Source organism: Clostridium sp. UBA2485 (assembly GCF_002341865.1).
Classification (GTDB): Bacteria; Bacillota; Clostridia; order Clostridiales; family Clostridiaceae; genus Clostridium_J.
Genome location: NZ_DDOV01000003.1, coordinates 1 through 81,695 on the forward strand (window position 1 = coordinate 1; position 81,695 = coordinate 81,695).

Consider the following 81,695-nt stretch of genomic DNA (forward strand, 5'->3'; position numbering starts at 1 on the left):
TTTTATTATGGAAATTAAAATCATACATAAGTTAAATTTTCATTAAGGAACCCTGTAAATTCCTCTAATATTCCTAGGGTTAATTATTAATTAAATAAACCGCTCCTTCACTATAAATCATGTTATTAAATAATTGACATTTATACTTTTCTAACTCTACATTTATAAATAATATATTAGACTTTATCTCTTCATTTCTAGCACATAATTCCGAATGCTCTAGTTTTTTAAATTCCCATATTTTATTAGATATAATATTATCACTTTCAACAGATAATATTAAATTATCAAAAGCTTTTTCAATTTCTATATTAAGCTTTAAATTTAATTCCTCTATGTTTTCAAAAATCTTATCACAAATCAAAGATGCTACAATAGGTTTTTGTTCAAGTAAAAGTTCCTTAATATAATTCTTTTTATTACTAATCTTTTCCTCTGGTTTTACAAAAACAGTTCTTACCCCTTCCTTTAGGCTCTTTATAATTCCCTCTTTTGGAAGTATTTTTACATCAAATTCTAAATTATTAATAAAGTCTTCATAATGAACTTTGAAATTACTTGTCATCTCTTCTAAGGTTATGAAAGATATTTTAGTAGAATCCTTAGAGAATTCATCACTAACACTTAATATTACTTTTCTATTTTCTTCAATATTGTTTTTAAGTTCTATCTGCTCTTCATGAACTTTTTCATATTTAGCTAGATATACCTCAAACTGCTCATTTAATAGCTTATATATATTTTCGCTACACCAATTATTGATGATTTCTAGAATTCTATATTCAGCTTCTTCTCTAATATTTTTTATATCTTCTATATCATCTATTAGCTTCACATTTTCTTCAATTATAGATGGTATATACATATTTAACTTTGACTCTAAATACTCTCTTAAAAATATAAGATCACTTTCTACTTTCCCTTTAAATTCTTTAATGTTTAATTTAAGCTCATCCTCAAATTCTTTTGTTTTAAAGCTAGTCTCTTCCATCTTATTAACTTCCACTCTTTTGTAGTCAAGTTCCTTATCTATTTTTTCATTGATTTTATTTATTTCACTTTTTAATAAATTAGCAAAATCATTAAATCTATATAAAGTCATATTATTAGGCGTTGTTTTTTCTATTTCCTCTAGTAGCTCTTTATGCTCTTCTCCACTAGCTACTATTTTTATATTTTTATCTATTTCTTCCAAAATATCTTTTAGAACATTTTTTCTATTTTTAAAATCATCATAAGTTAAATTCTCATTATTGGTTATTACAAATAAAAGTTTATCTAAATTAATATCTGCACTTAATTTTTTTAAATCTTCTATTTTTTCTTCATCCAAATTTTCCATGCAATCTATAGCTATTATTACTAAGTCTGCCACTAACATTTCATCCTTAGTAGTAACATCAATTATAGTAAAAATACCGCTTTCGAACTTTTCTTTAAAACTCTTATTTTCAAGTAAAAGCTCCAACAACTTTTCTCTACTATTTTCTTCACTACCTAAAAACACTAGTTTTACTGTATTATCACTACTCTTATATTGATTTTCATAGCTTATATTGGGATTAAACTTACATTTCTCTCCTACTAAATTTACTTTATCTACTAAGCCAATCCACGGATATTTTTGTAAAGGCTTTTTAATAGGCTTTATCTCTTTTAAAATTTCACTTAGCAAATTATCAACTATCTCTTTTTTATCATTTATATTATTTAATTCTAATATAGATAATAATTTAGTTGCCCCTTCAAAACTGTTATAAAAATCATTGTTTCTAAGGGAAGCGTTTATAAGATAAAATATAAAATCTTGCTCAAAATTTCTTATTTGAGAGTTTATATACTTTTTATTATCTAAATCTATATAAATTTCTCTTAGTACTTCGATACATTGTGGAAAATAAGAATAATCATTGTTCTCATAACTAATCTTATCAAAGCTTTCTCTAAGATAAAGTAAAAGCTTATTTAAAGCTATATCCCAATCCTTAACAGCTGTATACAAGGATATAATTAATAATCTCCACTGGTCAAACTTAAATGTAGTTAAAAGCAAATTGCAAAATTTGATAGCTTTTTCCACAGATTGAATATTAAAAGCCTTACTATTTTGACAGCATTCACAGGCAATATCTATAAAAAACTCTTCTTCACTTCTGCTATATTCATCATAGCAAATTTCCAGAGTTTTTAAAAAAGCATTATTATCTTTTAGAAATAATACTACATCTTTGTTTATATTACTGTATTCAGGTACAACCTTTATTATATTTCTAGCTGCTTCATAGGCTTTATCAGTATTCTTAAGTTGTTTAGAACTGTTATAGATTGCTCTATTTTTTTCTAAAAATAGAAGTTCTCTATCACTAGCTATGCTTTCATAAATTTCTAAAGCTTCTTCTACATTTTTATTTATATCTGCTAAACTCTTTCTAGACCACATCATAAGTTCAAATAATGTTATATCATCTTTATCCTCTAGCATATTAAAAAACTTTAAGTTAAGTTTTGTACTCTCCTCTAAAATTTCAATGACTTTATTAAAATTATTTAATGCAAACTCTCTATTGTTTTTCTCTATGTAAATTTCTCCTAAAGAATAATAAGCAACAACTAAATGTTTAAGTTCCTTATACTCTAATTTGGATATGACTTTATACTCTGTGTTTTTTATTATCTCATTAAAGAATTTTATACTTAATTTTTCATCTATGCTTACCTTATAAGTATTTTTCAAGCTCCAAAGATAATATTTTTTAAGTGCTAAACAAACTTCACAACTTATATTATTTCCTGCAATACTTAAATATAAGGTGAATTTATCCATAGATTCATAACACTTATTTAAAAAATCAAACTGCTTTTTTAATAACAAATCCATTCCTCCTAACATATTGGCAATAACTCTTATAGAATATTTTACCACAGCTTTGTATCCATAAAAACAAATAAAATTGCACATTTTTTAAAGATACAAATTATCTTTAAAAAATGTGCATTATTTTATATTAAGTCTGTAAAATAACTGGTCAAAGCTAGCATAAAATATACTGACATACTGATTAGCTATCTTTTTTGAAGGTACCTTAATTAATCCAGTAGTATATATCAATCATAATAAAGTTGTCTTTAATCAGTTTTTTTGTTTTTTAATAATTAAATTATTGTAATTTCAATTTCATTATACAATTAGTTTATTTTCCTATAGATTTAAAAGTTCATAATATTAAGTTTTTAAATCTATTTAAGAGAATCAAGAAATATTTAACTTGATTCTCTCTATACTTAAGCTTATTTCTATATAATAATTAAAGTTTAAGTTTTTATATTCTTTTTTCTTATAATATTGTTTAGTTATAGTACTATTTGTTCCTTATTTCTTATATGAAAGCTTTTCATTATTTTAATATATTTCAAATCAGCTCTTAAATATTCTATCCAATGTCATAGTATATTAATTATATTTACAGTTAATGTTCCTATATTTTATTTACCAATATAGTTTTTAATACTGTTATTAAAGTATAGTAATTTTATAATTCTTTCTTTTGGGTTCTTAACTTATATATTAGATATATTATACTATATGCACATTTAATGTATTTGTTGACTTTATTTTCATCATTAAAAGACCTATGGAAATCCATAGGCCAATATATTAAACCTGACCATAAAAAATGATCAGGGAGCTTAGGAAGCTTTTTAGCTTCTAGCATTGCTATAATATTCAATCCATTAAACTATCACATAATGAATTGATATATAGTTATAAAATTCTTTATCCCCTAATTACTTAAGACACCTAAAACATATGTATACTCAATTAATTATATTTATGAACATAACTAAATATTCCTATAAGACAAGTAAAGTAAAATAACTACTATATGAACGGTTCTCAAAATACTTAAGTCTAACTTATAATTTATCTTAACTATATTATTAGCTAATTTTTAAATAATAATTATTTATACTTTTTAATATTCACATTTATCACCCTATCGCATATAAATATTTAATATAGAATCTATATACTCATTTATATTAAATTTTATTATGTATCCTATTAATTACATATATAATTATATTATGTAATCATAGCTTAAAGTTGTGATAACAACTAAACTAATTTTTTTATCAATTTAGTTGACAAATACATTTCTAAGAGTATAATTATATTTATAATTCCTAGTAAAACACTCAAGTTTAATCATTGGCCAGTTTATATCGAATGTGAATAATCTAGTAGAATGCGTTGAAGAAGGAAAGTAGTATAAATTTAGGTTACAGAGAGAAAGCGGTGGTGGAAAGCTTTTACTGATAATTTATTTGAAGTGCCCTTTGGAGCTGAAATCTGAAATTTTAGTATGATTCTCCAGGTTCGCCTGTTATAGCGATAGGGTATTATTTGTACCTGAATGAGTGGGATAACTATATCCAATTAGGGTGGAACCACGGAGCGCACGCTTCGTCTCTAGATTTAGAGACGAAGCTCTTTTTATTTTTAAGATACATTTTCAATTTTATAGAAGTAATATGCACTCTTAAATTTCTACATTTAATAGCATTTCCAACTTGAATAAATTATAGCTTAAGTTTGGAAGACTATATTATAGATATACTACAGTAAAATTTAAAATATCTTAATTCATTATTTGAAAAAGCTAAGGCATTTTAACTAATTGAGAATTGACTGTTGACAATTATCAATTTCATACTAATGCGAGTTCAAATAATTCAATAGCATAATTATATAAATGCAAAGATTAAATGTGAAAGTAGTACATCTATAAGTATTTAATATGAAAATTTGAAATATATTAAGGAGGATTTATTATGATATTCAATAATTTAATAGATATGATAGGACAAACACCAATAATAAAACTTAATAAACTAGTAAGTAACGATATGGCAGAGGTATATGTAAAGCTTGAGAGATATAATCCTGGTGGAAGTGTTAAGGATAGAGCCGCACTGGGAATGATAGAAAAAGCTGAAAAAATGGGACTTTTAAAGAGTGGTGATGTCATTGTAGAACCTACTAGTGGTAATACTGGAATAGCATTAGCTATGATTGGCAAATCCAAAGGATATAAAGTTATAATAGTTATGCCTGATACTATGAGTGTTGAAAGAAGAAATATTATAAAAGCTTATGGTGCTGAATTAGTATTAACTGAAGGTGCTAAAGGTATGAAAGGTGCAATAGAAATGGCCTTAGACCTTGCAAAAAATAACGATAACTACTTTGTACCTCAACAATTTGAAAATATTGCTAATGCAGAAAAACATTATGAAAGCACTGCAGAGGAAATATTAAATGACATATCTGATTTAAATGCTTTCGTAGCTGGTGTAGGTACTGGAGGAACTATTTCTGGTGTAGGTAAAAAACTTAAAGAAAAAATTTCTAATATAGAAATAATAGCCGTTGAGCCTTTTAACTCCCCTGTTTTATCAGGCGGTTCACCTTCTCCTCATAAAATTCAAGGAATAGGTGCAGGTTTTGTTCCTAAAATATATGATAGTGAAATAATTGATTCAATAATGACTGTGAAAGATGAAGACGCTTTTAATACTGCAAAGCTTATGGCTAGTGAAGAAGGCTTCTTAGTGGGTATATCTTCTGGAGCTAATATATATGCTGCTTTAGAAATAGCTAAAAAATTAGGGTCAGATTACAAAGTTCTAACTATTGCCCCAGATGGTGGAGAAAAATATTTCTCAATGGGATTGTATGATTAATTTTACTTTTTATAATTTGGGTGTGATTTTATGTTTAGATATATAGTAGAAGATTTAAAGACAATTAAAAGTAAAGACCCCGCAGCTAAAAGTTTATTGGAAGGCTTTTTATATCCATCTTTTTATGCATTATTGCTTTATAGATGGGCTAATAGATTATATAAAATACGTTTTTATTTCTTAGCTAGATTTATTTCTCAGCTTGGAAGATTTTTAACAGGTATTGAAATTCATCCAGGAGCTACTATAGGAAGAAGACTTTTTATAGATCATGGTATGGGTATCGTAATTGGAGAAACTGCTGAAATCGGTAATGATGTAACTATTTATCATGGTGTTACCTTAGGTGGTACAGGACATGACCAAGGTAAAAGGCATCCTACTCTAGAAGATAATGTATTAGTTGGTGCTGGTGCAAAAATTCTTGGTCCTATAACTCTAGGAAAAAACTCAAAAATTGGTGCTAATGCAGTAGTCTTAAAATCCATTCCTGAAAACTGTACCGCTACTGGAATACCAGCCAAAGTAGTAAAACCAAAGATAGAACATTTAAGGCTAATAGAGTATGTTATATAAGAAATTAATACTAGTATGATATTACAATTATTATTATGAATTTTAACTCTACCCCTTGGGAATACTAAAGAATCTACATTATTCCCAAGGGGTACTTTAGTATTCTAATTAAAACTATTGAATTGACAACTTACAATGAAGAACTTATGATATGATAGTACTTTAAGAATTATATATACGAGGTAAGGTAATGAACGATTTTAAAAATTTTAATATAAGCCATAATATGATAAAATCTATAACTTCAGTAGGTTATGAATCACCATCTGAAGTTCAAAAAAAAGTTATTCCTTTAGCACTTAAAGGAGAAGATTTAATTGTAAAGTCTCAAACTGGCAGTGGTAAAACTGCTTCTTTTGGTATACCACTTTGTGAGAAGCTAGAGACAGAAAAAAATGCAGTTCAAGCTTTAATTTTAACTCCTACTAGAGAATTATCTATACAAGTAAAAAATGAAATTTCTAAATTAGGACTTTATAAAAAAATTAAAGCAATAGCTCTATATGGTAAAGAGCCTTTTTCTCTTCAAAGAAAAGAATTATCCCAAAGAGTTCATGTAGTAGTAGGTACTCCTGGAAGAGTTTTGGACCATATTACTAGAAAAACTCTTAATGTTGAAAATATCAAGTATCTTATAATAGATGAAGCAGACGAAATGCTTAATATGGGTTTTATTTCTCAAGTTGAAAGTATTATAAAATCTCTTCCACATAAAAGACAAACTATGATGTTTTCTGCTACCATTTCTGATGAAATTAAAGCTTTAAGTAAAAAATATATGAATTCTTCTTATACTACAATTGAAATTTCTCCTGAAAAGTTAACCTTAGATAATATATCTCAAGGTCTTTATATAGTAGAAGATAATCAAAAATTAAAGCTACTTATGGATTTAATTAAAACAGAAGATATAACTCAGGCTATTATTTTTTGTAGAACAAAAGATAAAGTTAGTGAGGTCTACCAAAAGTTAAGAAAATACAACCTTCCCCTTTGTGAAATTCATGGAAACATGCTTCAGAAAGATAGACTAAGCACTATAAAAGGTTTTAAAGAAGGTAAATATTTATTTATGGTTGCCACTGATGTAGCTGCAAGAGGTATTGATATTTCTACAGTAAGCCATGTTATAAATTATGACCTTCCATTAGAGGTAGAAGCATATGTACATAGAATAGGAAGAACTGGTCGTGCTGGTGAAAGTGGTACTTCTCTAACCTTTGTAACACCTTATGAAGATAAATTCTTAAAAGCTATTGAAGAATATATCTCTATGAAAATTCCTGTAAAAACTCCACCTTCTGAAGAAGAAGTCAAATCTTCTATCAATAAAGAGTTTAAAATAAAAATTAAAACTCCATCTAGTAATGATAATGTGGTCAAAATATATATTAATGGTGGTAAAAAGAAAAAGATAAGACGTGGGGACATAGTAGGTGCTTTAACTAATAGTGGAAATGTTCCTTCTGACTCTATAGGAATTATAGATATTTACGATACCTATAGTCACGTAGATATACTAAACGGTCATGGCAAAACTTTACTTAAAACTCAAAGTGAAATAAATATTAAAGGAAAACCTACTAAAATTAAAAAAGCAAAGGCTTGATTAATTAAGAATTCCAATATAATTTAAGAATCGTGATTTTATCACGATTTTCTTTTTTTTATCACAATTTTTGCATTATTAGGAATTATATATTATAATAACTTTGTTCTAAATATTGTATTTATGTTAATATTTTCATGTTTATATTATTAACATAATTTTATATTAACTTTAAATATAATCATATTTAGCTAATTATTTTAATATTTTAATGGGATAAATTGTTTAAGACGTCTTCAGAAAATGATCAGTTACTATACTAATCGACTTTAGGCGACTAATATAAAATTATAAGGGGGATTTGTAAATGAACAAATCAATAAAAAAAATTATTACTTTTTGTACAGTTATGGTATTATCTTTAACTGTAGTTGGATGCTCTAAAAAAGATTCATCACAAGAAGGAAATTCATCTAAAAAAGAAACGGTGGAGAAAAAAGAGGCTATGACACCAGAACAAGTTTTAGAGGAATATTTTAAAGATGTAAAAAAAGCTGAGAATTTAAAATCATCTAAGGATGTTAATACAATTTTAGCTAAAGCTTTTAATAATGATGATTCTAATACAGATTTTGTTAAAGAAATGGGAAAAGAAAATACTGATAAATTTATCAACGATTTTATGATTCCAATAGCAAATAACATAGAATATAAAATAGGTGAAACTAATATTAATGACAACAAAGCAACAGCAAAAGTAAATATCACTGCTATAGATATTAGTGAAAAAATTCAAGATATATTTGGTGGACTTATAAGCGAAGGTATGAAATTAGCCCTTGATGGAAAAGAACCTACAGATCAAGAGATAGCTGGAATTCTTATAAATGAATTGATAAAAGCATCAAAAGGAGAAAATGTAAAGAAATCAAGTTCTGATATAGAAATAACTTTAGAGAAAAAAAATAATGAATGGATTGTTAATGAAAATACTCAGCTTGAAAATATATTAGCTGGAAATCTAAACAAGATAGGAGAAAAATTCANNTAAAATTCAAATCCCTTGATATGGGAACTCCAAATAATTAATAAATTTTATTTTTTAGTATCAATTAAATATTTTAATCTATAATAAGGTACTTCTTTTAAGAGGTACCTTTATTTTATTAGCTTAAAAAACTATGCTAATTACTTCATTTAGCATAGTTTTTTTACATTTAATTGTATAACTCTTAATGAAAACCATAAGAAAAGTATGAACTATTCTCTATTAAATATCTCCGTATCTCCTAGTAGTGTAATTTCATTATTATCAACAATTATTCCACCAGTATCTTTAATTGCATATACCTTATCTTTCTTTTCAGTTAATACCTTGTTGATATAACTTTTTTGCATTTCTGTCTCCTCATAATGAACTTCGATACCAAAATCTTTAATCAAATTTAATCCTTTATTATATGAAAATTTATCATAGTCTTCATCAGGAGTAATATGATACTCTGCTATTTGAATCATTGCTCCAGCACTACTGCCTATAATAACACCAGTAAAATTTTCAATATCATTTATTAAGCCGAATTCCTTTAAGCGACACATCATTTTATCAGGTAATCCTCCAGTGAAAAATATTATATCGCTCTTTTTTACCTTTTCTTTTGCATTTTCCTTAGTATCTTTAAAATAATTTATCCAGTTTATATTTTCTTCTGCAATTCCATAGTTCAAAAATGGTAGAAGAACACTGTTGTAATACTTTCCATTGTTTTTACTGTAAGCATACTCCCATTCCATATTATTACTTATCTTTTCATTAAAAGAAAATGGTATTATCAAAACCTTATCATTACAATTTATATATTTTTCTATTGTATCTTTTGCCCATCTTTCATGAAAATTATATTCACTAAACAGTATATTAACCATTAATATCCCTCCTATTAATTTACTATAACTTGCAGGTATAGTAAATCATATACTGGTTATATACAAATATTAAAAGAAATATTTTATATCATTATAAAAGAAACTTTAATTTCTCATTGTTCCTTGCAAAATCCTATAAGTAATCATCATGATATTTAATTCTATTAGTTTCTATCTGCTCCTGTGTGATTTTATTTATTGCTTCTTTTTTAATATAGATGATATGATACTATATGCTGAATAGCAGAAAAGAAATATCCCTAGAGCAATATATTTACCATCCTTACTTTTAAGTGCTGAAAGTGTTAATAAAATTGATATTATAAAAAGAATTACATTAATAATAACTCTAGCAAACATAAATATACCTCCAAGATTTAACTTAGAGGTATATTCACTGCAAAGCATTTAAAGTCCTTTTAACTTTTAATATGTTAATAAAATGTTTTTATTAACATATTAAAATAAACGTAATTAATTGAAAACTTCTCATGATATACTAAAAGTTCCCCTTAACTCTTAATTTTTTTCTCTTAATTTTTTATTCCCACAGAAAAGCTATTATTATAGAAATTCAACTTATTATTATAAAACGCATATAAGAATTCTTAATGAAAATCTAACTTATACATAATTTAAACAAGAAAAATTCTTTTCTATGAATGAAAAGTAAAGAATTATAGTTAAAACTCCACCGTCAAAGCCTTTGGAGTTTTTTTAAATAAACTTCATTTTAGAAATTCACTAATAGTGAATTTCATCCTAAATCTTTCATTTTTAATTATTAATCCTTAATTTCTAAGGGGTTAATCTGTTTTATAGAAAATTTATTTTTCAGAGTATATATTAAGTTTTAGCATTGTATCCCTATACTTATCTTATTTTTACCCTAACGCTAATAGAAAATCTTTATAAATCTCCCTACTCTTCTGACTTGCAATTACTGTTAATAGCTTTTTTTGCTATACTTAAAGATACTAACACTACTAAAGCTGCAATTCCCCATTTTTTTATCTTACTATTTTTTTCTATGTTAATATCCTTTGTATCACTAACCTCATTTTCTATGTTTCTTCTAATAATATTCATAAAGTATACATCCTTTCATCATTAAATTTATAATGTAACTAAGAATAATTATTTTTCATCTTAGCTTTCTATAATCATATACTAAGTTATTTAAATTAAAAGAATAGTAATAATAGCTTAAAACAACATTAAATACAAATTAGAAATTCTAATCTTATCATTAAAAACCTATTTTTTCATAATTTTATATTCTCTTCCTTTAAGTTAATGGTATAATTTGTATATGAAATTGTAACCTCGATAGTTAAAAATTTAAAGAGTAATGGAGGAACCTGTATATGATAAATCAGCTTGATTTAAAGGATGAAAAAGTTCTAGAAAAAATACTAGATGTACAAATACCATCTTATAAGATTGAAGCAGAAATTATTGGATTTGATGAAATACCACCATTAAAAGACACAATTAATACTTTAAAACAATGCAATGAAATTTTTTACGGATATTTTATTGATGATATTCTAGCTGGCATTGTTTCCTATAAAATTGAAGATGACACTTTAGATATCCATAGGGTTGCAGTACATCCTTCTTTCTTTAAAAGAGGTATTGCAAAGGAGCTTATTAACTTTGTAGAAAAAATTAATAATATAAAAAATATAATAGTATGTACCGGAAAAGAAAATATACCTGCTGTAAATCTATATATGAAAAATGGCTATAAAAAAATTAAAGACATCAAAATTAGGGACGGTTTTTATTTAACATCCTTTGAAAAAATACTATAATTTAAAACTATAATAAATTATTTCACAATATTAATAGATTATATTGAAAAAAATAACTAGCCAGTATCCTTGTCTAGTTATTTTCTTTAATAATATAGATATAACAATTGCTTATTTTTTATCATATTGATGTAAATTATATTGCTCAATTAAGCTTATAAGTGTAACTGCATAGTTAGGATCTGTGGCATATCCTGCCCTTTGCAATGCAAAAGCTTGTCCAATATGATCCTTTTCGTTAAAAAATCCTGCCTCAGAATAAATGCTATTTTCAACTAAAAATTTTCCGTGATCTTCAAGAGAATGGTCCCAGGAATCATAAGCTCTAAAAGCTGCTTTAACCTCAACCTTCACTCCTCCATACCATTCATAGGTTAGCATTTCAACATATTTTCCACTCCAGTAAAAGGCCTTTATACCAAATAAATTATTTGCTTTAGCTGTGAGCCCTGAGCTCCCCCAACCTGATTCTAATATTGCCTGTGATATACTTATTGAAGGCAATACTCCATATTTTTTATAAGTGCTCTCAGCTCCTGGTATTACTTTATTAATGAATTCTTCTTGTGTTAAGTTAAGAGGCACTCCTTCTCCATCTATTAAAATTCCTCCTCCAAACTGTTCATTTAACAAATTTAAACCTACATCTCTATAAAGTTTAATATCTCTCTTTTCTTCTTCTGAAAATCCCATTTCATCCATTACTTGATCTAGGTTTTTTCTTCTATAGGCTGTTACCTTTTCTACTCTTTCTAATTCTTCTCCTTTAATATTTGTTGTAATAACTTTTCTTTCTTCTATATATTCTTCTATAAAAGATTCTCCTAAGGATAAAACATCACCAGATTTTACATCTTTAAAATTTTGTTTATATCTAACTGCATCAATTGCCATTAAATCACGCCAATCAACTTTAACATTTTCCTTGCTAGCACTTTGAGCTCCACTTATATACATTCTAATAATCTCTTCATCTGCTGCTGGCACCGTTTTAATTACTACAAATGAGGTGGCAAACATAATAGGTATCATAAGTAATGCAATAAAAAAAAGTAATATCTGCTTCCAGTATTTTTTTAATAGTGATGCACCCTTTATGACCACATATGGATTCATATAATCACCAGCCTAACCTAAGTTTAAATATCTTGATTTAACTCCATATATTTCTTCAAATTGAACAGGATCTATAACTTCTAATTCAAATTTCGATGCTCTAGTTTGTATAACTACCCTTTGAGAGCCAACAATAAATATACCTTTACCTTTGCTCCCCTTTTTCTTACCGCCTGTACCTTTTAATATTTTTATTTCACTATCACTAAATGAATATAGTTTTTTAGCTACAGGAATATCACTTTCTCCTAGTCGCATAAATAATTTAAAGTATGAATTATCTATAATTGCTTGTCCAAATCGAGGAATACTTAAAAAGTCTGGTAAGTTTTGAGTTGCAGTTATAAGCCTTATTCCAAATCCCCTTCCCTGTTTACTTAATTTAGTAGATAAAAACATAAGTGTCTGCGGATTTTGAGGGTCTGCAAATTCATGACATTCATCTACATATATATCTTTTCTTGTAGGATTTATAGTTCCATCCTTTTTAGCAAACTGCCATGTATCTTTAAGTAAAATATCATATAATGGTTTTTTAACAGCCTCAGGAATATTAGATATATCAAATACAGTAAACTTATCAAAATTCCAATTTGTTTGACCATTAAATATTTTAGAGTAAGTACCTTTTGAATATGGTTTAATACAGGCTTTTAAATATTTTCTTCTTTCCAATTCCATCTCTGCATCAGAGCTTTTTATTTTTTCTTCCATTACTTCATCTAAAGTTGACATAGTACAAAATTCTTTAGGTAGTTCTATGCTTTGAAAATTCAAACCACATTTTTTATATGAATCTCTTATGTCTTCTTCTAATAAACTTTCATCATAGGGTGTAAGCTCTGGAATTATCCATTTGAAAAATACTATAAGATCCATTATTTTTTGAGATAAATATATTCCAATATCACTTTTTACTTCTTGTTGTTCTATAGAATTATCTGATATGGTATTTCTAATGTGAAAGGGATTAACTATAGTTCCCGAAGTTGCAGAAAATATATACCTTTTCCCCCAAGGGAAATTTAAATCTCCTTTAATATCGAACATGATTGTATAATCAACATAGGGTATATTTCTTATAGCATCAGTTTTTATAAAGAATGTTTTTCCTGAGCCTGAATCTGCTAATATACACATATGGGCATTGTTATATAATTTATTTCTATAGTTTGCTATTACCAATCCTCTACTTATTTCATTTTCTCCAATAAGTGTTCCACTTTGCTCCATGAATTCTGAAGAATCAAAGGGTATTATTGATGCTACATCCTTTGTGCTTAAATTCCAGATATAATTTTCAGTAATTTTATTATCTGCAAGAATGGGCATTATTGTATAAAAAGGTTCAAAGCCCTTTCTTTTAATTTCAGTACTTTGAAGATAAGAGCTTGATATTTTAGACCTTACTATGTTTGAAAGAGTATCAAGTTCTTGAATATCCTTTGCGCTTATTCCTATAGTGATATTGGTATCATAGAGACTAACGTTATCATTCCCTAACTCCTCTATCATGTTTTTAGCACTTTCTTCTTGTTTAAAATATTTTTGTCTTGAAGCCTCATCCTTTGCTGATATTGCCCTAGCATTTAGCTCATCAACGGCTTTAGATAATTCTTTTATTATAGTAGCTTTGTTTTTAGGGTTTAATATTATTGCAATATTCACATCTCCTCTTATGTTTAATAGCTTTTTAAGCCATCTATATTCATCTACATTTTGAGGATATTTTGATATAGCATAAAATCTATATAATCTGTTTTCTATTTCTAAATGTCTACCATCTTTAAATCTTACAGCATTTTGTGGATATATATTTTCTAGTAACCAATCCTCTTTATAGGGTTCTACCTGACTTTGTTCCGGATTCATCTTCTCATATAATAACTGCTTTATTTCTTTTTCTTTTAATTGTTCCACATACATTTCCTGTGATTCTAATTCATTTTTCACACTTATATAAGCATCTTCTAAAACTTGTCTTGCAGTATCACTATTTTTATCTTTAATCTCTAGAACCATGTAAAAATTTAATACTGTTCTGCTTTTATTAGCTATACTTTCTAAATACTTCTTTTGTTCTTCTAGAAGTTCTATTCTAAATTCATCAGATAATTCTTCTTTTTGTTTTTCTATATTTTTAATATTAAGTGATATATCAACTCTTTCACTTTGTATATAAATACCTTGTCTTCCTTCAAAGGAATTTAATGCTCCTTGGATCGCATTAGATATATCTCTTAACATATCTTCTGGTGCCAATTCTCCATTGATGGGAGTAACCTTAGCAACTAACTTATACTTATGATCATTGCCTATAATAATGTCTTTCACATCTTTTATGGGTAAGTTAAAAGTTTCTTCTTTATTTTTTATATTATTTTTCTTTGGTATTTTCGATCTTGTTCCAAATAACTTTGCGAACATCTTCTAACTCACATCCCCTCTCATAAATTATGTTGCCTTCTAATTCATATCTTATGATATCCTTCAAAATATCTAATCCTGTTTCTCTATTGTTGAATTCAGCAAATAAAATAGTAGTTAGCCCTATTGCTAACACCCCAAAAAATAAAGTTATAGGGCTAAAATTACTTAATATTGCGAAAACTTCTATAGTAAAAATTGGAAAAAATTTAATAAAATTTCTTGCAGTCATTGGTCCTATTTTAACTCTACCATCCACATGTCGTGGAATACTTCTTTTATTCATAATTACACTCCTTAATTAAACTAATGGTCCAATAGGGGACGAAGATTTTACCATACGTTTCATGGCTCTCATTTTTCCATAGCCTCTTGCAGCGGTTCCTGCTGTTTTAACTGAAATGGAACCTGCGCCAGAAGTATATAAAAAATTCCTTAAAACTTGAGGGCCTTTAAGCATTATAGAAATAGATGCTATACATAATATTGCCATCATAATTCCATCTACAGTAGTCATTATTGTAATTAATATTTGAAGCAAAAACATGTGTATTGATTGAGTGAATACAATACATATGGTCTCTTTAAACCATACCTCAGCACCTTCTCCATCATTTACAATAGATACAGCTGCAATTGGAGCAAATAAAATACATATAAGTAATTCAATATATCTTATACTTCCTGCAATAGCTAATATAAGAAACCCTATTCCTAGGATTAATAGTACTAAAATCATAAGCTGACCTAAATCAGAAAGATTACCTACTAAAGTTTTTGTCTTACTAAAATGTTCTTCAGTTATTTCAAAGCCTATAGCTTGAATAAACTTCATTAATGCATTATTAATTGGTAACAAAACATCTATCACTAAATAAGGTAATACATAAATAGCAGCACCTGACTGCAAAACTTTAATCATAAGTGCTGAAATTGAGCCATTATTTCCTCCTAATACACCGCCGCTTTGATATTTTAAAGCTTCCCAGGCTATTCTAACTAATAGAAATGAAGCAGCAATTATTTGAATATATACTAAGTATTTATTAATATTTATATATTTATTTATGTCAGTTATATTAATAATAGTTTCCGTTATAAATTTAAATGCCTCATTTATTATGTTAGAACATAATTTAGCAAAAAAACCCCAGATTCCTTCTGTAATATTATTAATAATCCAATCCATATTGCACCTCCTTATTTACTAAGAGTGACTTCTAACTGATTATCAATAAAGACTTTCTCAAAGTTTCCCTATAAGAAAAAGACTTTAAATCGATTTTCTCAGTTAAAAGATGATAATAGAATTACTAACTTAAACCCTAAATTGTATTAATTTTTATCAATGTACTTTTACACTATATTATGTAAAAGCTTATTCTACTTATAAAAAGCTTCAGCAATAATCTGAAGCTTTTAATTTATACCTTCATCTTGTCCACTACATAAGTTGCAAACCAAATTAAAAAGAAAACACCACCACCCATATAGACAGTCTTTTTAATATTAGACATAGCTTCCGCTTTCTCTGATCCGTCTCCTTGAAAATATTTAAATGCATGAATAAGAATTACTACTACTGTAACCACTGCCACTAAAGCTAAAAACCATCCCTTAATATCATTTAGTATTGCTGTTATTTTAGGTACAAATGGATTACTTGAAGCCATTATTAAAAAATTCATAATTAATACCCCCTTCCTTTTTCTATTTAATTATACTAAATATTTACTTTAATATAAAGATTTTTACAAATATTTATTTAAAAAGTTATATTACCCGTAAATATACTATATTTTACAATGCATATTTTAATAAATTCTACAATGATTTAATTTTTCATACCATAAATCTACATATTTATATTTAAAATTTATATATGTACTTAACTTTTATATATTTTTTCAACATATAAAGGAAAAAAATAAACTCTATTGAATTATGTTTTGTAATATACTAAATAGCTACTTTTAATATCTTATATGCACTGATTTTTCTCAGAAATACTCTAGGAGGTGAAGTTGTGAAAAGAATATTAATTATTATATTTCTTGTAATTTTATCAAATATTTCATTTATAAGTTGCATCAATGAAAACAAGATTAAAAATGAACCAAAATTTGGAATATATCCTGTAAAGGAAGAACATAAAAGTGGCGCTTTAAGTTACGGAAGAAATGAAAAAGGCGAATATATAAAACCTGAGTTAACTCTTGAGGAGTTACTTATAGATGAAATACCATTAATTACAGAGGAAGATATAAAAAAATATCATTGGAATACTCATGAAATAGAGCTAGCTAAAAATTATTTTAAAAAACATAATATTAAAATGAGTTATAATGCAAATTCTGATAATGCAGGAAGTAATTTATTAGGAACAAAAGAATGAGATGCAGTTGTTATAACAGCAAAAGGTAAAAGAATCTATTGTGCAGGATTTCCCCTTAGCCTAAGAAGATCAAATTTTTTACCTGAAATTTTAATTAGAGATGTAGAAAGTAGCTTTTTTATTGACAAACTTGGAAATAAAAGTTCAGAAGATGTACGAAACAGTAAATATATTTATGAAGCATTAAAAGAAGCTAATATTTTAATAGAAAAATAATTAGTGGAATTCAAAATGTTTTTTACTTAACCTTACGCGATAAAAATAAAGTATGAAATAGTTTTTTATGTGATTAATATATAAAACTACAGCTTAGAATAAAGGAAGTTTAATTCCTATTTCTTTAAGCTGTAGTTTAGATTTTTTTGTATATTTTATGTTAATATCTTAATAGTATATAGATTCTCTGTAAAAATAACTTAACTTTTCAAAAATTAAAGATTGACAATTACAGTACTAATTTAGGAAGAAATTCATTCTTAGTGAATTTCTAAAATAAAATTTATTTTAACCATAATCCTTCATTTTTCATTCTTAATTTTTAATTCATAAAGATTTATTTATAAAAAAATTCACTTTTTAAAAGCTCTGTTTTTTCTCCAATATGATATATTTTTAGGTTATGAAGTGGTCTTGTCATAGCTACATATAAAAGCTTAACATCTAATTGATTTTCTGAGTAATTTTCCTTAGAGGCATTACATATAACTACCATGTCAAATTCTAATCCCTTTACAAGATATGAAGGTATTAATACAACTCCTCCAGTAAAGTCATCCTCTCCACCTTCAACTAAATTAACTTTTATATTTTGCTTATCTAATTCTATCTTAAGCCTTTTACATTCTTCTAAAGTTTTACATATCAATGCAAGAGATTTATATCCGTTATTTTTGTTCTCACTTATATCCTTTTCTAACTGTAATGCAAGACTACAATAATCCTCTAATGGACTTATAGTTATTTCTTCCCCATGTCTTATAACAGGTTTAGCTATCGGTAATTTTTCATCTTTTAAGACCTTTAATACTTCCGTTGCACCATTCATTATTTCGATGGTCGTTCTATAACTCTGTTCTAAGCCAAGCATTTGAGATTCCTCATGAAAAATATAGTTATTAACCTTATCCCAATCATTAGTTCCTCTATAACTATATATTCCTTGACATATATCTCCTAATATGGTCATTGAACTAGACCCTAATATTTCTTTTAATACATGAAATTGTAGTAAATTAAAATCCTGTGCTTCATCAATTACTATATGCTTTAAATTTAAGCTTTCTTCAATTCCATATACCTTTAACTTTATATACATAAGTGGAGCTAAATCTTCAATTTCTACCAAACCATTTTCTAAATTTTTTAAGGTCTCTTTTGCTAGTTCTCCTATTACACCATCTGGTTTCCATTTAATTAAAGACATGATAAATTCCTTATAATATTCTGTTGTAGATAATGGTTTAATATTTTTAAAATAATCTCTTACTAAGCTGCTTAGTTTATTCTTAACCTTTTTAAAAAGCTCATCTCTCTCATCAGCAATAGCAATAATTTTATTTCTTCTTTTAGATGAATCTTTGGAAGCCCATCTAATTTCATTAAGTTTATCCTCATAATCATTTTCTATTTTATCTAATATCTTTTGCTTATCACCTTTTGTTTTATTTATAAAATGCTTTCTTATTTCATTTATCCTCTTTTCAAAAGGCAAATAACTATAATTATTTTTAAACAGTTCTACTATTTCCTTATATGAATAAAGAATTGTTTCATTTACTTTAAAGTCTAATTTAGGAATATAATTTACTTCTACATGTTTAAGAAATCTATCTATTAATTTTTTAAATTCTATGGAAGTTTTAAAGGAAGTGGTTTTTGAGAGATTTTTATTTCCTTCTATTATATTTCTAAGTTTTATTGACGGATCAATTATTTTTAAATCTTCCTCTATAAATTCAAGGGCAAAATCTTCAAAGGTATTTTGCTTTACATTATCCACGCCTAATTCCGGTAAAACATCTGATATATAGCTTAAGAAAAATCTATTAGGAGCTATTATCATAAAATTATCTGGTGATAGAGTCTTTTCATTGTTGTATAATAGGTATGCTATTCTATGAAGCGCTATAGTAGTTTTTCCTCCACCAGCAGCTCCTTGAACTATTAGAGGCTTCCACATATTAGCCCTTATAACTCTATTTTGTTCCTCTTGAATAGTTGAAACTATATCCTTTAATCTATTATCCTTTAAAGAATTAAGACTTGCTTGAAGAAATTCATCATTAGTAGTTATGTCTATATCATAAATGTCCAAAAGCTTGGATTTTTCAATGGCATATTGCCTTTTTAAGCTTATATTGCCATTTATGGCCCCATCTTCGCAATCATACTGAGCAGTTCCTAATCTTCCCTCATAGTAAAGAGTAGCAATTGGTGCTCTCCAATCTACTATTAAAAGCTCATTACTTTCATCATCAACCAAGGAGGTTTTTCCTACATAAAGCCTTTGAATATTTTCTTTGCCTTCTTCTTTAAAATCAACTCTAGCAAAATAAGGCTTTTCTATGCTTTTTTCTAATCCTCTTACCTTAGATTGTAGGCTCTTTTGTAATGCAGTATTTATAACTAATTCATTAAACTGTTCCGCGTTGTCTGAGTTGTAATGGGAATATCCATAATTAACAGCCTCATCAAGTTCCTTTTTTTCTTCAAAAACATTTTTATTATAATTAATTAAGTATTCTAAAATGGTATTTAATCTTAATACCTCTTCATCATAATCAGGATGGTTATTTTTAACCATAGAGATCACCTCACAAATTTATATTTGTGCCACATTGTTCATCGAGACAAATTCTATTCTATATTAGATGTAGTAAAATGGAAAGCCCTCCCATGGTTTATGTAATTGTCTATATTTCAATATTTATGACTTAAATATAAATTTAATAAAAATATCTCTATTTTTCTTGACAGTTTAGAGTTTTTTGATTATAGTATAAGTATAAATTAAGAAATTAATATTAAGGTATTGCATTTATACCTAAAATAAATTACCAGTAATTGTAAGTTCATGGAATAGTTCCATGGCTTTTGTTTTTTGTATGTAAAATATCTTTTATTATTGCCAATTGTTAAGCTAAATTCAATACTTATCTTAACAATTGGCATAATAAAAATTTATTTAAGAAATTAATTTAAATTTTATTCCTTTTGAAATACTTCCTATTTTACAATAAAATCTAAAACCTTATTACAAGTGTCATATATATCTTTACCAGCTATTACTATTGAATTAGGAATATTTATTCCACCACCAATGGCATATACTTTTTCTCCAGTCCCAGGTACAAAGTCCTTTGCTTCTATGATATTACAATTTAAATAATCAGCTAAATATAGTGCTGCTCTTCTATCTACTTCATTGTTAATTACAATTATATTTTTGCTTTTTTCCATATTTACCACAGTTCCATGAATCCCTTCTGCTATAGCTTTTCCTATTATATCTGCTCCAAGCTTTTTATATAATTCCACATCAGCTTTACTATCTACAAAAAAACATTCTATAATCATAGAGCTATAGTATATTGAATTTAGTTCTGCTAAATTATTTTGCTCTTTAACTCCTCTATTTTTAAAGCCTAAGTTTTCTAAATTTTTAAGTATTCTTTCACCAATAGCCCTTGTTTTCTTATCCCCAGGATAAATTAAGATCTCTGCTCCTCTAGCTGCTTCTGTTGGTTCATAACAATTTAAATGAGTGGAGAAAAATATATCTCCTTTAACATTGTTTGCACTATTAATTCCATAGGTAAGTTCCTCATTAACTCCTGATATATTATGAGGAGTACAATCTATAAGAGAATGTTTTGCCATAGATAGATATTTTATTATAGAGCTGTGAATTTTTCTATTTTCTACTACTTCATCTACATAATATTTACTACCAGGACATAAAGGGTTATGACCTGCTCTATGTGTTATTTTCATCTCTTTCTCCTCCTTTTTTATCACCTTTAAGTTGCTCTAAAGCATCAATAATTTGCTTAGGCATAGGTACACCTAACTTTACTGCATTTTCGCAAATACTTATTCCTTCGTTTGATATCATAAAGAAACAAAACAGAGTTCTAAGAGAACCACCAGAGCCAATTAGTCTATCTAATAATACTGGTACAATCAAAAGCATTAACACCAATATTTTTTTAACCACTCCCTGTAATCCTTCCTTAGAACTCAACTTTCCACCAATATAAGCACCTATCACTCCTGTAATATAATCTAAAAACATAAAAACAATAAGCACCTGAAGTATTATATCCCATCCACCAAAGAAATAAGTTATTATACTAATCAATCCTCCAATAAATCCTGTTGTTATTCCCCTTTCTTTTACAGAACCCATGCTCTTTAAAGCATTTAATAAAATTTCAATATTATATCACCACCTAAAAAAGCTGTGAAAAATCACAGCTTTTTGATTCAAAATGCACAATGCACAATTCACAATTTTGGATATTTCTCAGCATGGCTGAGAAATTTATGATTGATTGTTTTGGGGTTACTTCGTAATTTTTTATTAGTTTATTTTAATATTGTTAATAATATTAAAAAGTTATAAATAAAAAAGACCTATTGTGGTCTTTGAGTTGTGTCATAAAAATTATCTATTCTGCATTAATTTTTTCTAGCAATTCTTGATATTGTTCGGTTGTAATTCTGCTAAAAGTAAAGAATATATCTAACTTATTTGTCATGTCCTCTTTTTCGTATTTGTTTGCACTAATTAAATTTGATAGTAAATTATATAACATCTTTCATTCCTCCATTTTCTAATAAATTATTATATTCTTTATCTATAACATAGTTTTGTACTTCTAATAGTTGCTCTTTTAAGGCTTTAATCTCTGCTTCTAATTCTTCCTTTTCTAATTCTTCTTTTGTTGGTTCATATTCAAACCATTCATAGGTAACTTCACCATATTCTCCATAGGTTTCTTTAATGTAATTGTACCATTGTTCTAATTCAGCATCCTTACATTCGTAATAGTGTTCTCGTAATTCTGTGACAATCTCAACAGTGTCATCCTCGTTTTCAATTATATCAACTACTTCTAAGATAAAATATCTTATTTTATACATAAAATTCCTCCTTTAAGGTATAAGTTTGGCTGTATATGACCCTCCACCAGTTAGGTAGCACAAATAATAATTGTTACCGGAATCGCCTTCTGTGACCCATTTAGTTGTACCATAATATGTCATACCACCTGTGAATTTTGTGATATCTTTATTCGTTAAATTAAGAACAATCATATAACTATTATCAACACTATATTTTGACGAATTACTCCTAATAACGTTAAGGTCGTGTGTAAATATACCAAAGTCATTAAACTTGCATCCAATACCTAAAGTTATTGTGTGATTATCTGTTGGAAATCTATTGTCACTACAGTCTTTGCCTATAGAAATGTACTTAGCATTATACATATAATTACGATTACACCCCATATCTATAGAGATATGCGTTGAATTCCTTATGTCGTTAGTGTTGCTATTCTTATCTATATTTACCGTATCTGACGCCGTAATTGTATTATTTGATGAGTTTTTAGAAATATCCACACATGAGCAATTAAAGACATTAGAGTTGTAGTCATAGCTTGTTGTTAGTCCACTCTTATTCTGCCCTCCTGCACATAGATTAGAAGTGCTAGTTGATTGAACGTTCCAAAACGAATATCCAATAGAAACCTTCGAGCAACTATTTAAGTAAATTTTTGAATTGTTCCCGAATAAAGCAACCCAATACGACTGAGTAATACATGTAGTAGCTGTTTTATCACCTGTAACCACCCACATAGAATCAAGTATATTTATCCTACTACAATCATTTCCGATACATATATACCTAGAGTCTTTCAATTCTATGTTTGTACAGTTATCGCCAATTCTTATAGTGTGTATATGTTTTTGATATCCTGTGTGTACATATATATCCTTGCAGTTGTTCCCAATTGTAAGCTCAACTCTTGGGGATATGCTTGCAACTAAATATCCGTCTGTAAGCTCATTACCCGTATTGGAATACTTGTAAATATTATTACTCTCTACGTTAAGCACGTCAATAGCTCTATCACAAACTTTGCAAACGTTAGCTTGACCCTCTAGCGTGTTTACAGTTGTTGTTGCCAAAGCCACAAACAAAGATTGACCGTTGTGATAAAACGCTCCCCTAACAACAGTGCCTGCACTAACCCTTTCATTCGTATTAAGAATAGTACCTCCAGTAGTGGCGTAACGTTTAATATCTTGTCTAAACGCAAGAACAGTAACAGCTCTAAAATCATAGTTTGTATAGATATTGTTTTTAGTGTCGTATCTACTATGCACCTTTCCGGTACGAGGAGTGTTAGGAATTTTATCATTATTTAAGTCATTCTTTATATCGTCATCAAATATATCAAATACCAATATGTCGTCTGGATAATCTACACTTTTACAGTAGATTGAAAATGTATTTTTAGTGATTGCTTGCAGTATAAGCTTCTCAGCTTTAGGGCTTGTTACAACCTCATATTTATCCGCGGAACTACCTCCATCTTTAGACCTTAGATAAGTACATTTATAATCTTCCAAAATATAAAAATGACCGACAGAAAGTTTGCTATCCTCAGCCATCTCCTTTAATTTAGCATAAGGATAGCTCTCCGACTTCTGTGATAACTCAGTGACAGCTTTATCAAGAATTCTAAAATTTTCATTGAGAACCTCTATATCTTTTTTAGTCGCCATTTCAGCCATTTGCGACTCAACTGTATCTCCACTTTCTGTTTTTATATCTTTAGCTTTTAAGATAACATCTCCAATTTTTCCATTTACACTAGATACTTTTCCACCGTCTTTTATACTGTCTTTTAGTTCTTTATAGGCTTCATCTATTTTTTTATTGTCATCAATAAAATCTGCTCTTTTAGGATATTCGTTACTCTCCCATTGATTTAGTTGTAGATTAGGGGTTTTGTTTTCACTTGGCATTGTCTTCACCTCTATTCTTTATATTTAAGAAAATATCTTTACTTATAATAAAAAAGCAAAATAATAAGTTCTTTATTAGTGACCTATTATTTTGCTTTTTTAAAATGTTTTATTAAGTTGTTATATACTGACTTTATGCTAGTTTTTTTATCTCTTTTATTGGCTGATATATACTTTTTAACTGCACTTTTATATTCAATATCAGTTATATCATCTAGTTTATATATGGCATCAGTTTTAGGGTTTATACCTTTATTTAATATTCTTTCTCCTATTATTTTTACTACGCTTTCATTTATCATTTATAATAACCCTCTTGTCTTTTCATCTTGTAATAACAATAACTGGTTCTCTAATTCTTCTTTTTCTCTTCTAAGTCTTTCTTCTTCTGTTTCTATATTAGGTATATCTTCTAGTATTAATTCTTTTGTTTGTGGATTTACTGATATTAAAATTTTATTATCTAATGCTCCCCACTCTAAATCTATATAATCTATATCCACTGATCTTATTCTGCTTAATAATTCCATTGTCATTCCTGTGTCTATTCGTTCTTCTAGTGAGCCATTTAATATTGTACCTGTTTTCTTATCAAATATAATTCTTTGTCCTATTTTCATAGTATATCACCTCTTATTTTATTCAAAACATATATAGAGAGTTTTCAAATAGCCAGTACTTGAAAAAGAACTATTCACAGTAAATCCATCATCAATTATTGTATACCTTGATGAATTAGCGCTACCCCCTCCTATACTACCATAATCAAATGAACCAGAACCACCTATCATCAAACTTTCATTCTCTGGTGTACCAACTAATACTCTTTCATATATTGAACTGCCGCCATATGGTGAAGTATATCTCTGATATATTATTATATATGAAGGTTTAAATGATAAATTCGATACAGTGAAAGGGTTACCATTTGGCGTACCAGTTGCCCATTTCTTTCCTACATTAATATTAGGTATCTTATTAATTAAATTATTTAAAGTATCACTACCACTACTACTTTGTCCTTTTGCAGTCAAATTACTAGCAAAGGTGTTTTTCATAGTCTGTATTTTACTTTTCAAACTATCAAAGGTATCACTACTACTTAGTGGGGAGCCGATAACAGAAGCTATATTTTTCTTACCATTATCGGCAAATTGAAAAAGTTCGTTTAATTTATTCTCAACGGTTATACCAGCTGCTGTTTTAATATCCTCAGCCTTTAAGATAACATCACCAGTTTTGCTGTTTACACTGGCTACTTTTCCACCTTTTTGTACAGCATCTTTTAGTTCTTTATAGGCTTCATCTATTTTTTTATTATCCTCAATAAAGTCTGTTCTTTTAGGATATTCATTACCATTCCATTGATTTAACTCTAAATTTGGAGTTTTATTTTCACTAGACATTACTTCCACCTCTATCCTCTATATTTTTCAAATTCATCCCAGGTTAAATTTAGTTCTTCCCATTGATCCCAAGTTCTATTGTAGGATTCAAACTCATCCCAGGTCATATAAGTAAATTTATATTTTATAGATAAGTGAGCTGGTTTGATATCTTCTATGGCTTTTTTAAGTCCTTCTAAGTTAGGGGGAATACCTCTTGTACCTACAAATTTTATTTCAAAGGTATAAGGTTCTATATTTTCAGTAATTTCAACTTCCCCATTGGAAAAGCTTTCACTTACGTTCTTTACGAGCTCTACTGTAACTACACCTTGACCTCTTAGTTTTGCTTTTATGGAGCTTCTTCTAAAATCTTCTGGTGAAGAAAGGTTAGCTTTTATATCTAAAAAATCTTCCCATAAACTAAGTCCCCAAGTGGCTTTTTCAACAAAGCATTGATTTACCAAATCTTCAATTAAATTGTTATAATCATCAATTTCACTTTGTTCGATTTCATAAATTTTAGAAAATATTTTAGAATTTCCTATAAAGGAGGGAAGATATTTTTTAAGCTTCACTTTCTATCTCCACCTTTCCCAAAACTCCAACTGCCCCTGTGTCAATTTCTATATTGGAAGTTCCATCATTGATGGTTAATTCACTATAATCAATGATAGGAGGAATATCTAGTAGTAAATTTGCTATTCTTGTATATCTAATAAGTGGATCTTTAAAAGCTAAGGTATTTAGATACTTAGTTACAGCATTTTCTATTTGAATTTTTACTTCCTCTAGGTTTGCATAGCTAGCTAATTGCAGTTTTACCTTGATATTTATAGGTATTTCCTCCACTCCAACTACATCCACTTCTGCTCCTATAGGTCTTTGGGCTTTAATATATTCTTGTACAGAATTTATTAAATCTTCATTTGGTTTTTTATTGCTGTTATCCATAACTACTACCTTAACTGTTCCAGGCCCCTTATAAAGTGGTATTACCACTGCATTTCCTACTCCATTTACTTCAAGTGCCCATAATTTATAATGATGAATATTTCCACTGGTAGCTGGAAGTCTAACCTTAAGCAGCAATCTCTTTAAAAGTTCTTCATCACTTTCAATGTTGATACCTCCAGTTGCTCCTTCCTCATTTATAACAGCACTTACTCCTGAAATTGAAATAGGAATAGTATTTATAATTTTAGCTGGTACATTATATTTGTTTCCAACTTCTTCTGCCATAGCCTCCACAAAGGTTTTATCATTTTTTATAATACTCTCCTCTGTGGTTATAAACCTAAGCCCACCTTCTGTTTGAAAGATACTTCCTTTAGGTATTAAAGTATCTTTACTTCCTTCAATGGTCAATTTTACTTTAGCTTTTATTCCAATTTTTCTATAGATTCCAAATTCTTTAGCCTTTAATTCTAACTCTTCACTATACCCATTTTCAGCAGCTTTTATTGCAAACACCTTGTTTAGTATTTCATCAAGCTGTAATTTGCTTTGCATAAGTTCTAAGGAAATGGGAGAAAGGGCATCATAAATAAATGAACCTTCAGATTTATCTATATCTGAAGGCACTTTTTTCATCATTCTATCAAGTATTAATTTCTCATTTTCACTATACACTTACCTTAACCTCCCCTAAATCTGTTTCTACTTTAAAATTCACTGTTATTTTATCCTTGTAGCTTAGAACATCAATATCACTTATACCTTTGATATGTGGATTAATTTCTAAAGCCTCTTTTAAAAATCTTTTTATTTCCGACTTGGTAAGTTCTTTAGAATAATTTTTCCCTACTAAGCTTTCAATTTCACTACCATAGTCGGTAGTATAAGCTAAATATCTATATCTCTCTGTAATTAATGCCTTTCTTATCCATATATTAAGAGCTTCTAGTCCTTCCACTACTATAAATTTACCATCCTTTAAGATAAATTCATTTTTTTGAAAGTCCCAAGCATACTCACGTGGAATCTCCTCATTAGTATTTAATTCATTTTCAACCTCTTCTATAACCTTTATATCTTCATCGGTGAATGTTGGAAAAATGCTCACAGTTTCACCACCTTACATAATACTAAAAATTTAGAACTACTAATCTTTATAAGTGCTATACCATCTCCAGATTTTAAAGTTTTACCAAAGTCAATTTTTTTCTTATCTATGCTTACATTTTTAGCTGAACCTTCAATTTTAACTTCTCCATTAAAACTTATTTCTATATTATCTTTAAGTAGATGTTCGCTTATATATAAATTTTCTTTACTAAGGGTAATATCACTTGTTTTAATGGAAATGGGGCTTGTAGAAATAATTTCACCTAATTCTACAGAAGGGGGATTAAAATATTTGCCTTGATCTCTAATTAGTTTTATAAATTCTCCATAGCAATCACTCAATTTAATTTCCCTCCTTTAAATCCATTTTATTTTGTAGACTTACTGTAAGACTCATAGTGTGCTGATTTGATGCAAAGTCAAATGTATGAGTATCAGAATCAATATATAATATACAGTCAACTAAAGCACTTACATACCATATCTTAGCTTTTACTGCATATCCAGTAATACATCTAATATCTCCTAATGCCTCTATATTTACATTACTTTCTATATCCTGCAACATTTGCTTTGCTTTATCCATATATCCATCATCATTTTTTGTAACGCTTTCTTGCAGAACTCCGTACATAGTTATATTCTTTTGATTTTCTACCTTAGTTAAAAAGTTGTTATTTTCATCAAAGATTTTCACTCTATTAATCATATTTTCCATTGAGTCATCATAATTACAACTTATAATGTTTTTATTAGGTTCAAGAACTAATCCATCAATAAGCTTACCTTTTTCAATTAAATTAAATTGGTCTTTATTCATCATTGGGATATAACATTTGTTAGTTTTATCTCTAGCCTTAGTGTAAGCTCTCATTATGATGTCATAAAAAGAAGTATTTTGAGGAATATCACTAATTTTAACTCCAGTTTTAGCTATATTCCCTACCTTTGCCTCTGCTTCACTGCATATTTTTCTTGTTATGTCTTCAGCTGTTATTTGATTAAAATTATAGGACCCTTTAGACTTTGTAAAGTATATTAAAAAATCATAGGCATTAAAGGTAAGTTCTTCGCTGCTATTTAACTGTCTATCAAAAACAATTCCTCTAAAAATTTCTACACCTCTATCATCTACTACCCAAACTACAGTGTTAGGTCTTATTTGAGTTCTATCATGATTTCTATCAAATATAGGATACGTTATAGTTCCCGTAAGTTTTCTGGCACATTGGCTTATACTTCCAGTCAAAGATAGAGATTTAATCATTGGGGTTATTTCTGTAACAACCCACCTATCATATAGTGCATAAACTTTTATCATAATTTTATCACCGTTCCTGGCTTTAAATTAAAGTTGCCTTTAAATCCATTTTTTTCTGCTAGCTCTCTCCAATTATCACTATTTCCAGTAAATTTTTTCGATATTAGCGGAAATGTATCCCCTACTTTAGTTGTATAGGTTTTAGACTTTACATCTACTGGTCTTACAGTAGATGCAATATTATTGGCGCCTTTCATATTGACCTTATCATGACTATAACCGTGCTTTCCTACTATCTTTGATGGAACTTTTATTGGATTGTACTCTTTTAAATCTAATGTAAAATAAACATCTCTAGTTCCATCTTGCTCTAAATAGCTAAAGTTTTCTATAGAAAATAAGCTATTAATAGGAGTTTCAGTTATTATAAATCTTACTGGTTTCATATTTTCTTTAAAATTGTTAATAAGCTCTATTGCTTCATAAGGTTCTGGTGAGCCTTTATATGAAGCAAAACTATACTCTTGACTTGGGAAAAAACTAGATACTTTTAGAGTTTTAGGAGGTGATTTTGCTAAAAAAGTCACTTCACCTAATTGCTCTACATTTACAGTTTTATTTAAAGTACCAGAGCCTACTTCAAAGGATGGAGGAATTACTGGGAACATTAATTTATCATTGTCTTGAATTATCCAAAATTCCATAATATCACCTCTAAATATTAAACGCTGCTTGTTTTATTTCATTAACTATTTGTTTTGCTACTAAGTTTGGATCTGAAGATCCACTTATATTAAATGACATATTAAAATTGTTGCTGCCTCTGTTTTGAACTTGATTTACTTCCTTCTTAGTTAGGACCACTTCTCCTTCATGAAGTAATGCAGGATAATTATTATAAGGTACTCTTGGAAGCCCTGTAGCATATCCTTTTGGTTCTTCCATACCTGATACATTGAATCCCAGAGCTCCCATTATCTTTTTAACAAGGTCAAAAACGCGCCCAAAAGCACTTCCTATGCCATTTACTATAGGTTCAATAACAAACCATACCTTTTCTAGTATATCTTGAACTATAGGCATAGCTGCCTTAACAGCATCCTCAATACCTTTAAATACAGTTATACCTAAACCTAAAGCTGGATTTATTACATCCCAAGCAATTTGTACTGCATCAGATATCATTGGCATAGAACTAATAAACAATTCCTTAAGCCAATCTATTTTGGGACCTAACCATTCTAGAAGTTCTCCTAATCTGCTCATGATAGTCTCAGAAATTTCTGATGCAATTGGTCCAAAATTTTGTATTGCTGCTCCAATTATATCAAATACACTTCCAAATATAGCCATAACAGGCTGTAAAAATGTAATTATTCCATTAAATACGTTACCAACTGTAGTTTGAATAGCTGGAAGATTAGTTTTGATCCATTCAATAGCAGGAGATAAAAACATTCCTATACTACCTGCAACATGCTTGACAGCTTCTGCAGCTCTTTGTCCAAATTGTAAAAAACCTTCTGTATTATTCCCTAATAATTGAGCTAAAGGTCCTAATATTTCATTTATTAAAGGTAAAAAAGCGGTTCCAAAGTTAGTTCCCATGGCTTGAAGACTCCCTGTTATAAGCCCCCATTGCCCGGTAACAGTTTTACTAAATTCTTCTGTTCCTCCAGCAAACTGTACCGTTGCTTTATCTTTAAGAAGCATATCGAAAGCTTTTGTCATTTCATCCTGTGTTAAATCTTCTTTTGACCCCTTACCTACTAATGCCTTGTACTCATTCATTGAATACTCAAAACCAAAATCTTTTGCTGCTGTAAAATCTCCTGCTCTCATCGAAGCTAATGCGTTCATAGCATCATCTGCAGATTTTCCTGGATTAACTGCTGCCATATCTTGTGCTAATTTAACAAGCTCAATTGATTTATCTGTATCTCCATTTACAATACTTAATGCTTTACGGCCTGAGGTTATAATGTCATTTGGATCAAAAGGACTTTTCCCAGCTTCAGCTTTTAAAGCTTCCATATAATTATCTGTAATAGATGAAACTTCTTCTTTGCTTTTGTCCTTATTTTTAATCCCTATAAAATGCTTCATAGCTACTTTCTCTTGCTCTCCCTGCATAGCTGATCCTATAGTAGCATTAAAAGCGGCTTTTGCATCATCACCTAATACAATATCTTTAGCAAATTTTTTGATACCAATAATATTGTTTTTTATTGACCCTAAAACGGCTTTAGTTTTATCTACTGCTTTGAACACTATATTTTTAGGTTTTGGAACAGATGATGCAATATTATTACTATTTCCTAACACATTTGGCGGAGAACCAATAGAGTTCATAGAACCTCCTGGTTGATTTTGTAATGCTAATACTGGCGCAGCATTTATGGTAAGATTTTGTATTTGATCTAGTTCTCCTTGTAATTTTGTCTTTAAATCATTTGGAAATTCAGCCTTAATTTTAGCTTTAACCTCTAAATTGCTCAAAGCCTCTATAATTCTGTTTTTAGCATTAAGAATATCTTTATTTCTAAGCGATATGGAAATGGATATTTTTTTTCCTTCTAATTTATTTAATTCTCTTCTTAATTTAGATATTTGCTTTTCAAATTTAGCAGTAGACTTAATGGCTTCTTTTAATGGTGCAGTATAGTTATCTTGTAACACTATATTAATTCTATTTGATTCTGTCAAATTATCACCACCCTCTATTAAAATTATTAAAATAAGGGAAATATAAAAATCACCTTTAGAATTAATACAAGCTACTCTTGTTGCTAAAGGTGATTTTTAATAATAAAATTATAAATATTCTTCTAAATTATAATTTTCAATTTTAGAATTATAATTATCTCATATATCTAATGTCTAAATAAAAAGCTGTGAAAATTTCCTATACAATTTTCACAGCCATAATATTTTCATTTTTTAATATTTCCATTTTTTCCTCTAGTTCTTTTTCATAAAAGGCTGCTAAGAGAACTCTAGTACCTAGAGGTTTATTATAAAACTCATCTGGCCATATACCTTTTGTCTTCCAGTAATAATATATCATGCCTACCATATGGTCAGAGTTTATGAGTTTTTTATTTCTTCTACCTGCCCTTTACCAAAGCCACTAAGGTCATTTATAGTATTATATAAATGAGACACTTCACCAGGCAATAATAATTTATTTATTAAATCCTTTGGAGTTAAGCATCCATAATATTCTCTAAGTTCTTTAGATTTTAAATTTGGCTCTTTTACTCCTGATAAAAGAACAAATAATTGCATATCATTATTTTTTATGTCTACTTCTCCATCAGTTTTTATAGTAAGAGCATTATTAGTTGCTTCCTCAATTTCACTGGCATTTAAAGCTTGGCATGTGAATACTACCTTCTCACCTGCAAGCTCTGATAATCTTTTTATTTCTACTTGTTTTTCTGGTCTAAAAAGTTTATTGGTATCTACTTTTAATAATAAATCTATTGTACTCACTTAATTTCCCCCTTATATTTGATCTAAATATTCATAGTCTGAAAAAGTAAATGGACACTCTAATTCACCTGGTTTTTCTGATTCCCAGTCAATTAATGTTAAATCGTCAAAAGACATATTTTTTATAGCTATACGCTCTGATCCAAAAGCATCTGGATCAGCCAATTTAGATATAATAGTAAATTTAATATCTCTTCCTTCTTTAATAGCTTCACCTATAAGTTTTCCCATACGACTGCTGATTTTGTTAAGTTTAACCGTACCTTTTCCTGCCCAGCCTACAACTTTTGTATCTTCTCCACCATATCCACAACGTTTTACTACTTCTTTCTTTACCTCTATTTTTGCCTGAAGTCCAAAGGCTTCTGATACATAATCTCCTTCAAGCCACATTTCTCCAAACGATCCATTAATAACTCTCTTTGTTTCTAGCATATATACTTCCCCCTATATAACGAAATTTAAATTTATATCTTCCATAGCATCAGTTATTTTAATTAATCCTTTTAGGAATACTTTATCCTTAGTATTTGCTTCCTTAATTTCTTGTTCATTCATATTATCAACATCAATACCTATAGTCTTAAGATAATTTTTTTGAGTTTCTATATCTATAGAAACCTTATTTTTTCCTAAGTCTAGTAAGTTATCAATTTCTAATGCTTCTAAATAACTTTGAATTGATGACATTAATAGAATCTTATTATCATAGTTATTAGCATATTTTCCGATAAAATTATCCTCAGCGGTTTTCTTTATATCACTAACTATTAAATCCATCATGTCAACTAATTTTATTTTCTTAAAATCTTCACTTTTATCTGCATTTGTAGTTACTAAGCTGTTTACTGCTCTTGCTATTTTTACTTTTTCTCCATCATGTAGAAGTAATAATTTACCACTATCAATTCCTTCATCAAAGCTTTCTTTAGATAAGTGCGGAACATCTTCTACTTCTGGTAATGGCTGATAAGTAGCACTTATATTAAGTGGACATCCTGCTAACATACCTGCTATTCTTGAACAATATTCAGAAGCTGTATATAGATTGCTTCCTACCTTAATATTGTCTGTAGCAAAGTTAATAACACCTTCATTGTCTGCAGCACAATGTGGTAAAACTGCTTTCACTTTTACATCTTTATTACTTCTCATATCTTTTATCCAAGTTGCAATTTTAACAGCATCTTCATTAGTTATAAATGGAACAACTAAATAATCAAATTTTATTGTTTCTAATAATGTTAATGCTTCTGTATAGTTCTCACTTTCCTCAGGAATTATAAGTGCTATAACCTTTTTAGCTGAATTTACACTTCCCATAAAAGCTAGCTCTATCTGCTTTTTATTATTTTCATTAATAGTTTTTGGTATTTCATCTACTCCATTTAATCTTTCAATTTGTATTTTTGAAACTTTGTCCTTTAATATTAATGCAACTATTCCTCTAGTTCCTCTTTTTATCACTGTTGAAGCAGTGCTTTTAAATGCAATATTAATTTGTGGTAATCCCATAACTATATTCCTCCTCTAAAATGAATTTCATTTATTTTTTGATCTTTTATATTTTCCTCTGCAATAATTTGCTCATAGCTTATATCAACTTTAAAATTAGGTATATCATCCTTTACTTCTAAAGTAAGCTTATTAACCATCACATAGCTTTCTTTAACCTTAAGAGTAGTATCAAATAATGAATTAAGCCTATCTACTATTTGAACAAATTCACTATGTGAGTCTTCTTTTGGAAAATATCTTATGTTAAAGATTGCAGATATTTCCTGTAATGATTTTCTCTTTTTTTTACAAGTTGAATTTACTAATTCTACAAAAAAAGCTGGACTTTCAAAGCCATCTTTATTTTCTACAACTTGAAAACTCTCCTTCTCTAAAGCTTCAGTGATTGCCATTCTTACATCATAAAGCACAATCATATTTAATCTCCTTCCAATATGAACTTTCTCATTTTCACTCAAGTGTAGCCACTTACTTGTGATATATATAGCTTCATAGCTCTCACCTCCTTTCAAAAATAAAAAGCTGGCTATTTACAAAATAACCAGCTTTTTAGGCATATACCTTATATATAAAAAGGCACTTAGATTTCTCTAAGCACCTTAAGATAACTTATCACACTATCATTTTATTATTTCTATACTGTACTTACAAGGACATGATTTAGACAAGTTCAGCAATTGAGTATGGAGAATTGACAATTGACAATTTTGGATACTTCTCCTTTACTGGAGAAGTTTAAAATTTTCTTTAAGTGACACAGTCACTTCTATATAAATATCTATCTAAAGAAATTAATTTACTAAAATTAATTTCATCTATAATTGTCAATCGTTCATTTTCAATTATCTATTGCATAACTGTTTCTTAATGAAAAAGGCACTTAGATTTCTCCAAGTGCCGTAAGATAATTTATCACAATATCATTTTACTATTTCTATATGGTACTTACAAGGACATGATTTAGACAAGTTCATTTAATTCAAAATTCACAATTCACAATTTTGGATATTTCTCAGTTAGCTTAGAAATTTATAATTGATTTATTTTAAACTTCCCTTTATTCTCCTGTGAATTGAAAAGGCACTTAGATTTCTCTAAGCGCCTTAATATATTTTATCACAATATCATTTTACTATTTCTATACTGTACTTACAATGACATGCTTTAGACAATTTCATCAATTGAGGATGGAGAATTGACAATTGACAATTGTGGATACTTCTCCTTTACTGGAGAAGTTTTAAATTTATTTCTTAAGTGACACCGTTACTTTTATTAAAGTCTTTTAGACTTCTATTAATTGTTATCTCCTATTTTCTAGTTACATTTGTGAATATTTGCTCAGAATTATACTGTACCTCAGAGGAACCCTCCACTGAAGTAAAAAGCTAGCAATCTTATTGCTAGCTAAAATCTATTTAAGAAATTAATTTGACAAAATTAATTTCAACCATAATTCTCCATCGTCAATTGTCAATTCTCCATTGTTTAAACTTCTAGCTTTAGTCCATCTATTCCAAACAATAGTACACTTAATTCCTCAATTGCTCTTTTTCTATCTCTAGATATAGTCTTTTCGCTGTATCCTAGTTCTTCTGCTACTTCTTCATAAGTTTTACCTTCCATGTATAACAGCTCTATTACTTCATATCTCCTTTCAGCACTTTCATCTTTACTCTTAAGTGCCCTATACTTGTAAAAACTCAGTATAGTTTCTATGTGATTTACTATTATTTTTGTTCTAGTATGTGTTCTTTTAATGGAGTTTATATATAAATCTTCTTCAAAACTATCACACTCCATTAATATTTCTATTGGATCCTCATCTTCAATTTGTGAATTAGTATATATTGCATTATTAAAATGTTCTTTTAAATTAATATAATTTCTAAGCAATAAAGCAGTATTTCTTAGTCTTCTATCCCTTTTTAATTTAGCACTTTTTTCTTTTTCCTTTTCTAAAACTATTAACGCTTCTCTTACAGTAATTTGCACACTTTCTTTTATTAACTTTTCCATATCTAATATATCTATCATATTACCACAACCCCTTAATTATTTATTTCTTATATTTCTAGTTTTTATTAATTGATCTCCCGTATATCTTTCTATAGAAGTATTGTTCTTAATATATAATATATATCTTTTTATTGAAGTAATCAATAAGTATATATCTTTTTATTGAAGTATTTTTCCAAAATATATTTATTTTACTTAATTTTTCTTCTATTTTCTTGACATATATCCATATTCTAATATATTGTATACTTATATATATCGAAGTATATTTTAGGAGTGAGTTCGGTGTTTAATAAAGAAAGATTAATTAAGGTTATGGAAGAAAAGGATATATCTGCATATAAGCTCTGGAAGTTATCTGGTGTTGCACAGTCTACTATAAGTGATATTCTTAATAAAGATGATAGAAATCCAACTGCAAAAACTCTTCAAAAGATTGCAGATGCTCTCGGCGTATCTGTTGACGAATTTTTTAAATCAGATAATGATAAAAATAATATTAATAATAAAGTACATAATTCTTCATTGGGATTCTCTACACCAGAAGAAGCTATAAAATTTATATTAGAACAACCAACAATCATGGGATTTGGTGGATTTGATATAAACAAAATGAGTGATGCTGAAATAATGGATTTCGCCAATGAATTACTCAGGCAATTGCAACTTATAAGCTATAAATATAAAAAATAATGTTATATTTTGATGCATCTTAGATAAAATAACTACCTAAACTTTCTTATGATATTTTGTTCATAGAAAAATTAATATTCAACAGATAGGTATATAATAAATATATGACATACTAAATAGTTATTTTTAAGATGCTTTATTAGGGAATTGGAGGGGATACTGTGTCTTGGCTTGATGAATATGTGCTAGGAATAGTTGATCTATACGACACAAATGATATTTATGAGATTTATGATAATTTAGAAATAACAATAATAAAACTAGATAAAAATAACATATTATTAAAAGGCAATGATGCATTATATAATCGAAATCATTTTAATAAGGAAGTAGTTTTTATAAGAAACGATTTGAATATAAACTATGAAAAGTTTATTTTAGCCCATGAACTTGCTCATGCAATTATTCATGTTCATATTACTACAGCTGCCTATAATAACAACCTTATTAATATAGGAAAATTAGAACGTCAAGCAAACTACTTTGCCTTTAAACTATTAAATATTAACCCAGATCATATTGAACATAATGGTTTCACTATTGAGCAAATTGCTAGTAGCTTAAACCTTCCACTAGATTGTTGTAAACAATTATCTGATAAACTATAATAAAAAATCGTGACTTTGTCACGATTTTTTATTATAAGCAACTTTAAATTCTTCAATTAAGGTGATTTGGATATATGTAACAAACTATTTCATCTCTCGTATATAATATATATTTCTATGACTTATATATTTAATAATATAATTTTTACTACCTTATTTCTGGCGCTACTACTTCTTCTGGTTCTTCTACAATTTGATTGAAGGCAAAAGCCACTCCTAAAAAAATTATAAATTCCTCTTCCGTTATTGGTAATGCTAATATATAACTTTCGGAGGATATAGTAGGAAGATATGAGACACTTACGAAATATACTGAAGGTTTTTTGCTTTGAACTGTTGTCTGCTGGTTTAACTCATTAATATTGTAATTATTTTTGTACTTTTCTATCCAATATAATAAAATTATAATAAAAAACCTTTCAGTTATTCCATATTGAATAAATAATGTCACATTATTTATACTAGTAACTATCTCAGTACCTATTATACAAACTATAATATTCTTATCATTTTTTTTATCATTATTGTCATGTTTATTCTTATCTTCTTTTTCCATATAATCACCTTTATCTTTAAATAATCCTTAAGCTTGCACTAACAGACTATAGATATTTTAATAATTGTAGCTATCTTCATCTCTTTTAAGAATAAAATATGTGATTAATTGCAAATCTATATTAAAAATACTATACTAACTAGTATTTTTAATATTTCTATCTTATTGATATTCTTCTTGAAAATATTCTCATATTATTTTATTATCTAAAATGTATTTTATGATTAAGAAATGCTTAACTTTAATCTTCTATAGTTCTTATCTTAAATTTAAAATAATAAGCCATAATTACGCAAAGGACTATTATAAGACTTCTAACATATGAATTATCATTTAATATAAATGCAATTATTAACATTGTAAAAGCTGTACATAAAATTGATAATTTATTTTTTAATGTCATAGCTCTTGTTTTTACAAAATCCTCTAAATGATTTTTGTATATTTTAGTTCCTATAAACCAAGTATGAAATTTATTAGACCCCTTTGCAAAACAATAAGAAGCTAAAAGTAAAAATGGAGTTGTAGGCAATATAGGAAGAACAATTCCTACTATTCCAAGTCCTAAAGATAAAAAGCCTAATCCAATTAATACATATTTTTTTACTGTGTTAACATTAATCATAAACTCTTCCCCCTAAATCACTAAAAACATTGAAATTGATTATCATTATAATATCATATTTTTCTATACTTTTATGTGATTGAAATTACATTTTTTTATATAAATATAAACTAAAGGACTAATTAATTACAAAATTATAAAAAGGCACTTATAAAAATAAGCACCTTTAATTTCTATTATCCTAATATAAATGCACCAATAGCTATTGCTCCTACAGCCCAACAGTAGTAAGCAAAGTAGTGGAATTTTTTATTTAAAACTACTTTTTCAAGTAATTTAATTGAGAGAATACCTACAACAGCTGAAACTACTGTTCCAATACCATATTGAAGAAATACTCCCTCCGTTGCAGCACCAGCTTCTATAATATCTTTACTTTTTAAAAGTAATGCTCCTAATACTGCTGGTATAGACATTAAAAATGAAAAACGAACAGCCATTTCTCTTTTTAATCCTAAAAATAATCCTGTAACTATTGTTGAACCTGAACGAGATATTCCTGGAGTTATTGCTAATCCTTGAACTATTCCAATAACTGTTGCATTTCTAAAGTTTGTTCTCTTCTCATCTTTCTTTCCTTCTCTAATCTTGTCAGAAGCATATAGTAATGTTCCTGTTATAAGCAATGCTATACCAACTGGTAGAACTGAACCAAACAATGATTCGAAGGTATCTTGAAATGCAAATCCTAAAATAGCTGTTGGAATACTTGCAACTATAATTAGTGCAACAAGTTTTCTATAAGGGTTGTCCAAATTAAATTCACCCTTAAATAAGTCTCTTATCATTCCGAAAAATTCGATAATCATTTCTTTTACATCTTTGTGATATACAATAAAAATGGCCACTAATGTACCTAAATGAAGTAATACTTCAAAAGTGTTATTAGGTTCATTTATACCTAATAATTTTCCAAATATAACAAGATGACCAGATGAACTTACTGGTAAGAATTCTGTAGCACCTTGTATTATCCCCATAATTATAGCTTTTATAATCGACATTTTTTCACCTCGTTAATCTTTACTTTTAATAAAAACTCCATTAATTATATCATTTTAAAAATATTTTGGTAAGTTTTTTAATTAAAATGTAATCTTTTATTTAAATCATCATAAATTTTACTGGACATTTTCTTTTTGGACTAATGTAAATCCTTTTAGGCTATGTGTTATAATTGTTATGTAATACAATCCATAATTGTATTTTATTATTTTAATTGTTAAAATTATAATGTTAATCTAATTCATATTTTTTTGTAGTAGGTGATGTATTAATGAAATATATAGACATGGAAAATTGGACAAGAAAAAGTCATTATAATCATTTTAAAGCACTTGATTATCCTCACTTTAATATTTGTGGAAATATTGATATTACACAATTTTATAAATTTATTAAAGAAAATGAAAATCCATTTTTCCCATCTTTTTTATTTTTTTCCGTTAAAACAGCAAACTATATAAAAGAATTTCGTTATAGAATAAGAGAAGATAGAGTCATAGAACATGATAATGTAAATCCAGCTTTTACTATAATGACTACGAAAGAAGTATTTAGCTTTTGCACTGTTGAATATATTGATAATTATAATGAATTTATATTAAATGCAAAAAGAAAAATAGAAGTGGCAAAAAATACTGTAAATCTAGAAGATGAACCTGGACGTGACGATTTATTATATATAACTAGTGTTCCTTGGATTTCATTTACAAGTGTAGTTCATCCAGTTCACATGAATCCAGTGGATAGCATTCCAAGAATAGCTTGGGGTAAATTCTTTGAAGAAAATGGAAAAATAAAAATTCCTCTTTCAATCCAAGCTCATCATGCCTTACTAGATGGCGATCATATAGGTAAATACTTTACCTTAATTCAAGACTTCTTAAATAATCCTGACAAAAATTTATAAATCTAATTTATAAGTTAATTAAATCCATAATGCAAAATTCACAATTGACAATTATGGACATTTCTCAGTAAAAGCTAGAAATGTCTATAATTGATTTATTTTTAAAGTGACTATGTCATCTTTCTTAAAAAGTCTATTTTAAGAAATTAGTTTATTAAAACTAATTTCCACCTCAATTGTCCATCGTCAATTCTCCATTGACTAAGTTCCTCCTGAATTGTGAATTTTGAATTGTACATTATTTTAAGCTGTGAATTGAAATATTTAATGTATGAAGCAAAATAATTACTACTTTTATTCTTCTAATTAAAACTATAACTTTTATAATAAATGTCCTAGGAAATAATTTAATGCTTTTATTTTATTCTATATAAAATTCCATCATATCATCTAATCTTAAACATGACATTCTTCCACCTTCATAGCAATTTCCTGTGTCTACACATATCTTGTCTTTATATTTCTCATCAAACCATATCTTATAAGGAATTTCTGAAACTATATCAAAGTTCTTATCAATAGATTCTCTAGGGTTATGACCAAAAATAGCTGTGTATCCATCTAGTCCTTTATTTTTATAAAAATCTCCTCTAACCCATACTAGCCTATCCTTCTGATTTAATAGTCCCTCTTCTAAAGACATAATAAGCATATCCTGTATCAATCTATTTGTTTCAAATCCTGCATGAATAAGAATATATTTATCATCTATTATCTTAAAATACTCTAAGGAATCCAAATAAGATAATATTTCTTTTTTCTCATCTTCACATAACTTATTGAATCCATTTAAAGTTGTTTCACAACCATTTTTTCTCCAACGAGTTATTTCCTTTTCATCATTATCTCTTAAAGATTTCAACATCATTTCATCATGATTACCCATTATAGAAATTATATTTTTCTTTTCTTTAATAAACTTAATAACCTCTATAGGCTCTGGTCCTCTATCTACCAAATCTCCCAATACATATAAAACATCTTCCTCTGAAAAGTTAATTCGCTCTAATAGCTTCTTAAGTCTATCCAATCTTCCATGAATATCACTTACAATGTACTTCATAACCTAACCCCCTATTTGTATACTATTTGTTTTTATTAAATAATTATATCAGTAATAATTAGATTTATCTTACTAAACTAATATTAGAATTTCATGAGTATTTCTGTGAGTTACTTATAAAATTTAAAAAAACTTCACTACTCTTTGCCGTGAAGTTTAAAAAAATAAATATTTTATCTTTATTTGTTATCTTTAATTATTAACCTCCAAGGGTTATATCCTGTGTATTATACCAGTTTAAAGCTTCTGAAAAATGCTCTGCTTTAAAATCAGGCCAGTAATCTTCTATAATGTAAAAATCTGAATAGATAGATTGAACTGGTAAAAAACCGCTTAATCTGCGTCTTCCTCCCCAACGTATTATTAAATCAACCCTGGATACATCATAAGATTTAATAGAATTCATAATTTTTTTTCTAGAATTATCACCCATTTTTAAATTTTTCAAATCCCATTCCCAGCCATAGTTAACTAGAAAGTTAACTTTTATTCCCCCTTTACCGAAGGTTTGCCTTTTGGTATAAGGAAGTAATTTTTTAGGGAACATAGGAGAATCAGTATTGCCAACAACTAGCAATGAGGCATCTTCTTTTGAAAGCATTTCAACCGCATTAATACAAGCTTCTGTAAAGGCTTCTCTTTGATTTGCTGGCCTTTTTGTGTTGTCAGTAGTAAATCCATAGTATGTTATCTCCTTAACTCCAGCATCCTTACATAATTTGAAAAGTATTAATCCAGGATCTAGACCTAGCGCATATCCTCGTTCTTTAGTCATTCCTTTGTCTACTGCCCATCTTCTATTACCATCTGGAATAATTCCAATATGGTTTGGTATTCTCATAATATACACCTCAAATCCATACAATTATTGTTAAGTACTACTAAATTTATTTATACATCTTATTATTACCAAACTTTTCAAAAGTTAGTCTTATATACGCAAAAACATTTTAAATCTTAAGTTTATAATTAACTTCTTTTAATACTCTATATTTTTTGATATACTATTTATAGAAAATTGAAATTGATAATTATTCTCTTTAAATAATTCTTTATATGTATTTAAGATTATAAGGAGAAAATCTCATCTTTAATTATTAAAATGATGATTGAAAGGACTAAAACTATTATGAAGAATATAAATATAAAAAAATTAACTGATACTAAGCTAAAATTAACTAATAATAAAAAAGTCGAAGAGCATGTTCATACTGGAGTTTATGAAGGAGAAAGAAAAGATGGAAAAATCCATGGCTATGGTACCTATACTTATACAAATGGAACTAAATATGTAGGTTATTGGAAAGAAAATACTATGCATGGTGAAGGTACTTTAACTTGGGCAAATGGTGAAAAATATATTGGTAACTGGAAAGATGATGAAAAACATGGCTATGGTATATATACTTGGCCAGATGGCGAAAGTTATGTTGGAAATTGGGAAAATGACTTAAAAACAGGCCATGGTATTTACAGCTGGTCTAATGGAGATACTTATGCTGGCGATTGGCTTGAAGATAATTGTCATGGATATGGAATTGAAACTTTAAACAATGGAGATAAATACATTGGTGAATGGAAAAATAATATGAAAAACGGAAAAGGTATGCACATATCTTCTAGTGGTGAAGTTTTTATTGGTGAATTTGTCGACAATAAAAAATTATAAAAATATATTGTTATAAAAAGCTCCCTTATAAGTTTTATATAAGGGAGCTGTTATCTTCTTATTTTCCTTTTTTAAAATTTTTAATTCCTTGTTCTAAGTATTTTATAGTTTTAGATACTCGCTCTTCTCTAGTTGTACTTCGCTTTGCAGTGGTAATCCACTCTACATAAAGTTTTTTATTTGAATATGATAAACTATCAAATAAAGTCTTAGCAGCAGATGATTTATCTAATTCTAATTGTAAGTCTTCTGGTATCTCAATAATTCTTTCTTCTTCATCTTTCCATAAAACTACTTTAACAGTATCTCCTGGCCCCTTATTTATTTTTTCTTGTATACTCTTTAAAATCCCTATACATGGACCACTTCCCATATTTACAAGTGATCCTCTATAAGGCTCACCATCAAATTCACATTTTATCTTGACTTGCTTTTTAGATCCGAAACATTCTAATAAATCATAGGGAAATAATACAAATGCTCCTCTATCTGCTTTTTGTATTTCTGCATTGAATGTATATTTCATTATTAAAGCTCCTTAATTTCATCATATTTACACTATATTTTTTATTCCCAATCCTTCCATATTTCTGGTTTATATCCTACTGTAGCCATCTTACCATTTCGCACTATTGGTGTCTTATATAGTTTAGGATTATTTAACAATAATTCTTCTTTTACACTGTCAGTTCTTATATTTTGAAGATTCAATTTGGTATACTCTTTGCTTTTTTCATTTATAAGTTCTCTTAATCCTACTGCTGCTTTAACATTTTGTAGTTCACCTTTGCTTAATCCTTTTATATTTAAATCTATAAACTGATATTTTATTTTTCTTTCTTTAAAATATCTTTCTGCCTTTTTTGTATCAAAACATTTACTTATACCAAAAATTTGTATATTCATTTATCTTCCTCCTCTAAAACTTTGCATTTCTAGCTATTTAATCTATAAAAAACATATTTTAATATAAATCAATATTATAATTTATTTATATAAATTGTTATTCTTCTTGTAAAATTTTAAAAGTAATAATTATAATATATCATTTAAATAAAAATAAACAAATACTGTACCTATATCTTCTACGGATTAATACTATATTTTACTTTTACTAATTTATAATCTTTAATTACTAAGAAATCTTAGAAAATATAATTAAAATAAAAAGCAAAACCTAACTTATTTAAGTAAAGTCTTGCTTTAATCTATTCCTAAATTCATTATTTATTTTTTCTTATATCATCTAATTTTTTATTAGTTTTCCTAAATAATTTATCAAGGATGACTTCTTTAAATTTATTATTAGTATTATTATACTTTCTAAATAATTCATCTGGATTATCAAATATTCCTAGATCATCTGTAATAGAAAAACTTTGTACATATGTGCTATTTCCATTCCAGCACAAATTTATTTTTTCTTTGTTTTTTACTGAAATACCATATCCCATATATCCACCATTATATTTACAAAGATTATTTTTTACATTATCTAAATATGCCTTATCTATTATTACACCCTCTAGTGCTAACCAATCTTCATTAAAATAAACCTCAGTCCACGCATGTACGATTTTTTTAGGAGCTAACGCATATATTATTCCAGTTAATGCTCCCTTTTGCATTCTTTTATCAATTAGAAATCCATGTATTCTACAAGGAATATCTACTGCACGTAATAGTGCCATCAAAAGAATACTTTTTGTATTGCATTGACCATAACCATCTCTTAGCACTTCACTTGCAATCATTTCATCTTTTTTGTTATATCCAAATTTTATTTCATCTTTCACAAAGTTATATATTGATCTTATTTTTTCTTTTTCATTTAATGTTCTCCAACCCTTGTTTTTAATTAAATCTTGGATTTCTATTGAATTATAGTTTAATAATCTTGTTTCTTTAAGATATCTATTCATATTCATCCCCCTTTTGCCCTTTCTTAAAATTATAAGGGAATTAATAATTATTTACTTGCAAATATCTGCTGTTTTTCCTAATAGAGCTTGGTATCATGCCTAATTTTTCCTTGCATACATTAGTTAAATGGGATGAACTATAAAATCCTGCTTCAAGAGCTGATGTAGTAATGCTGTGTCCTTCAAAAATTAGTTTAAAAGCTTTTCTGACTTTATAATTTAATATATAACTACTAATAGAAATTCCTATATTTTCTTTAAATAAATGAGACAATCGACTTTCAGACAAAAATACATTTTTACTTAAGCTTTCCAAGGATACTTCTGCTAAATTATTATTAGCAATATATTTTAAAACTTTATCTACTCTTTCATCTAATAGATGATTAATTGTATAATTTTCTAAAGAAAGAATTGAATAAATTTCTGAAATAAATTCGTTGTATTTAGCTTTATTATCAATGGCTCTATGTTTCTCTTTAACTAATTCTCTAATAGCCTCTGTTACATCTTCAGGTATAATGTAAAAGTCTTTATTTTTCATATACATTCTCTTTATTTTTTCACCAAATATTGATTCAGGATTAATTAAAAAATATATCTGCCAGCCATCTTTGCCAAATAATTCGTGTGATACATTGGAGTTAATAATAATACCACTTTCATTGATTATATTGTTTTTTATTTTTACAGAAAACTTTTCTTCTATACTTACTGTAATCTGAATAAAATTGTGAATATGCAAACTTGCATCTATTTTATTTGTAATAAAACTTATATGATCATCCGAATAAAAAATATAAATATTTTCTTTCATTTGAACACCTCATAAAATTTTTAATCTATAATTACCATTATTATATCATCTTTAACCTTTTAAATTCCTTATAAACAAAAGAATATGTCCCTAAAATTTGTGACTTTGACACTACATCTAAGGACATATTATATATGAAAACTTAAAATATAATTTAAAATAAAAATTGATCTAAAAGATTCTTCATTATTAATTTTTAAATTCTATAAAAAAACTTTTAAAACGAAGTTCACTATACCACTCTATAACTAACTTATATATTTACTTTTGAATTGCTTCTTCCATTCTTATAACTTTTCTTTGCCAATGATTTTTTCTATAAATCAAAAATCCATAAACACATACTATTAAATTACTAAAGCTCATCGAAAACCATATTCCTGAGGCTCCAACATTGGTAAAGTGTTTAAATATCAATATCATAGGCAATCTTACAAACCATAGACGTCCGATTTCCATTGCCATAGAGTATTTAGTGTGTCCTGATCCCTGAAATATTCCTTGAAATACACTAAAAATCCCCATAAGTGGCATTGAAGCTGAAATATAACGTAAATATACAATTCCTTGAGAAATTACTTCAACATCATCTTTTGACTGCATAAAAAAGTTTATAATTTGTTTGTCCGCTAATATCATTAAAATACATCCCACTATAGAAAATGAAATAGTAAGTTTTAAAGATTTTCCAAAGGCTTCCTTCACTCTATCTACTTTATCCGCCCCTAAATTTTGTCCAACAATAGATGTTAAGGCTGCTCCAATACCCATAGCTGGCTGCATTACTAAAGAAGTAATTCTATTAACCATACCAAAAGCTGCTAGTGTTGCAGTTCCGTAAGATACTATAAATCCATTAAGGACTATAAAGCCTAAAGCTGAGCCTGATTGCCCTATTGAGGAAGGCAATGCAACATTTATAATTTTTCTTATTATCTTCCTATCAAATTTAAAATTCTTAAAACTTGGTCTAATCATTGTAGATGAATTTATTAATATATATATACCTGCTACAGCAAGTAATGCTTTTGATAGTAAAGTTGCAATAGCAGCTCCAGCAATGCCCATTTTAAATGTAAATATGAAAATAGGGTCTAATATTACATTAAGTATGGCACTAATACCACTAAGTATTGTCGGAGTTAAAGTATTCCCTTGAGAATTCATAATAGAATTAAAGTTGAAAAATAAAAAAGTAAAGGGCATATCTAAGAAGGTAATCCTAAGATAAATATTGCTATAGGTCGCTAAATCACCAGTGGCACCCATTAACTTAATAACAACTGGACTTATAATATATCCTATAATAGCAAAAAAAATAGAACTTATTAAAGATACCACAATAAGTTGACTTGAATATTTGTTGGCTTCCTCATATCTTGATGCTCCTATTAATTGAGATAATATGGATGTACCTGCAATTGAAAGTCCCATGCCTAAAGATATAAATAAAAAGTTTACTGGCCATACAAAAGAAGTAGCAGCAAACTCAACTGAGCCAATCTTACTTACCCAAACCCCATCAGCTAAATTATAAAGTGTTTGAATCAAATTATTTATCATAATTGGTAAAGACAGTGTAATAATTACTCTATACAATTCACCATTAAGTATAAGATTTTTTCTCTTTTCTCCCTTCATTAACCCCACCCCAACATCATTTATTCATAATTTGTAATATATAGATTATATCATCAAATAATATCAGTTTAAACTTAAATTTTTAATGCTCTATATTATATGAATATGAATGATCATATCAAAATATTTTACTTTACTTCTATTAAGAAATACGTAAATAAATAGCTAGTGAAAAATTAAAAGGATATTTTATGTAATGCAGCATCTACAAAACTAATTTATAGCATAACTATAAATCCATTCTAATGCTTTATATGACACAAAATATCCTACTATACTGATTGTTATTTATTTTTAAATAATTAAAGTCTATTGTGGAAACCTTACAATAACTTTAAAAAGATCTCCATCAATTTCTATCTCTAAAGTTCCACCTTGTATATCTACAATGCTTTTAGCAATAGCTAGTCCTAAACCAGAACCCTCTGTATTTCTAGATTTATCACCTCGTTTAAATCTTTCAAATATCTCATTTGGTTCAAAGTCTAGTTCATAGTTTGAAATATTCTTTATGATAAAAACTGCCTTATTATCTTTTTCTTCTAAAGAAAGATACACCCTAGTGTTATCCTCAGAATATTTTAGGGCATTATTAATTAAATTATCAAAAACTCTCCAAGTTTTCATCCCATCTAAATATGCATAGATATTTTGTTTTTCTATATTTAGCTTAAAAGTTATAGAAGAATTTTTAATTTTCTCATCGTATTCTCCCAATGCTTGTTTTAATAACGCTACCAAATCCACCTTTTGTAGTGATAGTTCGACATCCCCACTAGACATTTTAGATGCTTCAAACAAATCCTCAATTAAAGTCTTTAATCTTTGAGACTTTTTCTCTAGTATCTCAACATATTTTCTAACATCATCTTTAGAAAGATTTTCATTTCTTAGCAAATCTATATAATTAACTATAGATGTAAGTGGAGTTTTAAGATCATGAGATACATTTGTAATAAGTTCTGATTTTAATCGTTCACTTTTCATCTGATTATCTAAGGCTATTTTAGAACTAGCCTTTATATTATTTATATTATGAGCTAATCTCTCAAGACTACCTTTTTCTTTGCCTTTTACTTCTATTGTATAATCGAAATTGCCAGATAAAATTTCTTCTGTTCCTTTATTAATTCTATTAAAAAGTGACATTTTTTCTAAAACATACGGAACTATAACAAGTAAATATATAATGTCATAGATACTACATAAAATAATCTCTTCAATACTACGATGAAATATTAATATGGTGCTCATAATGAACCCTATGGTAAGTATATTTATAAAGAAAAGTTTAAAAAGAAATCCTTTATAAATACTAAACTCTTTCATAATAACTTTGAATTTACAAATTAAACTATTACTCCATTGATTTTTAAATTCCTCTTTACACTCTTTAATTATAATTAATTCTTTTATGGTTAAATAGGCATAAAATATATACACAGCTATAAGTGTTATCTTTCCAATATGCTCAATACCTAATGGAAGGTAAAAAAATTCTGTGCTAGATGTGTATATTAATATAATCCAAGAATAAATAATAAATATAATACTTCTTATATCCAATGGTATTTTCTTGAATAAATTTTTTATTTTCTTCAAGAATAAAGGAGTGTTTATTCTATTTCTATGTAAATAAAATGATGCGATAATAATTAATATCAATGTTATTATAAATATGCAAACTTCTATATATATCCTTTCTCCTATTGAAGAGTAATACCTATAATCTTTATATAACTGACTATTTTCACTCATAGTTTTAGAAGCTATAAAATATCCATCCCAATTAAGCTCCCTAAGGTCATTACCAATATAGGATGTAAAATAAGTTTTATAATTATCATCTGGATACTTTACGCTATACAAGGCTTCTTCTTCTATATATTCCTCAATATCTATATCCTTTTCTATATTAGTATATATTTCACCATTATTTTTATTTTTGAAATAGTACTTAATGAAATTTTCTTTGCTTAATATTTTTTCCTTTAAAATAGGATATTCTTTACCTTTTTCTTCTATTGCTTTTTTTCTAATCCTCTCTTCTGCTTTACTTTTATCTTCTTTATTATTTTCTATATCATTAATTTTTTTATCTCTTTCTGCCACAAGATCATTAAGTTCTGGAAGATCTAAATTGTAATAATTTTTATCAATTTCTTCACTATATTCAGCTCTAATAGCCTCAATTTTTTTTTGTTTTTCTTCTTTATCTTTTTTTATTTGAAACTTCATTTCCTCCTGTGATATCTTCTCTTTATCAGTTTTTTTCTCATAATCATTAAAGTATAAATAATATTTCTTTATATCATTAAATTTATCGTTTAAAGCATCTTCAAAATTATTGGAAGTAAAAAAAGCATCTTTATTTAGAAAACTCCTTTGATTTTTAATGTCCATACCTGTTAAAACAGCAAATACAGTCAAATAAATAGCTATTATAAAAGTTATTATATACATAATTTTACTTTTCGATTTTATATCCAATTCCCCACACCACCTTTAAATATTTCGGATCTTTGGGATTTATCTCAATCTTTTCCCTTATCCTCCTTATATGCACTGCTACAGTATTTTCAGAGTTATAACTACTCTCTCTCCATACCCTTTCATAAATTTCATCAATAGAAAATACTCTCCCTTTATTCTCCATAAGCAATTCTAATATTTTATACTCAAGAGGAGTCATGCGAGCTTCTTCACCATCAATGGTTATAGATTTTGTACTTTTATTCAGTATTAGTCCTCTTACTATAATTACATCATCACTCCCTTTAAAATTGCCAAGGCTTGTATATCTTCTTAATTGAGACTTCACTCTTGCAACTAGTTCTAAAGGATTGAAAGGTTTTGTAATATAATCATCTGCTCCAATGTTAAGTCCTAATATTTTATCTGTATCTTCAGATTTTGCTGAAAGCATAATTATAGGAATATTTTTGCTTTCCCTAATTTTAAAAGTTGCCTTTATTCCATCCATTCTTGGCATCATAATATCCATTAATATAAGATGAATTTCTTCTTTATCCAAAATATTTAGTGCCTCAATTCCATCCATTGCCTTAAAAACATTTATACCTTCATTCTTTAAATAAATTTCAATAGCATCTCTAATTTCTTTATCATCATCAACTGCTAAAACACTATATTTAGTCATGTATCTATCCCTCCATTTATCTTTAATTTATTATATCATCTCCATATTCCTTCATCTCCTCTTTACTAATGCTACAGCACTATTGTACAAAGGATTTTTTACAAAACAGTTAGTATATTTCTTAAGAATTTCTTAAGAAATATACTTTTAACTCTTAAACTATTAATAATCATCAAAAAACAGCTTAAATATAAAAAAGTAACAGAACTTCATCTGCTACCTCGTATTCTAAATATTTTTTATTTGTTCTTTAAGGAATACTTGCAATTTTAAATATTGAATCTATCTATAAAACATTTTACCGTATTTCCTATAAATATATCTGCTTTATAAAATATTATAAAATTTCTTCTCTAAAAACAAAAAAAACTTCAACTATTTTAAAATATGTACATTTAAAATAGTTGAAATTTTCTTTGTTCTAAGGTTTTAGGCTATAGATTATCATCCTTATAACATAACCTTAAAATTTAATAAATTCTAATGATGCTCTCCATGATGATTGCACATAACAGCTCTATCTTTTAATTCACCTTTTAAATAATTTGATAGGGCATCATCTATTGTTGAATTGACTCCTCTTATAACATCTAGGTTATATTCTTTTAAAGCATTATAAGCTCCAGCGCCTATTCCTCCAGTAATTACCACTGATGCACCTTCATTTAAAATTAACTTAGATAGTCCTCCATGATTATGTTGTAAATCCATAACTGAAACTTCCTTCTTTTCAGTTACTTTCCCATTTTCAACTGTAGCTATAATAAAACTTTCACTTTTTCCAAAATGTTGGTTTATCATATCCCCGTTTTTTGGTATTGCTATTTTCATATATACTACACTCCTTTCTATATAGTTCCATTATATACCTATACAGATTAAAAATCCAATTAGTTCCCTTATTGTATATCTCTTTAATATTAATACCTCTAGCCTCTATTTTATCTCATAATAAGATTTTACTTTTTGCTATTAACCCTTCTAATTATTTTACTTAATAATCTATTAGGAATTATTCTAGAGCAAATCACTAGCAATTTATTATTAATCCCAGGTACAATAACTAGCTTATTTTTCATAAATTTCTTATATCCAATGCAAGCAACTGATCTTGGACTCATTAAAGTTTTCTTTGCAAAGTCAGCCTTTTTAACCTGTGCTCTTTCTTGAAAATTAGTAGCAGTAGCTCCCGGGCACAACACCGAAACCTTTATATTAGTATTTTTTAGCTCCTCTTTTAATCCCTCCGTTAAAGAAAGTATATATGCCTTAGAAGCATAATAATTATTCATAAAAGGTCCAGGTGAGAAAGCAGCAGTAGAAGATACATTTAAAACTCCACCTGAGTTTCTTTCAATCATATCAGGTAAAAAAAGCTTAGTAAGATGAATAACTGCCTTAATATTAACATCAATTAAATTAAGTTCTCCATTTAAAGAAGTATCACTTAAGGCCCCAAAAGATCCAAGTCCTGCATTATTAATTAGAAACTCTATCTCGTAATTATTTTTCTTTATAGATTCATATATTCTCATAATATCTTCAAAGCAACTTAAATCCCCAGCTAAAATAACTACATTGCTAGAATAACACTGAAATTCCGCCTTCAATTCTTCAAGTCTTTTTATATCACGACCACATAAAATCATATTATGGCCATTCTCTCCAAAAACCTTACTAAGCTCATATCCTATTCCAGAAGTAGCACCTGTAATCAAAGTATATCTCAAAATAATACCTCCATTTTAAATATATATTTATAGAGAATTATATCAGTACATTACTACTTAAGGCATATAAAATTAAATTTTTTCCAAAATAGAAAATCATAACTTTATTAAAAGCTATGATTTTTTAGTTGCTATATATAAACTGTTAACGACTTTTCTTATTCCAATTTTTATTTCTTACTTATATTATAATTCTTTCTTAAAAAAATACTGATTATAACCATTAATACATTCTTCAAGTAATCCAAATAACTCATATCCCATTTTCTTATAAAATTCAGGCGCCTGAAAACTAAAAGTATTAAGATAAATAAGTTTACACTTTTTATCTACTGCTATGCTTTCCATATGTTTTATTAGCTTTGCCCCAATTCCTTTTCCACGATGTGAATTATCTACCCATAAGAAATCTATTGTTAAACATTCATTATCTCTTGAAGCAACAATACCACCAACTACTTTTTCATCTTTATCCTTATAACAAAAACTAAACTCCTCATAATCTGTAATAAATTTAACATTATGTTCAACTAACTTACTATGAATATATTCTTTTTCCTTCTCACTGCAAGACTTTAATATAAAATTATGATCTTTATCATTAATTGAACTCATTTAATTCTCCCCCTTAATTAAAATAATTTAAAAATATATAGCCACTGCTTATGTTTACAGATATACTACCTTAAAATCAGCATATAGACAATATATATTCTATTAAATATTTTAATTTATAACTTAAAGTATTTGCAATTTACAATTAATGAACTAAGCTTACTTAATTGTTATTAGATAACTGTTTTTTATCCACATTAGAATTATATAGCATCCCCAATAATATCAGTAATCCACCAATTATTTTTCCCTTTGATATAGAGCTTAGTCTTAAATAATCTATAATGATTCCTGTAAAAATCTGTCCTATAAATATAAGTAAAGTAGTATACATGGTTGGTATTTTAGGAATTACAACATTGGAAGCAGATACAACTATCACTCCAATTAACCCACCTAAAAAAGCATAAAAAGGTATGTTAGAAAAACTATCAATATTAAAATTGTATGTACTTTTTGCAAATACCATTATGATTAAAATAACTAGCAATCCCACTATATAATTTATAAGTGTGCCCCTAAGTACACCTATTTCTTTTGCTAAACTTGCATTTATAATCATTGATATTATTGTAAGTCCTCCACCTATCATTGCTAATATTATATAAATCATATTATAACCTCCTAATATATTGCCATAACAACAATTCCTATAGATATTATTATGAAACCTATAATTTTTTTATTTTGAAATTTATAAGTATTCATTCCAAGCAATCCAAAGTGATCAATAAAGCAAGCTACTACCAATTGGCCAAAAACTGTTAATGACAAAGTTAAGGAAGCACCAAGATAAGTAAAACATATATTACTTAATAATACCATTAAAACCCCTATGGCACCTGCACTGAATAAGTAAATAGGAACTTTCTTATGAAAGGTAATTTTTTGTTTTTTTACTATGAAAATAAATATTAGTGTAATAAGACCAACTATATGTATTATTAATATTGATAAATAACTACCTGAATAGCTATGTAATATGGCATTGAATGTTGCCATTATGGCAATAAAAACGCCTATAAATATTGCTCCAATTTCATACATAAAACCCCTCCTCTCTATTCTAATGTTTAGTTTATCAAATAAAATTATTTTTATATACGACATTTGTCATATATAAAAATATTCTTTAATATATAATGTGAAAATATCTATGCTATGATGTCAGTATGATATAAGATACTATATAATTAAGGGTTTAATGATGGAGGGAATTATTATGGAGCAAATTAATAATGAAGAAAATTTAAAATATTATATAAAAAAGTATGGAATTAATAATATTTTTCAATCAAATACCCTTGACTATATGAAATTGTATTCCTTTAATAAGAATGAACATATTTGCAAAGCTAATGAAAAAATGAATTATTTTTATTTTTTAGTAGAAGGTAAGGCTAAAGTATATATCCTTCTAGCTAATGGTAAATCTCTTTTACTTCGATTTTACAATCCATTAGATATAATTGGTGATATGGAATTTATAGACTCCAATATTTATAATTGTAATGTCCAAGTAGTTAAGGAATGCTTATGTATTGGAATTTCTTTAGACGATTTAAGAAAATATGCTCTAAATGATCCTATATTCTTAAAATATATGTGTAAAAGTCTTAGTGAAAAATTAGCTAGTTCTTCTCTTTCAAGTTCTATAAATCTTCTTTACCCTTTAGAAAATAGATTAGCTAGTTATATTTTGGCTGTTTCTCCTGAAGAAAATGAATATCCCTTAGATGGAATAATAGCAGATAATTTAATAGAGATTGCAGAAATATTAGGTACGAGCTACAGGCATTTAATTAGGGTTATAAATAAGTTTTATAAAGAAAAGATTATAAAAAAACAAAATAATCTATTGATAGTTTTAAATAGAGATGCCTTAAAAAGACTAGCAGGAGATTTATATGAATAAAGTAAAAAGTCCGCAGTTTTAAAGACTGCGGCTAATGTATAATATAAACTAATCAGTTCTAAAATTAATATATAGAAGATAATCAGTACTTTGTAGTATTATAATTAAAACTATTGAATTCATAATTAAAAAGCTGAGTAATTATTTGTTCTAAAAATAAATTAGCTAATCTAATTATCATTATCACTAGTACACAATTATATACCAGCCAATTTAAGTTATACTATTTCTAATGCACTATTTTATTTGGCATAAGGTTTTGTATAAAGTTCTTTTTTAGTGATCTTATTTAATTTACCCATCTTTATCCAACCTCTATTTCCCATAAACTTGAATAAAAATTTAGGGAATTGAGGAGATTCAAATATATTACTTTTAGACACTTCCACATTGTTTTCTATATCCTCTTTCATATCTTGAAGTGCTTTATAAATCTTCTCCTTCGGATTTCTATTTAGAGGAATATTATTTTGTGTTTCTCGCATGAACTCACCAGCTCCTATACCTACCCCAAATCTCCATATAAAATGTACTTTATCACAAAAATTTTTTATAATTTGAATAGCATATCTATTTTGTTCACCTTCAAAAAAGCCACAATTGACTATAGCATACACTCTTGGTAGTCTTCTTTCATCCATAAAGCTTTCTTTATTTTTAATAAAGTTTTCAAATCCAACTAAAAATTCTATTACTGTTGAAGGTAAAGAATCTACATATAGAGGAAAAGTAAAAATTATATTATCTGAATTAATTGCTTCTGTATATATCTCTTCTTTATCTATACTTTTTCTAAAGTCTATTATACTTATTTTCTTTATCTCAACTTTCTCTTTATCTAGTAATTTACATACTTCATTAATAAAATACTGGGATGCACTATTTTTACCTCTTGGACTTCCATTGATAAGATATACTTTTTTCATTATTTATCACCACCTATATTTTCAAGGAATTTGATAAAATCATTAATAATTTTATCTATATATTTCATATTTTTACATATATATGTCTTTGCCATGCTTTTTTGAAAATTTATTGCATTTGCCTTATTTAAATCTTGAAAGGTTTTTTCTTCTTGGCTTGTTATTTCCTCTCCATAACCTATCATAACTAGCTGTGGATATTTATCATAACGTGGAGCATGATGCATTTCACCATTTATCATTTTAAAAAAAGGGAGAATATTACCTATACTTCTATCTAATACCCTCTTTATAGCTGGACTATAACAACCATACTTTACTGGAGTAAGTAATATACATATGTCACTCCATACAACACTATTATTAATTTCCCTGGCTAAGTCATCATATATACATATTCCTGGTGTATTAAGCCAACATTTAAAACAACCTATACAGTGAGTTAACTGGGAATTTTCTATATTATAATTCTTACAATTATAATTTCTTTCTTGAAGTTCATAAACTAATTTTTTTTGTAAATTAGAACCAATATCTTCTTTGTTAGAATCATCACTTATAATCAATATTCTCATAATAGCCCCCTATCAAAATTATCATAAAACTTAAAAAGTTTACACTGTAAACTTCATGCCAAAATTATACATTATGTAAGTTTACATTGTCAACATACTATGATACAATTTTTATATTAAATTCAATTTGGAAGGGTGCATAAAATTGACTAAAGAAAAATATCATCATGGTACTTTAAAAGAAGACATGATAAATAAAGGACTATTACTTCTAAATAAAGAAGGCTTTGAAGGTTTTTCATTGAGAAAAGTTGCTAGTATGTGTGGAGTAAGCCATACAGCACCTTATAAGCATTTCAAAGACAAAGATACACTTATTAATGAAATTGCTCTTAAAGTTATAGAAAGCTTTAAATCTTCACTTATGACGGCAACTATAAATTGTTCTGATGATCCAAGAGCTCAAATTATTGAAATGGGAAAGTGCTATGTAAAATTTATGGTTGAAAACCCTGAGTACTTAAAATTTCTTTTTCTTACGGAACATACTTCTCCCATTGTTGTTGAAGATAATAAATTTTTATGCCATATAAATAGTCCATTTAATGTTTTTAAGGAAAGTGCTGAATTTTATCTTTCCTCAATGAATTTAGATAAAGACATGTATACTTTAAATATTTTAACTATGTGGAGTTTAGTTCACGGTATAGCTGTGTTAATTGCTAATAAAGCTCTTGATTGTAAAGGAGATTATTTAGAATTAGTTCATAAAATGATTGATGAAAATCTAAAAATGTAAACAGACTAAACCATAAATTATATAAATCTCTAGTAGAATTTATATAATTTATGGTGAATTTTTATTGAAATATATTTAATAGAGATTTTAAAGAAAGGTGAATATATCATTTGGATATAGATCTAATTAAATATTCTTAAGAGCTACTGGTCCACCAATTACTTGTCTTTTTACTGACAATATACCGCTTTCAAGAGATATAACACTCCATTTAACTAAAGTGAGCTTACCATTTTCTAGTTCTATAGAACTCATGGAATAAGGATGAACACAGCAGCCATCATTAAAATAAATGCTTTTCTTTTCCTCTGGTAATCTTGAACGATGCGTATGTCCTGCTATAATAGGCTGATTATTATTTTTAGCCCATTGTTCCAATTTTTTATCGACTTTTGTTCTTTTAGAATTATTTTTAGCTGGGCTTGTAAGGTTCTTAAATCCAAAGACTTGTTCAAGAAATGACCAAACATATCTAACCAAAAATCCAGTTACAAAGCTTAAATTATAATTCATAAAATCTACTTGATGCCCATGTACCACAAACACCCTCCTATTAGTCGGCCTATAAAGCAAGGTCAATCCATCATATATAGGTGTATTATGAAATAAATTGTATAATGTTCTTTTCTCCAAATCAAACCTTAACTTTTCAATATCTTTCTTAAACTTTTTAGTATTTTTTACTGCATCATGATTTCCAAAAATCATATAAAATCTATTATCATTTTTAAACTTTAGTAACATCTCAAAAATATCCTGATGGACTTCATATATATTAACAATTTTAGGCACCTTCCAAAGTTCATCTCCATCACCAATTTCAATTTGAGTAAAACCATTGTTGTAATAGTAACTAAGTGCAGCCATATATATATTTCTATTAGGAAGTAACGCATCTTTCCAAGTGCCATCCCCTCTATGACAATCACTTATAAACACTACTTTTGATTTATCATCAACCTCTATCTCTGGAGCTTTATTTAAAATGTCTTTTAAAATATCTTTTTCAAACATATCTAACCTCAAAACTATTGGTTAGTACATAATATGAAAAAGTATTTTCTCTGTTATTTAATATTTAAATTTCTTTATAAAAATAGTAGCATAAAACATAATTGGCTTCTGCTACTAAATCTTTAAAATTGAAAATTTTTTAAACAATAAATTCTCTTTTAATAACTTTAAAATGTTCTGTCTATATTAAATATTTTAGGATCATTCTTAAATTCATTTAAGGTTGGTTTTTCTCACTCTTTCCATCCTCCATTAAATATTCATATGATTATTAACAAAAAGAGACTAAATTCTATAGCTATCACTAACTGGTTAGATTGCAATTTTTTATAGTTATTAAAATAAACTATAAATTATATAATTATTGTTTTAAAAAAAAGATTCCCATATAAAATGGAAATCTTTTTTAGTTTTTGATATTAAATTTATTTTTATACACCTTAAATCTAATTTAAAGAAATGTAAATATCAATAGTTTGGTTATTTATGTCTTCACTATCATTATGGTAAACTTCAAAATCACAATTATATTTTCTATCTAAATCCATGTTCCAAATCTTTCCCCAAGCTTCTCCTACTGCCTTTTGCATATGACCTTTTACTGTGAACTTTGCATATTTACCTGATGGTATTACTTTAGTAACAATATCATCCTTCTCTTCTATAACACCACTTATTTCAACAGCACAATAAAATTTATATGGTTTTGTATAGTCACCTTCATATTCTGTATATAAGCCTATAGCTTTTTCATTTACCCTCATTGGAATAGAATCTATTATTTTTTTCTCCTATAAATTTTCCCCATAGCATACCAATATCTGTCATAGCTTTCATATTTTTATTGGTAGTTTCTACTCCTATTCCAGCTACAATCTTTTCTTGTATATTAACTATTTCATAATTCATCTTCGTCGCTCCTAACATCATTAAATTTTTAAGATACTTTAGTTAATCTTATCATTTTAAAGTTGACAGCTGTCTGTCATATTCAAAAACTTTTATAGGAAATATTTATTTTCTTATTTCAACAACCTATATTCTACACTCCCAAGTTTACTCTCTCTATTCTTACCAAAATATTTTATAATAAGCACCTTACTAAGATTAATGAGTTTATATCTCTGTTATTTATTCTTTTCCCTTTTCAAGAGCAATCTCAACTGCCTTTAAAATTACTTTACTGCTTAGCGTGGCACCACTAACTTCATCAACTTGCAGTGTCTGCAAGCTTTCAATTTCATCTGTTATTTTTTCCGCTTTTTTCCCTAGTCCACATTCATGTTTTTCAATTTTTATATCCTTAATCTTATTACCTATTACCTCGACTTTTACAACAGCTTTTACTGGTCCAGCTTCATATTCTCCAATATAAGAACCATCATTAATATCTTTAATATTAATATTTTTAATTTCAATATTTGGTAGTTCAATAGATTTTATATAGAAAAATCCAGCGGTTGCAACTATAAAGATTATAATTACTATACTAATAAGAATTTTTATAGATTTCTTCATTTTACTTCTCTCCTTAATAATTTTATCTAAATATTATATAAGGTATATAAAAATAACTAGTTAATATGTTTAGAAACTATGTTCACTGAACTCCATAATGTTAGCAAAATCAATGTCCTTATCTCATGAAAGATATTCTAAACAGCTTTAACCAGTTATTTCAATTTATATGACTAATACAAAAATTTATTTTTATTCAAGATAGGTTCTTTTACTAAGGTCTGTAACCCCATACTTTCTTGCAGTTTTTCTTGAATTATAGTTTAAAAAAGCTACCAATGGTGGATAAAAAAATTTAGGAATTTTTACTGTTAGAAGTTTTTGAGGTTCAGAAGATATTGTTTCCCCATAAAAAACATCTTTCAGTGCAAGTTTAAAAGCTGTGGTAATTTTCTTTCCCTTCCTCCCTAAATTCTCTAGCAATTCTCCATTTATTATTGCGCCTCCTCCATAAGCTAAGCCTCCCATCCATTTCATTCCTGTCTCCTCTGCAAAATACCTACAAGATTCTAGAAGAGGCTCACAAAGGATTATATCTGGAAATCCACATTGAGCTATTGCAAAACAACTCTTCCCTTGAAGTTCATCTGCAAATTCAACGGTGAGTTTTTCAAAGAACCAAATGGCAGGATAAGGAAGCGTATCTACATACAGAGGGGATATGAAAGTTATGATATCGCTTTGTAAAATAATACTTTTTAAATCATTATTATTTTTGTCAAGATAATCAATAATGTGTATAATTTCAGCAGTACTACCTTCTTCTTCTATAAGCTTTTTTATTGTACGTCCAAAGCTATAGGAAGTTCCTTTCTTTCTAGGACTTCCATTTAATATAAGAACTCTTTTTCTCTCCATATTTAAACCTCCCCTCTAAGGACATCCTCTATTTCATGCTTTATTTTTCTTATATCATCTGATGATTTAAATATAAGATTTTTCTGTGTGCACTGCATATTTAATCCATTTCTTTCTACTAAGGTTCTAAAATTATCCTCTGCACCTCTCACATACTTTGAAGCTATCCCTATTCCAATTATCAATTTACTATCATATCGCATCGGATGAAGCATATGACCATCCTTAACCATATAGAGTGGGAGACCTACTGCCATGAATTTATCAAGAGCTTTTTTCAACTGTGAGGAATATCCTCCAAACCTTATAGGGGTAAGCATTATCATTACATCACTTTTCGCAAAAGCTTTAATTATGCTAGGCATGTCATCTTCAAAAACACACTTACCTGGACTTTTATGTGAACAAGCTCCACAACTTCTACAGGGCAATATATTCATATCTTTAAGCTTAAAATATGAAAATTCCTTACCTTTTCCTTCAAGCATCTTTTTAAGTATATCACCTATAAGATTTTCTTCTTCAAATCCATCAAGTATTACTACCCTCAAACTCTACTCCTCCCTAAGCTAAGCATTATTTATTAACTTTGCAAATTTATTTATGTTTTCTTCCGAAATAGTTGATATATCTTTGTTAGTTTTAGCTACCTTCTTTACTATGAATCTTTCCAGAACATTCATATTTTTAAATATAAATTCTCCTCCAAAATATCCTATTGCCGATGCATGAGTTAACAATTCTTCTGGAAAAGAACTATTTAATTGCATCTCTTCATTATCTCTGTTCATACAACATATAAAAAATCCAATTTTTTTATTTTTTAAGATATTAATATTTTCAAAGCAAAAGTTTCTTATTTCACTTTGAATTTTACCTATATAAATTGAACCACCAATAATGATATTATGAAAAAACTCTATATTAGGTATATCTTGATTTCTTATATTTATAGCTGTAACCTCTCCTTTAAGCTTATCCTTTAAAATCATAGTACATTTTTCTGTACATCCATGCTTAGATCCATAAATAATAAGTGTTTTCATTTTGTAATCTCCCTTTATTTTAATAATCCATTGATAAGAATTTGAAAATGATGATCTATAAGTCTATCTTTTTGCTTCTTAGAAATGTTTTTTTCTAAAATTAATCTAGAAAGAAGCCCATAGGTAGATGTCCATATAATCTGTGCAGTAAGTTCAACATCCATTTCTCTAAATAGGCCCTTTTCAATACCTAATGAAACTAACTTACACATAGATTCTATACTCTTTCTCTCCTTTGAAATACCTTCATCTAGTATATTGACTTTATCCTGTATACCTTCAATATCGTTCATCACAATTGCTCTAAACTGCTCTGGTGCTTCAAGCATAAGCTCAATATACGCTTTTAAGCCATTTACTATTGATTTATCTAGATTTTCAATATCTACAGGAATTTTGCTTATTGTCTTTAATATCTTTCCGTATCCTTCCTCCACAATCAAAGTTACTATTTCATCTTTATCCTTAAAATAATGATAAATAATGCCTGGTGAATACTCTATTCTCTTAGCAATTTTCCGTATAGATAAATTTTCATATCCTTCTTTAGCTAATATATCGCTCGCAGCCTCTAATATCTTCTTCTTTATAAGCTCTCTTTCAAGTTGTCTTCTTTCTGTAGTTCCCATTTTTTCCTCCAATAGAATAGATAATATTGAACATTGTAATAATATTAAACACTGTTCAATATTATTTTACCATTATTTTCTTTGTAGGTAAATATAATTTTTATAATATTTAAACTTTGGATAATGACAAAAATCTAATTATCATCTCACCAAAATATAAATAAGAGAAAAATTATTATCATAATAAATAAAAACACAGTTGTNNACAACTGTGTTTTTATTTATTAAAATTTATTAATTAAACTTTTCCATTAAAATATTCTATACCAATTGCTTCACGAACTTCTTTTAGTGTTCTAGCTACTACCTCTCTAGCTTTTTCACTTCCCTCGTATAGCACTTTATATATACTCGGAATATCTTTCTGGAATTCTTCTCTCCTTTTCCTTATAGGTGATATCTCAGCTTGTAGAATTTCATTTAAATATTTCTTTATTTTTACATCCCCAAGTCCACCTCGCTTATAGTGTTCCTTCATCTCTTCTAAAGCATAACTATCTTTGCAGAAAGTATCTAAATATATAAATACCGGATTATTCTCCACTTCTCCTGGGTCTTCAACTCTTAAATGTTTAGGATCAGTAAACATACTCATTACTTTTTTCTTTATAGTGTCAGCATCATCTGATAGGTATATTGCATTTCCTAAAGATTTACTCATTTTAGATTTTCCATCTATTCCGGGTAATCTACAGGAACTATTTTCATTCGGTAGTAATGCTTCAGGCTCAACTAAAACTTCTCCATATATAGAGTTAAAAGCTCTTACAATTTCTCGAGTTTGTTCAATCATAGGTAATTGATCTTCTCCTACTGGAACAATATTGGCTTTAAATGCTGTAATATCAGCTGCTTGACTTACTGGATAGGTTAAGAAACCTGCTGGTATACTATTTTCAAAATTTCTCAGTTTAATTTCTTCTTTAACTGTTGGATTACGCTGTAATCTGGACACTGTTACTAAATTTAAGTAGTACATTGTCAGCTCATGCAGTTCTGATATCTGTGATTGAACGCAAATTATAGATTTTCTTGGTTCTATACCAACAGCCAAATAATCTAAAGCTACTTCTATTAAATTATTTCTTATTTTCTCTGGATTTCTTGCATTATCAGTAAGTGCTTGCTGATCTGCAATTAATAAAAATGTTTCATAATCTCCTGTATTCTGTAATTGAACTCTACTTCTTAAAGAACCTACATAATGTCCTAAATGTAAATTCCCTGTTGGTCTGTCACCAGTTAAGATTATATCTTTTTTCATAAAAACACCTCTAATCTAAGATTTTACTAAAGCAACACTATCTTTTTACTGAATAAGAAGCTCTGATTAAAGATAAGTTCACCACTTTATATAAGAACATACCAGCTATTAAATTTATCACTGTAGCTGGTAGTACTACTGTTAATAATAATGTTGTAAATTTTGCCGGTAACCCTACTATTATTTGCGCTGATAATAAAAATATTATTCCGCTAATTAAGGTTCCTATAGGTAATATTACTAAAGCTATTATATAATTTTGTTTTTCTTCACTTAATTTCTTGAAAGATTTAAATTTACAAATTACAAAGATTAATATATATACAAAATTTACTGTTATCAACTTATCTAATATATTTGGTATTTGACCTCCTGGAAACTTTGTGGTCATAGCAGTAAATACTCCTGTTACTATACCTGCTACTAAAGAAGCTTTATAATCATCCTTGTTTAATATGATTATTATAAATAACATTGCTAAAGCAAAATCTGGTTGCATTGGTAATCCTAATGCAGGGGTAATTTGATGTAATAGTGCACCTACAGCTAAAAGTAATGCGTTAATTGTTAATTTCTTTATATTCATATTCTCACTCCTCCTGAGGCATATTGAAAAAATAACTAGTTGATATGATAGTGTATTTTTTCATATACCTAAATCCATTTAATTTTTTATTATTTATATATTTCTTTAAAATACACTTTCACACCATACTACTCCCCCCCTAAAATACTTTACTCTCTACCCTCTTCTTTATAAATAAAAAAACTCCGCCCTAAATCAATAGGACGGAGATATTATCCGCGATACCACCTAAATTGCAATATATGTATAACTACCTTAATAAGCTTATTTTTCATTTACTTAAGAATCAATAGATTTATAAACTTTATACAATAAAAAAAGTATAAGTTACAAATCTATAATACCTTAAGTACTAAAAGTTTATACATATACTATACGCCTCTCAACTTCAAGTACTAACATACTCTATCTGCTATAACGTGCAGCCTACGATAACTGGTACTATCTAAAAAGATTTCCCTTTATTCCTCTGAGGCCCATTCATTAAACTCTTTCATGCTAGGATTCCACCATCCCCAGCTCTCTTTAACGAACCTAAATTTAATTACTCTCCCTCTTCACTGGATTAAAATTTATTCTATTTAATAATATCATATTCATTATTTTTTAAAATGTCAACTTATTTTTAATATTTCTTTCTATTATTCATATTTTGAAATTTTAATTATAACTTTTTATGAAAAATAATTTTGAAATGAAACATTCTTTAATATAGATATTTCTATAACTTTTCAACAGTTACTGCTGTACCATTTACAATTACAGCAATAATATTTTTACTAAATAGTGCGTAATCAAAATCAAGTCCTAAAATGGCATTAGCATTTACATTAATAGCCTTACGAATTAATTTATAGGTTGCACTACTTCTTGCTTCATCCAACTTAGAAGCAAATCCTTCATCTTCAACTCCAAAAAAATCAGAAAGACTTGCAGAAAATTCACTAAAGAAACCAGTGCCTATAACAGTTTCTGCACAAATAACTTTGTTGTATTTTATAATTTTGTATTCCTCAAAATTGTATCCAGTAGTCATAAGAAAGTTTTCTATTTGTTCTTTCAATACTTTTTCTTGTAATTTTTTCTTCTGTAATTTTTCTTCCTTTAATTTTTCGTTAAATATTTCAGTTTCTTTCTGGATGCATATATATTGTCCACACTGATAGCATAGACCTGAATTTATCATCTCTTCTGTTAACTTTTCCCCACATTTTGCACATATCATATAAATATCCTCCTATATTTTCGCCCCTTATTTAGAGTTAAAATTATAAACAATTATTATTTATGTGGAATATGCCCTATTTTATAAAAAAATTAAATAATACTCTTACTATACTAATTATATTTATTTTATTTAATTATCTCAACAAACTTTACCATTTATAGAAATAATTTATACAATTACTTTTATTTTTTAGTTCTTTTCATATTTTAAGTTTTATTGTAACAATAAATAGATTTAGTGTTGAATTCATAAAAATATTTTATAATCATCCTTTGTTTTTTAAGCTCTAAATAATTTTTATGCTATACTTGTATTATTAATTTGTATTATAAAAGGAGATGGAATTTTGATTTTACCTTATTTAGTAATTATTAATATAATAGGATTTTATATAATGTTTTTAGATAAAAGGAAGGCTAAAAAACATAAATGGAGAATTTCTGAAAAAACCATATTTTTAATAGCCTTATTAGGCGGATCTCTAGGATGTTTATTAGGAATGAATATTTTTAGACACAAAACCAAGCATTGGTATTTTAAATTTGGTTTACCAACAATACTGATATTACAAGTGGTAATTATAATGTACTTTTTAAAAGACATTCCTAATCTCATAAAATTTTAATTTAAAAATATAAATTAGATTATACTACATTTAATATTAAATAATCATTTTTAATGATTCATATTGACTTTTCACAAAATATAGAATATATTAAAAATAGACCAGTTTGGTATAACTTTAATAAAGGAGAAGATTATGGGACTAACGCAAGAAACAGACTATGCTTTAAGAGTAATACTTTATTTATCCAAATTAGAAAAAGGTACTATTGTAAGCGCTAATACCATATCTGAGAAAGAAAATATACCTTTACGATTTCTATTAAAGCTTCTACGAAAACTAAGAGATGCAAAACTAGTAGAATCCTATATGGGTATAAATGGCGGATATGCTTTAAATAAAAACCCAGAAGAAATATCTCTAAAAGATGTTATAGAAGCCATAGAAGGGCCTATATATTTAAACCGTTGTTTATATGAACCGGAGAAATGTAATCTTCGTGGACCAAATAAATGTGCTATTCATAGTGCATTATTTACTGTTCAAAAAAAATTGGTAGAAGAATTATCTAAAATCAATTTTAAAGAAATTATAAAATAACATAAATTTTAGATGTGCAAAAAATAGTTTAGGGGTAATCCCCTAACTTTTACGAAGTATATTATACCTTTTTGGTATATGTTTATCTATTTGGTGTACATTCATACATATACATTTATGACTTTTAATATATAGATTCATAGAAACGTGTCTTTAAATTATTTCAATTTACATTAGTTGAAATTGATAGTTAATCGTTAACAATGGACATTTATGGCGAATTCTCTGTCCATTGTCAAATTTTCATTACTTTAAGTTATAAATTAAAATACTTAGACATTAAGTTTTAAGGTAATGCATCTATAATAGGGAGGGTTTAACATGTCTATCAATGAAAAAAAATCTACTTGTAATTCTGCGGATAAAGTATTAGAAAATTTTATTGCAGAACTTAAATTTGATACTGCTCACCATAGGATGGAAAGGCAAGGTGTGAAATGTGGTTTTGGACTACAAGGTGTATGTTGTAAACTTTGTGCTAATGGACCTTGTCGTATAACCCCTAATGCTCCAAAAGGTGTATGTGGTGCAACAGCGGATACTATAGTTGCAAGAAATTTCTTAAGAGCTGTAGCATCTGGAAGTGCCTGTTATTTACACATAGTTGAAAATACTGCTCGGAACCTAAAAGAAACAGGTAAAAATAAAGGTGTTATTAAAGGTGCAGCCACATTAAATCACCTTTGCCAATTGTTTGAAATAGAAGGAAAAGATGATCATGAAAAAGCTATATTGTTAGCAGAAAAAGTTCTTAATGACCTTTATAAACCTAGATCTGAAAAAATGGAACTAGTTAAAAAACTAGCTTATGAACCTAGATTTAAGAAATGGCAAGACCTATCTATTCTTCCTGGAGGAGCAAAATCTGAAGTCTTTGATGCGATTGTAAAAACATCTACTAATCTAAATAGCGATCCAGTAAATATGCTTTTACATTCTCTTAGCTTAGGTATTTCTACTGGTCTTTATGGTTTAGTTTTAACTAATTTATTAAATGATATAATGCTTGGTGAACCACAGATAAGATCTGCAAGTGTAGGTTTTAAAGTAGTAGACGCTGATTACATAAATATTATGATTACTGGCCACCAACATTCATTTATAGCAGATTTGCAGGATAGACTTTCTGATCCTGAAATTATAGAAAGAGCTCTAGAAGTTGGGGCTAAAGGATTTAAATTAGTAGGTTCAACCTGTGTTGGCCAAGATTTACAATTAAGAGGTGAACACTATAAAGAAATATTTGCTGGTCATTCAGGAAATAACTTTACCAGTGAAGCATTGATTTCTACTGGTGCTATTGATTTAATTATATCAGAATTTAACTGTACTTTCCCTGGAATAGAACCAATTACTGATGAGTTAATGGTAAAAATGATCTGCATTGATGATGTAGCTAAAAAACAAAATGCAGAGTATATTAATTATTCTTACAGAGAAAAAGAAAAAATAACTAATCATATTATTGATGAAGCAATAAATAGTCATAATAAAAGAAGAGGTAATGTTGAGATTAACTTACCAAAGAACCATGGAAATGACAGCACTTTAACTGGAATTAGTGAAACATCTCTTAAGAATTTCTTGGGTGGAACTTTTGAACCACTATTAAAATTAATCGCTCAAGGAAAAATAAAAGGTGTAGCAGGAGTTGTTGGATGTTCAAATCTTGTATCTGGGGGCCATGATGTATTTACTGTAGAACTTACAAAAGAATTGATAAAGAGAGATATCTTAGTTCTTTCTGCTGGATGCTCAAGTGGCGGACTTGAAAATGTAGGTTTAATGTCTCCAGAAGCTGCAAAATTTGCAGGAGAAAACTTAAGAGAAGTATGTGAAAGTTTAGGAATCCCACCAGTATTAAACTTTGGTCCATGTCTTGCTATTGGAAGACTTGAAGCAGTGGCTACTGAACTTGCAAAATTACTTAATGTTGACTTGCCTGATCTACCATTAGTTCTATCTGCACCACAATGGTTAGAAGAACAAGCTTTAGCAGATGGTGCTTTTGGACTTGCCTTAGGACTTCCTCTTCATTTAGCAAAACCACCTTTTATTACAGGTAGTAAAACAGTTACAAAAGTTTTAACTGAAATTTTAGTTGGATTAACTGGTGGAAGACTTATACTAGACGATGATGTATTAAGCACAGCTGATAAACTTGAAGAAATAATACTTAATAAAAGAAGTGCACTTAATATTTAAAAAGGGGGCCATAAAATTGAAAAGGATAATGATAGACAAAGATAAATGTATGGCTTGTCTTGGATGCGTTTTAGGATGTATGTCAGAACATAATGAAAAGGGAAAATCTATTTATGATTTAGATTTAGAAGATACATCTAATGAAAGTAAAAATCATATAGAACTTGATGAAACTTTAAGTCCTGCACCTATTATATGTCGTCACTGTAATGAACCTGAATGCGTATTTACTTGTATGAGTGGTGCTATGACTAAAGATGAAAATTTAGGCATAGTAAACTATGATGAAAATAGATGTGCTTCTTGTTTTATGTGTGTTATGTCATGTCCATACGGGGTTCTAAAACCTGATAAGAATACTAAAAAAATTATAGTTAAATGTGATATGTGCAAAGATAGAGGAACTCCTCGCTGCGTAGAAAGTTGTCCTACTGAGGCAATATATCTAGTGGAGGTGAATAACTAATGAAGTATGTAATATTAGGTGCCAGTGCTGCTGGTATTAATGCTGCAAGAACTTTACGCAGCTTAGATAAAACAGGTGATATTACTATTATTTCTAAGGATGAAAATGTATATTCTAGATGTATGCTTCACCTCTATGTAAGTAAAAAAAGAGATATAGAAAGTCTTTCTTTTATTGAAAAAGATTTTTTTGAAAAGAATAATATCCATTGGATAAAAGGAGTTTCTGTATCTAATATTGACCCTAAAAAATCACAAGTAATCCTTGATAATAACTCTTTAATTGAATATGATAAACTCTTAATATCCACAGGTTCTTCTGCAGTTATTCCTCCTGTAGAAAATCTAAGAGAAGCTAAAAATGTATTTACTTTAAGAAATTTAGAGGATTCCTTGGCTATTGATAAAGCCTCTCACAACTGTCAATCTGCTGTAGTTATAGGTGGTGGGTTAATAGGAATTGATATGGCAACTGAATTATTAGAAAGAGGAATTAGAGTATACATAATTGAAATGGGTAAAAACATCCTACCACTTCAATTAGATGAAAAAACTGCAAAAGCTTACGAATATGAATTACAAAAAAGAGGTGCAAGAATATTCACTGGTCACCTTGCTAAAAGTGCTTTATTAAATGAAAATGGTAATTTTAAAGGATTGTTATTAGATGATGGTACTGTGATAGATGCTGATATGGCAATAGTTGCAGCAGGAGTTAAAGCAAATGCAGACTTTATTAGTAACACTAATATTGAATTTGACAGAGGAATTATCGTAAATTCTAAATGTGAAACTAAAGAAGCCCATATTTATGCTGCTGGTGATGTCTGTGCAGGAAAGCCAGGCATATGGCCTTTAGCTGTAAAACAAGGAATAGTTGCAGCACACAATATGGCAAACAGAGAAAAAGAAATAGAAGATCTTTTTGGATCTAAAAACTCTATGAACTTCTTTGGAATTGATACAGTATCTCTAGGCATACCTAATCCACCAGATGATAGCTTTAATGTTCATATATATGATGATGGAAAAGTTTATAAAAAGATAATAGAAAAAGATGGCATTATATATGGCGCTATATTCCAAGGAGATATCGCATATACAGGAGTATACACAAAGTTAATAATCGACAAAATTAACATAAAAAATATTAATAAAAACATATTCAATATAGGATATGTAGACTTCTTCAACATCACTCCTAAAGGCGAATTTCAATATAACTAAGCTTTAAAGCTTAGAAGCTTCCCATGTTTTATGGGAAGCTTTTTTTAATATAAACTATTCAGCTACTTCTATAAACTTAAATTCAGTAACATCAAATAAACCCTTATCTGTTATCTTTAGAGCTGGTATTACTGGTAATGATAAGAAAGATAGTGTTAGAAATGGATTAAATTTTATATTTGGCGATATTTCATTTATAGCTTCATGTAGGTTATGTAAGTCTGAAGTTACTTCATTTAAATTCCTGTTGGTTATAAGACCTGCAATTTCAAGTTGGATTGATGCAAGAACTCGCTTATTTTTAACTACTATTATACCTCCACCTATTTTCTGAAGCTCATTTGCAGCAAAAATCATGTCTTCATCATTGCATCCACTAACAATCATATTATGAGAATCATGTGCTATAGTAGTAGCTATAGCCCCTTCTTTAATATTCAAGCCTTTAATAATGCCTAATCCGATATTTCCATTTCCCTTATGTCTTTCTATAACTGCTATTTTAATTAGATCTTTTTCTATATCAGCAATAAACTTTTCTTTATTACTTAATTCATCGACATTTACATTTAAATGATTGCTTTCTAATTTATTTGGTATAAGTTCAATAACATTTAATTTACTTTTATCTATTAAATCAATTTCAAAACTTTTTTCAGTAAGTTTAGGAATATTGATACTATTTTTAATATCGTATGTATATTCATCTTTTTTTACTTCATTTATTAATTTATTATTCTTTACTACCAACTGTCCATTTTTATAGACAGAATTTATTTTAAAGTTCTCCAAATCATCTAATATTATAAAGTCTGCTATAAATCCTGGAGCAATAGCACCTTTATGTTTTAAGTTGTAGCATTCTGCTGTATTTAAGGTAGACATTTGTATTGCTGTTTCAGCTTTTAATCCATGTTTAACAGCCATTTTAATTGAATGATCTACACTACCATTCTCTATTAAATCATCTATATGTTTATCATCTGTACAAAAACAAATTCTTCTTGAATTTGCTATACTAGTAACCTTAATCAGTTCTTTAAGATTTTTTGCTACAGTCCCCTCTCTTATAAGTACATACATACCTCTTCTTAATCTATCTATAACCTCTTCCCCATTATGACATTCATGATCTGTTGTAATATTAGAAGTTGTATAGACATTAATCATAGTTTCATCAAATCCTGCACCATGCCCATCTATAACTAACCCTTTTTCTTTTGCATCCCATATTTTATTAATCATATTTTCATCACAATTTAATACTGCTGGAGAATTCATAACTTCAGCTAGACCTAGTACTCTGTCATTATTATAAAATGGCTTTAAATCTTCACTGTCCAAATTTGCTCCAGAGCTTTCAAAGCTAGTAGCTGGTACGCAGGATGGAAGCATAAAATAGAAATCTAAAGGAAGGTTCTCACTTAATTTCATCATAAGTTCTATTCCTTCACTCCCTAAAACATTTGCTATTTCATGAGGATCTGTAACTATTGAAGTTATTCCATGAATAAGTGCTGCTTTATAATATTCCTTTGGAGTTGTTAAAGAAGACTCTATATGAGCATGTGCATCAATAAGTCCTGGACATATATATTTATTAGTACCATCTACAATAGTTTGGCCATCATAATTTCCTAACCCCACTATATATCCATTTTTTATAGCTACATCGCTAATAAATATATCATTTTGAAATACATCTATAATATTTACGTTCCTAATAACTAAATCACATGTTTCATGTTTTGCTGCCGCTCTAATTTGTTCTTTAAAAATTCTCTTGTTCATTAAAACAATCCACCCTTTAAAAATATTTAACCTTCGTGGATTACTTCTTCATAGTTATACTATTTACGGTAGTATAGTAGAAACACCCAAACCTTATTATCGGGCTTATACAAAGGTTATTGCTACTTATTATATTTAAATCCTATACCTTTGTCAAAAGATTATTTTCTTTAATAAATTTTCTATAAAAAATTAGTATATCACTTAAAAAAAACATCAATTTAAAGCTTCTCTCCAAAAGAGAAGTATCCTCAATTGTCCATTGCCAATTTTCAATTCTCAATTTCTAACCTTTATAGAATTGATAGTATAATTTGATTTCTATAAGAGGTTGCTACATTACTTCAAAAGTATATCAATTTAAAACTTCTCTCCAAAAGAGAGGTATCCTCAGTTGTCCATTGTCAATTTTCAATTCTCAATTTCTAGCCTTTATAGAATTGATAGTATAATTTGATTTCCATAAGAGGTTGCTATATTACTTCAAAAATATATCAATTTAAAACTTCTCTCCAAAAGAGAAGTGTCCATAATTGTCCATTGTCAATTTTCAATTCTCAATTGTGTAACCTTGTATCATTGACAGATTACTTTGAATAGTATAGAATATGTTAAAAAATACATACTATAATAAAGCGATGATGAGAAGAGTAGATAAATTATTTCTTTTACAGAGAGCCTTGGCAGCTGAAAAAAGGCAAAGAAAAGTTTAGGCATCTGAAAGAAAATAATGAATCAGTATGTTCCCCTATTTTGCATCATACTGCGTCAGCAGAACCCCCACATAGTAACAACTATGAGTGGAACCTGCTTCCTTGCCTGATACAAAATAGAAAAACATCTTTAATCCATTATTTTCTTTCAGATGCCCTATCGAAACAAGCCTCTGAGCTTCATACCGATCCTTTAGTAATGTAAAATTTACTTTAATGGGGAGGCTATGACAGGAGCTCCTGTTACAGAGCTAAGGTATAAGTAGTTTAATTTTATTTTAACTTAAAATCATTTTAATCACTACCGTACCTGATAAGGTTAGTATGGTAACATATTAATAAATTGGGGTGGCACCACGAAGATAATAGCTCTCGTCCCCAAGACTAATAAGTCTTGGAGGTGAGAGTTTTTTATTAGGCACATTCAAAAAATAAACAAGTCAGTATGATAGACTATTTTGTGTCATACTGCGTCAGCAGAACCCGCTGATAGCTCTACTAGCACCGGAACCTGCTTTCTTGTCTGACGCAAAATAGTCGTCTCATCTTTGACTTGTTATTTATTTTCATGTACCTTATTTAATTTTATTACCATTATTTTTTATAAAAGGGAGGATTTAAAATGTGTCACTCAGCAAATAAAAATGAAAATATAATTGTTCAAAATTTTATAGATAAAGTTGTGGAGGAAGATATTAAAAATAAGAGCTTTAGCAGAGATATCTGTACCCGTTTTCCACCAGAGCCAAATGGCTACCTTCACATTGGCAGTGCTTATGCTATTAGTGTTAGTTATGATATTGCTACTAAATATGGTGGAAAATTCAACTTACGTTTTGACGATACTAATCCAGTAAAAGAAAATATTGAATATGTAGATTCTATTATTGAAGATATGAAATGGATTGGCTTTGATCCTGAAGATAGAATTTATTATGGTTCTGACTATTCAGATATGATATATGAATTTGCCCTTAAACTAATAAAGTGTGGAAAGGCATATGTTTGTGATTTAACCCCAGAAGAAATACGAGAATATAGGGGTACGCTAACTACAGCTGGGAAAAATAGTCCTTATAGAAATAGGACTATAGAAGAAAACCTTGATTTATTTGAAAGGATGAAAAATGGTGAATTTCCCACTGCTTCAAAGGTTTTAAGAGCTAAAATAGATATGTCTTCACCAAATATAAATCTTAGAGATCCTATAATATATAGAATAAACTTTGCTCATCACTACAGAACTGGCGATAAATGGTGCATCTATCCTATGTATGATTTTGCTCATCCATTACAAGATGCCATAGAAGGTATCACTCACTCACTTTGTTCCATTGAATTTAAGGATCATAGGCCCTTATATGAATGGTTCTTAAAAGAGCTTGATATTAAAGAACCTCCAAAACAAAGAGAGTTCGGAAGATTAAATTTAACTGGAGTCCTAACTAGCAAAAGATATTTAAGAGAACTGGTATTTGGTGGTTATGTGGATGGATGGGATGATCCAAGATTACCTACCCTTAAAGGATTACGTCGCAGAGGAATTACACCTGAAAGTATAAAAGATTTTCTATTACAAATAGGTGTATTTAGAAATCAAAGTACTATTGATATCTCTTTGCTAGAGCACACTTTACGTCAAGATTTAAAATCTAAGGTAAATTCTGTTATGGGAGTTTTAAATCCACTAAAAGTTACTATAACTAACTATGATGAAAATAAAGTAGAATATTTAGAAATTGAAAATAATAGTGAAAATCCATCGCTAGGAACTAGATTATTGGCTTTCTCAAAGACTTTATATATTGAAAGAGAGGATTTTATGGAAAATCCAATTAAGGGATTCCGCAGATTATCTCCTGGGAAAGAAGTACGATTAAAAGGAGCCTATTTTATAAAATGTGAAGATATAGTTAAAGACCCATCTACTGGCGAAATAACAGAACTACTTTGCAGCTATGATCCTGAAACTAAAAGTGGTTCTGGATTTACTGGTAGAAAGGTTAAAGGAACAATTCACTGGGTATCAGCTAATCATGGAATTAAGGCAGAGGTACATCTTTATGATAAATTGATTTCTGATGAAGAATTATTAAAGGACAACTCAAAACCTTGGGAGGAAAGAATAAATCCAACTTCCCTAATAAAACTTAAAAATTGTATATTAGAGCCTTCTTTAAAAGATGCACCTATAGAAAGTAAATATCAATTTATTAGACATGGATACTTTTGTGTAGATAAAAAATATACTTCTGATAAAAACCTAGTATTTAATAGAATAGTATCACTAAAAGATTCTTGGAATAAGAAATAACTTAAACTATTTGACTAATTATTTACTATTATATCTAGATAGAGTGTGGTAAAATACACACTCTATTATTTTAACTTGCTCTAATACTATTAACTATTTTGTATATAAATACAATGTACCATTTTTAGGTCTTTTTATACTTTTACCTTTAAATCCTCTGTTTTTAAGTTTCTTTTGTAATGTATTCATAAAAAATCCATGACAAACAATTAGTATATTTTCATTTAAGTCTAAATCTATATTAGATAAAAACTCATCTATTCTCTTTTCCGTATCTTTTCTACTTTCCTTTTGAGATTTATGGTGAAAGAACCACGCATATCTTCCACTTATAGCCCAAAATCCATATGGTAATTTAATATTACTTTTAAATATTGGTGATATAGGTACTTCTCTTAACAAGTAAGTTTTTACTATTTTTTCTTTAAATACGCTTTCAGCAGTTTTAATAGCTCTATACAAATCACTAGAGAAGCATTTATCCCACTTAATATGTCCTAAATCTATCTCATTTTTTATAATCTCATCTTCATCATAGTTCTTTACCCATGCCTCAAACTCATCTGATGTCATAAATAAAACTTTATCACACTCTACTTTAAAGTGTCTTATCAATCCTATGTTCATAATATCCCCTTTAGCTCTCTCCTGTAATTTTAAAATATATTTTATAGCACCTCCAAATTTGAATTAGCAGCTAAAAAAGTGATGGTAAAAATAGTCCCCTCTTTAACTTTGCTATTAACTTCAATCATCCCATCATGACTTTCTACTATAGCTTTAGAAAGAGCTAGTCCAATTCCTACGGATTCTGTTTTCTTACTCCTTTTCCCTTTATAAAATCTTTTAAATATATTATGTATATCTTTCTTAGGAATTCCTTCTCCATTATCCTTAATAATAATTCTAATACACACCGGTGTCCTTTCTGTAAAAATTTCTACTTCTCCACCCTCTGCTGTATGCTCTAGTGAATTTTTAACTATATTTATAATTGCTTCACTAAGCCAATTTGAATCATGTACCATCATAATTTGGGAGTCTTTTTTATTAAATATAAGGTTTATTTTTTCCTCTTCTGCTTTTCCTTGAAGTGCTTCAACAGCATCCTTAACCGTTTCATTTATATCATAATTATTCTTTTCAAACTTTATTACTCCAGCATCCAATTTAGCAACTTTAAGTAAACTTTTTACAAGCCATTCAATTCTATTTAATTGTTTCCCACTATTTTCTAAAAATTCTTTTCTCTTCTCATCATCCAAATTCCTATTTAAAAGTATGTCATTATATATTATTAAAGATGATATAGGTGTTTTAAGCTGATGTGAAATATCTGAAAGTATATCTACTAAAAAGCTTTTCTCTTTTTGTATAGCTAAAAAATTATTCCTTATAATTACTCTCATATTGTTGAAAGAATAGGCAAGTTTTGCAAAAGTTCCTTCCGCATTTTCATAAATTCCAACATCAAAATTGTATTCTACTATATTTTCTGCAGCCATTATAAGCCTTTCAAGTCTTTTATAAATTCTTATATATTGAATAGAATTTTGTAAAAATATAATAATAAAAAATATTACTAAACAGCTAAGTATGGCTTTTAAAGCCATATTATAACTATCATTCATTGTTGGTATAAACTTTATTTCTAGATTTTCATTAAAGCCATATTCACTTAATACTTTTCTACCTACTTCTATACTTTCTTCATTAGCCCCTTTTGTTATCACAGGAATTATTTCATCACTTAATTCTGGATGATTTTTAATTATTTCACCTGCTAAAGCCATGGTGCTTTCTGTATAATTTATTTTTATCTTATTATAACTTCTATTCATTATAAAAAAAGATGTTATTAACATAATAAAGGCTAATACTAAAATAATTAATGAACTTCTTTTTAGTTCTGGATTAGTAAAATATTTAGTCATGACTCACTACTCCTTTTCAACTTCCAAATGCCACTCATACCCAAGACCTCTTTTAGTTTTTATATATTCAGGATTTGAGGAATCGTCTTCTATTTTTTCTCTAATCCTTTTTATATATACAGAAAGAGTATTTGTATCAAAATATGCTCCCGAACCGTCTATCAATTTATCTAATATCTCTTCTCTACTCATCATCTTTTGAGGATTCATCATAAAATTTAAAATAAGTTTATACTCTTGTGAAGAAAGTATTATCTCTTCTCCCCTTTTTTCAACTTTTGCAGTTTCTGTATCTAAAACTATATCTTTAGATTTAAATATATGTTTTTTATAAACTTCATTTCTAAATCTTCTTTGAATAGCCTTGATTCTTGAAATAAGCTCTTTTACCTTAAATGGTTTTACTATATAATCATCTGCTCCAATGTCTAATCCTAAAACAATATTTACCTCATCATCACAAGCAGTTAAGAATATTATAGGCACTTCACTTTTGCCTCTTATATATTTACATACATCATAACCACTTCCATCAGGAAGCATTACATCTAATATGATTACATCAAACTCTTTTTCATTAAAAACTTTTAGAGCTTCTTCTACATCTTCAGCTCTTGTAACCTCAAAGCCTTCATCTTTAAGGGTAAATTCAATACCTAAAGCTAAACCTTCATCATCTTCTACAAGAAGTATTCTATTCATAAATTTAATCCCTCCTATTTAACTTTATAAAATGATTATATAAAATTATATAAAAAAAACAAAGCTCTGTTCCATATTTTCACAGAGCTTCTAAAGTATCTTTAATTCTTAATTGATAAACTATTAATTTATTGTTCTCCTCTTATTACTTCAACAATATTTTCTTTTTTAATTCTATTTAAAGGCTTTATTACTGCTATCACTCCTATAAATATAGACGCCCCAGCAGCAATACTTATAGTTTTCCAAGGAATACCCCATTTAAATCCCATTATACCTATCATTGAAGATGACATAAAGTATGATAGTATTGTTCCAAGAATAGCTCCCAAAAATGAACCATATACACCGTAAAGAATTCCTTCAGTCAAAATCATTGATCTTATGTTTTTATAAGTCATTCCTAATGCACTTAATGATGCAATTTCTTTTCTTCTTAAGATTAAATTAGTAGTTATAGTATTTATTATATTTACTACTCCAATCAGTGATACTACTGCTACAAATCCATATAATAATATATTTATTTGAAGATTGTTAGCTCTAGTCTCTTCTGCTTCTTTACTAGTATTCATAACCTTTATTCCATTCATATCCCCCAAAGGTTGAAGCCATTTTTCAAATTCCTTTTCTTTCTTTTCATCCTTTAATATTATTCCTGCGGATTTATAAGGAATTTTTTCAATATCTATATTAGATATATTTTTCATAACATCCTGTGAAGTTATTATCTTCAAATGGTTGGGATTACCATAAAGCGGATATGGTGCATAATCTACTACTGCTGATACTTTGACCTTTATCATATCATCTTTATTAAAATTATTTATTTCATTATTTTCTTTTAAATTTTTTGCATTTATAATAGACGCATTCTTATGAATATAGAAGCTATCTCCAACTTTTAAATTGGTAAGAGGAAGTTCATAGTATTTATCTTTCCCTCTAAACATCTGATTCTTTACAAGTATAACACCATTTTCTTTAATCATCTTTTCTTTATCTACTTTACCACTAGTTATATAACTTTCAGTATTTTTAAGCTTTATATCATCATATACATCAAAGAGTATATCTAATGAAGTCATTTCTTCTCCATTAAAATTTGTTTTATTATATGTATGTGGTGCAGCTTCAGTTATTACCTTTTCCCTTTTATCATTTGAAATTACTGCTCTTGACACATAATTTTCATAGTCCACGTATAACTCTTTAACTTCATTATTATTTTTTATTTTATTTATTATGTGTTCAGTTATAGTACTTTTTCCATCTATTAAAAGCCAATTATCATCTAATAAGCTTATAATCTCAAAATTATTTTTTTCATCTTCTGATTTATGTGGTGTAAAATTAACAGTCATATTTATAAAAGAGGTGAAAAATATAAATAATGTAACACTTATTATCATCGAGAATACTGTAATTCTAAATCTCTTTTTATTTCTTTTTATATTTTTAAAAGCCATTAATCCATTTATATTTAGTAATTTCTTTACTAATTTACCTCTATTTTTCTTTATCTTTTCTTTTGTTATAGAAGCCCTGCTACTAATTGCTATTAGAGGAGATATTTTTCCTGCAAATTTTGCTGGTATTAATGCCGATATATATATTGAAATTAATCCAACTACTGCACTTATACCCAATATCTTGTAAGATATAACCACATCTAAGGACCCAAAAGCACTGCTAGACATAATTTTAAATATCTGAGCTATGGCCCACATTGCAAATATACCACATAAAATTCCTATTGGAACTCCTATTAAACTTATTAAAGCAGCTTCTCTTAATACTATTTTTTTTATTTGTTTTGGAGTTGCACCTACTGCTCTTAAAAGTCCAAATTGTTTTATTCTCTCAACTACACTTATTTGAAATGAGTTATATACAACTGCTATTGTTGCTATTATTACTATAGTAATTATCAGCCCAGCTATATGATTTAAACTATTATTTATAGATTTATTTTGTCCTTTTCCTAAAAGTCTTAATAAATCTTCATTAGTTGATATATTTTTAAATGTACTTTTTAATTCCTCTACTGTATCGGAAATATCCGCCTTTTTAGATATAGTTGCGAATATTTGAGATTTTTCCACATCAAAATTATCACAATAAACAACTCCTGTAGATGCTCCACTCAATTGACTATAGGAATTATTTTTAATTAATCCTGTAATTTTAAATTCCTCTAATTTCCCATTTTCAAGTTGTAATTTTATAGTATCTCCTAACTTAGGAGTATTATCAATATAATTTAATACCCAACTTTCTAAGGCTATTTCTCCATCTGCTTTTGGAATTTCTCCCTCAACAGCTTTATATGGTAAAAGCTCTAAAGCATTTTTATCAAGTTTCACTAACTCTATAGACTTCGATGATTTCAAAGGAACTTTATCCCACTGCTCCCTAAGTCCAACTTTTTCTATTTTAGGATTATTTTTAATTTTATCATAATCCTTATTATTTAAATTAGTAATAGCAATATGAAATGAACCAGCACCCTCTATAGCATCTTCAATAAAAGTATTTTGCATACTTTTTATAAATAAACCTATAGATGTAATAAGTGCTACAGAAAGTATTATTCCACAAATTGTTAATACAGTTCTTTTTTTATTGTGCTTTAAATATTTATTAGTTATATCTTTATAGCTTTTCATAATACTTCCTCCTTCTATTCAATTCTTTCATCAGATTTCAGCTCACCATCTACTATGGTTATAACTCTATCCGCTTGCTCTGCTATACTCATATCATGAGTTATAACTATTAATGTCTGATTATAGTTTTTAGAAGAAAGTTTTAAAAGCTCTATTACCTCTTTACTATTTTTACTATCTAAATTTCCAGTAGGTTCATCTGCGAGAATTATAGATGGTTTATTTACTAATGCCCTTCCAATAGAAACTCTTTGCTGCTGACCTCCAGATAATTCTGAAGGCAGGTGATTTCTTCTATCGTTTAATCCAAGCATCCATAATAGTCCATCCAAATATGTTTCATCTATTTTCTCTTTATCCAGCAAAGCTGGCAGTGATATGTTTTCTTCTACATCTAAAACCGGTATCAAATTAAAAAACTGAAATACAAATCCTATATTTCTTCTTCTAAATATAGCTAATTTTTCTTCATTNNCCTTACCTGAAGTTGGTCTATCAAGACCACCTAACATATGAAGTAATGTACTTTTTCCTGAACCAGAGGCCCCTACTATTGCAGTAAATTCTCCTCTGTTTATAGAAAAAGATACGTCTTTAAGTGCTTCTACTTTATTATTACCATCGCCATAAACTTTTGATAAATTTTCAACCTTTAGTATTTCCATGTTAAATCCCTCTCTTTTAACTTTATCTTCAATATAAATTTACATCTATAAAAATATTCATTGGTGTGACATTCTTCTTCCTAACTGCCTAACCACAACTATATTATATTTTTATAGCTACTTTATAACAATAACTACTCTCTTACTCATAACGCAGAACTCTTACATATCTGTAAGATATGGGGACGGTTCATTA

84 protein-coding genes, 1 riboswitch and 1 other annotated feature are annotated in these 81,695 nt (G+C 27.9%); of the genes, 17 read left to right on the forward strand and 67 right to left on the reverse strand.

Translation table 11 applies throughout. The features are described from left to right. Positions 1–79: 79 nt before the first annotated feature. Positions 80–2,872, reverse strand: coding sequence for a hypothetical protein (locus tag B3603_RS00135; protein ID WP_291559345.1), 2,793 nt, complete (start codon positions 2,870–2,872; stop codon positions 80–82). 1,371 nt (positions 2,873–4,243) lie between these two features. Beyond that, positions 4,244–4,476: a binding site (T-box leader), on the forward strand. 357 nt (positions 4,477–4,833) lie between these two features. Between B3603_RS00135 and cysK the strand changes: the two genes are divergently transcribed. The 3 genes from cysK to B3603_RS00150 all read left to right on the forward strand — a co-directional run bounded on the left by cysK (position 4,834) and on the right by B3603_RS00150 (position 7,930). Then, positions 4,834–5,745, forward strand: coding sequence for a cysteine synthase A (gene cysK / locus B3603_RS00140; protein ID WP_291559347.1), 912 nt, complete (start codon positions 4,834–4,836; stop codon positions 5,743–5,745). Positions 5,746–5,775: 30 nt separating this feature from the next. Then, positions 5,776–6,321 carry a serine O-acetyltransferase EpsC gene (gene epsC / locus B3603_RS00145; RefSeq protein WP_291559349.1) on the forward strand — a complete coding sequence of 182 codons (546 nt, stop codon included), beginning with the start codon at positions 5,776–5,778 and terminating at the stop codon, positions 6,319–6,321. Between the two features lie 190 nt (positions 6,322–6,511). Then, a complete protein-coding gene (locus tag B3603_RS00150; protein WP_291559351.1) occupies positions 6,512–7,930 on the forward strand; it encodes a DEAD/DEAH box helicase in 1,419 nt (472 codons plus the stop codon). A gap of 1,200 nt (positions 7,931–9,130) precedes the next feature. On the opposite strand, the gene B3603_RS00155 is transcribed toward B3603_RS00150, so the two are convergent. The 3 genes from B3603_RS00155 to B3603_RS00165 all read right to left on the reverse strand — a co-directional run bounded on the left by B3603_RS00155 (position 9,131) and on the right by B3603_RS00165 (position 10,885). Beyond that, on the reverse strand, positions 9,131–9,796 hold the full coding sequence (locus B3603_RS00155; protein ID WP_291559353.1) for a Type 1 glutamine amidotransferase-like domain-containing protein: 666 nt from the start codon (positions 9,794–9,796) through the stop codon (positions 9,131–9,133). Positions 9,797–9,991: 195 nt separating this feature from the next. After that, positions 9,992–10,156, reverse strand: a complete 165-nt coding sequence (locus B3603_RS00160) for a hypothetical protein (RefSeq protein ID WP_291559355.1) — start codon at positions 10,154–10,156, stop codon at positions 9,992–9,994. A 561-nt stretch (positions 10,157–10,717) separates the two neighbouring features. After that, on the reverse strand, positions 10,718–10,885 hold the full coding sequence (locus tag B3603_RS00165; protein ID WP_291559357.1) for a hypothetical protein: 168 nt from the start codon (positions 10,883–10,885) through the stop codon (positions 10,718–10,720). 278 nt (positions 10,886–11,163) lie between these two features. Between B3603_RS00165 and B3603_RS00170 the strand changes: the two genes are divergently transcribed. Then, positions 11,164–11,613, forward strand: a complete 450-nt coding sequence (locus B3603_RS00170) for a GNAT family N-acetyltransferase (protein ID WP_291559359.1) — start codon at positions 11,164–11,166, stop codon at positions 11,611–11,613. Positions 11,614–11,724: 111 nt separating this feature from the next. Here B3603_RS00170 and B3603_RS00175 read toward each other — a convergent pair whose 3' ends face one another. The 5 genes from B3603_RS00175 to B3603_RS00195 all read right to left on the reverse strand — a co-directional run bounded on the left by B3603_RS00175 (position 11,725) and on the right by B3603_RS00195 (position 16,844). Then, positions 11,725–12,729 (reverse strand): glycoside hydrolase family 73 protein, encoded by a 1,005-nt coding sequence (locus tag B3603_RS00175; protein WP_291559361.1) that lies wholly within the window; start codon positions 12,727–12,729, stop codon positions 11,725–11,727. Between the two features lie 12 nt (positions 12,730–12,741). Continuing rightward, positions 12,742–15,156, reverse strand: coding sequence for a VirB4 family type IV secretion system protein (locus B3603_RS00180; RefSeq protein ID WP_291559363.1), 2,415 nt, complete (start codon positions 15,154–15,156; stop codon positions 12,742–12,744). Beyond that, a complete protein-coding gene (locus B3603_RS00185) occupies positions 15,107–15,442 on the reverse strand; it encodes a hypothetical protein (RefSeq protein WP_291559365.1) in 336 nt (111 codons plus the stop codon). The genes B3603_RS00180 and B3603_RS00185 overlap by 50 nt, the downstream gene beginning before the upstream one ends. A 15-nt stretch (positions 15,443–15,457) precedes the next feature. Further along, complete coding sequence (locus tag B3603_RS00190) at positions 15,458–16,345, reverse strand: conjugal transfer protein TrbL family protein (protein ID WP_291559367.1); 888 nt, start codon at positions 16,343–16,345, stop codon at positions 15,458–15,460. A gap of 235 nt (positions 16,346–16,580) precedes the next feature. Beyond that, positions 16,581–16,844 (reverse strand): hypothetical protein, encoded by a 264-nt coding sequence (locus tag B3603_RS00195; RefSeq protein ID WP_291559369.1) that lies wholly within the window; start codon positions 16,842–16,844, stop codon positions 16,581–16,583. A 338-nt stretch (positions 16,845–17,182) separates the two neighbouring features. Here B3603_RS00195 and B3603_RS00200 point away from each other — a divergent pair, with 338 nt between their 5' ends. Next, positions 17,183–17,551, forward strand: a complete 369-nt coding sequence (locus B3603_RS00200; RefSeq protein ID WP_291559371.1) for a hypothetical protein — start codon at positions 17,183–17,185, stop codon at positions 17,549–17,551. 553 nt (positions 17,552–18,104) lie between these two features. Here the strand turns inward: B3603_RS00200 and helD are convergent. The 22 genes from helD to B3603_RS00310 all read right to left on the reverse strand — a co-directional run bounded on the left by helD (position 18,105) and on the right by B3603_RS00310 (position 36,358). Then, positions 18,105–20,354, reverse strand: coding sequence for an RNA polymerase recycling motor HelD (helD, locus tag B3603_RS00205; RefSeq protein ID WP_291559373.1), 2,250 nt, complete (start codon positions 20,352–20,354; stop codon positions 18,105–18,107). 422 nt (positions 20,355–20,776) lie between these two features. Next, the gene (locus B3603_RS00210) at positions 20,777–21,544 is read right to left on the reverse strand and encodes an N-acetylmuramoyl-L-alanine amidase (protein WP_291559375.1); all 768 of its coding nucleotides are present in this window, start codon (positions 21,542–21,544) and stop codon (positions 20,777–20,779) included. After that, entirely contained in the window at positions 21,528–21,959 is a 432-nt protein-coding gene (locus B3603_RS00215; RefSeq protein ID WP_052268320.1) for a phage holin family protein, read from the reverse strand. The genes B3603_RS00210 and B3603_RS00215 overlap by 17 nt, the downstream gene beginning before the upstream one ends. A 262-nt stretch (positions 21,960–22,221) precedes the next feature. Next, the gene (locus tag B3603_RS00220; RefSeq protein ID WP_291559382.1) at positions 22,222–22,368 is read right to left on the reverse strand and encodes a hypothetical protein; all 147 of its coding nucleotides are present in this window, start codon (positions 22,366–22,368) and stop codon (positions 22,222–22,224) included. After that, the gene (locus tag B3603_RS00225) at positions 22,358–22,696 is read right to left on the reverse strand and encodes a hypothetical protein (protein ID WP_291559384.1); all 339 of its coding nucleotides are present in this window, start codon (positions 22,694–22,696) and stop codon (positions 22,358–22,360) included. Before B3603_RS00225 ends, B3603_RS00220 begins: the two co-directional genes overlap by 11 nt. A 12-nt stretch (positions 22,697–22,708) precedes the next feature. Beyond that, entirely contained in the window at positions 22,709–24,595 is a 1,887-nt protein-coding gene (locus B3603_RS00230) for a hypothetical protein (protein WP_291559386.1), read from the reverse strand. Between the two features lie 86 nt (positions 24,596–24,681). Next, positions 24,682–24,897 carry a hypothetical protein gene (locus B3603_RS00235; RefSeq protein ID WP_291559388.1) on the reverse strand — a complete coding sequence of 72 codons (216 nt, stop codon included), beginning with the start codon at positions 24,895–24,897 and terminating at the stop codon, positions 24,682–24,684. Continuing rightward, entirely contained in the window at positions 24,898–25,215 is a 318-nt protein-coding gene (locus tag B3603_RS00240; protein ID WP_291559390.1) for a hypothetical protein, read from the reverse strand. It lies immediately after the preceding gene. 18 nt (positions 25,216–25,233) lie between these two features. Then, positions 25,234–26,001, reverse strand: coding sequence for a hypothetical protein (locus B3603_RS00245; protein ID WP_291559392.1), 768 nt, complete (start codon positions 25,999–26,001; stop codon positions 25,234–25,236). An 11-nt stretch (positions 26,002–26,012) separates the two neighbouring features. Then, positions 26,013–26,558: a YmfQ family protein gene (locus tag B3603_RS00250; RefSeq protein WP_291559394.1), complete on the reverse strand. Its 546-nt coding sequence runs from the start codon at positions 26,556–26,558 to the stop codon at positions 26,013–26,015. Beyond that, entirely contained in the window at positions 26,548–27,612 is a 1,065-nt protein-coding gene (locus B3603_RS00255) for a baseplate J/gp47 family protein (protein ID WP_291559396.1), read from the reverse strand. The genes B3603_RS00250 and B3603_RS00255 overlap by 11 nt, the downstream gene beginning before the upstream one ends. After that, positions 27,605–28,045: a DUF2634 domain-containing protein gene (locus B3603_RS00260; protein WP_291559398.1), complete on the reverse strand. Its 441-nt coding sequence runs from the start codon at positions 28,043–28,045 to the stop codon at positions 27,605–27,607. Before B3603_RS00260 ends, B3603_RS00255 begins: the two co-directional genes overlap by 8 nt. Further along, positions 28,042–28,389, reverse strand: a complete 348-nt coding sequence (locus B3603_RS00265) for a DUF2577 domain-containing protein (RefSeq protein ID WP_291559400.1) — start codon at positions 28,387–28,389, stop codon at positions 28,042–28,044. The genes B3603_RS00260 and B3603_RS00265 overlap by 4 nt, the downstream gene beginning before the upstream one ends. Before the next feature lies 1 nt (position 28,390). Beyond that, positions 28,391–29,368, reverse strand: coding sequence for an XkdQ/YqbQ family protein (locus B3603_RS00270; RefSeq protein ID WP_291559402.1), 978 nt, complete (start codon positions 29,366–29,368; stop codon positions 28,391–28,393). Further along, positions 29,365–30,012: a LysM peptidoglycan-binding domain-containing protein gene (locus B3603_RS00275; RefSeq protein WP_291559404.1), complete on the reverse strand. Its 648-nt coding sequence runs from the start codon at positions 30,010–30,012 to the stop codon at positions 29,365–29,367. Before B3603_RS00275 ends, B3603_RS00270 begins: the two co-directional genes overlap by 4 nt. A gap of 10 nt (positions 30,013–30,022) precedes the next feature. Then, on the reverse strand, positions 30,023–32,014 hold the full coding sequence (locus B3603_RS00280; protein ID WP_291559406.1) for a phage tail protein: 1,992 nt from the start codon (positions 32,012–32,014) through the stop codon (positions 30,023–30,025). A gap of 199 nt (positions 32,015–32,213) precedes the next feature. After that, the gene (locus tag B3603_RS00285; RefSeq protein WP_291559408.1) at positions 32,214–32,384 is read right to left on the reverse strand and encodes a hypothetical protein; all 171 of its coding nucleotides are present in this window, start codon (positions 32,382–32,384) and stop codon (positions 32,214–32,216) included. An 11-nt stretch (positions 32,385–32,395) separates the two neighbouring features. Beyond that, complete coding sequence (locus B3603_RS00290; RefSeq protein WP_291559410.1) at positions 32,396–32,803, reverse strand: phage tail assembly chaperone; 408 nt, start codon at positions 32,801–32,803, stop codon at positions 32,396–32,398. A 12-nt stretch (positions 32,804–32,815) separates the two neighbouring features. Next, a complete protein-coding gene (locus tag B3603_RS00295; RefSeq protein WP_291559412.1) occupies positions 32,816–33,238 on the reverse strand; it encodes a phage tail tube protein in 423 nt (140 codons plus the stop codon). A 12-nt stretch (positions 33,239–33,250) separates the two neighbouring features. Next, positions 33,251–34,318, reverse strand: coding sequence for a phage tail sheath subtilisin-like domain-containing protein (locus B3603_RS00300; RefSeq protein WP_291559415.1), 1,068 nt, complete (start codon positions 34,316–34,318; stop codon positions 33,251–33,253). A 2-nt stretch (positions 34,319–34,320) separates the two neighbouring features. Further along, complete coding sequence (locus B3603_RS00305; protein WP_291559417.1) at positions 34,321–34,737, reverse strand: phage tail terminator family protein; 417 nt, start codon at positions 34,735–34,737, stop codon at positions 34,321–34,323. 1,072 nt (positions 34,738–35,809) lie between these two features. Then, entirely contained in the window at positions 35,810–36,358 is a 549-nt protein-coding gene (locus tag B3603_RS00310; protein ID WP_291559419.1) for a sigma factor-like helix-turn-helix DNA-binding protein, read from the reverse strand. 267 nt (positions 36,359–36,625) lie between these two features. Here B3603_RS00310 and B3603_RS00315 point away from each other — a divergent pair, with 267 nt between their 5' ends. Beyond that, on the forward strand, positions 36,626–37,033 hold the full coding sequence (locus B3603_RS00315) for a helix-turn-helix domain-containing protein (RefSeq protein ID WP_291559421.1): 408 nt from the start codon (positions 36,626–36,628) through the stop codon (positions 37,031–37,033). A 161-nt stretch (positions 37,034–37,194) separates the two neighbouring features. Next, positions 37,195–37,641, forward strand: a complete 447-nt coding sequence (locus B3603_RS00320; protein ID WP_291559423.1) for an ImmA/IrrE family metallo-endopeptidase — start codon at positions 37,195–37,197, stop codon at positions 37,639–37,641. Positions 37,642–37,789: 148 nt separating this feature from the next. On the opposite strand, the gene B3603_RS00325 is transcribed toward B3603_RS00320, so the two are convergent. The 3 genes from B3603_RS00325 to uppP form a co-directional block, all read right to left on the reverse strand. After that, entirely contained in the window at positions 37,790–38,197 is a 408-nt protein-coding gene (locus tag B3603_RS00325) for a hypothetical protein (RefSeq protein WP_291559425.1), read from the reverse strand. Positions 38,198–38,438: 241 nt separating this feature from the next. Next, positions 38,439–38,822 carry a YbaN family protein gene (locus B3603_RS00330; RefSeq protein WP_291559427.1) on the reverse strand — a complete coding sequence of 128 codons (384 nt, stop codon included), beginning with the start codon at positions 38,820–38,822 and terminating at the stop codon, positions 38,439–38,441. Positions 38,823–38,998: 176 nt separating this feature from the next. Continuing rightward, positions 38,999–39,826: an undecaprenyl-diphosphatase UppP gene (gene uppP / locus B3603_RS00335; RefSeq protein WP_291559430.1), complete on the reverse strand. Its 828-nt coding sequence runs from the start codon at positions 39,824–39,826 to the stop codon at positions 38,999–39,001. Between the two features lie 272 nt (positions 39,827–40,098). Between uppP and B3603_RS00340 the strand changes: the two genes are divergently transcribed. After that, on the forward strand, positions 40,099–40,734 hold the full coding sequence (locus tag B3603_RS00340) for a chloramphenicol acetyltransferase (RefSeq protein ID WP_291559433.1): 636 nt from the start codon (positions 40,099–40,101) through the stop codon (positions 40,732–40,734). A gap of 361 nt (positions 40,735–41,095) precedes the next feature. On the opposite strand, the gene B3603_RS00345 is transcribed toward B3603_RS00340, so the two are convergent. Together B3603_RS00345 and B3603_RS00350 are read right to left on the reverse strand one after the other, a co-directional pair. Then, a complete protein-coding gene (locus B3603_RS00345; RefSeq protein ID WP_291559435.1) occupies positions 41,096–41,797 on the reverse strand; it encodes a metallophosphoesterase family protein in 702 nt (233 codons plus the stop codon). A 199-nt stretch (positions 41,798–41,996) separates the two neighbouring features. After that, on the reverse strand, positions 41,997–42,638 hold the full coding sequence (locus B3603_RS00350) for an undecaprenyl diphosphate synthase family protein (RefSeq protein WP_291559437.1): 642 nt from the start codon (positions 42,636–42,638) through the stop codon (positions 41,997–41,999). A gap of 252 nt (positions 42,639–42,890) precedes the next feature. Here B3603_RS00350 and B3603_RS00355 point away from each other — a divergent pair, with 252 nt between their 5' ends. Beyond that, positions 42,891–43,466: an MORN repeat-containing protein gene (locus B3603_RS00355; RefSeq protein WP_396152697.1), complete on the forward strand. Its 576-nt coding sequence runs from the start codon at positions 42,891–42,893 to the stop codon at positions 43,464–43,466. 58 nt (positions 43,467–43,524) lie between these two features. On the opposite strand, the gene B3603_RS00360 is transcribed toward B3603_RS00355, so the two are convergent. From B3603_RS00360 to B3603_RS00415, 12 genes are all read right to left on the reverse strand, one after another. Further along, positions 43,525–43,992: a YdeI/OmpD-associated family protein gene (locus B3603_RS00360; RefSeq protein ID WP_291559441.1), complete on the reverse strand. Its 468-nt coding sequence runs from the start codon at positions 43,990–43,992 to the stop codon at positions 43,525–43,527. A gap of 41 nt (positions 43,993–44,033) precedes the next feature. Next, positions 44,034–44,372: an arsenate reductase family protein gene (locus B3603_RS00365; protein ID WP_291559443.1), complete on the reverse strand. Its 339-nt coding sequence runs from the start codon at positions 44,370–44,372 to the stop codon at positions 44,034–44,036. A 317-nt stretch (positions 44,373–44,689) separates the two neighbouring features. After that, positions 44,690–45,388, reverse strand: a complete 699-nt coding sequence (locus tag B3603_RS00370) for a transglutaminase-like domain-containing protein (protein WP_291559445.1) — start codon at positions 45,386–45,388, stop codon at positions 44,690–44,692. Between the two features lie 40 nt (positions 45,389–45,428). After that, positions 45,429–46,205, reverse strand: a complete 777-nt coding sequence (locus B3603_RS00375; protein ID WP_291559447.1) for a helix-turn-helix domain-containing protein — start codon at positions 46,203–46,205, stop codon at positions 45,429–45,431. 261 nt (positions 46,206–46,466) lie between these two features. Further along, positions 46,467–47,846, reverse strand: coding sequence for an MATE family efflux transporter (locus B3603_RS00380; protein WP_291559449.1), 1,380 nt, complete (start codon positions 47,844–47,846; stop codon positions 46,467–46,469). A 309-nt stretch (positions 47,847–48,155) separates the two neighbouring features. Next, the gene (locus B3603_RS00385; RefSeq protein ID WP_291559451.1) at positions 48,156–50,336 is read right to left on the reverse strand and encodes a sensor histidine kinase; all 2,181 of its coding nucleotides are present in this window, start codon (positions 50,334–50,336) and stop codon (positions 48,156–48,158) included. Further along, entirely contained in the window at positions 50,314–51,006 is a 693-nt protein-coding gene (locus B3603_RS00390) for a response regulator transcription factor (protein ID WP_291559453.1), read from the reverse strand. The genes B3603_RS00385 and B3603_RS00390 overlap by 23 nt, the downstream gene beginning before the upstream one ends. Positions 51,007–51,486: 480 nt before the next feature. After that, entirely contained in the window at positions 51,487–51,837 is a 351-nt protein-coding gene (locus B3603_RS00395) for a NifB/NifX family molybdenum-iron cluster-binding protein (RefSeq protein WP_291559455.1), read from the reverse strand. A gap of 128 nt (positions 51,838–51,965) precedes the next feature. Then, positions 51,966–52,736 (reverse strand): SDR family NAD(P)-dependent oxidoreductase, encoded by a 771-nt coding sequence (locus B3603_RS00400; RefSeq protein WP_291559457.1) that lies wholly within the window; start codon positions 52,734–52,736, stop codon positions 51,966–51,968. 186 nt (positions 52,737–52,922) lie between these two features. Beyond that, positions 52,923–53,351, reverse strand: coding sequence for a GNAT family N-acetyltransferase (locus B3603_RS00405; protein ID WP_291559459.1), 429 nt, complete (start codon positions 53,349–53,351; stop codon positions 52,923–52,925). A gap of 163 nt (positions 53,352–53,514) precedes the next feature. Then, entirely contained in the window at positions 53,515–53,964 is a 450-nt protein-coding gene (locus B3603_RS00410) for a DMT family transporter (protein WP_291559461.1), read from the reverse strand. 11 nt (positions 53,965–53,975) lie between these two features. Beyond that, complete coding sequence (locus B3603_RS00415; RefSeq protein WP_291559463.1) at positions 53,976–54,398, reverse strand: DMT family transporter; 423 nt, start codon at positions 54,396–54,398, stop codon at positions 53,976–53,978. Positions 54,399–54,573: 175 nt separating this feature from the next. Between B3603_RS00415 and yeiL the strand changes: the two genes are divergently transcribed. Further along, on the forward strand, positions 54,574–55,266 hold the full coding sequence (gene yeiL, locus B3603_RS00420; protein ID WP_291559465.1) for a transcriptional regulator YeiL: 693 nt from the start codon (positions 54,574–54,576) through the stop codon (positions 55,264–55,266). 242 nt (positions 55,267–55,508) lie between these two features. Here yeiL and B3603_RS00425 read toward each other — a convergent pair whose 3' ends face one another. Continuing rightward, positions 55,509–56,192 carry a flavodoxin gene (locus B3603_RS00425; RefSeq protein ID WP_291559467.1) on the reverse strand — a complete coding sequence of 228 codons (684 nt, stop codon included), beginning with the start codon at positions 56,190–56,192 and terminating at the stop codon, positions 55,509–55,511. Further along, positions 56,192–56,767, reverse strand: a complete 576-nt coding sequence (locus B3603_RS00430; protein ID WP_291559469.1) for an NAD(P)H-dependent oxidoreductase — start codon at positions 56,765–56,767, stop codon at positions 56,192–56,194. Before B3603_RS00430 ends, B3603_RS00425 begins: the two co-directional genes overlap by 1 nt. A gap of 145 nt (positions 56,768–56,912) precedes the next feature. Between B3603_RS00430 and B3603_RS00435 the strand changes: the two genes are divergently transcribed. Beyond that, positions 56,913–57,506, forward strand: a complete 594-nt coding sequence (locus B3603_RS00435) for a TetR/AcrR family transcriptional regulator (protein ID WP_291559471.1) — start codon at positions 56,913–56,915, stop codon at positions 57,504–57,506. 126 nt (positions 57,507–57,632) lie between these two features. Here the strand turns inward: B3603_RS00435 and B3603_RS00440 are convergent, their stop codons facing one another. From B3603_RS00440 to B3603_RS00490, 11 genes are all read right to left on the reverse strand, one after another. Next, on the reverse strand, positions 57,633–58,520 hold the full coding sequence (locus B3603_RS00440) for a metallophosphoesterase (protein WP_291559473.1): 888 nt from the start codon (positions 58,518–58,520) through the stop codon (positions 57,633–57,635). 446 nt (positions 58,521–58,966) lie between these two features. Then, positions 58,967–59,284, reverse strand: a complete 318-nt coding sequence (locus B3603_RS00445) for a GyrI-like domain-containing protein (RefSeq protein ID WP_291559475.1) — start codon at positions 59,282–59,284, stop codon at positions 58,967–58,969. Next, on the reverse strand, positions 59,271–59,429 hold the full coding sequence (locus B3603_RS00450; protein ID WP_291559477.1) for a hypothetical protein: 159 nt from the start codon (positions 59,427–59,429) through the stop codon (positions 59,271–59,273). The genes B3603_RS00445 and B3603_RS00450 overlap by 14 nt, the downstream gene beginning before the upstream one ends. 222 nt (positions 59,430–59,651) lie before the next feature. Then, positions 59,652–60,038, reverse strand: coding sequence for an FMN-binding protein (locus B3603_RS00455; RefSeq protein ID WP_291559479.1), 387 nt, complete (start codon positions 60,036–60,038; stop codon positions 59,652–59,654). 192 nt (positions 60,039–60,230) lie between these two features. Beyond that, positions 60,231–60,896 carry a flavodoxin family protein gene (locus B3603_RS00460; protein WP_291559481.1) on the reverse strand — a complete coding sequence of 222 codons (666 nt, stop codon included), beginning with the start codon at positions 60,894–60,896 and terminating at the stop codon, positions 60,231–60,233. Between the two features lie 2 nt (positions 60,897–60,898). Continuing rightward, a complete protein-coding gene (locus tag B3603_RS00465) occupies positions 60,899–61,447 on the reverse strand; it encodes a flavodoxin family protein (RefSeq protein ID WP_291559483.1) in 549 nt (182 codons plus the stop codon). Between the two features lie 18 nt (positions 61,448–61,465). Then, positions 61,466–61,942: a flavodoxin domain-containing protein gene (locus tag B3603_RS00470; protein ID WP_291559485.1), complete on the reverse strand. Its 477-nt coding sequence runs from the start codon at positions 61,940–61,942 to the stop codon at positions 61,466–61,468. Between the two features lie 14 nt (positions 61,943–61,956). Next, positions 61,957–62,571 carry a TetR/AcrR family transcriptional regulator gene (locus B3603_RS00475; RefSeq protein ID WP_291559488.1) on the reverse strand — a complete coding sequence of 205 codons (615 nt, stop codon included), beginning with the start codon at positions 62,569–62,571 and terminating at the stop codon, positions 61,957–61,959. A 238-nt stretch (positions 62,572–62,809) separates the two neighbouring features. Further along, a complete protein-coding gene (gene trpS, locus B3603_RS00480) occupies positions 62,810–63,835 on the reverse strand; it encodes a tryptophan--tRNA ligase (protein WP_291559490.1) in 1,026 nt (341 codons plus the stop codon). Positions 63,836–63,872: 37 nt separating this feature from the next. Further along, a complete protein-coding gene (locus B3603_RS00485; RefSeq protein WP_291559492.1) occupies positions 63,873–64,421 on the reverse strand; it encodes a tryptophan transporter in 549 nt (182 codons plus the stop codon). A gap of 721 nt (positions 64,422–65,142) precedes the next feature. Next, entirely contained in the window at positions 65,143–65,646 is a 504-nt protein-coding gene (locus B3603_RS00490; protein ID WP_291559493.1) for a YbjQ family protein, read from the reverse strand. A gap of 349 nt (positions 65,647–65,995) precedes the next feature. On the opposite strand from B3603_RS00490, the gene B3603_RS00495 reads away from it, so the two are divergent. From B3603_RS00495 to B3603_RS00515, 5 genes are all read left to right on the forward strand, one after another. Next, positions 65,996–66,274: a DUF1294 domain-containing protein gene (locus B3603_RS00495; RefSeq protein WP_291559495.1), complete on the forward strand. Its 279-nt coding sequence runs from the start codon at positions 65,996–65,998 to the stop codon at positions 66,272–66,274. Positions 66,275–66,409: 135 nt separating this feature from the next. After that, a complete protein-coding gene (locus B3603_RS00500) occupies positions 66,410–66,814 on the forward strand; it encodes an RrF2 family transcriptional regulator (protein ID WP_291559497.1) in 405 nt (134 codons plus the stop codon). Positions 66,815–67,135: 321 nt separating this feature from the next. Next, entirely contained in the window at positions 67,136–69,019 is a 1,884-nt protein-coding gene (gene cooS / locus B3603_RS00505; RefSeq protein WP_291559499.1) for an anaerobic carbon-monoxide dehydrogenase catalytic subunit, read from the forward strand. 16 nt (positions 69,020–69,035) lie between these two features. Next, complete coding sequence (locus B3603_RS00510; protein ID WP_291559501.1) at positions 69,036–69,485, forward strand: 4Fe-4S dicluster domain-containing protein; 450 nt, start codon at positions 69,036–69,038, stop codon at positions 69,483–69,485. After that, positions 69,485–70,711, forward strand: a complete 1,227-nt coding sequence (locus B3603_RS00515) for an NAD(P)/FAD-dependent oxidoreductase (RefSeq protein ID WP_291559503.1) — start codon at positions 69,485–69,487, stop codon at positions 70,709–70,711. Before B3603_RS00510 ends, B3603_RS00515 begins: the two co-directional genes overlap by 1 nt. Before the next feature lie 54 nt (positions 70,712–70,765). Here the strand turns inward: B3603_RS00515 and ade are convergent, their stop codons facing one another. Then, complete coding sequence (ade, locus tag B3603_RS00520) at positions 70,766–72,502, reverse strand: adenine deaminase (RefSeq protein WP_291559505.1); 1,737 nt, start codon at positions 72,500–72,502, stop codon at positions 70,766–70,768. 31 nt (positions 72,503–72,533) lie between these two features. Beyond that, a riboswitch (purine riboswitch) is annotated at positions 72,534–72,635 on the reverse strand. Between the two features lie 1,202 nt (positions 72,636–73,837). Here ade and B3603_RS00525 point away from each other — a divergent pair. Further along, positions 73,838–75,529 carry a glutamine--tRNA ligase/YqeY domain fusion protein gene (locus B3603_RS00525; RefSeq protein ID WP_291559507.1) on the forward strand — a complete coding sequence of 564 codons (1,692 nt, stop codon included), beginning with the start codon at positions 73,838–73,840 and terminating at the stop codon, positions 75,527–75,529. A 93-nt stretch (positions 75,530–75,622) separates the two neighbouring features. Here B3603_RS00525 and B3603_RS00530 read toward each other — a convergent pair whose 3' ends face one another. From B3603_RS00530 to B3603_RS00550, 5 genes are all read right to left on the reverse strand, one after another. Continuing rightward, complete coding sequence (locus B3603_RS00530; RefSeq protein ID WP_291559509.1) at positions 75,623–76,156, reverse strand: phosphoglycerate mutase family protein; 534 nt, start codon at positions 76,154–76,156, stop codon at positions 75,623–75,625. Between the two features lie 41 nt (positions 76,157–76,197). Then, positions 76,198–77,463 (reverse strand): sensor histidine kinase, encoded by a 1,266-nt coding sequence (locus B3603_RS00535; protein WP_291559511.1) that lies wholly within the window; start codon positions 77,461–77,463, stop codon positions 76,198–76,200. 6 nt (positions 77,464–77,469) lie between these two features. Continuing rightward, the gene (locus B3603_RS00540; RefSeq protein WP_291559513.1) at positions 77,470–78,165 is read right to left on the reverse strand and encodes a response regulator transcription factor; all 696 of its coding nucleotides are present in this window, start codon (positions 78,163–78,165) and stop codon (positions 77,470–77,472) included. Positions 78,166–78,293: 128 nt separating this feature from the next. Next, a complete protein-coding gene (locus tag B3603_RS00545; RefSeq protein WP_291559515.1) occupies positions 78,294–80,834 on the reverse strand; it encodes an ABC transporter permease in 2,541 nt (846 codons plus the stop codon). A 14-nt stretch (positions 80,835–80,848) separates the two neighbouring features. Beyond that, positions 80,849–81,499, reverse strand: a complete 651-nt coding sequence (locus B3603_RS00550; protein ID WP_291559517.1) for an ABC transporter ATP-binding protein — start codon at positions 81,497–81,499, stop codon at positions 80,849–80,851. Between the last annotated feature and the right edge of the window lie 196 nt (positions 81,500–81,695).

Excerpts from the sequence above, each read along its gene's own strand:
- B3603_RS00380 (WP_291559449.1), bottom strand. The coding sequence starts at position 47,846 with ATGAAGGGAGAAAAGAGAAAAAATCTTATACTTAATGGTGAATTGTAT.
- B3603_RS00535 (WP_291559511.1), bottom strand. The coding sequence starts at position 77,463 with ATGACTAAATATTTTACTAATCCAGAACTAAAAAGAAGTTCATTAATT.
- B3603_RS00425 (WP_291559467.1), bottom strand. The coding sequence starts at position 56,192 with ATGAAAAAAGTATATCTTATCAATGGAAGTCCAAGAGGTAAAAATAGT.
- B3603_RS00365 (WP_291559443.1), bottom strand. The coding sequence starts at position 44,372 with ATGAATATACAAATTTTTGGTATAAGTAAATGTTTTGATACAAAAAAG.
- B3603_RS00445 (WP_291559475.1), bottom strand. The coding sequence starts at position 59,284 with ATGAGGGTAAATGAAAAAGCTATAGGCTTATATACAGAATATGAAGGT.
- B3603_RS00410 (WP_291559461.1), bottom strand. The coding sequence starts at position 53,964 with ATGATTTATATAATATTAGCAATGATAGGTGGAGGACTTACAATAATA.
- B3603_RS00370 (WP_291559445.1), bottom strand. The coding sequence starts at position 45,388 with ATGAATAGATATCTTAAAGAAACAAGATTATTAAACTATAATTCAATA.
- B3603_RS00160 (WP_291559355.1), bottom strand. The coding sequence starts at position 10,156 with ATGTTTGCTAGAGTTATTATTAATGTAATTCTTTTTATAATATCAATT.
- B3603_RS00430 (WP_291559469.1), bottom strand. The coding sequence starts at position 56,767 with ATGAGAATATTGATTATAAGTGATGATTCTAACAAAGAAGATATTGGT.
- B3603_RS00390 (WP_291559453.1), bottom strand. The coding sequence starts at position 51,006 with ATGACTAAATATAGTGTTTTAGCAGTTGATGATGATAAAGAAATTAGA.
- B3603_RS00345 (WP_291559435.1), bottom strand. The coding sequence starts at position 41,797 with ATGAAGTACATTGTAAGTGATATTCATGGAAGATTGGATAGACTTAAG.
- B3603_RS00500 (WP_291559497.1), top strand. The coding sequence starts at position 66,410 with ATGGGACTAACGCAAGAAACAGACTATGCTTTAAGAGTAATACTTTAT.
- B3603_RS00450 (WP_291559477.1), bottom strand. The coding sequence starts at position 59,429 with ATGAATTATGAAATAGTTAATATACAAGAAAAGATTGTAGCTGGAATA.
- B3603_RS00375 (WP_291559447.1), bottom strand. The coding sequence starts at position 46,205 with ATGAAAGAAAATATTTATATTTTTTATTCGGATGATCATATAAGTTTT.
- B3603_RS00360 (WP_291559441.1), bottom strand. The coding sequence starts at position 43,992 with ATGAAATATACATTCAATGCAGAAATACAAAAAGCAGATAGAGGAGCA.
- B3603_RS00330 (WP_291559427.1), bottom strand. The coding sequence starts at position 38,822 with ATGATTAATGTTAACACAGTAAAAAAATATGTATTAATTGGATTAGGC.
- B3603_RS00220 (WP_291559382.1), bottom strand. The coding sequence starts at position 22,368 with ATGTTATATAATTTACTATCAAATTTAATTAGTGCAAACAAATACGAA.
- B3603_RS00475 (WP_291559488.1), bottom strand. The coding sequence starts at position 62,571 with ATGGGAACTACAGAAAGAAGACAACTTGAAAGAGAGCTTATAAAGAAG.
- B3603_RS00155 (WP_291559353.1), bottom strand. The coding sequence starts at position 9,796 with ATGGTTAATATACTGTTTAGTGAATATAATTTTCATGAAAGATGGGCA.
- B3603_RS00440 (WP_291559473.1), bottom strand. The coding sequence starts at position 58,520 with ATGTTTGAAAAAGATATTTTAAAAGACATTTTAAATAAAGCTCCAGAG.
- B3603_RS00530 (WP_291559509.1), bottom strand. The coding sequence starts at position 76,156 with ATGAACATAGGATTGATAAGACACTTTAAAGTAGAGTGTGATAAAGTT.
- B3603_RS00295 (WP_291559412.1), bottom strand. The coding sequence starts at position 33,238 with ATGCTAGAAACAAAGAGAGTTATTAATGGATCGTTTGGAGAAATGTGG.
- ade (WP_291559505.1), bottom strand. The coding sequence starts at position 72,502 with ATGAACAAGAGAATTTTTAAAGAACAAATTAGAGCGGCAGCAAAACAT.
- B3603_RS00185 (WP_291559365.1), bottom strand. The coding sequence starts at position 15,442 with ATGAATAAAAGAAGTATTCCACGACATGTGGATGGTAGAGTTAAAATA.
- B3603_RS00150 (WP_291559351.1), top strand. The coding sequence starts at position 6,512 with ATGAACGATTTTAAAAATTTTAATATAAGCCATAATATGATAAAATCT.
- B3603_RS00460 (WP_291559481.1), bottom strand. The coding sequence starts at position 60,896 with ATGGAGAGAAAAAGAGTTCTTATATTAAATGGAAGTCCTAGAAAGAAA.
- B3603_RS00270 (WP_291559402.1), bottom strand. The coding sequence starts at position 29,368 with ATGATAAAAGTTTATGCACTATATGATAGGTGGGTTGTTACAGAAATA.
- uppP (WP_291559430.1), bottom strand. The coding sequence starts at position 39,826 with ATGTCGATTATAAAAGCTATAATTATGGGGATAATACAAGGTGCTACA.
- B3603_RS00395 (WP_291559455.1), bottom strand. The coding sequence starts at position 51,837 with ATGAAAATAGCAATACCAAAAAACGGGGATATGATAAACCAACATTTT.
- trpS (WP_291559490.1), bottom strand. The coding sequence starts at position 63,835 with ATGAAAAAAGATATAATCTTAACTGGTGACAGACCAACAGGGAATTTA.
- B3603_RS00190 (WP_291559367.1), bottom strand. The coding sequence starts at position 16,345 with ATGGATTGGATTATTAATAATATTACAGAAGGAATCTGGGGTTTTTTT.
- helD (WP_291559373.1), bottom strand. The coding sequence starts at position 20,354 with ATGGTTAAAAATAACCATCCTGATTATGATGAAGAGGTATTAAGATTA.
- B3603_RS00325 (WP_291559425.1), bottom strand. The coding sequence starts at position 38,197 with ATGGAAAAAGAAGATAAGAATAAACATGACAATAATGATAAAAAAAAT.
- B3603_RS00225 (WP_291559384.1), bottom strand. The coding sequence starts at position 22,696 with ATGTATAAAATAAGATATTTTATCTTAGAAGTAGTTGATATAATTGAA.
- B3603_RS00230 (WP_291559386.1), bottom strand. The coding sequence starts at position 24,595 with ATGCCAAGTGAAAACAAAACCCCTAATCTACAACTAAATCAATGGGAG.
- B3603_RS00300 (WP_291559415.1), bottom strand. The coding sequence starts at position 34,318 with ATGGGATTACCACAAATTAATATTGCATTTAAAAGCACTGCTTCAACA.
- B3603_RS00195 (WP_291559369.1), bottom strand. The coding sequence starts at position 16,844 with ATGAATTTTTTAATAATGGCTTCAAGTAATCCATTTGTACCTAAAATA.
- B3603_RS00490 (WP_291559493.1), bottom strand. The coding sequence starts at position 65,646 with ATGATATGTGCAAAATGTGGGGAAAAGTTAACAGAAGAGATGATAAAT.
- B3603_RS00415 (WP_291559463.1), bottom strand. The coding sequence starts at position 54,398 with ATGTATGAAATTGGAGCAATATTTATAGGCGTTTTTATTGCCATAATG.
- B3603_RS00340 (WP_291559433.1), top strand. The coding sequence starts at position 40,099 with ATGAAATATATAGACATGGAAAATTGGACAAGAAAAAGTCATTATAAT.
- B3603_RS00470 (WP_291559485.1), bottom strand. The coding sequence starts at position 61,942 with ATGAAAACACTTATTATTTATGGATCTAAGCATGGATGTACAGAAAAA.
- B3603_RS00455 (WP_291559479.1), bottom strand. The coding sequence starts at position 60,038 with ATGAAGAAATCTATAAAAATTCTTATTAGTATAGTAATTATAATCTTT.
- B3603_RS00485 (WP_291559492.1), bottom strand. The coding sequence starts at position 64,421 with ATGAATATAAAGAAATTAACAATTAACGCATTACTTTTAGCTGTAGGT.
- B3603_RS00305 (WP_291559417.1), bottom strand. The coding sequence starts at position 34,737 with ATGATTGTGCTTTATGATGTAAGAATGGCAATCACTGAAGCTTTAGAG.
- B3603_RS00245 (WP_291559392.1), bottom strand. The coding sequence starts at position 26,001 with ATGTCTAGTGAAAATAAAACTCCAAATTTAGAGTTAAATCAATGGAAT.
- B3603_RS00210 (WP_291559375.1), bottom strand. The coding sequence starts at position 21,544 with ATGAAAATAACACATAGAGCAGGTCATAACCCTTTATGTCCTGGTAGT.
- B3603_RS00310 (WP_291559419.1), bottom strand. The coding sequence starts at position 36,358 with ATGATAGATATATTAGATATGGAAAAGTTAATAAAAGAAAGTGTGCAA.
- B3603_RS00350 (WP_291559437.1), bottom strand. The coding sequence starts at position 42,638 with ATGAGAATACCAAACCATATTGGAATTATTCCAGATGGTAATAGAAGA.
- B3603_RS00180 (WP_291559363.1), bottom strand. The coding sequence starts at position 15,156 with ATGTTCGCAAAGTTATTTGGAACAAGATCGAAAATACCAAAGAAAAAT.
- B3603_RS00545 (WP_291559515.1), bottom strand. The coding sequence starts at position 80,834 with ATGAAAAGCTATAAAGATATAACTAATAAATATTTAAAGCACAATAAA.
- B3603_RS00175 (WP_291559361.1), bottom strand. The coding sequence starts at position 12,729 with ATGAATCCATATGTGGTCATAAAGGGTGCATCACTATTAAAAAAATAC.
- B3603_RS00540 (WP_291559513.1), bottom strand. The coding sequence starts at position 78,165 with ATGAATAGAATACTTCTTGTAGAAGATGATGAAGGTTTAGCTTTAGGT.
- cysK (WP_291559347.1), top strand. The coding sequence starts at position 4,834 with ATGATATTCAATAATTTAATAGATATGATAGGACAAACACCAATAATA.
- yeiL (WP_291559465.1), top strand. The coding sequence starts at position 54,574 with ATGGAGCAAATTAATAATGAAGAAAATTTAAAATATTATATAAAAAAG.
- B3603_RS00170 (WP_291559359.1), top strand. The coding sequence starts at position 11,164 with ATGATAAATCAGCTTGATTTAAAGGATGAAAAAGTTCTAGAAAAAATA.
- B3603_RS00165 (WP_291559357.1), bottom strand. The coding sequence starts at position 10,885 with ATGAATATTATTAGAAGAAACATAGAAAATGAGGTTAGTGATACAAAG.
- B3603_RS00405 (WP_291559459.1), bottom strand. The coding sequence starts at position 53,351 with ATGAGTTCAATTAATGATAAAGATCATAATTTTATATTAAAGTCTTGC.
- B3603_RS00215 (WP_052268320.1), bottom strand. The coding sequence starts at position 21,959 with ATGGGTTCTGTAAAAGAAAGGGGAATAACAACAGGATTTATTGGAGGA.
- B3603_RS00275 (WP_291559404.1), bottom strand. The coding sequence starts at position 30,012 with ATGGAATTTTGGATAATTCAAGACAATGATAAATTAATGTTCCCAGTA.
- B3603_RS00285 (WP_291559408.1), bottom strand. The coding sequence starts at position 32,384 with ATGGTAGGCATGATATATTATTACTGGAAGACAAAAGGTATATGGCCA.
- epsC (WP_291559349.1), top strand. The coding sequence starts at position 5,776 with ATGTTTAGATATATAGTAGAAGATTTAAAGACAATTAAAAGTAAAGAC.
- B3603_RS00240 (WP_291559390.1), bottom strand. The coding sequence starts at position 25,215 with ATGAAAATAGGACAAAGAATTATATTTGATAAGAAAACAGGTACAATA.
- B3603_RS00515 (WP_291559503.1), top strand. The coding sequence starts at position 69,485 with ATGAAGTATGTAATATTAGGTGCCAGTGCTGCTGGTATTAATGCTGCA.
- cooS (WP_291559499.1), top strand. The coding sequence starts at position 67,136 with ATGTCTATCAATGAAAAAAAATCTACTTGTAATTCTGCGGATAAAGTA.
- B3603_RS00235 (WP_291559388.1), bottom strand. The coding sequence starts at position 24,897 with ATGATAAATGAAAGCGTAGTAAAAATAATAGGAGAAAGAATATTAAAT.
- B3603_RS00525 (WP_291559507.1), top strand. The coding sequence starts at position 73,838 with ATGTGTCACTCAGCAAATAAAAATGAAAATATAATTGTTCAAAATTTT.